The sequence below is a fragment of the Ureibacillus sp. 179-F W5.1 NHS genome (genome assembly GCF_045369345.1).
Classification (GTDB): domain Bacteria; phylum Bacillota; class Bacilli; order Bacillales_A; family Planococcaceae; genus Ureibacillus; species Ureibacillus halotolerans.
Window position 1 is genome coordinate 1 of record NZ_JBIQFG010000001.1, and the last position, 115,343, is coordinate 115,343.

Here is a 115,343-nt window from a genome sequence, read left to right on the forward strand (position 1 = left end):
TTTTGCCTCCAGCTTCCTTCAGATTCCGCGTCGCCACGGACACCCTTGCTCTTAGCTAACCTCTACTTCAGTCTTCGGGGTTCGGGACTTGCACCCTATAGTTCATAAGCATGCCGGGCGCACATTAAAAAGAAGCAGAGATAAAATCTCTACTTCTTTCCTATTAGTCTTTCAATTTTAGCTGAAGATCTTCAATAACATATACTTGTTCAGCTACCCGTTCAATAAATGTACGATCATGGGAAACGAGTATAATCGTCCCTTCATAAGCGTTTATAAAGTTTTCTAATGCTTCAATTGCTTGAATATCTAGAAAGTTGGTCGGTTCGTCTAACAATAAAATATTATACTCTCCTAAAAATAATTGGCATAGTTTCAAACGAATTGCTTCGCCACCACTTAATGACTTAACATTTTTCTGAAGATCTGTGCCGCCAAACTGCATGGAATGTAAAACACTACGCAAAAGTCCTTCATCGTAACCCGAACTGTTTTTTACCATTTCCCAAACGGTTTCATCCATTATAAATTGATAGCTCAATTGATGAAAATATCCAATTCTCGCTTTTGGAGAAATGGTTAATTCAGAAGCCTTGTTTGCAATTTGTGAAAGCAACGTACTTTTCCCACTATCATTACTACCCGTAATCGCGACTGTCTTACCAAGAGGTAGCTGGAAACTGGTTTCATTTAGTAATACTTTATCCTTAACTTGAAGCGTAAAACGATCAGCCATAATTGGAAACTTATTATGCAACTCTATCGCTTTTGACTGCCGAAAAACGATTGGTCTATTTTCTTTAACCGCTTCCACTTCTTGTAGTTTCTCCATTCGTTGTTCGATAGCCTTTGCTGCTCGCTGAATTGATTTTTGACTTGTACCTTTCGATTTGGTCATAAAGGACTTATTTGGCTTAGCTTTTGCTTCTTTTTTCGACAGGCGACCAGCTTGCGCAACCTTTTCTGCTTTTTTCATTTTTTCTTGCGCAGCTTTTTCAAGACGCCCCTTTTCTTTTATAAACTGTTCATGGGCTTGCCTTTGCAGTTGCTGTTCTACCTTTTTTTGTGCCAAGTATTCACTATAATTCCCCGAATATACATGAACTTCCCCTTCTTCAATTTCCCAAATGGTTGTCACTAGTTCATCTAAAACAGCCCGATCATGACTAATTAAAACGAGAGCCCCATAGTAATACTTCAATTCATCAAGTAAAAAGGAAATACCTTCTTGATCTAAGTGGGTTGTTGGTTCATCAATGAGTAACGCTTCATAATAGTGGGTAAACAATTGGGCCAGTTTCAATCGGGTTTGCTCCCCACCACTTAACTGATGGGAATCTTTTGGAACACCTAACTTTCCAAGTAACGCCACGTCCGCTTCAATGGTTGATGGGGCTTCCAGTTGTTCAAAGTATCCACTCTCTATATGACGGTGAATTTTACCTTTTGCTGGTTGGACGATACCTGCTAATAATTTTAGTAAAGTGCTTTTCCCTGCACCATTTTTACCGACAATTCCGATTCGGTCAAATTGATGTATCGCTAATCTTTCTATCTTTAAAATTTCTTTATCTAAAAAAGTTACTTCTACTTGTTGTAATTCAAAACAAATTTGTTCCATCTTTGCTACCTCCGAAAAATAGTTTTTTCGTATCGATAGCTAGAATCGATACGAGCTTCAATGCCAAGCTCGTATCAATAAAATAATAAAAATTGCATTGTCCTTCCTCCAACTCATTTAATATGTTAGTAAACAACAAAAAACACAGGCGGCATGCCTGTGTTTTAGAGTAAAGGGAAACCATCTTCCATTAATGTAGAAATTTCTCGATTATAACTAATGAAAAAAGGTAGAAAAATCTACCTTTCTAATTAATCATATGAACTACTTTTAAAGTAGTTATGAAAATACATCGCTCATTTCCTCACGAGACTAAAATCAACAGTCTTTTATGAGATGAAGATTATTAAAAAAGGACAGACTTATCCCATCTACTCTGTATACACAAAACAGAGCCTTTGAACATATTCAATTATTTGTTCAAAGATAGGTAACGAAGTCTCATTGAATGGGTCATTTTTTAATAATCCTCCTTAACAGCTAAATACAGTGTTAATTATAGAATAGCCTTTTTAATACAGTCAAGATAAAGTGATGTATCCTCTACGATTAACTTACCAATCAAATCAAAAAGCTTCTCCAGATGTAAATGGAGAAGCCTTACAGTAAAAAGTAGTTCATCATTAATTATTATTCCATCCGTTTCATATCTCGAATAGCTTGTATTGATAATCGAACAAGTAAAACAGCACATAGGAACAAACCTAAATATGATGCGGTATTTAAATAAATGGCATATGCTGAATGGATGAATTGGGAAATGGCTAACAACGCAACCGAAATAACACCAAAAGTAATCCCGACTAAAAGTAAGACAAACTTCGAAAACAAATGGGTAATAAATTTGGCATTATTTTTATCTGAGAAGATATCGTGATGCAATATTACCTTTCCATCTTCAACCTTTTTAAACAATTGGTCGACCCGTCGAGGAATCTTCCTTAAATTCGGTATAATTAAAGCTAACTCTTCTTCCAAACGGTCCTTAGTTGCCCTCGGTTCTTTAAACGGTTTTTTCAACGCTAGTTTTAAATAACTACTTGAAAACAATTTCGCTTCTTCAAACATATTGAAATTGCGATCAATAATTCTTAACGTTCCATCTAATGTAACAATCACTCGTAACGCCACACTAACTGATGGGTAAAATTGTAGTCCGAAATCTCGAATCACTGTAAAAATTGAATAAATAATTTCATCTGTTCGAATCCGTTCAACATAAGAGATTTTTAAAATAATTTGACTGATGGCTTGCTCTAACTCAAGTCGGTCTACTTCCCTCGTATTTTTCACTAATAGGGAGATTCCATCATATAAAATCGAAGCATCATTTTGTTGAATCCCAATAAAAAATAGTTTCAACCCTTCTTGTTGAGCAGCTGACAGGCGGCAAACAGCACCGAAGTCTAATAAAGTAATTTCCCCAGTATTTAAATCGTAATGAATATTACCTGGATGGGGATCTGCGTGAAAAATCCCCGAAACTAAAGCTTGTTCTAAATAAGAGAAAAGTAAAGTTTCCGCTATTTCATGACGATTGTCGATATCGTATTGGGCAAGATTTCCTAAGCTAACGCCCGTTGCCAATCCCATTATTAAAATATTTTCATTACTATATTCTTCATATACCTTTGGAATCTTTACTTTTAAATCACTCTTTTTCATTACATTGTGGATTTGGATCATATTACGAGCTTCTATTTTAAAATCGATTTCTTCCCGTAATGAAGAAACAAATCCTTCTGCTAAGTCTCTAAAACCAAGGTTTTCCGCCCATTGGGATTTACTTGTGACCCAATTGGCAAATTCCATTAAAATGCTTAAATCTTCTCGCATAATTTCCTTTACTTCAGGACGTAACAATTTCACGACAACTTCTTCATTTGTTTTCCGTAAAATCGCTCTATGGACTTGCCCTATAGACGCAGCAGCAATCGGCTTCATATTAAAATAGGAAAATACTTCATTTATTTCACCGCGCAAATTTTGCTGCAATGTTTCTTTTACTTGATTTTCAGAAAGCTGTGTTACATTATCTTGTAATTTCTCCAGTTCTTCTATAAAAATCGGGGATAGGAATTCCTTACGTGTCGAAAGCACTTGTCCGAACTTAATAAAAATACCGCCACATTGTTCAAGGGTATCCCTTAAGGCGATAGCTAATTCCCGATCTGAATCTCGATTTCTAGCATATTTCATTGTTCTTGTAATGCCATTTTTTACAGCAATACTTAAAACGGTTCGTAATCTTTTTTGATGACGCCAATAGCCGATAATTCTTTTAATAATAAATTTTTTCCCAACATTTCTACCATTACTATCATTTAATGCAATCGGATCAAATAATTCAAAGAATAAGTAAATAAGCATCGAAATAAGGAGCATACTACCGATCCACAATAAAGTAGAAACATTCATCACACTTTTAATTGTATATAAAGAATGTTCTGCTCCTCTTAAGTACGTATACCAAAAGATAAAAGTTGTAAAAGAGACACTAATGAAAACAGAAAAGAGTCGCTTAAAAATATTCACATTAGAACCAATTAATCGCCCACTAACAAAAAAGATGAAAATGGATACGAATAATATTTGAACGATTGGTATTATAAAGCTCATTCCCCTCACCCGCTTTCTTTAGGATATAAGTTACAAAGACTTTATAGAACAATCCACCTGCACTTCTACATTGCCTCTTAGCGCTCTACTAATCATACAGTTTTCTTCCGCTTTCATAGCCAATCGATTAGCTAACCGCACATTACTTTCATTGGCCTCATGAAGGAATATTTCAATATGATGAATAATTCTTTTATATGTAAATATATTATTTTCCACTTGTACAACACCATCTGATTGAAGGGATAATCTTGCTTTTATATCCGACCGTTCTAACATCGCTGCAAGGGAAATCATATAACAACCTGCTGCGGCACTTAATAATAATTCATCGGGATTTGTTCCAATTCCAGGACCATCCATTTCTTTTGGAATTGATATCGTCGTTTTTAAATTTTCACAGGCAATCTCACCTGTATCATTTCTTCCTCCATCCCATCCTGTTTGGAGCTTAAAAACATGTTCAACTGCATTTGACATAAATTTCCCACCTCTCTAGTTTTAACTATACCACCCATTTAACAATGATAAGAAGTAAAAACCCACCAAAATGTAAGAAAGAGGATCCACATAAAGTGAATCCTCCATGTATTAAATTTCAATTGTGGTCGTTGTTAAATCTGAAGTTAACCCAACAGAATGAATCGTTAATTGGGTAGAACCTTTTGTAAAAATAACACCATGGAGCTTTCCTCGTTCATAGATAGCTCCCCCACCATCTATACCAATCTTTTTTTGACAAGATGAAACCCAAACGTTACTTGATTTGTCTTCATTTAATAATACGGTTGGTGTGTGTCCAAATACAACAATTTCCTTTGCTAAATGGGGAACATTGAAAAACTCTTCCCTAATCCAATAAAAGTCATCCTTTTTCGACTCACGAAAATTTTCTACATTAGCCGATATTCCTGCATGAACGAAAAGATAGGGATCCCATAAATAAAATCTTCTTAAATTTTTCATAAACTCGATTATTTCTTTATTTTCTTTTTGAATCTTCGCCGTAATTTCCTTTACTGAAAAATGATCAGAAACGATTGAGAAAGTTGGGGCATCATAAAAACTTTGAACGGTAGCAGCTCCACCAACCTTTGGATTAAAATAAAATTCCGAAAGGTCGTCAGGTTTTTCTAACCAATTTAAAAAGAGCTGTTCGTGATTCCCACTTAAAGCAACCGCATCATAGTCTTCTACTAGCTGCATTACTTTTTTAATCACTTTCACACTATCTGGACCACGATCAATATAATCTCCTAAAAATACTAATTGTTCCTCATTTGGATTCCATTTGTCTAACAATTTTTCCAAAAGATTATAACAACCATGTATATCTCCTATAGCAAAAACTTTCTCCAATGCACACACCCCATTTAAAAAACAAGCTTTTTAATATTGATACGTATGATTTGATTATACTTTTATAACTTTTCAAGTTCTTTATTCTTACTATATCATATTCAATTCGCAAATTTTTTATATCTATAAATATTAGAGCGTTTTCTTTATTTTAAGCCAATTTTTCCTTGTTAACTAAGCCTTTTAAAAGAAATAGTAGATGGCTTTTAATCGTTATGAAAAAGAATAAAAAATTTTTTTATTTTAAGTAGACATTTTAAAAATTACCAGGTATAATAAAGAGAATAATTATATTGCTTCATATCTAATGAATTCACATGTTACAAAAAGTAATCGTGAACGTTCGGTACTTTTTGTAATGTGTGAATTTTTTTATAGTATTTTGAAGTAATTGGTTATTGATTAAATTTTTTGGAGGTCTTTTAAAATGACACAAGGTACAGTAAAATGGTTTAACTCAGAAAAAGGTTTTGGATTTATCGAAGTTGAAGGTGGAAACGACGTATTCGTACACTTCTCTGCTATCCAAGGCGACGGCTTCAAAACTTTAGAAGAAGGTCAAAAAGTTGAATTCTCAGTTGAAGAAGGAAACCGTGGACCACAAGCTTCTAACGTAGTAAAACTTTAATTTACTATTTAAAGGGCAATCTCAAATTGAGATTGCCCTTTTTTCATTAGTTAAATATTTGTTTAATGTATCCATAATACTCGGATTGGGTAGAACAACAAAATTCCCGTTGAATACTTTTGCAATTTTCTACGATGGTATCGAAAGTATTTGGTTTGCTTATTAAATACCCTTGAACTGCATCACATTCACTATTTACTAAATAGTTAAATTGCTCCATCGTCTCTACACCTTCAGCAACAACATTCAATTTAAAATGTTTGGCCAGTGAAATGATTAAATCAATTAATGGTTTATGATTTTCTTCATTCATATTTTTAACAAACTCCCGATCAATTTTTAAACAATCGATTGGTAAGTCCTTTAAAAAAGAAAGGGACGAGTAGCCTTTACCGAAATCGTCTAACGCAATGGTTACGCCAATCCCTTTCAATTCATGTAAAATCGGCGTTAAAAATTTCGTATTCATCGTCATACTTTCAGTAATTTCTAGCTGGAGACATTCCGGTGAAAGTTTGGTTTCGTGTAATATCGTTTCAACAACTTGTACAAAATTTTCATGGAAAAGTTGTCGTAAAGATAAATTTACAGCAACTGTTACTGGTTGTTGAATAACTTCCTGCAATTCCTTTGTTTGTCGACAGGCTGTTTCTAATACCCATTTTCCAATAGGAACAATTAAACCCGAATCCTCAGCAATTGGAATGAATTCTGAAGGTGGAATTAACCCCTTTTGTGGATGCTTCCAACGTACTAGGGCCTCCATCGCGATGGAATGCTTTGATTTCAACTTCAGTTGTGGTTGATATTGAAGAAATAATTCATTGTTTTGTAATGCTTTATATAAATCATTTTCTAACATTAATTGCTCTTCACGAACAGTTAACATAGAAGGTTGGAAGAAAGTAAATTGTTCGGGAGATTTACTCGCTTCATATAAGGCAAATTGAGCATATTTAATGATATTTTCTTCTGTTTGTGCATCTTTTGGATAATAGGCAATTCCAATATTCACTGTTATGTTTAATGAAAAATGTTGGATACAAAATGGCTTCTCCATCATTTCAATAATCTGTTTACATAAGTTTTGAATGACCTCTTCATCATTATTATCCTCGATTAAAATTAAAAATTGATCTTCCCTTAACCTTCCAAATAGATAACTCGGAAAATACGTATGTAATCTATCAGCAATCATTTGAACAATCCGATTTGTATAAAAGGAACCTAACGAAGTTTTAATCGTGGTTAAACGATCAATTTTCATTACTAATACCGCTTTGCTAGAAGTATCATCAGCTAAGTTTTCCTTAATTTTCTCTAGTAAATAACGTTCATTGGGTAATTTCGTAATTTCATCGTAGTAAGCCATGAAATGTTTTTCTTTTTCTGAATCATTCAACTTTTGTTCAGTATCCTGCAAGCTTTTCACTGCTCCGTCATAAACACTTTTGAACTTAGCAGCTAAATAAAGTTGGGCAATAATAATAAGAGAAAGAATAATACCATAAACACTAGTAACTTCATTTAAAATTATTAAAAAACTAATTAAAGTGATAATGATCACATTAGTTATTAAATAGACAGAGTTATTTTTATACAAGAAAAAAAAACTATCATTAACGTTCATCATTATCCCCCCATTTTAAATCAAAATGACTATCCATAAATAAACATTTATAGGTATTTTGAAATGATGAAATTTCATTTAATTAGTTTTAATTTAATACTATAAATTAGGGGGATAAACTTTTTGTACACTATTTTATACTAATTTGCAGGGTTGTTTGCCTCAACCTTTTTCAACAATTGATTTAATTCATTTTTATATTTCTCATAAATTTTATCATGGCCTAATGCTTGAAAAACTGTGAAGGCACGGTTACATTTTTCTATACCTTCAGAAACATTATTGTCTACTATGTCAATCATACCTTCATAAAACAATGTCAATGTTTGTTCAAAAAACTCTGTGTTCTCAGTAAAATAACTTTTATTCTTCTCTAAAATAAGTTTAGAATATTGATATTCTTCATGTTTTATACTTAATTCTAGCAAATTAAAAAATAAGAAACTAAGTACTTTGCTATCCATATTTAAATCTTTATATTTATCCGCTCGGTATAATAGTCTTTTTGTCATTAAAAACGCTGTTGAAGGAGTAAATAAGAACATAAAGTTGTTTAGTAAAACCAATTCATGATAACACCATTCATCTATACTTAATAAATAATCTGCTATTTCATCAATATGTTCTTTATTAATTTTTTCTCGTTCAAAATTATGTTCTATAGCATCACAAAGTATATATAAATGTTTTAAAAATAAATCCCCTGTATCCTCATATTTCTTTTTAACTTCAAATTTAATTTTTTCAATTTCATCAAGTTTTCCTGCATAGAACAATTTTAAAACATAGTTAAATTCGTTCATTTTAGTAGACTTTTTATAGTCATTTTTTATATAGAAAAATTCATTATAAGTCACATTACAATATTCCAATATTTCAGTCAGTTTGTCAGATGATATACTATTCTTTCCCGACTCAATTCTTGCAATATATGGACGTGTCATACCGATTGCATCTGCCAAAGCTTGCTGTGTAATGTTTTTGTTTTTTCTGATGTATCTGATAACTTGACCGATCTCCATATTAGCCTTCCTCCTATTATAGATTTTATTATGTATAATATAGTTTACACTTTTATAGTACTTTTTTCTTTCTAGTACAATTTAATTATATTAAATAATTAAAGAAAGGATTGAGTAAATTGAAAAAGAAGTATTCTACAATCTTTAAAATGTTGTTTGTCGCTACAGCTTTAATTATTTCTACTGAACCAACTATTCAACCTTTTTGGTGGCTTGCAGGATACTAATTTAGTTTAGTAACCTAAAACGAAAAATCTTTAGTTATTTTAAAAATCTATGGAATCTCTTTAAAATCGTAAATTCTGCCTATTCTATTAATTCAGTTTTGTAATTGTTCTCCTCCTTTTATTAGGAGGATTTTTTTTATGGCGCGATAACATCTACCAATTATTATATCTTTTTTCCATCCTTTATATTAACTAATAAAACCGTTTAAATTATATTTGGATTCGCCAATAGAGAAAGGATACCGTTTAAAAGTCATTTCTTTTAAAAGGTATCCTTCCATTTTTCATTATCCACTTAATAATACAAGGGGCGCTTATCGGTTACAAAACGTTCGATTGTAACTTTTCAAAAGTACACCCTTCATAATCATTAGCAGCTACTTGATCACAAATAGCTTTATAGTTATTCAGACCTCCTACATAAATAACAAAGCCCCGCTGTTCGCCATCGATGTTCGCCCCAGTATACCAAGAATTTGTATAAGGATATAATGTTTGATTTGCAAGGTCATCACATTGTTTAGCCCATTCGAGTTCGGACTCTTTTTGGGCTTCAATCGTTTGAATTCCCTTTTCCTCTAAATATTCAATACACTGGTCAACCCAATCGACATGCTGCTCAATAGCTGCTGGCATATTCGTCAAAACGGAAGGACTTTGTGGACCTGTTATCATAAAGAGGTTCGGGAAACTTTCCATCATTAAACCTAAATATGTTTTAACATTTCGTCCATCTTCCCATTTTTCTTGAATCGTTTTGCCATTGCGCCCTTCAATATCGATTTTTAGCAATGAACCTGTCATTGCCTCATAGCCCGTCGCATAAATTATGACATCACATTCCACCGTACCGTTCTTTAACTGAACACCATTTTCCACAATTCGTTCGATTGGATTATCCTTTAACGATACGAGATGGACATGGTCTTCATTAAAGATTTCATAGAAGTTCGTACCAATGATTAAACGCTTTGTCGTTATATAATAATTTGGATGGAGTAATTGGGCTGTATCACGATCCTCTACAATTTCATCAATTTTATCACGTACAAATTGAGAAACGACAAAGTTTGCTTCTTTATTTGCAGAAACATCTGTAAAAACTGAGCCAAGGGAAAGACCGCCCGTTTCCCAAATATGTTCTAATTTTTCTTTTTGTTCTTTAGCGGAAAATGCTGTTGCTGATTTCCCGGTTGTATATAAACGTATTCCACCAGGAGTATTGAAGAACGCTTCTCGAATGTCCTTATAATTGTTGATCGCTTGTTCTTGTTCCTCCTTACTTAATGGATGGTTACGAGCTTCTGCAACATAATGGGGAGTTCGCATTAACAAAGTCATTTCTTTTGCTTCCTTCGCCACTTCTTGCATCGTTTGTACACCACTGGATCCATTACCAATCACAACTACACGTTTTCCTGTAAAATCAACCTTATCATGGGGCCATCGACCTGTATGATATTGTTCACCTTTGAAACTTTCAGAACCTTCAAAAGGTGGAATATTTGTTGTAGATAAACAACCGACACCACTAATCAAATATTTCGCTTCAAAGATTTCACCCTGATCCGTTGAAATTTCCCATTGCTTTGCTTCTTCTTGGAATTTTGCCTTCGTTACCCTCGTTTTTAACTGAATATCCGGTCGGAGATTTAGTTCATCTGCGACGAAATTTAAATACTGTAATATTTCTGGTTGAGAAGCATATCGATCTTTCCAACGCCATTTTTTATATAACTCTTCAGAAAATGTAAAACTATAATAAATCGAATCAGAATCACATTTTGCACCAGGATAACGACTCCAATACCAAACTCCGCCTACTCCATCTGCTGCCTCTAGTACTCTTGCTGATAAGCCTCTTTCCCTCAACTTATGCAGCATATATAATCCAGCAAAACCAGCTCCAATAATAATGGCATCATATTGTTTTACATTCATAAAATCCCCCCTATTTATTTGACGTTCGTAGGAATTGTCGTTAAAAATTGTGCAATCGCATCCACTGTTGCTTTTGTTTCTTCCGCAAACACAGCCATGTTGCTGAAAAATCCATGAATACTTCCATCAATTTGAATATATTTTACTTCCACACCAGCTTGTTGCAATTTTTCGCTATATTGTTTCCCTTCATCCAATAACACATCATTTTCCGCAGCAATTATCACCGCTGGCGGTAAAGCGCTTACATCTTCAAGCAATAAAGGAGAAACGTAATGATTTTTATACTCTTCTTCATTATTGACATAATACTCGCCAAACCAAATCATCAAATCTTTATCTAATCCGTAACCATTCGCAAACTTGTCGTAAGAAGAAGTTGTAAAATCTAAGTTTGTAACAGGATATATCAATGCTTGCGCTTCAATAGCTGGACCATTTTTTTCTTCACTTAAAATCGTCATAACTGTTGCTAAATTTCCGCCGGCAGAATCGCCCCCCACAACAATTTGGTCGGCAATACCATTTAACTCAGCTGCATGCTCATGTACCCAACAAAGGGCTGTGTAACTATCTTCTACTGGAACAGGGAATCGATATTCAGGTGCTAATCGATAATCAACCGATACGACAACCCGTTGCGTTTTTTCAGCTAATAAACGGCAACCTGCATCTGATGTGTCTAAATTTCCAATTACCCAGCCACCGCCATGGTAATATACAAAAAGCGGGAATGGTCCTTCTCCTTCAGGTGTGTAAATACGAACGGTAATCTCGCCACCATCAACGGAAATTTGACGATCCTCCACCTTTCCAACCGATGGTACTTCAACCCCTTCAGGCGCAGGTGCTAAACTCATCATTTCACGTACTTGTTCTGCAGATAATGTTTGGAATTTTGGACCGCTATAAAACCCTTCTAAATACAGCTTTGCATTGTTTGTTAATCCCATTTCAACAACATCCCTTTCTTACATAATATTTGCAGACGTATTGTATGCATATTTATCGTAACAAAGGTTCTTTTTTCAGAATATTCCTACTTTTAGTTGTCCCTATTATTCTATTTAGTATAAAATGATGACAACAATAGTACTTTTTAGAGGGATAAAAGCATATAAATTTATGAAGGGGTGATAGAGTTGCAGATAACTTCTTGGTCCATTAAAGAACAATTAAAAAGGGGAAGCCAATTACAAACACAGGAAGAACAAATATGTCATCTACTGTTAACGTTAGAACAATTACTTGACAGTGAAAAACTGTCCTTCTTTCGGTACAGTCCAGTCGGTTATGTTGGCGAAGGAATAGCCGAGCTTGAAAAGGGACAATTCCACTCATTAACACATATTCGAGATGATATTCGTTCGCTACCTATCATTAAAAAAGCTGTCGATAATCATAAACCTGTCTATTATACAGGTCAAGATATCATTACTCTTATCTCTAGTCGCTATCAACGGGCAGTTCCGCTAAAAGGTTTATTAGTCGTTCCTATCGTTGTGAACTTTATGACCATTGCCTACATTTGTTGCGAATATATTGAAAGCGCTTACGAAATAGAAGCGTCCCTTATCGAACAACTGGCACTCTTTGGAAATCTAGCTGGTGAAATGCTTATACAATCTCAAACGATTACCCATCCAAAACTAAGCCCTAGGGAAAATGAAATTTTAAGGGCACTCGCCAACGGATTTTCGACAAAAGAACTAACAAATATCCTTTGTTTAAGTGAATCAACCATTAAGCAATATATTAAATCTGCCCTTATAAAACTCGGTGCGAAAAACCGAGCCCATGCTGTATCGTTATTCCTAGCTCAAAAATTATAAGCCCCAATTCGTTAAATGAATTGAGGCCTTCTTTTTACTTATTTAAATACTAATATCCCTTTTTTGGAAGAAGGTAAATGTAAGTGCCATAAAGATAATATAGTATACTGCTAAAATGAGTAATGACATTGGCAATGTCACATCTTGAAGGATGTTATCCTCCAATGCATAAACCGTTAAATCTAAGTGAGGGAAAATTAATAATTTCGCCCACGCAAACTTTTCTGCGATTAATACAATGATACCGCCAAGTGTAGACGATAGGAACAAAACAAATATACCAATCCCTACTGCCAATGCTTGACTTTTAAAGATTGTCGACAACATGAAGGCAATGGATACAATTATTAATAAGCTTGGTAAGTAATACAACACTTTTAATAAAAACTGATCTCCAACAACAGCTAATTTATAGCCTTCCAATGTTGTCTCAAAGAATTTCGCGTTAAAATCTCCTGCTCCAAATAAAACCAACCCAACGATATAGCCGAAAATAATAAGGGCTACTAGTAATGAAAAGGAATAGATTAGCGTTGCAATATATTTTGAGAGAAGAATTTCCCATCGGCGATGTGGTCGAATTAATAATTGTTTAATTGTTCCATCGGCAAATTCAGAAGACACAACGGCACTTCCTACAATAACGGAGAACAATGTAATCAACATCGTCATTCCAATTACTGTCCCATTCATAAAATGCCAACTACTATAAGCATTAGGGTCAATGTTTTCATCCAGATAGCTTTGATTTTGCTGTATTAAATCCATCGTCCATTCATCATCAGGATTTTCTTTCAATATTTGTTGATATTCATTTATTTCAGCTTGGACATCCTCACGCCAATTAGGATCACTTGGGCCTAAATCAAATACTTTTTGTTGAATGACTCCAACTGCAATGACAGCTAAAAATAAAATAATGATATAAATCCAACTAGCCTTCTTTGCGAAAATTTTCGTTAACTCATTTTTAATTAGCGAGATCATTATTTTTTACCTCCCTGTTCACCCTTACTAGTTAATGCTAAGAAACGATCTTCAAGGGTAGTCGTTATTGGATGAATACTATATACTTTAATGCCATTGTTCACTAACAATAGATTCACATCGGCAGTTGTTTCTTTGTCTACTTTTATGGAGAATTGTTGTCCCTCTTCAACTTCAACTTTCCAATCATTTGTTAGTTGATGCTCTTTTAACAGTTCAAAGGCTTTATTTACATCATCCACTTCAAATTGAACCGTTGGCACGAATTGTTCTTGATTCGCTAATTGATTAATAGAAGAAACATGGATAAGTTTCCCCTTTTCAATAATGGCAAAACGATCACACATTAACTCCATTTCCGATAATAAATGGGAAGAAACAATTACGGAAATTCCTTGTTTCGTAAGTGACCGTAAATAGTCTCTAAATTCTCTTATTCCTTGTGGGTCAAGTCCGTTTGTCGGTTCATCTAGGATAAGTAAGGAAGGATTATGTAATAAGGCTTGTGCCACTCCTAAACGTTGGCGCATACCTAGCGAGTATGTTTTTACTTTTTGATGAACAGCATTCTCTAAACCAACTAATTTAACAACTTCTTTAATACGTTCTTCCGTTACTTCACGCGTTGCCATATTGGCGTAATGCTTTAAGTTTTTATAACCGCTCATATATTTATAAAATTCTGGGTTCTCAACAATGGCCCCCATTTCACTCATCGATTCTTTAAATTGTTCATCGATATTATAACCATTTACAAATACTTCGCCCTTTGTCCGACCGATTAAACTAACAATCATACGGATTATCGTCGTTTTCCCTGCTCCGTTCGGGCCAAGTAAACCGAAAATTTCACCCTTCTCTACTTCAAAACTTACATCATCAACGATGACCTTATTTTTCACTTTTTTTGTTAAAGAACGTACTTCTAACGCCTTTTTCGTCATTACCTCTCCCTCTTTCTTCCATGAAAGTTTGTATAATATCCTTCCACCTTCATTTACGTCATAATTTGGAAAAAGTTTCATTTTATTTATTTAATATATAAAACACGTCGGAAAAAGTTGGTGAGGAATGAATTTAAAAAACAAATTAGATTTAAAAGGAGAGGAAGAGAAAATTAGTTGTATTATCGAAAAGGAGATTTATATTTGGAGTTTTTTTAACATAGTGATTCATAAGTAAATATCGTAAGATTCCATTTAATCTATTTAGAATTCATTAGGGATATTGGTTTAAAGAATAGATCTTCTTCAATATCCCATACCACTTGAATTCTGTTAAATTTTCTATCTTACTGATAATTTTTTTCTTTTCCCATTACCTTATTGTTCTCATCGAGTAATAGTTCAGTCATTTGTACATCTGACGGCAATAAAGGGTGTTGACGTATGACTTTTAACATATTTTCAGTGCTAGAATTCCCTTCTAACCAATCCAATACATTGGCTTCAGGAAATTCAGGCTTACAATAGTTAAATAAATAATTTAAAGTTTGGATTTTTTCTTGTAAGTCCTTTTTTTGATTTTCCTCCAGAACGAGGGACGATAAACTTTTTTGTCTATTTTTTTCTTTAGAGGTTACTATAACGATTTTTCCAATATTATGTTGATATACGGTAAGAATAATACTACGCATACTGTTATCAAAAGGCGAGATCACGGGACTACATTCCAAAACAATATTATTTTCTAAATCTATATATTGGTTTTGTTTTATGAAATCTTCCATGTGAACTTCCGTATCAATGATATAGAGTATTTTTTTCTTTTCGTCCATATTCATGAAACACCCACCCCATTATCCATTTAGATTTTCCTTCAAATCCACTTCAACTGATCCATTATTCGAATTGGCTTTGTAAATCGTCCGAAAGCTTAAAAATCATAATCCGTTCCCCTGTTTGTGTACTTATGTCTGTATGGAAACTTACGACTTCTTGACCTGTTAACGTTAAGATAATTTCTTTTAATTCTTCAACACCGGACTCCACTAAATTATTTCGATTCGTTTTGACAGATAGTAAACCGTCTTTATCTTGACATACAGAGTATTCAGCAGGAGTTAATATTCCCTTTAATACAACGATGACCATATCACGTACAATATCTGATTTAACCGAAACGGATCCTCTGCCAAGATAGCTTTTTTCCCAGTGGGTTAACGCTTTACTAATTTCCGCTTCAACATTACCTTTTGTTTTTTCCATCATAACTCCCCCTCATTTCCACCAAACACAATTACAAATTCAACTATATAAACGTTTCTATTCTTTTTTTGTATAGCCTTTTCAGCTTCAATTGAAGTCTCTATGTCCAACTCTCCCAATATCCTTCTGAATCAATGGATGCTAAGCGAATCCATCCATTTTTCACTTTTTGATGAAAGGCTTGATTTTTATCGAGTATTCGTTGCACATATTCCGTCGGTGCTTCAATTACTACAAGCAATCTTAAAGGCTCATGATAAATCTCTTGATCTGATTGCATCACCGATTGCCATGGAAGTCCACTCAAAAGGTCACTTGCGTTTCCTTGCATGACTCCAATTCCAGCAGTCACTGTTTGAGTCGTTTTATTTCCACTTCCATAATAATGCGGTGCAACGGTGGAAGCATAATATTGCAAATTAATCCATTGGGCTACTGTTACTGGCCCAGCTATTATATTTTCTAGTATTGAACCGTTGTTATCCTTGCGCCAGTCATAATTATGGAGAAAGGCTCTACCATCTAAATGACAATCCTTTGTCAGTTCCCGATTACCGATGATAAACGTTGCATTTCGAGCTAATCCCCATTCTGGTCGAACTTCACTCCAGTCTTCTCCTAACCGTTGAGCATGAGCTTTAGGATTTTTACGATTCCCTTCAATTCCCGGTAATTTTAACAGTCTTTCAGCAACTGCTTGCTCACTTACTTTCGACAATTTATTTTGTATAAAATCAAATGCTTCCTTCGCTTCACTTGAAAGATTAGGTACGTAAATCCACTGTAATTCATCGCTTGTTGTCAGATGCTCAGCAGCTGCAAAAACAGTGTCATGGGGAATAGAAATTCCTTCTTCACCAAGCGCTTTTCTTACTTCTGGCATATTACATAAAGTTGCCAATACCCGGGCATTGAAACCACTAGAGGCTCCTCCACATGCACCACAATCCAATGCCGAAGCATATGGGTTGTTCGTACTATGACTTCCATGTCCACAAATGACGACAAGGGGAGCGAAATGTTCAGTTAACCCCATCATGCGCAAGGCTTGCCGCGCATAAAAAACTCGCTCTTCTTTAGAAAAACCAATAGGCAACTCATCTTTGTTCGTTTGTTCTTGTTGCAGTGTAAGTTCTGTAGATGGTTTACGAAGCCAGTTTTTCCGAAGTTTACGGATTAGCATACCTGTACTTCTTGGGAAAAAGCTACGGGCAATCGTTTGTAAACTATACCAAGGACCTGTAATTTCCGGTAACAACAAGCTGGAAGGTAAGCTTTGTTTCATCGTTTTAAAGGAATAATTTAATAAGTTTACGGATTGTTGGCGTTCTTGATAATTTTTCAACTCCATTGCCGATGCCGTTTCATTCACTTTAAATTGTGGTTTAAACAAAATCGGTAAGGATGGGTGACTATGTTTTTGACCAAGTTCACAAGTTTCTATCGGTAATCCGAAAAAACCTGCCGTTCCAAAAGTTTCAAATGGCCCTGCTTCTTCAAGTTTACGGCGAAAAGGTTCTGAACGCACATCAATACAAAAGGCAAATTGGGCCATTGGTGCCTTGTCTTGTTCTAATGATGCCCGGGAGCCAATCGTTTTCTTTAATTGAACTTCGTAAGTTTGTTCCCATGCTTCTAGCAAAATTCGATTTCGAACGATTTGATCAAATCGATGGGCGAGCGTTAATCTAGCTTCTACTTCTTCAAAAGTTAATGATAACCATGAATTGGTTGGCATGTTCCCCCATTTTGCCCATGCAACAACTAATAAGCGGAAAAGCTCTTCCTCATCTTCTTCTAACTGCGGCAAAGGAAGATAACCTTTAATGAAGGCGTACTCTAAACTTAATCGGACTGCTAAATATTCCGTTACTAAATTTTCTTCCTTGTTGGATTGTTGTGATCGCCAAAGCATCATTCCAGCCCAGCCAGGTAAAGCGAGTAAGTGGGCTTCTAAATACTGTTGAACTTCTAAGTAAGGAATTTGTAAACCTAATAAGGCTGCCATTAATGCTTGGTCTGCTTGCATTGGCAATTCTTTTAGTTCCTTCCGTACAGTACGGTTTATAGCTGGATCGTTAGAAACTAGCTGCCTCCATGCCTCATAAAAACCCTTTTCCCGATTTGGCATAGACCAAGCGGCTTGTGACTCATCCAAATATAATTTACTCCACTTAATCATTTGTCCATTGAGAAGTTGATTCAGTTGCTTTCCATTCATCCTTTCCAAACGCTCACTATACGTTTGTACGTTAGTTTTTTTCGGAAAACTTAACTGATATTGGCTTATCTCCTTTACTACACTCTCCAAATCTGTTGATGATAAAGATTCAAATGAAGTCTCATTTTGTAAAAGAGCTACCTGACAAAATTGAAATGCTACATCACGGGGCAGATTCAGTGACTGTAAATCAAGCCATTGTTGCAGTTTTAATTCTACAAACTCTTGTTTAATATTCCCCTTTTTCCATGCTGACTTTAACACAGCATCACTAGGATAAATGTCTACATTGCTTGTTTCTTTCAGTCGACGTGCGACTTGCTCAAAGGGTTGGTCCTCTAGACTTGCCCAAGGGTTACGTGCCGCAAAATTTGTTATTGGACCGAGGGGCACAATCACTTTACTAGCTGATTCCACTAAATCATGAATATGAAAATCAAGAGTACTTCCATTTCCTTCAATATTGAGTTCTTTGACAACTGTCGTATTCAATGTCACTTCCCTCCTTGAGAAAGTATTTGTTTTAAATAACTTGGATGACTTTCAATCCCCTCTTCATGGGGCTCTCCTAATCGGACAAGCCAAAGATATATCATTGTATATAATTTAGATAAGCGATTTCGTGTAAGCCATAGCCCAATAATACTTACTAACAACAAAATAAAAATGATTAAAATAGCACCAATCGTAGACGTTTGTACTTTTGGCATCGTTTCATATAAAGCATTATGTAAGAGATGGTGGATATAAAAATAAATAATACCTCCTCCTACAAACACAAAAAGACCAAAAATACGCCCTACTTTTCCTAAACCAAAGGCTACAAGTTGTACCCAAGCTAAAAATACACACCACCCTAACATAAAGGCGCTAACTAACTGATAACCTTCTTCTGGAGAAGTGAGCCAATATCCGATTCCTACTAGAAGGGCCAATATGCTTCCTGTAAAAATCCATTTAAAGGGCAACGTTTTTTTCGTATAAACGGTAGACTGGCTATGATCTAATACCGAACCAGCTTGAAGAAACAGGGTAGATTTGAATAAACCATGTAACACCGCATGAATTATGGCAGCGACATAAGCGCCTAACGCACACTGGATAAGCATAAAGCCCATTTGTGCAATAGTAGAACCGACAAGCTGTCGTTTGTAATCTACTTGGACTAACATAATGCCAGTTCCTATTAACACTGAAATGCTAGAAAAAGCAAATAAAAGTATTTGTACGGAACTTCCGGCAAAAAGAGGAGCAAAAAGAGTCAAAATAATTCCACCTGCATTAACAATTCCCGCATGCATTACTGCTGAAATTGGCGTTGGCGCTACGACCGAGTCCAACAACCAACGTTGGAAAGGCCATTGTGCAGCGGGAATAACGACAGCCACGACGAATAGTAAACTAATGCTCGTTTGCTCCCACGAATCAAGCTGGGCCATACTGCTAGCAGTAAGTACATCCGTCAATTGCCAATGATTCGTTACTTCCGTTAACCATACAATGGCTAACGTTAATAAGCCCCAACTAAGGGCAAACAAACAACCACAAATTTTTGCAGCATTTCTTGCCACTTGCCACTCTTTTTTTAATCCAATGAGCAATGTTAATCCGAACAATGTAGCCCCCCAACAAACTAATAACAAACGTAGATCATTACTAAGCCAAGCAACCGAGTCTGCAATCGTAGTCAATGTTAATAGCGTAAAATATTTTCGATAAGCTTTATCGCCATTTAAGTAATGAATACAATACCGTTGTACAATTAAGCTAATCGTCAGCACAAAAAACGCTAACAACCAAGATAAAGAATCAAAATGCAATGGGCCCATGATAATTCCCCCATCATTTGATATAAGGGCCATCAAGGCAATAATAGGCGGTAAAGCAATGAGACCTATATGAATGCGAATAAAAGAAAGGGGCGTATTTGGATTTAAAAAAATGATAGAGCTTAATGCAGCAATGGCAAGCACAATTAAAAATACGATTGGAAACAAACTAGCGTCTAATGAGAAAAACATCTAAACTTCCTCCACTAAACAAAATGGTTTGTAAACAAATAACCTTTCAAAAATGTGTATCCATAGCTTCATAAAAAATCCTTCCCCTCTGCAAATCCTAATTTAAAAAATAAAAAAACCGACAATTTTTAAAGCTAATGGATGGAAAAACCATTAACCTTAGAAAATTGTCGGTTTACTTTTAACTACCTTTTCGGTCTTTAAATAGTCTACCTTATATATACTTTCCTTGTTTTTTATTTTCCTTTTTTAAATAGCCAATCTAATGGATTAACGATTTACTAAAGGTCTAAAAAACAGCTTATAATTATTTATGATTTTAAATTGTATTATTTGGTAAGTGTTCTGTCAAGTTTTCTATATTTATATGCAATTGTTTCTCATAAATATTAGTCAAAATGGCATTGACTTTCACCAGTAGTACAAAGATGCCTCTATACTAATTTACCATCTATATCACTAGTATCTACACCATCGCCAAACCAATTTTTCAGTTTCTCTTTTGCTTGATTTTTTACGTCATCATCAATATACATGGAGACTTGCCATAAAGCTGCAAGAAGCGCCCCTAAATCGTCTGTATATCCTACTCCCGCTGCCAAATCCGGAATTAAATCCAAAGGTAAAATAAAGTACCCTAATGCTCCAATAATGATCGCCTTATTTTTCTTCGGTACCTCTTCCTTTTGTAATACATAATACAGGAGCAATACTACATATACAGCGGTTGAACCAGCTTTTTTCGAATATTTTTTTATTTTGTTCCACAATCCGTCTTCCGAATAATGTTTACTATTGTTTCGAATCGTTTCTTCATCGATTATTTCTGCTTTCCCCTTTAAATCTTCTATTTCTTCCTTACTTAATTCCATTTCGATTACTTCAGGTTGTTCATCTACCCTTTTTTTCTTTTTCAATTTTTCAAACATAAATATCCCCCTAAGCAACGATAATAATTTAATTATATTGTACTTTCCTTCATAACGGAAATGTTGGAAAAGAAAAAGTTAAAAAATGGTCCTAGGTTATCGAAACATTGGAGTTTGTTTATGTACTATTCCGCATTTACTTTATACAGGGTAAGGGGATATGTTTTATAAACTCTTTTAAATCAATTTGATAAAATTGTTCAATGTCTTTTCTTAATCTTCCCTCTAAAGCTATAAATTCTTGGACAGCCTTATCTAAATCAAAAACATTACTAACTTCCCATTGTGCCCAAATAGATTTAATCCGCGCTTTATTAGAAAATGGGATGAGGGAAATAAGGGCACCATCCTCATACTCATCATATTCAATCGTATAGTAATGGAATTCTTTTATATTTTCCTTCGTTAATGTTTCTTTCCATTTAAAAAGTGCTTTATAAAACTCAAGTATAGCTAGCTCTGCTTCGAAATAAATTGCATCGTTTATTTTAATTGTAAACAAGGCTTCTACTGTTAAAATAACAGAAACATCCCTTCGATCCTTATTCGAAATTGCCCCTTTCCCACTAATAAATTCGTAATGAAATGATATTCTATTCGAACTATTTTCCATAACTACCACCTAATGTTTTTTGCTTTACTTATCCACTTTACTACTATTATATAAAAATATAAAAAGTCCTTCTTTGAACAACCTTGATATGCTCAGAAGGACTTTTTTAACTCTATTAATACTAAACTTGTAAACTTCTATTCCACGCAATTGCTTCGTTCGTAATAGCTTCCCAATTTTTTGAAAGAAGCCAGTCTTTTTTTATTAAATCACTTCCTGCACCGACAATTTGAGCTCCTGCTTCAATATAAGATCTAGCTGTTTGAAGATTTATACCACCAGTCGTCATAATCCCAATATGAGGTAATGGACCTCTGACGTTTTTAATAAACTTCTGTCCTAATGTTTCAGCAGGGAATAACTTAATCATCTTTGCACCTGCACTATAAGCAGTCTGCATTTCCGAAGGAGTGAAAACACCTGGAATGACAGGTATGTTTTCACTTATGCACATATTCACCACATCGATGTTCAATGAGGGAGAAACGATAAACTCTGCCCCTGCCTGAATTGCCCTTTCACAATCCTCTACTGTTAAAACAGTACCAGCACCAACGAGTAAATTTCCATCGTTTCGTTCCTTCACTTCCTGTATCATTTCCGTTGCCTTTTCAGAATCTAATGTAATTTCAACAGCTTTAATTCCCCCATCTTTTAACGCTTTCACTAAGTCATGACAAAGAGGGTACGGTATTTTTCGCAAAACAGGTATTAACTGAATCCCTTGTAATTTACTATACATGCCCATCTTCCTAACGTTCTATATTTTCTCGTGTTCCTAAAAACACTTCCACATCTTCTAAATATGGCAATCCTTCATTGTCGCCTTCTACTTGCACGACCATCGCCCCTACAGCATTTGCTAACTGAATAGACTTTTCGACTGACCAATGTTGAATCATGCCATATAAAAAGGCTGCATCAAAGCCGTCGCCAGCTCCTACTGTATCGACTACTTTTTTCACTTTATATCCAGGTACATGAATCAACCGATCATTATCTAGGTAGGCTGCCCCTGCTTCCCCATCTTTTACGACGATATGCTTCATATCATATTGATGTAGGGCCCGAATCATCTCTTCTTCCTTTGTCGTATCGAATAAAATTTCTAATTCCTCTCGACCTGTTAATAAATAGTCAACATATGGCAAGTAAGTTAGCAGCGTTTCCCGTGCTGTTTCCTTCGACCAAAGTTTTAATCGTATATTCGGATCGAAGGATACTTTTACACCATTTTGTTTTGCTATTTTCACGGCTTCCAAAATGACTTGGCGATTTTGTTTTAATATAGCTGGAAAAACTCCCGTTACATGTAAAATTTTCGCCCTTTTAATATAATGAGTTGGTAACTCTTCTACAGTTAATGTTTCCGTTGGTGATTTATGTCGGTAGTAAAATGTTTTACTGTCACCTGACGCATGTACTTCTTTAAAGTTTAATGATGTTGGATAGTTATCGATAAGTTTTACTTCTGAAACATCAATTCCTTCACCACGCACTGTATTGATAATATGTCTTCCAAATTCATCTTTCCCTAAGCGGCTAATCCAACCTGCTTTCAATCCTAAACGGGCACATCCAATGAGGACATTTAATTCCGCTCCGCCGATTTTACGCTTAAATTCATTTACATAGCGTAATGGACCCTTTTCAGATGGATCAAATGTGATCATGCCGTCTCCAATTGTAATAATATCCATATTCATAACCCTCACTAAAACTAGATTTAACGGCCCATCCATCCTCCATCTACAACTAAAACATGACCTGACACGTAATCGGATGCACGGGATGCTAAAAATACTGCTGCTCCCGCCAAATCATCAGCTTGACCCCAACGTCCTGCAGGTATTCGTTCTAAAATCGATTGATTTCGAACTTCATCATTGCGAAGTGCCTCTGTATTGTTTGTTGAAATATACCCCGGTGCAATGGCATTCACTTGTACACCTTGGGATGCCCATTCGTTTGCTAAAGCTTTCGTTAAACCTGCTATCGCATGTTTACTTGCTGTATAACTTGGCACATTAATGCCACCTTGGAACGATAGTAATGAAGCGATATTAATAATTTTTCCTGATTTCTTTTCAATCATTTGATTTCCAATTGTTTGACAGAGAGTAAATACCGAATTAATATTCACATCCATTACACGGTTCCATTCATTTACGTTATGGGCTGCCGCCGGTTCACGATAAATGACCCCTGCATTATTGACTAAAATATCAATCGAATATTTCTCTAAGATTGGTTGAAGATTCGCTTTTAAATTTTCAACATCACTAAGATCAATTAAGAACGTTTCATACGTCCCTTGTAATTCAGCAATTTTATTTTGCGTTTCCTGCATGTTATCTTGGTGTCCAACAAGTATTAAATGGGCACCAGCTGCTGCTAATCCAACGGAAATCGCTTGGCCAATCCCTGTACGTGCTCCTGTCACTAATGCCGTTTTACCTTTTAATGAAAAAAAGTCTAATTGAAAGCTCATCTATCTCTCTCCTTTTCCATCTACTGTTTTAGAGTTAAATTAAAAGAAATGATTACACTATCTACCTAACCAACCGCCATCAATTGCAATCGTAAAACCATGGACATAGTCTGATGCCTGTGAAGCTAAGAAAATGACTGCACCTTGCATATCCTTCCCAGTTCCCCAACGTCCAGCTGGAATACGTTCGAGAATTTGTCTACTTCTTACTTCATCATGGATGAGCGCTTCATTCATTTCTGTCGCCATATAGCCAGGTGCGACACAATTGACATTGACTCCCTTTGATGCCCATTCATTAGCTAACGATTTTGTAAATTGCATAACTGCCCCTTTACTAGCCGCATAGGCCGGTACAGTGAAGCCACCTTGGAAGGAAAGCAGGGAAGCGACATTAATGATTTTCCCATAGCCCCGCTCTAACATTGGTTTGCCAAAGGTTTGACATAAACTAAAGACAGCGTTAGCATTTACGTTCATAACATAATTCCAATCTTCTTGAGGAAATTCCACTGCTGGATGTCTTTTTTGCACACCCGCATTGTTAACTAAAATATCAACTTCCCCTAGCTTTTCTTCTATTAAATGAAGTAATTCTTTATGCATTGGGATGTTCCCAATATCAAAGGCAATAGATACTGCATTTACGCCGAATTGCTCAAGCTCTTTAACTACTTCTGGACTTTCCTTCCTCGAGATAATCGCGACGTTTGCTCCAGCTTCAGCTAAACCTAGGGCAATTTCCTTTCCTAACCCGCGACTACCACCTGTAACAACTGCATTTTTACCAGTTAAATCAAATAATCGATGCATCGGTCTCCTCCTGAAATGCGTATAACACTTTAATCGCATCTGTTGGTGTAGTTAATAATTCAAAGCCTTCCATCGCTTGTTCTGGACTTAAAACATGGGTAATGATCTTTGAAAATTCTTCAAATCTTGATAATAAATCTAAAGCTAATTCCATATCCCGATTTGTATAAACTCGAACGAATTGAATCGATAATTCTTTAAACATACCTTGAATTAAGTTCATTTCCGTTGGCTTTTTATAAGCGGCAACAATGACAATCGTTCCTTGAACTTTCACGATTTCTGTAACTTGAGCTAAAACAGCTGGATGACCTGCACAATCAAATACATAATCGATTCCTTCTTGATTCGTCATATCCGCTAGCTCATTTTCAACATCATCTTTCAACGAATTAAAAGTTTTAAATCCTAATTGTTGGGCTTTTTGTAGACGAAGTTCATTCGCTTCAACGACGATCACTTCTGAAGCACCAAATGCTCGTAATGTTAAAGCAACACATAAACCAATCGTTCCAGCTCCATAGACAACCGCCCGATCTCCAACTAAAAACTTCGCTGTACGAACGGCATGGACAGCTACTGCAATCGGCTCAGTTAGGGCACCAAGTTTTAACGAAACATTTTCCGGTAATGGAATCACTTTATTTGCTTCGACCGCTACATAATCAGCCATTCCCCCATCTACATCAATTCCTACTAATTTCAAATTATTACAAACATGGGATTGCCCGATACGACATGGAATACAAGTACCACAACTAATTAAAGGATTAACCGTCACCTTTGTGCCAATGGGATATTTCGGATGTTCACTTGCAATAGTGGCCGAAAATTCATGGCCTAAAATGAGAGGAGCTTGTGCCCTTGGGTGTGTACCTGCAAATATATTTAAATCAGTACCACAAATACCTGCGTATGCATTTTTTAATAGAACATATCCTGGCGGCACATTCGGCTTATTTACTTCTTTACATTCCACTTTGTTCCCTGCTGTATAAAAAATGGCCTTCACGTTTTTCAACCTTCTTTCTAAAATTTTCCTTACCATATAGGAAAAGCGACCAAAAGTAATTTAACTCATACTTTCGGACGCCCTAATTCATTGCTATTCAATGAGGCCTAGTAACTTCGGTAACCATAATGAAAGATCAGGTATGTAAGTTACTAATAATAATACGACAACCGTGACAGCAAAAAATGGTATTAACGGGCGAATGACTTGTTCGATTTTCAATTTTGCTACACGAGCTCCGACAAATAAAACCGGTCCTACTGGCGGCGTAATCGTACCAATGCTTAAATTGAATACAACCATAATTCCGAAATGTACCGGGTCCATACCAAATTGCAATGCGATTGGTAAGAAAATAGGCGTGAAAATCAAGATAGCCGGTGTCGGGTCCATAAAGGTACCTACAATTAAAAGAACGATATTCATAATGATCAAAATAATGATCATATTATCTGTAAATCCAAGTAACGTATCAGCGATTAGTCTTGGAATTCCTGTAAATGACATCACCCATGACATAATAGTAGAAACACCTATTAAGAAAATAACAATTGCCGTTGTGCGGGTTGATTCTATTAAAATTCTAGGTAAATCTTTTATTTTAATCGTTCGATATATAAACGAAAGCAATAAAGCATATACGACGGCTATAGCCGAACCTTCTGTAGCTGTAAAGGCCCCTAGAATAATTCCTCCAATTACAATGATGATAAGTAACAAACTAGGAATCGCATCAATGAACACTTTTAACGCTACTTTAAAGGGAACTTTTTCATTTGATTTATAGCCTCTTCGTTTTGCAATAATAAAAGCTGCAATCATACAGGCGATACCCCATAAAATTCCTGGAATATAACCCGCCATAAATAATGCTGCAATGGATGTTCCTCCACTTACTAAAGAGAATACGATTAACGTATTACTCGGTGGAATTAACATACCTGTTGGTGCAGAGGCAATATTAACTGCCGCACTAAATGCACGATCGTACCCTTCCTTTTCTTGCATCGGGGCCATCGTTGAACCAACAGCAGCTGCCGCAGCAACCCCAGAGCCTGAAATGGAACCGAACATCATATTTGCTAATACATTTGTTTGTGCTAATGAACCTGGCATACGTCCTGCTAAAACTTTTGCACAATTTACTAAACGCATTGCAATACCGCCATTATTCATAATTACTCCAGCTAAAATAAAGAACGGAATGGCTAGTAGCGTAAAGGAATTCATCCCGGTAAACATACGTTGTGCCGAAGTTTGAAGAGCGTTTTCAGGATCTAATATGGAAAACATTGCAAGCACGGAGGCAATTCCTACACTAATACTAATTGGTGCACCAATGATAAGGAAAAATGCCACTGCTGCAAATAAAATTAAACCTGCTATTCCTGCAGAAACCATCGCTTATACTGCCCCTTCCTTGTTAATCCACTATTTCCAATGGCTTTTTCGTTTTTGAAATAATATAAATGTTATAAACGCAGTAGAAAATAATAAACAATCCGCTTATTGGCATTGCGGCATACAAATAACCGACAGGTATTTGCAATGCTGCAGACATTTGCGTCCATGCTAATTTTGTTATTGTTAAACCACCGGATAATAAAACAAGAGCAGAGAAGACAATAATACTTAGTTCTATAAAAATCTGAGTACCCATTTTCAGTTTTACTGGCAATGCATCCTGAATAAATTCAATACGCATATGGCCATTTTCTCCAAATACAAAAGCAGCACCAAATAGGACTAACCATACAAAACAATATTTTGCTAACTCTTCTGAAATAGCACTTGGATCGTTTAATACTAAACGGGTAAACACTTGCCATGTAACAAGAATAACTAATGCGCCGAACAATACGACGCATATAGTTGATAACACCTTATCAAGCACTTTTTTAATTGCTTCCATATGAAATCACCACCATTTATTTCGCTGCTTCACGAACTTTTTCATATAAATTTTTAGCAGTATCAGATGTTAACTTCTCTTGAACTAATGATTCAGTAGCTTTGCGGAATGGCTCGATATCGACTTCGTTAAATTTCGCTCCTGCTGCTTCTGCATCTTCAATCGCTTTTTTCACATCTTCATCCCACATTTCCACTTCACGATCAATGGCTGCAAGTAGCTCTTCTTTAAAGATTTGTTGATGTTCTTCGCTCATGCCGTCAAATAATTGGGAATTAACAAGTAAGTAGTCTGGGAACATTAAGTGCTTTGTATAAGAATAGTAAGGGGCGATTTCCGCATGTTTAAGGTTAGAATAAATTAATTCATTATTTTCCCCACCGTCAATAACACCTGATTGAATAGCAGTATATACTTCACCTTGACCCATTGGTGTACCAGTACCACCCATTTGTTCCATCATTTTAATGTTCGTATCTGATTCAATAATACGAATTTTTAATCCTTTTAAATCTTCCGGTGTGTTGATTGGTTTTTCACTGTTATATACGTTTCGTACGCCTGAGTGGAATGCACCAGCAACAAATAATCCTTGATCTTTTAGTGAAGAATACAAATCTCCTACAATTTCTTGATCATTTAAAACAGACATTTGATGTTCAGCTGATTCAAAAACGTATGGTAAATTGAATACTGCAAAGTCTTCATTGAAGTTTTCTAGTAAACTACCTGCAACGATAGACATCGCGATTGTACCTGTTTGCACTAATTCAATCGTTTCGCGTTGTGCACCTAATAATTCATTTGGGAAAATTTCAATTTCATATGCGCCGTTCGTACGTTCTTTCAATTTTTCACCGAACTCTTCCATCGCCTTATATTGTGGATGGTTTTCTGGTTGGTTAAATGCCACTTTCAATACTTGAGTTTTACCGTTAGAACTCGTTCCTTCTGCTTCCGTTTCTTTAGCTCCATCGCCGCCACAAGCTGCTAATATGGTTAATACAAGGGCGATAACCCCTAAAAACATAAATTGTTTGAATGATTTTTTCACCTTGGTCCCCTCCAATATGTGTTTTCATTAAATTTGATTAACAGGATAATGAAGCTTTTCGTTCTTCACATACCTTACTGCTTCTTCCGCCACTTTTCTTTTTAACTCTTGAGCTGCTTGCTCTGAATACCACGCCATATGCGGCGTACAAATAAAGTTCTCAAGGGTAAGAAGTGGGGAATCAGTCGTAATCGGTTCTTTTACCGAAACGTCCAAAGCCGCGCCAGCAATGTGATTGGAAGCTAACGCTTCATATAAAGCGTCTTCATCAACAATGCCACCCCGTGACACATTGATTAAATAACTCGTAGGCTTCATTCTTTTTAAAACGCTTTCATTAATGAGATTCATTGCCTGATCCGACGGACAATGAATAGAAATAATATCAGCCTGCGTAACAAGCTGCTCAAACTCAACAAATTCTATAAACGATAAATTAGATTCATATTTTTTATGTTGTGCTGAAACGTCATAAGCAATTACCTTACATCCTAATGCATGCACTTTTTTGGCAAACTCAGAACCGATACGACCGACACCGATTACGCCAACGACTTGCTCACTATGACGAAAAATAGGAATACTTTCTTGATAATCCCAAATACCTTCTTTTACTAAACGATTCATTTTCGTTATTTTCCTTGTAAGCGCTAGCATTAATGCCAATGCATGATCCGCTACTTCATGGGTACCATAGTCAGGAACATTACAAATTTGAACTCCATATTTCGTAGCTGCTGTTAAATCAATATTATTAACCCCTACACCATAACGAACGATTAACTTTAAATTCGGTAATTGAGATAAGACCTTTTCTGTAAATGGCGCATATTGATTAATGATGACAGAGGCATCTTGGCAATGTTGAATTAGATCATCCTCTGTCTCATTTTGTTGCAACTCAAACTCAATATGATGCTTTCTAAAAATCTCTTGTTCTATTTGAATATCCGCATGGTCACAGTCGGAAATAATTACTTTCATTTGTCATCACCCATTTTGCGTTATTTCAAATCTTTCATTGCAACGTGATCCATATCATCAAAGTCTAAATTTTCTCCGCACATTCCCCAGATGAACGTATAATTATTTGTGCCAATGCCGGAGTGAATCGACCAACTAGGTGATAGTACTGCCTGTTCATTCGCTATAACAATGTGACGAGTCTCGTTAGGTTGCCCCATTAAATGGAATACCCTCGTATCTTCTTCCATATCAAAATAAAAATATACTTCCATACGACGTTCGTGGGTATGACAAGGCATTGTATTCCAACCACTGCCCTCTGCTAATTCCGTCATTCCCATACTTAATTGACATGTTTCTAATACATCAGGATGTATGTATTGATTAATAACTCGTTTATTCATGTTACTGTCTGTTCCCATAGGACGCTTGATAGCCTTTTCTTGGTCAATTTTTACCGTCGGATATTTAGCATGGGCTGGACAACAATTGATATAAAATTTTGATGGATTGCTAGAATCAATCGATTCAAAATATAATTCTTCCGTTCCTCTCCCAATGTATAGTGCTTCTTTATGACCAATTTCAAAAGTTTCATCGTCACAAACAATTCGTCCTGGACCACCGATATTAATGACACCCATTTCACGTCGCTCTAAAAAGTACTTAGCAGCTAGTTCTTTTCCTGCATCTAGTGTAATTTTTTCGTTAATCGGATAAATGCCTCCGTAAATAATTCGATCTACATGGCTATAATGCAATGTCGCAGCATTTTCAACAAAAACTTTTTCCATTAAAAATTCTTCACGTAATTTTTCCGTTGTGTAATGTTTCACATCTTCAGGGTGATGTGCATAAACAATTTTCATAGTTTCTCCCCCTTTTTTATAAAGAAAGCGCTAACAAATAAGTAGGTTGTTCCACATTGTAGAACACCGTTCCGTTTCATAAACATTATATGCACAATAAATAATAATTACAAGAAAAAATTGATTTTTCAGCAAATTATACTAACAACTGTTAATATTTTGCTATATGATTTACAAATCTATTGATTTTCGAATATGATTGTTAAAGGTTACGAAAAATATTGAAAATATTAGAAATGGTGGAGAAATAAAATGGCAACCGTACAATCTATTGAACGCGCTTTCAGCATATTAGAACATTTATCTGAGCATCCAAACGGTATGCAAATTACGAAATTAGCTGCTGAAACTGGATTATCGAAAAGCACGGTCCATCGATTACTCTCAACATTAATCGAGTTGCAATATGTACGAAAAGATATGGAAACAGACCGATATTTCCTTAGCTATCGAGTTTTATATTTAACACGAAATGTTTTAAGTAATACTAGTTTAATTACTGTTGCAAGACCTTACTTAGAAAAGTTAGTGAAAGAAATTAACGAAACAGTACATTTATGTATTGAGGAAAATGAAGAGGTCGTTTATATCGATAAAATCGAGAGTAACCAGACAATACGAATGTATTCTCGCATAGGTAGTCGCGCCCCGATGTATTGTACTGGTGTTGGGAAAATGATGCTTTCAGGTAAAGATGACAACTATTTAAAGGATATCATGACAAGAATTCAATTTAAGAAACGCACTAATAACACCATTTTAACACCTACTGATTTACTTCAAGAAATTCATCATATTCAAAAAACTGGATACGCCCTCGATAACATTGAAAATGAAGAAGGAATTCGATGTATCGCTGCGCCTATATACAATTATTCGGGTAATATTATTGCCTCCTTCAGTATTTCTGGTCCAAGCACCCGAATCACCATGGAGCGTATTGAAGAAGAATTAGCAGAAAAAATATTAAACACGTCTCGAGTAATTTCTTCTCAGCTTGGGTATGTACAGTAAGAAATACGTTTTTAAGTCGTTATGGAATGATTTAAAAATGTTTTCTTGATTAGGACGTTTATAGAAACCGATCTTACAAAAGTTATTTTAGAATATTTTTACACCCCCTCATTCCAAATCTTGATTTGTAAAAGGAATAAAGCCTTGTTACAAGCAGAACCCCGTTCAAACTCGAACGGGGTTTTTAGTCTTCCTACTTTTAATGCTCTGCCCAGATCTAAACGTTTCAATTCTCCATTTTTATCCCGTAACAATAATCTTTGTTCTTTCCCGCTTTAAGTCCTCACCTTCAATGAGAAATCCCATATACCACAACCATTAACAATGGTAATTGACAAAAATTATGAAATCCTTTAAATTTGTGTTAACTTAATTAAAATTTAAGTTAACGTAAAAGGGAGGTTATGATTTATGAGTACAGTTCAAAGGACAATCTTTAAAACCAATGCATTAGATTTAGTGTACTGTGGAATGTTCGCAACGTTAATGATGATTGGAGCAAATATTACATCCTTTGCCCCATTCTTTGTTGTTGGAGGGGTACCCATTACACTACAAACTTTTTTTGCTGTGCTAGCAGGACTTGTGTTAGGAAGTAGAAATGGTGCGATTGCATGTACAGTTTACATGTTGATTGGCTTAGCAGGAGCCCCTGTTTTTGCCAAATTTAGTGGCGGCTTTGACAGTATTTTGTCACCTACATTTGGATTTATTTTAGTTTTTATTCTTTCGGCTTATACGGCAGGAAAACTTGTAGAAACATTCCAAACATTAACGTCCTACATTGTAGCAGCATTAACCTCAATGATCATTATCTATTTAGTAGGAACGAATTGGATGTACATGTCCTATAAAGTTTGGGCAGATGCACCACCTGAACTTTCCTATCAGCTGATTTGGGGCTGGATGCTAATACCACTCCCAAAAGATATTATTCTTGGAATCTTCGCTGCCTTATTAGCATTCCGACTGCAAAAAGTTTTAAAAATACTACCTATTAAACAATCAAGAACATTGGGGGAGAAATAGATGTGGACTCAGCTTGCGAAAGAAGTAATTGATGGGAAACAATTAAGTGAAGATGAAGCGCTAGCGATACTAAATAGCGATGATGATGAATTACTTCCTCTACTTAACGGTGCATTTCAAATCCGTAAATACTATTATGGTAAAAAAGTAAAATTAAATATGATTATGAATGCCAAAAGTGGATATTGTCCTGAAGATTGCGGTTATTGTTCCCAATCATCTAAATCTAAGGCGCCAATTGAAAAATATCCATTTATTACAAAAGAGGAAATATTAGAAGGGGCAAAACGTGCTTTTGAAAATAAAATCGGTACTTATTGTATCGTCGCAAGTGGACGCGGACCGACACGTAAAGATGTGAATGTAGTGAGTGAAGCAGTGAAAGAAATTAAAGAAAAATACGGGCTAAAAGTTTGCGCTTGCCTTGGATTGCTAAAAGACGAACAGGCAGAACAGTTAAAACAAGCTGGTGTTGATCGCTATAATCATAATGTGAATACATCAGAACGTCATCATTCTTATATAACAACAACTCACACTTATGAAGATCGCATCAATACAATTGACATTGTAAAAAAACATGGTCTTTCCCCATGTTCTGGAGCAATCATTGGCATGAAAGAAACGAAAGAAGATGTTATTCAAATTGCACGAGCATTAAGAGAGTTGAATGCTGATTCGATTCCAATTAATTTCCTTAATGCCATTGATGGGACAAAGCTCGAAGGTACGAAAGAATTAAATCCAATCTATTGTTTAAAAGTTCTCGCATTGTTTCGTTATATGAATCCAACAAAAGAAATTCGAGTTGCAGGTGGTCGCGAAGTGAATTTACGTACACTACAACCTCTTGCCCTATACGCTGCCAATAGCATCTTTGTTGGTGATTATTTAACAACAGCTGGTCAAGAAGTAAATGTTGACTATCAAATGCTAGAAGACCTTGGTTTTGAAATTGAGATAAATGAGAAACAGGAAGCATTGAGCAATGCTTAAAAAAACTTTAATAATTAAACAATAAAAGCGCAAAATGATGGTCTCAAAAGGAAGCCACATTGCGCTTTTTTCGTTACCTTATGAAACTATTTTATTAAACTACTATTACTATTTTTATTAATGTCAGCAAATGCTTGAATCATATGTTGGCGAAACTGTGTTGCTACGTAGGAATACTTTCTATCTTTCAACCAAGCGAATCCTACCATTTGGAAGCAGTGGTCATTTTTCAAACGAATAATTTTTGTATTTTTTAAATGATTGCCTAAAAAGGAATACTCGGGATAGAAGGAAATCCCTTGTCCTTCATCGACTAGCTGTAAAACAATCGATAATTCGGTTCCTTCGAAAACGATGTTCGGTTTAAAGCCGGATTGTAAGCAACAGTGCTCAAACATACTAACCGATTCTAATCCTGATTTATAGCCGATAAAGCGCTCATTTTTCGCTTCGATTAAATCAATTTCATCATATTGGGCTAACCAATGATCTTTCGGAACGATTAAATCTAACCGTTCTTTTAAGACAGGAAGCCACTCAATGCCCTGTCCTATAATCGGGGTATTGGAAACACATAGCTCAATTTCCCCACTAATTAACCGCTCTTTAGCAACTACATCAGGTAGGATGGATTGATAGATTCGGACATTCGGTCGTCTTTCATAAAAACTTCTAAAAATAGGAGGGAGAATAGTAGAGCTCATCACACTTACAGAGACTTGATCTTCCTCTATCCCAGCCATTTCTTGAACAGCTTCATGGGCATCTTCTAAAATTCTTAGCGCTCGTTCTACTTCTTTTGCAAAATATTTTCCATAACGATTCAGTCGAATGTTCTTTCCATTTCTATCAAATAAAGGGACTCCTATATCATCTTCTAATTTAGCAATCGTTTTACTTAAAGATGATTGTGAAATATTTAAAGCAGATGCAGCATGAGACATATGCTCGGTCTTTGCAACAGTTAAAAAATAATGTAACTGTAATAACTGCATATTCTCCCCCCTTATGAATCATAATGTATATAGTTATTCACTCTGAACTATTGTACCGATTTTTCCATAGGATTACGATAAATACGTTCGAAATATCCATGAAATAAAATATTATTTTAGGAGTGTTTTCCCATGAAAATTAAAGCTGCTGTTACAAATGGACAAGGGCAAGATTTTGTTCTTGAAGAAGTAGAATTAGCTGCACCAAAAGCAAATGAAGTATTAGTTAAAATTGTTGCAACAGGTGTTTGTCATACAGATGCTGTTGCAAGGGATGCAGCCATCGCTCCCCTTCCTGCCGTACTTGGTCATGAGGGTGCTGGTATTGTTGAAGAAGTTGGGTCAGGTGTTACTCGTTTCGCAAAAGGTGATCATGTTGTATTATCCTTTGCCCATTGTGGTCATTGTGATAACTGTTTAACAGGTCACCCATCCGTTTGTGAAACGTTCAATGACTTAAACTTTGGTGGTATGCATGACGACCATACTCACCGCTTATCAAAAGATGGACAACCCCTTTCTACATTTTTCGGTCAATCCTCTTTCGGTACCTTTGCCATTGCCCATGAGCGCAATGTAGTAAAAGTTGATAAAGATGTCGATTTAGCTTTACTTGGTCCTCTAGGATGCGGAATTCAAACAGGGGCAGGTACTGTATTAAATAAAATGAAACCAGAATTCGGTTCAACAATTGCGATTTATGGTGCTGGAGCAGTTGGTTTAAGTGCGATTATGGCTGCTAAAATCGTAGGCTGTAAAACAATTATTGCAGTTGATGTACACGATTCACGTTTAGAACTAGCAAAAGAACTTGGAGCTACACATACATTTAACGGAACAAAAGTAGATGTCGTAAAAGAAATTAAAGAATTGACAAATGGCGGTACAAAATACGCCGTAGATACAACAGGGGTTCCACCAGTTGTTCGACAATGTTTACAAGCCCTACGTCCCCTTGGTACTGCTGCAATCGTTGGTGTTACACCGGAAATGAATATTGATGTTCATAACGATATAATGGCTGAAGGAAAAACGATGATGGGTGTTATTGAAGGCGACGCTGTACCTAACGTCTTTATTCCACAATTAGTTGAATATTACAAAGCAGGTCAATTCCCATTTGATAAATTAGTAAAATTCTTTGATTTCGACCAAATTAACGAAGCTTTTGAAGCATCAAAATCAGGCGAAGCAATTAAACCGATTTTACGTATTCAATAAAACAGACGAAAACCACTTCATTTCAAACAATGAAGTGGTTTTTTATATCTTTTCATATGGAATTCCCTCTCTCCGATATTACTATCTCTACCAGCCCACTTCCAACGAAAGTTATAACGACTGCTACGATAAACTCACTAACCATACTTACTACCAATCATTTGAACAAACTTTCAGTAGAAATTAACTATTGACCTAGAGTTAACTATAAGGAGTAACATTGAATTGCAAGAGAAATAGTAGGATATCACCTCTATCCTCTTGTAAAAGGAATTGTATTATAGGAGGTATATTATGATAACTGCTAAAGCTAGAGCTGTTGATGGTCCTGACAAACCGTTCCGTCCAGCCGAAATTAAACGACGTGATCTTGATTTACATGATGTGCTAATTGAAATTAAATATGCCGGCATTTGCCATTCTGACATTCATACTGCCCATGGTGAGTGGGGTCCAGTCCATTATCCACTTGTTCCTGGCCATGAAATTGCAGGGGTTGTTACAGCGGTTGGGCCAAATGTGACAAAATACAAAGTAGGCGACCGAGTTGGCGTCGGATGTATGGTTGACTCCTGTGGTGAATGTGAAAACTGCCTTAAAGGGGAAGAACAATATTGCCTTAAAGGAAATATCCAAACGTATGCTGGTGTAGATAAATATGGCGAGCCTACTCAAGGCGGCTATTCTACTCACATTGTTGTATCTGAGGACTTCGTCTTGAGAATCCCTGATAACATCGAATTTGATGTTGCAGCTCCACTTCTTTGTGCCGGGATTACGACTTATTCTCCATTAAAACATTGGGGAGCGGCTCCTGGTAAAAACGTAGCGATTGTCGGTATGGGTGGTCTTGGTCATATGGCTGTCCAAATTGCTCATGCAATGGGTGCCGAAGTAACAGTTCTATCCCAAACATTGAAGAAAAAAGAAGATGGTCTTGAATTAGGGGCAGATCATTACTATGCAACAAGTGATCCAGAAACATTCGAAAAACTTGCCGGAACTTTTGACTTAATCATTAACACAGTTAGTGCAAAGATTAATCTAGATGCATATTTAGGATTACTAGCACTTGATGGCACATTAGTAAATGTTGGTGCCCCTGCAGAACCGTTATCAGTCGGTGTGATGAATTTAATTGGGCATCGTCGTTCCTTTGCCGGTTCAATGATTGGTGGTATCCGTGAAACTCAAGAAATGCTAGACTTCTGTGCAAAACATAACATTGTTCCTAAAATTGAAGTTATTTCAGCTGATCAAATTGATGAAGCTTACGAACGCGTACTAGCTTCAGATGTAAAATATCGCTTCGTTATTGATATTAGTACTATGTAATTTATTTTTAAGGATGTCCAATAAGCTTTGCTTTTGGGCATTCTTTTTATTTCGGAATTAATGTTTAAAGTAAAATAAAATAAATCGAAACAAATTACCAATAAATACTATTCAGAAAGTTATAAGATTCCCCCATTCCCCCCAATATAGAGAATATATCTCCACATCTAAAGGTAAATGACAAGATTCATGCTAGTTATCCTTTTCAATCACACCTATTTTTAGAATATCTAATACTGATAAAGTGTTATAAATGAAACACATATCAATCTATTATATTATAATAAGGTATAAAAAATTATTCATGATATTATCCTACAATGTGTGCAGTATATTTATACGCGTTTATTTTTTTATCTACCAACGGGACTACATAGTTTTAAAAGGATGGTGGTTATGGTTGAATTAAAGCTACAACACATATATAAAACTTACAATAATAATATACAAGCAGTAAAAGACTTCAACCTTGATATAAAAGATAAAGAATTTATTGTTTTAGTTGGACCTTCAGGTTGTGGAAAGTCTACCCTTTTACGACTAGTAGCCGGCTTAGAAGATCTCTCACAAGGTATCATTCTAATGGATGGAAAACCGATGAACGATGTTTCTCCAAAAGATCGTGATGTTGCTTTTGTTTTCCAAAACTACGCCCTTTATCCCCATTTGAACGTCTATCAAAACATGGCATTTGGTTTAAAAAGTCGTAAATTCCCAAAGGATGAAATTGATCGTCGTATAAAAGAGGCTGCCCATATTTTAGATATTGAAAAATATTTAAGCCGCAAACCAAGGGCTCTTTCAGGTGGGCAACGTCAACGGGTAGCATTAGGTCGTGCCATTGTTCGAGATGCCAAAGTATTCTTAATGGATGAGCCGCTTTCAAATTTAGATACAAAGCTCCGTACCCAAATGCGTACTGAAATTATAAAGCTACATCAACGGTTACAAACGACTACCATTTACGTAACCCATGACCAAACAGAAGCAATGACAATGGCAACTCGCCTAGTTGTAATGAACAACGGGGTCATTCAACAAGTTGGTGTTCCTAAAGAAGTGTACGAAAAGCCTAATAATGTTTTTGTTGGAGGCTTTATTGGCTTACCTCCGATGAACTTTTTTTCTGGTACCCTTTTAGATGGCAAAATCCGTATTGGCCATTTGTCAATCCCGATTCCAGAAAGTAAAATGATGGATTTACGTAAACAAGGGTATTTGAACAAAGAAATCATAATGGGTATCCGTCCAGAAGATTTTCACGATTTTCATAAAACATCTACAGTAGATTCTTTTATTGATGCAAAAATAGAAGTTATAGAGTTGTTAGGGGCAGAAAATATTCTCCATTCGCAAATCGCAGGGCAACCATTCACTGCACGAATCGATACACAATCTGTTGTCCAACAAGGACAAATGTTCAAACTAGCATTGGATATGAATAAAGTTCATTTTTTCGATTACGAAACAAAAAATCGCATTACACTAGATGAATAATTGTCAGTTTAAAATGTTTATTTAAAGGAATGGAATAAAAATTGTTATAAATAATTTCCTATAAAGGATGATAGGAGTCTAAACATGCAAAATCGCTTTAAATTCACAACTATTTTCTTATTTTTACTTATCTTTGTCGCAGCATGTTCTAATAACGAACAGGCAGATCCATCTTCAGACAAGCAGGAACAAACCTCTGAAAGTAAGGAGGAGCAATTAACTATTTCAGCAGCAGCTAGTTTAAAAGATGCAATGGATGTTATTCAACATACATACGAAGAAGAACATCCCGAAATTACGTTGCAATTCAACTTTGGGGGTTCTGGTTCTTTGCAGCAACAAATTTCACAAGGAGCGCCGGTGGATTTATTTTTCTCAGCTGCAGAAGATAAGTTTGATTTGCTCGTTGATGAGGGAATGATCGCAAAAGAGGATGGAATAGATCTTCTTGGAAATGAACTTGTACTCGTTGTCCCGAAAGAAAATCAATCCATTAAAGAATTCGAAGACCTTGTAACAGAAACAGATAAAATTTCAATCGGAACTCCTGAAACAGTGCCTGCAGGAAAATACGCCAAAGAATCCCTTGAAAAGATGGATTTATGGAAAGATATTGAATCAAAAGTAGTCTATGCAAAGGATGTTCGGCAAGTATTATCCTATGTTGAAACCGGTAATGTGGAAGCTGGCATTGTGTATAAAACCGATGCATCCGTTTCAAATAAAGTAGAAATTGTTGCTTCTGTCGATCCTGCTACCCATTCTCCTATTATTTACCCTGTTGGCATTATAAAGGATTCCAAACATTACGAAGCAGCAAAGGAATTTTATGAGTACTTACAAAGCGACGAAGCGTTAAAGGTGTTTGAGGAATATGGATTTACTACTAAATAAAGATTTTATGCAAGAATTTTTAAGCCCTATTTGGTTGTCCATCAAAATCGCGACTATATCAGGTATTGTCGTTATTTTGCTTGGAACATTAATTGGCCGAATTTTTGCTAGAAAATCTTTTAAGGGAAAAGCCATTGTAGAAACCCTTCTCATGCTTCCTATGGTTCTCCCGCCTACAGTTGTTGGATTTTTCCTAATCGTCGTTTTTGGAAGGAATAGTATAGCTGGACAAGCTATTGAATGGCTTTTTCATCAACCGATTATTTTCACTTGGTGGGCGGCTGTCATCGCTTCGATTGTAGTAGCCTTTCCCCTCATGTATCAGTCGGCCAAATCAGGCTTTCAAGGAGTCGACCTTAATATCGAAGAGGCAGCTAGAGTAGATGGCGCCAACGAATGGAGAATTTTCTTATTTATTTCCATTCCCCTAGCTTCAAAAAGTCTTATTTCTGGGGCGATATTAAGCTTTGCACGGGCATTAGGTGAATTTGGCGCTACCTTAATGTTCGCTGGTAACATTCCGGGAGAAACACAGACAATTCCTACTGCCATTTATATTGCGATTGACTCTGGTAATATGCAATTGGCGTGGATGTGGGTCATTTCAATCGTCATCCTTTCCTTTTTAATGTTGCTAGTTGTACGGGTAAAACAGAATGATTAAGGTTAAATAAAACAGGTGTAGACAAACAAATTGTTTGTCTACACCTGTTTAAATTTGTGCTCGCTTCAAATTACTGTAACTCCTCATGTTCAAAATAAGGAAAATCACGATCCGTTCTACAGTTTTCACATACATGAAGTATTCTTGTTGAAGGTTGTTCATTATTTTCCTGTTCTTCGTTTTCTTCAAACCCACAAACTTCACATACTTTCATCTTGCTCCTCCTCCCAACAAAATCTTATCGACACATGCTAATTCAACACGTTATACCCTATATCTTTTACAGCTTGAAGAAAATCTACATGGGAGGCAGCTTTCTCATCATAAGCAAAAGTAGCCGTTTTGTTTGCTAAACTTACTTCTGCATCGCGGACTCCCCAAACTGATTCCAAAGCTTGAAGGACTTTATGAACATCTTCCTCATTTTGTAATCCTTCAATTTTAATGCTTCCCTTTTCCAATTTATCCAATCTCCTTTTTAATGTAGGTCTCGTTTATCCCTTTGAAATACCTCTCCCATCCCTTCCAACAAACCTAGCATAGTAAAGAGGGACGTCCTTACTTCATCGTTTCGAAAACTATTTCCAAGTTGCCATAAGCTTACTTTATCATTTCGATCAATTCTTTCCCCTAATTTTTCTAGACCACGAGTAACTCCATTTAGAAGGACTTGTAATTCATCCGGATTCAATTGACCAAGGAATTTAAAAGTATTCATACCGTTTTTAATTATATTATGCATACCCGGCTGGTTGACCTGTTGTATAGCAATTGACCCTACATCAACCCGTTTTTCAAGCAAGCCATTTATTGCTTCTAACACCCCCATATCTTGGAGATGTTTAATAATTCCAATTGTTGATATAATCGCTTCTCGATTACTTGCTAAAGCAGCGATAATCTCTGAAATTGCTTGTGATTGTTCCTCTTCAGGAGTAGGAATTTCTTTTCTAATTTGCTTGATTGCTTCCGCCATATTGTTCTCCTCCTATTTCGAATAAATCTGTAATTGGGGTAAAATCATCTCGGTTCCATTTCTCCTCCACTCGTACACTAATTTGCGGCATACGATTTCCAAATCGATGATTTACCTTTGGCAACGGCGGTTCTCCCTTTTGCTCCAATACTTCCATTTTGACACCCATTTCTTTATAGTTCGGCGTATGGGTAATCAAGTCATGATAACTACTCGTTAGACGGTTAACTGCTTCAACATCTTCCCGCGTATTCATCGTCAAGTACAATTCCTTTCCTGCTACACGGTCCGTGACAATGGCTCTTACTTTAACTTGTCCGTATGGAGATGTAAGACGTACTAATGAACCGTCTTCAACGCCCCTTTCCTTTGCCAATTCCGGCGAAATTTCAAGCCATGGATGGGGAACTTTATGGGTAAGACCTTCAGATCTATACGTCATATTTCCTTCATGGAAATGTTCTAACAAACGACCGTTATTAAGGTGTAGGTCATATTCTTCTCCTGCTTCAAAAGGAGGCGTCCAATCAACTGGAACAAGCCGCGCTTTGCCATCTGGGAAGACAAATCGTTTTTCGTATAGCAGTGGCGAATCCGTACCATCCTTTTTAACCGGCCAAATTTGACTGTTGAACCCTTCCAACCTTTCATAACTAACACCTGCAAAATATGTCGCAAGACTCGCTGCTTCATCCATAATTTCACTTGGATGTTGGTAATTCCAATTCGCACCGAGAAGATTCGCAAGTTCTTGGAATATCATCCAATCCGGTTTGGAATCACCAAGGGGCTCAAACACTTTATAAAACCTTTGAATTCGACGTTCTGTATTAACAAACGTACCATCCTTCTCAAGGCTCGGGGATGCTGGCAATACCACATCAGCAAATTGGGCTGTTTTACTAAAGAACACATCTTGGACAACGAAAAATTCCAATTTCTCAAGCATCGAATCGACAAAATTCACGTTTGAATCTACCAATGCCATTTCTTCACCAAATAAATACAGCGCCTTCAGTTTGCCTTCCTTAACCCCTTCCAGCATTTGATGATTATCCAAACCTGGGTCCTTCGGTAATGTAACTCCCCATGCTTCTTCATAACGTTTTCTAACTTTGTCATCTTGAATCGGTTCATATCCAGGCAACCATGCAGGCATTGTACCGAAATCACAAGCACCTTGAACATTGTTATGTCCTCTAAGCGGATATGCTCCTGTTCCTGGGCGTCCGAAATTTCCAGTGATAAGTAGCAAGTTAGCGATTGCAGTACTCGTATCGGTTGCACCTTTATGTTGGGTAACCCCCATCGCCCAAAGTATGCAAGCCGTTTTAGACTTATGAAGCATAGTAGCTACTTGAATCATGTCATCTTTTGATAGTCCTGTTGCCTTTTCAGCATAGTCTAGCGTGTATTTATTTAAAGATTGAATATATTCATCCAAACCGTTTACCCGATTTTTTAAGAACTCTTTATCTTCCCAGCCTTGATCTAAAATATATTTTGTTACAGCGGAAATCCAAATAAGATCCGTACTAGGTTTTGGATGAATAAACAGGTTCGCACGCTGTGCTAATTCGTTTTCCCGCAAGTCTGCCACGATAAGTTTTTGTCCGTGAAGCTTATGGGCACGTTTAATACGCGTTGCAAGAACAGGATGGGATTCAGCTGGATTCGCACCGATTACAATTATCAATTCCGACTTTTCAATGTCTCTTATTGTTCCAGAATCTCCTCCAATTCCAACTGTCCGTAAAAGGGCTGCTGTTGCAGGTGATTGACAATATCTTGAACAATTATCAACATTGTTTGTCCCCATAATCGCGCGGGCAAATTTTTGGAATAGGAAATTTTCCTCGTTGGAACATTTCGATGAAGCAATATATCCGATGGAATCAGGTCCATATTGTTCTTTAATACCTGATAATTTTGACGCAATTAATTTAAGGGCCTCATCCCAAGTCGCTTCCACAAATTCATTCCCTTTACGAATTAAAGGTTTTGTTAGGCGCTCTTCACTATTGACATAATCCCAGCCCCATTTCCCTTTCACACATGTAGAAATGCCATTAACCGGTGCATGTTCTTGAGGCTCAATTTTTAAAATTTTACGGTCTTTTGTCCAAACTTCAAAGCTACATCCGACCCCACAATACGTACATACCGTTTTCGTACGTTTAATTCTTGCCTTTCTCATCGCTGCTTCCATTTCGGAAATCGCAAAAATTTCCTTGTAGCCTGGTTCTACTTCTTTTGTTAAATCAATCATTGGTTCTAAAATTTTAGGTGGAATATTTGTTAAATAACCAGCTTCACCGAGCATGGATTTCTCCATCAATGCATTACATGGGCAAACCGTTACACAATGTCCACAACTTACACAGGAAGATTCATCAATCGGTACATCGTTGTCCCAAATCACGCGGGGCTTCTCTCGATTCCAATCAATAGTCAATGTTTCGTTTACTTGTAGATCTTGACATGCCTCTACGCATCTTCCACATAAAATACATTGATCGGGCTCATATCGATAAAATGGGTGGGAGTGATCTGGTGGGTATGGCTTTGCTTCAAATTCATATTTTTGGTGTTCAATTTCCAAATATTCGGCTGTATTATGAACGACACAGTTCCCATTATTATTGTCACAAACTGTACAATACAGCTCATGGTTCTTTAATATTCTAGACATTGCTTCATACTGAGCATCTTTTACAACTTTAGAATTTGTATCTACATTCATACCAGGTTGTACTTTTGTTGCGCATGCACGGACCATTTCACCATCAACATTGACAAAACATGTATCACAAGTTTGAATAGTTCCAAGATTAGGATGATAACAGATACTCGGTATATAAGATTCATTTGCCTGGGCGACTTCCAAAATGGTTTGATCAGAATGGGCCGCAAATTCTTGCCCATTAATTTGGATGGAAAATGAAGTTTGTTTCATATCATTACTCCTTATTTACAATATTTGATGGATGCTCCTACAAAACAATATTCCTCCAAAGTATGTCCAATAAATAAAGGGATAATCATGTATATTTACCTTATCGATAAAAAAACGGTAGTCTTTGCGTTAAAAATCCAATAATTTATAAATCAAATAGGCATAAGAAAAAGGCTCAAAGGTTAATCTTATAATGGATACTCTATTTGATTCATTTTTGAAATTGATTATAAGAAAGGTTTGAAAAAAATGGATAAGGAAGTATTATATGAGCGTGTTCAAAATATGATTGTTTCTTCAACGAAAAAACCGAAATACACAGCCCTTTCTACAGTAAAAATTGCAGATATATTTGGTGTTCAGTCTGAGGATGTAGAAAAAACGTTGGATGAATTAATCAAAGAAGGGCGTTTAAATAAGTCAACATTGCCTGAGCCACCAAATTATGAAATTTACCTATTACCCTAAGAGGGGCTCCAAATTCATAAATGAATTGTAACTAAAAAAAGTCGACTTCCTATACAATAGGAATCGACTTTTTTAGATTTGCTCGGAATATGTTAAAGGATTTATCATCCCCCACTAATAGGTGGAATAAAGGCGACTGTATCTCCATCTTTTACGATCATATCATCTGTTGCAAATTCTTCATTAACAGCTGTCATCATATTTTGTAAAGAAAGTTGTGGATATTGATTTTCCATCCAATCTTTCAATTGACCAACTGTATAGTCTGACACGTCAACTTTCAACTCGGATTGACCGATTGTTTCTTGTAAGTGGGCAAAAAGCAATATTTTAATCACGAGCGTTCTCCTTCCTCGCTAGGTAGATTTTTCGGATAGGGCACATTTTCTAATTGATCGCCAATCCATTCCGTCCCATCTTCCCAATATTCTTTTTTCCAAATAGGAACGATTTGTTTAATCCGATCAATTGCATATTCATTTGCCATATAAGCAATTTTACGATGGGGCGATGACACCGCAATAACGACGGCAATATCCGAAATTTCTAGATGACCAACGCGATGGGTTATCGCAACGATCGCTTCTGGCCACTTCTCTTGTATTTCTTTAGCGATTTGCTCAAACATTTTAATCGCCATCTCTGGATAGGCTTGATATTCCAAATGGAGTGTTTTCTTCCCCTTTGTCATTTCACGTACTGTTCCGATGAAAATCGTAATCGCACCAGCGTTTCGGCTTACTACTTTTTGTCTAACTTCCTCCACGTCAATAGGTTTATCTACGATTTCAAAAAAGGATGTACTCATATTTTCCCCCTCATTTCTGCCATTAAAAATTCCATATACTGTGCTGTATCATGAATTGAGAATGTTGGATACTCTAGCGGTTTTGTTAATGGGTAAGATGGCCAATATATCACACAAATAATATTGGACACTTTTTCAAGTAAAGCTTGATCTTCTAAAGTACGTAACAGGACAACCTTCGAAAAATGTTCTTCTTTATATCCTTCTATTAAGATGATATCGGTTTTAAAAGAAGCATAAATCGCTAATATATCGTCCAGATTCCAGTTGTTTTGATGAATACTCATGCGCAAAGTACCATCTCCTTCAACTGCTGTTACCTGTGCCCCTGCCTGTTCATGACGAAAACTATCTTTTGATTCGCTCATAGGAATTCCACCATGTCCATGATGCTTGATAGTTCCTACTTTTAGGCCACGAGCCGTTGCTTGTCTAATAAGCCGTTCCATTAACGTTGTTTTTCCGCTATTTTGATAACCTACTACTTGTAGGATTTTACGATGTTGTTCCAAGGCCACTCACTTCCTTGCAAATCTTCCAACAATAACACATCGATTTGCATCCCTTTTTCGTATCCTCGAGAACCTCCAGGCAATACAATTAAGGCATTCGCTTCCACTAAGGAAGATACCGCGCTCGATTTATCAAAACCAGAAGGTACTGCAACTAATTGTCCGTTATCGTACGAAACTGTCGCTCGGACAAAACGGGTAAATGGATTTGCTTTTGTAAAATCGGCACCTAAAACAGCGGACTCTCTCCGTAAATGTGGCTGCTTATTACTAAATGCAGTGCGAATAATAGGACGAACAAAAAGTTCAAATCCAACAAAGCAAGCGGAAGGATTACCTGAAAGTCCAAATAAAACTTTCTCTCCCCGAGCAGCAACAGTCGTTACACTTCCCGGCCGCATTGCGACTTTATTAAACAATACATTGGCTTCAATCGCTTCATAAATAGCTGGCAAGTAATCATAATCACCTACAGAAACTCCTCCTGTAGTAATTAATAGATCTACTTCTTCCAAGGCGTTTTTAACAACGTCAATACATACATTCAAATCATCGCTAAATTTCCCAAAGTATTTGGCGGTTGCTCCAGCACGTTCAATTTGAGCCATCATCATATACGCATTACTATTTCGAATCTTTCCAGGTTGTAAAGATTCTCCGGGTTCAAGCAACTCACTTCCAGTTGCAATAACGCCTATAATCGGTTTTCGAAAAACAGGCACTTGGTCATAACCGAAAGTAGCAAGTAAAGCGACAGCACCTGGATTAATATATTGACCTTTTTCTAAAAGGATAGCTCCTTTTTGAACGTCCTCTCCCTTGTAGGAAATATTTGTTCCCGCTTCAAAAGTCCGTTTAATGGACATATACATCTCGTTATTTTCTTCAAAGGTATGGGCTAATTCTAGCATAACAACTGCGTCACACCCTTTTGGAATTGGAGCCCCCGTCATAATACGAACCGCTTCTAGCTGTCCTACTGTATCTTCAAATACAAAGCCTGCACCGATTTCTCCTACAACCTTAAAGGTTACAGGATTTTCTGAACTTGCATCATTACTATCCACTGACCGGATAGCAAAACCATCATAAGGTGAGCGATCAAAAGCTGGTACATCAGCATCTGCAGCGACATCTTCTGCAAGAAAACGTCCATGGGCTTGTAGTAATGGGACCAACTCTTTTTTTTCTTGAAAGGCATATTCCATCACCCGTTGAACAGCTTCCCCCACTGGGATTAGTTTTCTTTTTTCTAACATCAGGTCCACTCCTTTATCCTAATAAACGATAATAAATGCTTTTAGCTTGTTGTATATCCTGTATACCATGAATAACCACTCGTCCATCTTGGAAAACGACAACTCGATAATCTTGTGTTTGGTAAGAAAGTAAATAAGGATTTAGTTGAATATCACCATAAGGGCGAAGTTGATTAGCAAGCTGTTCTAAATTATAGTGAACCGGTTTAGGTGGACGAATTTGCACAGCATCTCTACCACATAAAATGTCTAATTTGGTTTGATTTTCATAGGCTAAATAAGGATATGTGGGGTTATGGCCACAGGATGGACAATTATCATTGCGCATTTTTTCCACATTTATTTCATAATGTTGATTTTTCCAAACATCAAAAGTTAAGAAAGTTTTCCGTCTTGCCCCTTCATCGCCGACTAAAAGTTTTAATACTTCAGCTACTTGGTAAGCTGCTACGATTTGGACAGCTGGACTGATGATTCCTACCGTATCACATGTCATCCCTGTGTTGGGCATGACTTTTAGCAAACAATGTAAACAAGGTGTTTTTCCTGGCACGATCGTATAAGTCGCACCATAACTACTAACACAAGAGCCATAAACCCATGGAATTTTATATTTTTGTGCCAAATCATTCATCATAAAACGAATATCAAAATTATCTGTCCCATCTATCATAATATCTACATCTTCAAGTAGTCCTACTAATTGCTCAGTATCGGCATCTAAAATTAATGCGTTAATTTCCACCTCAGAATTAATACGTTGAAGTCGATTTTTTGCAGCGATTACTTTCGGAACTTTTTCTTGAGCATCTTGTTCAGTATACAGTTGTTGTCTTTGTAAATTACTCCACTCAACATAATCCCGATCAATAATTGTGAACTTGCCAATACCTGCCCTAACTAGAGCCTCTGCACTAGCACTACCTAATGCACCTACACCTATCATCAAAACATGCTTTTCTTTTAATTGTTGCTGCCCTTTTTCACCGATTGGACTGAATAATTGTTGTCTAGAATATCTATTATCCATAAAGTTCTTTGCCTTTCTTTCTATGAATTTTCGTTTGACCTTTTCATTTATAGCATTATAATAAAAGCATTGTTTTTCAATAAACATTTAATTGAAGGAGGTCCTTTGCCTTGCATCCTACACACGCTCAACATCCTATAAGAGCTGCCATATTAACAGTAAGTGATACGCGCACAAAGGTGGATGATCTCGGCGGTCAACGCATTCAATCGCTTCTTCAAGAAGCTTCTTTTGAAGTAATCGACTACCAAATATCAAAGGATGAACCATCTGAGATTTCTAAGTATGTATTAGAATGGTGCGAGAATCAAACTATCAATACAATTATTGTCACTGGCGGCACAGGATTTACACCGAGAGATCAAACTTACGATACCATTGTCCCCCTTTTCGAAAAGGAAATGGTCGGATTTGGAGAATTATTTCGCTCTTTAAGCTATGAAGATATAGGCCCAAAAGCGATGTTTAGCCGTGCCACAGCTGGTAGTCGCGGAAGTACTGCCATCTATTTGTTGCCAGGTTCCGTCAATGCAGTGACACTAGCTATGACAAAACTAATATTGCCAACTGTTCAACATTTTGTCGGTGAGTTGAATCGCCGATGAAAATTGCTGGAGTTGTTTTAGCTGGCGGTCAATCTTCAAGGTATGGCCAACCAAAAATGTTTGAATTGTTTGCTGGTCAGCCTTTGTATAAGAATAGTCTTAATGCCTTGCAGCAAAACGGACTAGTACCTTTAATAATTGCGACGAATGCTAGCTTGCAAAGGAACTTTGCAGAAGAAAATATCCAAATGATCATTGAAAAACAACCTCACCAAGGACCTTTGTTGGCATTGCAAAACATTATGACAAATCTCCCAGATGTTGAATGGTTTTTTATTGTAGCTAGTGATATGCCTTATATGAATGCAGATTTTGTCCAAACTATGCTTACATATATCGATGATCGATATGATGCGATTGTTCCTAAAACTTCTAGAATACAACCACTTGCTTCCCTTTATCGGCGCACCGCTTTACCAAAAGTAAATCTACTAATCCAACAAAACAAGCGAAGTATGAAAGCCTTGTTAGATCAAGTAAGAGTTTGTTATGTTGGATTTGATGAAAATAGCCCAACATTTATTAATATCAATACACAAACAGATTGGGCACAAACAGTTAAAAAGGAGTCTTACGATGAATAAATTTACTCACTGGAACGAAGAAGGTCGCCCTAAAATGGTCGACATTTCCGAAAAAGAAATTACCGAACGTACGGCTATCGCACGCAGTACAATTACACTATCCGATGAAGTCTATCAAGCGATCCAACAAGGCGATATAAAAAAAGGTGATCCTACACAAGTAGCCCAAATTGCTGGGATTATGGGTGCCAAAAAAACAGCCGATATTATTCCGATGTGTCATCCAATTATGCTACAAGGAACAGATTTCCAATTTGAATATAGCAAAGCCGATGTTGGATACGAATTACACATTCAAGCAACCGTAAAATGTAACGGTAAAACAGGCGTGGAAATGGAAGCCTTAACGGCAGTATCCATTGCAGCACTAACTTTTTATGATATGTGTAAAGCAGTTGATAAAAGTATGGTTATTAAAGAAACTTATCTTGTACAAAAAACGGGTGGAAAAAGCGGTACCTTTACCCGTCAATAAACAAAAAAAATCCGGCATTTTATTGCCGATTTTTTTTGTTTTTAACCACCGATGTGCGACATTTCGATTTTTGATTTTTTCCTTTTTTCCATCGTCTGTTCATTTCGTTCATCGGAATAGCGGTCAGTTCGATTTTCCCATACATTTGAAATACATTGGATGATGGCTGCATCGTCTTCCCCATTCCTTAACAACTCACGTAAATCCGTTCCATCTGTTGCAAATAGACAAGTATATAATTTTCCTTCTGCTGAAATACGAGCACGTGAACATGATGAACAGAAAGAATCGGTTACAGATGAGATAACACCGATTTCGCCTTGATCGTCTTCATACTGAAAACGGGTAGCCACTTCCCCTTTATAATTCGGCTCAACAGGTTTCAATGGGGAAATTTGTTGCACTTGTTCAAGAATTTCCTTCTTCGACACAACGTCATCCATTTTCCAACCATTTGAGTTACCTACATCCATATATTCGATAAAACGAAGAATATGTTGTTTATCTTTAAAAAATTGGGCCATTGTCACAATATCTTGTTCATTTTTCCCTTTTTGAACAACCATATTAATTTTCACTTGCAAACCTGCTTCTGCAGCTTTTTCAATACCTTCTAATACGGTTTTCACTTTTCCACGGTGACCATTCATTTCGAAAAAGCGTTCTTCATTTAGCGAATCAAGACTAACAGAAACTCTCGATAATCCTGCTTTTGCCAAATCATTAGCATATTTTTTCAATAAAGTGCCATTTGTTGTTAAAGCAATATCCTCTACTCCGGCAATACGATGAATACGTTCAATTAATGTCGGTAAATCTCGACGTAGTAAGGGTTCACCACCTGTAATCCGTATTTTTTTCACACCTAATGAGACAAAAATCTTTACTAATCGTTCGATTTCTTCAAAACTCAATATTTTTTCGGAAGGTAAAAAAGCAAAATCTGGGCCAAATATTTCGGCAGGCATGCAATATTGACAACGAAAATTACAACGGTCTGTTACTGATATCCTTAAATCTCTAAGCGGTCTTTGAAATTGATCTTGTAGATTAGTAATTTTTAATCTCCTTCTTTCATATTAGTGGGTTGGTTCAGGTAATATAATACGCTCTTTGTGTGTATAAATATTAAGTGTATTTTGACGAATAAAACCAACCGTCGTAATTCCTAGTTGCTCTGCCAATTGCAATGCTAATTCGGTAGGCGCCGATTTAGATAATACAATTTCACACCCAATTTTAGATACTTTTAGTAAAATTTCCGACGAAATCCTTCCGCTGAATACGATAATTTTATCTTGCATACTAATGTTATTTTGTAAGCAATATCCGTAAATTTTATCTAAAGCATTGTGACGTCCAATATCCATCCGACTTAACACAACCCCATTTACATCACATAGCGAAGCATTATGCACACCGCCAGTTTTTTGGAATGTGGCTGCCGATTGTTGCATCTCTTTCATTAAACGAAAACAATCATCTGGTGTAATACGAACATGAACATCTTCCATCTTTTTGGAAGCTAACGCATCATTTGCAAAGACGAACCCTTGTCGGCTCATACCACAACAAGAAGTAATGTAACGTTTGTTTTGAATTTGTTGATAGAAAGGATTTATACGTTTTGTTTTAATATGCACAAATCCTTCTTTTTCTTGATACCAAATATCTTCAATATCATCAAAACTCGTAATGATTCGCTCTGATGCTAAATAGCCTACTACCATATCTTCTACATATTCCGGTGTACAAACCATCGTAACAAATTCTTGCTGATTAATCTTCACTGTGACAGCGTGTTCTGTCACAACGCTATCCTCTACTTCTAACATTTTATTATTTTCAATCCGTATAATTTCTCGATTTACTATATTTTCCATAAGGGTTCCTCTTTATTCACTAATTTTATCCTCAAAAATAAATACTGAAATTGCCAAATCTTCTTCGACTTTAATATCTGAAAATAAATGGAGCAGCTTTGTACCCATCAATTCTTCCATACCTTCTGGAGTTTTTTTCGAATACAACTCTTGAATCATAGTTGTCCTTGAAGCATGAACCATTTTTAATCCTTCTGGTTTACTGGCAATGAATCTTTCTGTTGGTGTCAGATTACCATACAACGTTGAAACGGCCATATTTTCTACAAAAACAGTATGAATACGCTCCGGTCCTTTACCGAATAAATCTTTGCGCAGTTTACGAATAATGTCGTTAAATTCATGCACTTTTTTTGACATGTTGACGATTCTCCTCACTTAATTAAATTTTTTTATCGGAGACCACCCTTACAGTTTGTTAATAATATAGCAACTTTAAAAAAATTTAAAGTGAAAATATTTTTTGATAATTATTACTATTAACAAATTGCATGATAAATATTGTCCATTTGAAATGTAACCGTTATAATAAGGTGGTTACAAATGGAATTGAATTATTTTGATGCTTATGTCATAGTTTTACCAAATTCCGGTTGCACTATTTGCATAGGAATCATAATGATTGAATTCTATTATGAAATCTAAAAAAATAAAAGTAGATTGAGTTTTTAGCACGGCTTGCTAAGAATTTTATCCACCGTGATTAGACAGCATGAAAAGTTCATGCCGTTTCATGGTGGATTTTTTTATTTTTTAAACATGTCAACAATATATGATCACTTCGTTAATGGTTGCCCTTATCCCTTTATAAGGACACGATAAATCTGAAAAAGAGCTTAATTTAACCATTTTTACAATTTATTATCACCCACAACTAACTCACTAGACTCTTTTCGGCTTTACCATAAGCATTAACCTTGTGACATATAATTTTGTCAAATAGCAAAAGGAGGAGTTTACGTTGACTAAAATTAACATTAATGGCGTACCCTATGAAGTAGCAGAAGGAGCTACAATTCTTGAAACCATTAATCAATATGGCATTGAGCATCCACAAATTTGTTATGTGCCATCAGTTGACCCTATCCAAACTTGTGATACTTGTATCGTAGAAGTAGATGGCCAACTCGTTCGTTCATGTTCAACAAAAGCAATAGACGGCATGAATGTCCAACTTAAATCTGATAAAGCGAAAGCTGCTCAAACAGAAGCAATGGACCGCCTATTAGAAAATCACATGTTATACTGTACTGTTTGTGATAATAACAACGGGAACTGTACACTACATAACACAGCAGAAATGATGGAAATTGAACATCAAAAATATCCTTACAAACCAAAAGTGGAACCACATGAAGTGGACATGTCCCACCCATTTTACCGTTATGATCCAAACCAATGTATCGCTTGTGGACAATGTGTAGAAGTTTGCCAAAACTTACAGGTAAACGAAACATTATCTATCGACTGGGAAGCAGAAAGACCACGCGTTATTTGGGATGACGGCGTTAGCATTAACGATTCCTCTTGTGTAAGTTGCGGTCAATGTGTAACAGTTTGTCCATGTAACGCTTTAATGGAAAAATCTATGCTTGGTGAAGCTGGTTTTATGACTGGTATTAAACAAGATACATTAGATCCAATGATCGATTTAATTAAAGAAGTTGAACCAGGATATAGCGGTATCTTCGCTGTTTCTGAAGTGGAAGCTGCGATGCGTAGCAAACGTACGAAAAAAACAAAAACAGTTTGTACTTTCTGTGGTGTAGGTTGTTCCTTCGAAGTTTGGACAAAAGATCGCAAAATTTTAAAAGTACAACCTTCTGATGGTCCTGTAAATGCCGTTTCTACTTGTATTAAAGGGAAATTCGGTTGGGACTTCGTTAACTCTGAAGAACGTATTACAAAACCATTAATTCGTAAAAACGAAGAATTTGTTGAAGCAACATGGGATGAAGCATTAGATTTAATTGCTTCGAAACTAGGCGGTATTCAAAAAGAATTTGGTCCTGGTTCTGTTGGTTTCATTTCTTCTTCAAAAATTACGAACGAAGAAAACTACTTAATTCAAAAAATGGCACGTCAATTGTTTGGAACAAACGACGTAGATAACTGTTCACGTTATTGCCAATCACCAGCTACAGACGGTTTATTACGTACAGTTGGTTTTGGTGGGGATGCAGGAACAATTAAAGATATTGCGAAAGCTGGACTTGTTATTATCGTTGGGGCAAACCCTACAGAAGGTCACCCAGTATTAGCGACTCGCGTAAAACGTGCTCATAAATTACATGGTCAAAAATTAATCGTTGCCGATGTTCGTAAACACGAAATGGCTGAACGCTCTGACATCTTCATGCGTCCTAAACAAGGTACGGACCAAGTTTGGTTAATGGCCGTAACAAAATACATCATCGACCAAGGTTGGCATGATGAAGCATTCATTAAAGAAAATGTCCATGACTTTGGTGCTTTCAAATTTGTACTTGAAAAATACACACTTGAGTATGCAGAAGAAGTAACAGGCATTTCGAAAGAAACATTAATTAATGTTGCGGAAATGATTCGTGATGCTGACGGTACATGTGTTCTTTGGGGTATGGGTGTTACTCAAAATACAGGTGGTTCTTATACATCAGCTGCAATTTCAAACCTTCTATTAGCTACTGGTAACTATCGTCGTCCAGGTGCAGGAGCTTACCCTCTTCGCGGTCATAATAACGTTCAAGGTGCTTGTGACATGGGTACTTTACCAAACCTATTACCAGGTTATCAAAAAGTAACAGATGATGAAGCACGTGCTAAGTTTGAAAAAGCATATGGCGTGAAAATTCAACCGAAACCAGGTCGTAACAATCCACAAATGTTAGATGCGATTATGGAAGGTAAAATGAAAGCTATGTACTTAGTTGGTGAAGATATGGCGCTAGTGGACGCTGATGCGAACCATGTAGATAAAGTTCTTTCATCATTAGACTTCTTTGTTGTTCAAGATGTGTTCTTATCACGCACTGCACAATATGCAGATGTAGTTTTACCAGCAGCACCATCTCTTGAAAAAGAAGGTACATTTACAAATACAGAACGTCGTGTTCAACGCTTATATCAAGCTTTACCAACACTAGGTGAATCAAAAGCAGATTGGGAAATTTTACAATTAGTTGCGAATCGTTTAGGAGCAGATTGGAACTACAGCCACCCAAGTGAAATCTTCGACGAAATGGCTAGCCTTTCTCCAATTTTCTCTCAAGCAAACTACGATGTATTAGAAGGATGGGGCAGCTTCAACTGGGGTAGCCACGATGGTAAAGATACACCTTTACTATATGAAGATGGCTTCAACTTCCCTGACAAAAAAGCTCGTTTTGCTTTAGATGATTGGATGAAACCTGTTGAATATGAACCAGAATACGATTGTCATATTAACAACGGGCGTATGTTAGAACACTTCCACGAAGGAAACATGACAAATAAATCGAAAGGTATTCAATCAAAAGTACCTGAGATTTTCGTAGAAGTATCACCTGAATTGGCGAAAGAGCGTGGTATTGAAGATGGAACGTTATTACGTTTAGTGTCTCCATATGGTGCATTAAAATTAAATGCCCTTGTAACAGACCGTGTACAAGGTAACGAACTATTCTTACCAATGAACTCTACTAGCAAAGATTCAGCGATCAACTTCTTAACTGGTGGAGGTGCGGATGTGAATACATCAACACCGGCATACAAACAAACAAAAGTACGAGTGGAAGTATTGAAAGCAAAAGGAAAATCACCACTTCCTAGAACAAATCCAAGAAATAAAAAACGTCACCCACAAAATGGTGTTGAAGTACAACGGAAATGGAATCGTCCTGGCTACGTTCACTTAACAACAAATTAATGGAGGAGTGAAAGAATGGCTGCACCAATTAGTACGATTAAAAAGCAAGAATTAACCGAAGAACAAATTAAAGAACAAAAGTTAGAGAATTTAAAAAAGCTTCTTTCTGAAAATGAAGAAGCTGTAAATGAAATTTTCTCCATCATGGGAGAATTAAATGCGATTGGCGCCCTTGAAGCCGTAACAAAACTACTTGAGGCAAAAGAAGAAGTTGCTCATATCGTATTAGGTCAAGTAACGCGTGAACCTGTTACGAATATTATTAACAACTTAATGGGGGCTGCCGGTGCTTTATCGGCCATGGACCCAGAAAAAACAACAAAATTAATCGAGAGTTTAACTACTGGCTTAGATGAAGCAAATAAAGCGGTAGACACTGACGAAAAAGTCAGTGTCTTCAAGCTTGCTAAAATGTTAAACGATCCTGATGTGAACCGTGCCATGAACTTTGGCATTCACTTCTTAAAAGGGCTAGGTAAAGGCTTAAAATAGAAAGGAGGTTTTTGAAATGTTGACAAAGGAAAACATTTTAAATGCACTAAAACACGTAGAAGACCCGGAACTTCATAAAAGCGTTGTTGAGTTAAATATGGTACGTAATCTAAAAATTGACGGCACTCATGTTTCTCTAGACGTCATCTTAACAATTAAAGGTTGTCCGTTAAAAGCGAAGATTCAACAAGATATTGAACAAGCTTTAAAAAATATTGGAGCTACAAGCGTCTCCCTTCAATTCGGTTCTATGACAGATGAGGAACGTCGCACACTAACAGCTACCCTAAAAGCTCAAAACGTAACAGATCAAGGGATGCCTAAAATGTTGAAACCTGAATCTGGCGTTAAATTTATTGCTGTTACGAGTGGTAAAGGTGGTGTCGGTAAATCGACGGTTACAATTAATTTAGCGACTGCCCTTGCCCGTCTTGGAAAAAAAGTTGGTATTGTCGATGCCGATATTTATGGCTTTAGTATTCCAGCTATGATGAAAATCGATCAAAAACCAACAATGATTGACCAAACAGCAATTCCAGTTGAGAGCAATGGAGTGAAAGTCATGTCGATGGGCTTTTTCTCAAAGGATAATCAACCTGTTATGTGGCGCGGACCAATGCTGAACAAATGGATTCGCAATTTCCTTGCCAACACCCATTGGGGAGAATTAGATTATCTTCTACTAGACTTACCACCTGGTACAGGAGATGTTGCCATCGATGTGGCGGCAATGATTCCACAAGCAGAAGAAATTATTGTCACTACACCGCACAACGCAGCTTCTCATGTAGCAACACGCTCAGGTCTAATGGCTCAACATACGAAACATAAGATTTTAGGTGTTGTTGAAAATATGGCTTACTTTGAAAATGCAGATGGTGAAAAGAACTATCTATTCGGTCAAGGTGGAGCAGAAAAACTAGCAGATGAACTTCATACCCACATCATTGCTCGAGTACCATTTGCGAAACCTGAGGAAAACACAGGTTCTTCGGTTTATGATGAAGACTCAGTTGTTGGTGAAGTATTTACACATCTAGCAGAAGATATTGTTTATCGTTAAGATCAAATTGGGTTCGGTAATTAGACCGCCCCATAAATAAGACAAGCATTCAACCAGTTGTAGGATTTCCCTACGACTGGTTGTTTTATTATTTCCCCATAAAAAAACATCTTCTAATTGAATTCTAGTTTTGTAACCTGAATTCAATCGAAGATGTTTATTTAAATGAACACATTCTACTAATTCATATAACCCGCTCTTCTTAAAACTTGCATGAAATAAAAGCGGTACGTATTTTTTACAAAAGTGTCTAATGGTAAACCAACATTCAATTGATATTTCGTAAAAATGAAATAAAATCGTTTATCCCATTTTAACCGTAACAATTCTCCTGCCTCTTCACCATATTTCTCTGTAAATTCTATAATTAAAGGTTCAATCATATCTTTGCAATAGTCTTTTAAACTTGCAAGAGCGTCGATATCTTTGTCCCTTTGAAAACGTGTAATCCAATCCGCTAATTGCTCGTCCATATTCATATCCATCCTTCTATCAATCTGAGTTTCTTCCTATTATATTATATCATTTTTTACCCTTTTTTCGTGTCTCGTTGCTTCAGTATTTAACTAAATCGTTATGAATTAAAAGTATAGAAATCGCGACATTGTTTTAAACGTCGCGATTCATTCTACTATTTCTAGTATTCAATTTAAAGCTCACGATCCATCACTTCTATTAAATAGTTTCTCTAATTTTAGATGTCGCATGATGTACTTCAACAGTATAGTGAATGCAAAAATGATAATTAAAATAAGGGTAATCGAAGCCCCTGGAGGTGTTCCTAATTCATAGGAAGTGATTAAACCACTCGAAGTGCCAATTAATGCAATAATTATACCAAACAAAATGACACCATGAAAACTTTTACTCAATCGAAGGGAAATGGCAGCAGGCAAGACGATAACGGCAGAAACAAGTAAAGCTCCGATTATCGGCATAATGACAGCAATCGTAACGCCAGTTAGCACATTAAACAAAATCGACATCATTTTAATAGGCAATCCTGCGGTAAAGGCTGTTTCCTCATCAAAGGTGAGGACATACATCGGCTTGCGAAAAATGAAATATAATAAACCGATCATAACCGTCAGTCCTAACAATATCCATACTTGTTGCTTACTAATTGTCACAATAGAACCGAACAAAAATTGATTGATACTTAACGTTGCCCCGCCGTCATTCAAACTCATTAAAACTAACGCTAGTGCCAGTCCTGCAGACATGATAATCGCAATCGACACTTCTGAATATGTACGATAGACGATACGTAAATATTCAAGCACAAATGCTATTACCATGACGACTAAAATATTCGTCCAAGTAGGATTGACACCAATGAGCAATCCTAACGCTACACCTGCTAATGAAATATGTGAAAGGGTATCTGCCATTAAAGACTGTCTACGCAAAATCAAAAACAACCCTAACATCGGTGCAATGAGTGAAATTAGGAAGGATGCTTGGAAAGCTCTTTGCATGAATCCATGGAAAAACATCTCCATGGGGACCCCTCCTTCTGTACCAGCTCAATATGTTTAGTAGCATAATGGCGAATTTGGTCATGATCGTGGGTAACCATTAAAATACCTTTATGATGTTCTTTACAATTGTGCTGTAATAATTTGTAAAATTCTTCTTGAGAGTGCACGTCCATTCCTGTCGTCGGTTCATCCAATACGAGCAAATCAGGATCTGTCGCGAACACACGGGCAATGGAAATTCGCTGCTTTTGCCCGCCTGACAGTTCTCCTATTTTTTTATGGCGCATCTCCCACATTCCTACTGATTCCAGCGAGCGTCGTACATGTTCTTTGTCTTCCCCATCTAATCTTTTAAACCATTTTCCTCGTTGATAACGTCCAGACTGCACCAGTTCCAGTACCGTGCTTGGGAATCCAGTGTTAAAGGATGCGACCTGCTGCGAAACATACCCTACAACTAGCTTCTCACCAATGTAATTGGTTGGCGAGAGCCAGACGCTGCCTTTCGACGGCTTGAGTAGACCTAAAATATTTCGTAGCAATGTTGTTTTGGCCGCTCCATTTTCTCCCGTCAGCATGACAAACTCTCCCGCGTTCACTTCAAAGGAAATATTCTCTAACACCGGTTCCTCTTCATACTGAAAGGCAAGATTTTTCACTTCAATATAACGCATAATCAAGCGACCTTTCATATTATTGGATACTTAACTGCAAAGCTTCCAAGTTTTCACGCATCGCATCCAAGTATCCTAAATCTTTTTCTTGCAGCTCTTCCGACAGCACTTCCAAATCATATAACACAGCCGTCTCTGTCCCTGTTTCCTCAGCAACCGTTTCTGCAATTGCTGAACTAGCTCCTTGCTGATAATAGATCACCGGTACATCATATTCTTTTACTAGATTACCAATTTCAGCTATACGAGAAGGACTTGGTTCTACTTCTGTCGATAAGCCCCCAATGGCAACTTGCTCCAAATGATAACGTTCGGCAAGGTATCCAAATGCTTGGTGCTGTACGACAAAAACACGATTTTCCGCCCCTTCGAGCGCATTTTCATACTCTTCATTTAAAGCTTGCAGTTCTTCATTAAAAGCTTTAGCATTCTCTTCATAAATAGCCTTCCCTTCCGGATCTGCTTCAATTAACGCATCCCGAATGACGTTGACTTGCGCTTGTGCCAATACTGGGTCCAACCAAATATGCGGATCATGATTTTCGTGATCATCAATCATAACGGAGACAGGTTCTGATTGGGCGTATATGTTTTCTTCATTATCTAAAAGGGCTGCCCGTACTTCGAAACTTTCTCCCGTTGTTTTAAACTCAAAATGATCTGTTTCTTGACCGGAGACAGCTTCCCATTCCTCATCCTGGCTTCCGCGCACGTACCAGCGCCAATTCGTAAAGTCCGCTTCTTCTTTTAGATCCGCAACGAGCGTAACGACATCTCCCGTATGATAATGATCAGCCAAACCAACGATTTCAATCGGTTCAGTATTGTCACTATTTCCATGTTCATGATAATGTTCGTCCTCATGACTGTCTCCATGAGTGTGGTCATTCCCATGATTATCAATCATAACTTTTACCGGTTCTGATTGCGCATAAATATTGTGTTCATTATCAAAAAGTACTGCCTGAACTTCAAAACTTTCTTCTGTCGCTTCATATTTAAATTCAGGTCCTCCAACTTCTGGTACAGTTACCCATTCCTCGTCGGCACTTTTTCTTGTGTACCAGTGCCAATGATCAAACTCCACCTCTTCCTCTAATTCCGCAGTTAATTCAATTGCATCCCCTGTATGATAATGGGCCGCAACCCCTTGAATTGTTATACTTCCTGTAGTCTGCGGTTCTTCACCATCCTCATGATGATCATGTTCACTCCCCTCAGTTGAGTCAACACCATCTGCCGTACGTGCAATCACAAGATTATCGTTTTCTATCGTATTGAATAAACTATCTACCCAATGTTCCATCTCTTCACTGCTATACACAAATACATCTGCTTCATTAACCGTTGTTACGTCTTTTGCACTCGGTTCATAATGATGTGCATCTTCTCCTGCAGACACCATTAACGATACATCTGCCCGATCTCCTGCCACTTGTCGAGTAAATTCATACATCGGGTAAAAGGATGTAACAACGGAAAGCTGTTTATCGGACTCGCTTTCGTTCTCTGCAGAAGTACATCCGGAAAGAGCGGCACACGTAACGAAACTAAGGAAAATCGTTGTTAACCACGGTTTTTTCATCTTTCTTTCCTCCTAAACTACATGACCAAAAGTGTCATTTTAATCGCTCTGATTTCTATTACACTCCTTAACTATCTTTTAATGTGCCAGCATATCACGCACGAGATCTTCTGCATCTAAATTAGAAGGATAATACGTTGGCCAATTTGTCACTTCCTCTAATAATGCTTCCCGGTCATCTCCCCAATATAAGTGGTAATGGTTTGAATCAACTGGGAAAATATTATGATCACTAAATTGAATGTATTGAGGAGCTTCCTCTGATCCATCTACTAATTTAAAAATATATCGTACTCCTCTATTTCCTTTTTCATAGGTAAGGATTTCATATCCATCTGATGCGTACTCTCCTGAATACTCCTTTCCATCTTCAAAAAATGTTACGACATTATTCTCGATCGTGATGCGGTTAACATTCGTTTCATATCCTACTTTGTAGTATTCCTTGTACTCTTCTTCTGTCATATCTCCGCTTTCTGCTTTATGTGCAAACACTTCATCCAAATCTCCAGATAAAAGATAAGGATAGACCGATTGCCAATCTCCTTCCCAATCGGACAATTCACGCTCTTTTACTTGACTGTCTTCGAAATACCCATTATAGATTTGCTTACTTTCTTCGTCGTGTCCGTGATGGTCATCAATTACCACTTTAACAGGTGCAGATTGAAACTCCGGTTTGTCGTCACTACCATATAAAACGACTTTTATCTCTATACCATCCTTTGTTGCTTCGCCCGTAAAAGTATCCGTTTCCTGTCCAGAAATCGCTACCCATTCCCCATCACTACTTTCTCTGCTATACCAGTGCCAATGATCGGACTCCGTTTCTTCTTCCAAAACTGCTGTTAATTTAATAGTATCCCCAGTATGGTAATGATCAGCGATGCCTTCAATTGTTATTTTTTCTGGTGCCTCTTGATTCGTTTCTTCCCCTTCAGAATGGTCATGTTCCTCGTCTGTATGTACTTCTTCCTTAGTTGCCTCTTCTCCCGTTCCTTGGCATGCTGCTAAGAAAATGCTTAACAGTAAGATACTCGACAAACCCAAAAGTAATTTTTTCATTTTATTCTTCCTCTCGTTTAAATTGGTTTTTCCTCTCAAATTACAAAGCGTAATCATTACGTTTTAAAAATGCGTAAAAATTTTTAGCCTTCTCCTGCATTGAAAATGATTAACGTAATGATTAGCTATGTACTCTTTTCAAGTGGTCATTAATTCATGAACAAAAATAGTTGTTCTTTACTTTTTTCAGAAGATGCTCCGATCAAATGATTCGTATAATCAAACCATCTCACTTTTCTACAGCGTTCTTCTATTCTTTCATTCAGTTCTTCTTCTATTTCATTCATTAATTTTGCAATCATTGAGAAAGGCATATTAAAATGCCGGCTTGCTATTTCATATGGGGAATACGCTGTAAAAAGTTGAAGGTACTCTTCTGATGTATTTGATTTTTCAACTAGACGATCTTCCATGTCGATAATAAATTGATACAGTCTTTTCTTATTTTCAGGGAGTTTTTTTACTTCACTTTTTAATAATAATTCCATTAACCGGTCATTCATTGAATGTTTCACCCTTCGTTTCAGAAAAATAAGCATATTGCTTACCAGAAAATAAGCATATTGCTTACCAGCTGGATTTTTTCACGCCTGGTATTTGACCTTTATGGGCCAACTCTCGGAATGCGATACGAGAAAGTCCAAATTTCCGCATATATCCTCTCGGTCTACCCGTCAATTCACAGCGGTTATTCAAGCGGGAAGGAGAAGAGTCCCTTGGCAATTTAGCCAATGCCTGATAGTCTCCTTTTTCTTTTAACTCTTTTCGCAATTCAGCGTAACGGGCTACCATTTCCCTTTGTTTTTTATCTCGTACGACTTTTGACTTTTTAGCCATGCTATTTCCTCCTTATGAAGTGTTATAATCATTTCGTTTCTCTGTGTAATATCACTCGTTTAAGACGGGGACTATATTTCTTTAATTCGATGCGCTCAGGATTATTGCGCTTATTTTTTGTCGTTATATAATTTCGGTCTCCTGTCTCTGTGCACGCTAGTGTAATCTTCACTCTCATCAATTGTTCCTCCTAATAATCTATAAATTTCAAATTAAACATTCGGCAACGGATCCGGGAATTTCGTCCAGTCTTGCTCCATCTCTTCATTCGTTAGTAAACAGCGATTCAATGAATCAATGATTGCTTGTTGATCCATCTGAACACCAATTAATACAAGTTCATTCATTTTACTTCCTTCCTCTTCAATCCATGTACCGATTCTTTCCATACTTAAAGATGGACCTGCTTGGGAAAGTAGAATGGCTATATCGTTACGTGTTGCAAGCCAAAGAAAACCTTTCGCCCGTACGACTTCAACTGGCCATTCATTCATCCAGTTCATGAAACGTTCAGGATGCAATGGTCTATGACTTCGATAAACAAAAGATCCAATACCATATTCCTCTGTCTCCGGAATATGTTCCTGATTCAATTCTTTCATCCACCCTGCCCCTTGGCTAGCTGCTTCAAAATCGAACATCCCTGTATTCAACACTTCATGCAGATCGACATTCGCCTTTACTGTATGAATAATTTTTGCATCGGGATTCAAACTTCTCAGTACCCCGCTCAGTTCATTCACTTTTTCTTCCGTTAACAAGTCGGTCTTGTTCAATAGTAAGACATTAGCAAATTCGATTTGATCGATGAGTAAGTCGGCGATTTCCCGCTGATCCTCTTCTGTTACTGCTTCTTTTCGCTGGAGAAGGGTATCGCCTGAAGTAAAGTCATGCCAGAATCTATAGCCATCGACAACAGTCACCATCGTATCCAAACTGCAAAGCTCAGATAAATGAATGCCTAAACTTTCATCTGTATAAGTGAAAGTTTGAGCAACAGGTATCGGTTCGCTAATACCGGATGATTCAATCAAAATGTAATCAATATCTCCAAGTTCAGCTAACCTAGCTACTTCCACTATTAAATCTTCCCTAAGGGTGCAACAAATGCAGCCGTTCTGCATTTCCACTAACTTTTCCTCTGTCCGTGCAAATCCTCCTTTTTTCACCAAAGAGGCATCAATATTAACTTCGCTCATATCGTTTACAATAACTGCTACCTTCAGTCCTTGTCTGTTATGCAAAATATGATTTAACAAAGTGGTCTTTCCTGATCCTAAATAACCGCTTAGGACAGTTACAGGTATTCTCTTTTCCATTCCGCCTCTCCTCTTTCCAAAAATCTATCCATCTGCAAATCGTAATCATTACGTTTTACATCATATACATGTTTCCTCCATTTTGCAAGAACTTTTATAAAATGAAATAAAAATTGTTAGCATTCTATTTCTGTTCGAGTATCTGGGGCCACTCTGTAATGAACTACTACATGTTATAAAATCAATTCTAGTCCATTAAAAAACGCCAAAACCCTTGTAATTCAAGGATTTTGACGTTCAGCGAGACGGCGGGAATCGAATCCACCTCTCCAAAAACTATGCTAAAAAATTTTTAGTAAATAGTGATTCTAAAAGTGGTTGGTATTTCTTTTTACTAGATTGATATTGTTCTAGTATTTCTTCGCCACTATTTTCAATGATTTCAATCCGCTCTAATATTTCCTTCGTTAGTTGTTGAGAGTCGGTAGAAACAACTAACTGTTCTAAGCCAAGGGACGCTGCATTATCAAATATTTTAAAGCGATAGCCTAATGCGATGGCTGGAACATTCGCTGCAAACGAAAGATAGTTTGCATGTAGTTTAAAATTAATCGTTGCTGTACATTTAGATAATTTTTCTATTAACTGCTGTTCCGTATACAGATTTTTATCTAGTATGACACTCTCTGGCACATTGATTTTTTCAAATAACCTTTCACAGTGAGGTCTATCATCGCCCCATACCGAATAAATCATTATTTTATAACCAGATTCAATTAATTTTTTTGCTGCCTCAACTAACTGTTTCTCAACTAAACTTTCATTTCCCCCGTATAAACGATTGAACGTAGTCCCCCAGTTGATGCCAATTAGTTTTTCTTTTGCCTGAAGTTTATTCGGATCAGGCTCCTCTAATAATAAACCCGGATCCCCAATAATTTGTATTTTATTCGCCTTTTCGCTTCCGAGCATAATTTCAATCGCCTTTTTCGTTAAAGGTCCTCTTACCCCTACAAACAATGCCTTCTCAATTACTTCGTCTAATACTTCAATATCCTTTTGTTTGAAATTTTGTTCCATCGATAACAGTTGATCATTCATTAATAAATCTAAATTTTCCTTCTCAATCCAATCGATTCCCGAGCCCCATATCATGACTGATTTCCCTTTATGTAGGGCGTTTTGAAGGATTTGTAGATACCCCGGTAATAAGAGGGAGCCACCTCCTAATATGACCGCATCATATTGTTCAACGTTTTTCATGTCGGTACCCGGAACTGACGGAATAATTTCGATCTGATCTTCATTTAAATATTCATTACATTTGTCTCGAAAGATGTGCCATAACAATTCATCCCCTAAATTATTAAAGCCAATCCAGCCGATATATAGAAGCTTTTTCAACTTTCGGTTCCTCCCTTTGTTGTTTCAGCGTAAATTTTAATAATCTCCGTTGCGATTTTTTGTATATTGAACATTTCTTCTACAATTTCCCTTGATGTGATTCCATTTAATTTGAGTTGTTCTTTATTTAATAAATATTTCTTTAAATCGTTTCTCAAAATATGTCTGCTGCAAGGAGATTTGGAACCATGATCTCCAAAGTAATAGTTCCAAGCTTCATCAATATTCTCTTTATGCACCATTCCAAAATAACCATGGTTTCCAACTGCTATGACTGCTTTTTCTGAAGCCATCGCCTCAAGGGCAACCCGTCCTGTACCAACGACACAATCGGCCATAGAATAATAAGCATGCATATTTTTTTGTTCCCCAACGATATGGATAAAAGAATCTTTGCACGCTTTTTCAATGATTTGTGATAAGTTTTTTATGTCTCGAAGTTTATCGCCATCTCCGACTACGATAACGTGAAGATTTGGAATCGGATTTAATTTAAGATCCTTGCAAGCTCGTAAAAATATCGAACAAACACTGGCCTTTGCCCATGTAATCCTGCTCGCATAAAGGGCGACTGGGGAATCTTCCGGTATGTTCAATTCTTTTTTCAATTCTCCATATGTGGCATCCCGTGGATATTCCTCTAAATTAATTCCATTTGGAACTAAGTAAGGATGTTCGACGCCGAAGGACTTAATATAGTCGCATAACGGTGGACTTACACAAATGACAGCATCGGACAATTTTAGCAACTTTCGAATTTCGTCGTTCGGATAATAGGTGCCATGTACGGTTAAAACTGTAGCAATTCCTTTATTTTTTGCGGCCTTTCCCGCTAAGTATCCAGAAGGTGATTGATGGAAATGAACAACAGAAATTTGCTCAGCTTCAATAATTTCTTCAAGTTTTTCTATTAACTCTCTCTCATGTTTTTCCTCAAGATCTAGTGTCTTAGGAAAATCGATATGATAAATAGGACAATTTAAAGCTTCATAGGAGCTTACTAAACTCCCTTCTTTTCTTGCGGCAAAAGTAATAAATACATCATTTTTTAATAATTCTTTTGCCAAACCCAATACGTGGGTTTCCGTACCCCCAATATATAAAGCATCTGTGACAAGTAAAACCCTTTCTTTATTCACCTTTAGCACTTCCATAAAATTGTTTTGAACGCTGTTTTTCATGAACCCGATAGTAATATAATACGTCTCTTAAATTATCGATTTTTAATTTCGCATTTAAGAATTTGACGATAAATTCATAGTCTTCAGCACCAGTTATTCTTCTTGTTGGACCACCTAGCAAATCAAAAACCTTTCCACGGAATAAAATCGTCCCGTGGCAGATGCAATGCTTCCCTAAAGCATATATTTTTCGAATATCGTCCCCATAATATAGCCAATTAGCTTCTTTTCCATTTTCTTTATTGCCGTCAGTAAACGCCCGATAATTCGTTCCAATTAAATCGTAGTCTGGATTTTCCTTTAAAAAGTTCACTTGTTTTTCAAAACGTAAAGGATGTGAAATATCATCGGCATCATTTACTGCAATATATTCACCTGTACTCATAAAATAGCCGATATTGAGTGCCCCGGCGAACCCTGTATTTACAGGAAGATTGCATAAGATGATTGGAAAAGATGGATTAGAATTTTCTATCCATTGTTCTACTATTTTTACTGTATTGTCAGTCGACGCATCATTGACAAGAATTACTTCTATTTGATTGTATGTTTGGGATAGTAGTCCGTTTAAACAATCTTCAATATAAGGGGCTGCATTATAGCATGGAATTACAACACTAACTAACCCTTCTTCTCTTATCTTCATAGTTATCACCTCTAGATTAAACTATGTAATCTATTTCACATTCCTTGTGCAGAAGACCAATTTTAAAAAATATTTTAAAAAAGATAGAATTTTATGCACACATTCCCAAACAAATTAGAACGAGCAAACATATAATTCAACATATGTTATTGAAGAAAGGAGATTAACATGTGGCAACTTCGTTCAATTCTTAGTCCATTAGAAGGTATGACGATTGATATTACAACAGAATTCTCTACAGTTTCTGGAATATTAATCGAAGTGAAAGCGGACTATATTGTGCTCAGAACAACTGCTGATTTACTGTATATTCCGTTAGCAAGTATTAAAAGTGTAGCTTATTAAAATAGGAGGTGTTAATGTTGTTTGAAAACTATTTATTTAGTCAGCTTCGCAAACTAATTAATGAGGAAATAAGAGTTGCAACTGGCGAAGAATTGTTTACTGGAATACTCGTATCAGTTGATAACGCCATCCTAAGGTTACGTGAATCAACTGATGACTATGAAAGAGAAACAAGAAATATCGTAGTCCTTTTATCTGAAGTTAGCTTCATCCAAGTAGATGCAGAATAAGTTCAGATAATCCTTTCATGTAGTTTTTTCGATCCATAGAAATTGATAATTTTAAAGTATATATATGAAATAAATACCCCGTAAAGATAGAGTGTCATCTACTTTTACGGGGTTTACTTTTATTGGAATAAAATGATAAATTAAATAATTCCTTGCATACGTAAAATAATCTCTGCTACGATTGCGGAACCGAGGAATGTGCCTAATAGGACGAACATGCCGACAATGACCGTTTTCCATCCGAGTTTCGCAAAATCCGTCCATGAACGACCAATTGAAATCCCTGCATAGGCTAAAATCGGTGTGGCAATAGCTAGTAAATTGACTTTGCCTGTCCACTCGACGATTTTTTCAGATCCTGGTACAGCTGGCATTGATAGTATAAATGCTAATATACCAATGTAAGCAATACTCGGTATCCCTTTATATGGAATCGCTCGATGAATGATTAAACCAAGTAAACTGATGGAAGCCAAAACAATTATTCCAGGAAGTGACTCCAGTGGCATAACTTCGTAGCCAATCCAGTTTCCAATGATGACCATAAACGATACAATAATCATCAATATGACCCATTCTTGAATATTTTTTAGCATCGATTATTTCACCACCTTTGTTTTGGATTCATCTTTTACTTCCTCAGTTATTACGATAGTTGACTCCATTTCTATTTCTGGTTCGCTGTAATTTTTTCGTTTTGTTAATACTTTATATAACTTTTCTGTTAATGGTAATCCTATGAAAATACTTGCATACAAGCCCGTAACAGAAGTTAATAAGTTACTAGCTCCCGAAAAGGCAGTAATCGTATCGGCCATATCAGGAAATGCAGCCACTAAAGGTCCTAAAGAGGCAGCGGCCATACTTCCACTTCCCACTCCTGTAGCCATTGCAAAGGAATAAGGATGAAGAGGTGTCGCAGTAGCCAGGAAGCCAGATATTAACCCTAAAAAGATAGATCCAAATACCGTACCGAAAATATACATCGACATCACTCCACGGCCTTCGGGAGAAGACAGTCCAAATTTATCAGTAATTAAAGCTAAATTCGGTTCCCGTCCAATGGAGTGGGTCATTCCAATACTTTCTCGCTTCAATCCTAATAAAATGGCAATCGGAAGGGCGATTAAAATTGTTCCTAAATTTCCAATCTCTTGGAGAATGAGAGCGGGGCCCGCCTCAATCAATTGAGGTAGCGCTGGCCCTGCTTGTACACCGAACTTTGCAATTAATAACGTTAATGTAATATAAACTAATGTTTCAGCTTTTTCCGACTGCTTTTTTGTTACAAGGGGTGTGAAATAAACTGCAATCCCAATAATGACTGCATAAAGCATAGGCAGTAATAAAATAATTCCCACCCCAACCGAAATACTATGCTGACCAATTAACTCGGTAACACAAACGATTGCTAATACTAAACCATGTAATTTCCAATCTTTCCACAAACCTGCTGCATTTCCCTCCATACACTTTCCCCCTTTACTTAAATTGATTCGTGATTACTTCACCTGAACTTCCTTAGCATGTACTTGCATATATTCTAGCGTCGCTAATCCAAGCGTTTTTGCTGCGATTAATAATGCTCTCTCATCAATATCAAATTTCGGATGATGGTGTGGGTAAGACACTTCCCACTCAGGATTGCGTGCACCTGTAAAGAAGAACGTTCCTTTTACATGTTGTAAATAGTACGCGTAATCTTCACCGCCCATTACCGGCTCGATTTCTTTTACTGCCGTTACACTAGGTACTTTCTTCGCTAATTCGGCTACGAATTCCGTCTCTTCCTCATGATTAATAAGTGTTGGATAACCACGAGTATAAGTGAATTCATAACTTGCACTAGCACTTTCACATACGCCTTTCACGACTCTTTCCATCTCTTGTTCAATCAATGCGCGAGTCTCCTCTTTAAAAGTTCGAACCGTTCCTAGCATCTCTGCTTGATCAGCAATCACGTTGTATGGATTTTCTGCTACAAAGGATGTAACGGATATAACCGCCGAATCTAACGGATTAATTTTCCGACTAACAATTTGGTTTAAACTATTAATAAGTTGGCTTCCTACCGCAATACTATCAATTGTTTGATGTGGGTATGCACCATGTCCCCCGCGACCTTGGATACGAATATTAAACATGTCCGGTGCTGCTTGAAGGGCACCCGCGCGATAACCAATCTCCCCTAATGGCATTTGAGCTTGTAAATGGGTACCAAAAATAACATCAACACCATCTAAACAACCATCTTCAATCATTGAAATGGCACCGCCAGGAGGTAATTCCTCTGCATGTTGATGAATAAAGACTACCGTTCCTTGTAGTTCTGCCTTCATTTTATTTAATACTTTTGCCAAGCCTAGTAAAGTGGCCGTATGACCATCATGGCCACACGCATGCATGACCCCTTCATTTTTGGACTTGAAAGGTAGATCCGTTTGTTCAACAATCGGCAGTGCATCAAAATCAGCACGCAGGGCAACTGTCGGTCCTGGTTGATCACCTTTTAAAGTAGCAACAACCCCGTTTCCGCCAACGCCCCTTTTCGTTTCATGTCCTAACTTTTCATGGAATTCAGCAATATATTTAGCCGTATTTACCTCTTTAAATGAAAGTTCCGGATTCGCATGTAAGTGCCTCCGTATTTCTACTATCTCCTCATAAACTTCTTCTAAACGATCAAATAATGTTTGCATTCTATTAACCTCCTTTTATTTATTTCATATGTTAAGTTTATAAAATAGATTCTTAATTTTCACACAATTTCAGTTAGCACTTTGTAAATAGCAGATGAATCTAAGTTTCCTTTTCCTTTATTTTTTCCTAAATGAAATAGCTGGTGGGTACTATCACTGACAAAAGTAGCTATTTGGTTGTCTTCTGCTAGATTTCGATATAAATGAATATCTTTTGTCATGTTGGCCAAGGAAAATTTCACATTGTCAAAAGTGTGATCCAGGATATTTACACCGAAAACATCCATCGCTCGGGTTTGTCCACTACCTTTTTGCAAGATGGAGGCAAGCTTTTCTTTTGGAACGCCTGCCTTTTCACTCGTTAAAAAGGCTTCACTTAATAATGAAATGACACCGGCGACAACCATGTTGTGGCATAGCTTGACGATTTGCCCTGCACCACTTTCACCTAAATATTCAATATGTTTTCCTATCGCTTGTAGAACCGGGAGGATTTCATCTAGTCGCTCTTCACTCCCACCAATCATAATAGTGAGCGTTCCATTATTCGCACCATCTGGCCCACCACTTAACGGGCAATCGTAAAATTCAACGCCTTTTTCTTGAGCTTTTTGATGGATCTGTCTTGTGATATTGACGTCATTGGTACTCATGTCCAAAATGAAAGTGCCTTGTTTCATTCGAAATAGAATTCCAGTATCCTCATTTAAAACCATTTCTTTCACTAGATTCGGCGATGTTAACGATAAAATGACAAAATCAACTTGACCCGCTAATTCTTCAGGTGCGGAAGCTGGGGTTGCCCCTTCGTTTACTAGCTTTTTCACTGCCTCTTCATTAATATCGTAGACCATGACATTGTAATGATGTTTGATTAAATTTTTCGCCATGCCACTTCCCATTAAACCACAGCCAATTACTCCAACCGTTGTCATCCAAAGCCCTCCTATGCCTTCATGTAAACCGTTTTATATTCAGTCCAAAATTCTAACGCTGTTGAGCCTTGTTCCCGCGGTCCTAAACTCGACGCTTTCTTCCCACCGAAAGGATATTGATTTTCAAAATAGTTGGAAGGAATATTCACGTGGGTCACACCTGTCTCGATATGTTTAACAAAGTGCATGGCCTTTGCTAAATCTTTCGTATAAATAGTAGAAGACAATCCAAACTCACTATCATTGGCTACTTCCAATGCTTCTTCATAGGAATCGACTTCAATGACGGCAATAACCGGCGCAAAAATCTCTTCCTTAAAAATTCGCATTTCTCGATTGACATTACTGAACACGGTTGGTGCTATAAAGTACCCTTTATCCAATCCATTATCCGTTAGTCTTTTTCCACCACATTCAAGGACTGCTCCATCTTGAATGGCGTCGTTCACATGTTCTAAATACAAGTTCAATTGATTTTCGTCGATAATTGGTCCATTATCGGCATTTTCATCAAAGCCATCGCCAATGGTTAGAGCGTTTGCTGCCTCAACTAATCGAGCAATGACCTCTTTGGAAATACTTCTTGGAACGATTAATCTGCTTGTACCGGTACAACGTTGTCCATTATCAAAAAAGCCACTAATGACGACATTTTGAATCGTTTCATCTAAATTGGCATCTTCCAGTATGATCGATGCATTCTTTCCACCCATCTCCGCTTGCATTTTTCCTCCCCGGTTCGTTACAGCTCGTCCTAGAGCCAAGCCTACTTCTGTTGAACCAGTAAAGGACACCGCTTTAATTTTTGGATGATTTCCAATAGCTCGTCCAATGACGCCACCAGGCCCTGTGACCATATTGATAACCCCTCTAGGGACACCCGCTTTTTCAAATAACTCGATAATTTTTATACTAATTAAAGAAGTATTACTTGCTGGCTTAAACACGACGGTATTTCCTGCAACAATTGCCGGTGCAATTTTCCAAATCCCGATACCGAGGGGGAAATTATAAGGCGCAATTACCCCGACAACCCCTAAAGGTTCTCTAACTGTGTACCCAAAAATATCTGGGTCGTTGGAGGGAATTGTTTCTCCTGTTAAACGGGTTGCTTCCCCGCTAAATTGTTTCATTGCTTCGATAGTTTTTTGTACTTCACCAAGGGAGTTTTTGTATGTTTTCCCTACTTCTTTTGTAATAATCGTAGCAAGCTCTTCCTTGTGTTCTTCCAATAAATGAATAAGTTTGAACAACACTTCTCCCCGTTCAGGCACTGCAATTTTTGACCATGTTTTAAAAGCTTTCTCTGCAACGTCGATTGCGATGTCGACATCTTTTTGATCGGATTTTTGAAAATAGCCAAGTATATGATCTGCATTGGCAGGATTAATACTTGGATAAACTTCACCTGATATTGCTTGAACCCATTCACCATTAATATAATTAAAATACGTTTCGGTCATTCTAGTGCACCTCTCATCTCTGTATTTTGAATAATTTTAATATTCAAAATTATAAAAATGAATGTGGCAAATCACAAAAATAAACATTACTTTTTGTGACTCACCACATATAGTTGAACAGCGATAACGAGATCAACCCACTCTTTTTCATCATTCAAATCGATTTGTAGGATGTCTTCTATTTTTCTTAACCGGTAATATAACGTATTCCCATGAATATGTAACGCTTTAGCTGTCTCTTTATGGTTTTTATTTTGATTGATAAAACAAAGTAACGTGTCGATTAGAAGGAAGTCGGTTTTTAATAACTTGCCAATCTTATCTTGAATGAAAATTTCAATCCTTTGGGGTTCTAAATCATGGAACAACCGCTCCATACCGAGTTTGGCATATTCCACAATATAGGATTGTTTCGTCGTCTTTGCGTAATTAATGGACTGGATCGCTTCATGATAAGAAATGGCTATTTGTTGAATACTCGTTTTCCGCCCAATTCCAATGAGCACTTTTTTTTCTTTGCCCACAATCATCTCGATCTCTTTAATAATTTGACTTAGTTGATCATCTTTCAAATCAGGTAGAACGACGATTAATTGAAATGCATTCGTCACGATAAAGCTATTCGTACAAATGCTTTTTAACATATTTTCAAAGGAAAGGACTAACCATTGTTTATCGGTTAATTTATTGCGATCCCATAATGTGTTTGCTGAACCTTCAATAATAATACATTGGATATCCCTTACTTCATTCCATTGTAAATAGGTTAAGATTCGTTTTAAATCAGAGTTGGTGAGATCATGTAATAGTTGATTAAAAATTTCCTGTCTAAAATGAAATTCTTGTTCCAATAATGCACTATTTTTCGTTAATTCCAGTGCGATGGCAGAACAGGCATGTTCAATAATTAATTGTTCAAATTCAGGAAATGTTTCGAAGGGTCGCTCCAGCTCTAATACGCCGAGTATTTCATGACTTCGTACAATCGGATAATAATTGCTGTCCTCATGATAAAGATTCGTCTCACGATGGACGACTTTTGAACCGATTAAAGTTTCTAATAACAAAAGGATCTGTCCAATGCCTTCCCCATCAATAATGAATTGATAAAACTTTTTATGAATGGAAATCGTATTCGATAACATCTCATTTTTTTGCAATAAATTTTGATAAACCCGAGAATGTTCAAGGGCGATGGCACTTTGATCCGCAATAATTTGAATGACTTCTAAATCGGCATCGGAAAAAATCCCATCCTGGTTAAAGTTATCCACAATCAAAACACCAAGACAGGAATCTTGATAAAGAATCGGAACACAAAAGGCACTTTTAATTTTTTGCCTCCGAACCCCTTCATAATAAAATTGATAATTTTCTTCCGACATATTGCTCATATAAAAATCGATCTCTTGTTCAGATTTAAATAATTTGGACTTCTTTTCTAAAAATACCTTTCCTGTAATCGACTCACCAGGTGCAAACTCGATTCTTTTAAGCGGTTCAATCTCAACACCAATCGCCTCAGCTATTCTCAGCTTTCCCGTTAACTCATCATACAAATAAATCATAAAAGTATCGGTCACTTGAACGAGCTCACTGGCAGCCGTAATTAAATTTTTCAATACTTCTTCAAGTTTTAAAGACTGGGTTAACATTTTATTAATCTCTAACAATTTTTTCGCCTTTGGTAGTGTGAGGTAAGAGTTGTGATCTAGATTGTTGGTCATGCAAAACACCTACTCTATTAAGTTAATGGAGGTTAGTATAAATAATAGTTTAGCATTTAAATTCATAACATTGTGTAATTTCTGTATTTTTAACAATCACTATATTTTGGAGAATCTTTGATAAAGTAATTTCTTTTCTAAATGTAGCGGTTTAGTTCCAGAGTTAATTAAGTCATTAGAACTTTTACCATCGATTGACCAAAAATCAATTTGTTCAATTTTTTCATCTGTAATATTGTAGCTGTATACGATATCAGTCTCTGTTTGAAATCTTACATGAAGCTCCACAGTCTTATTTAATTTATCATCATCAGTATCTGTTACACGCCATGAATCATTGGGGTATATTGTGGTGAGATACGTATTAAGCTTTTCAATAGCATCATTAGTCTGTAATTCAACTAATTTAGGTAATAATGCGAAGTAACCTATAACCAGAATCAGTAATATACCCGAAGATTCCCAAATTTTTTTCCGAATTGAAAGTTTCAAAATAAATGTAACTAAACATATGATTAACAAAATTACTATTAAACTACAAATTATAATAATTGATGTAGGACTCAAATCTCACACCCCGCTTGAAATATGTTGAATCAGCTGAAAAACTAAATACTCACTCTAACAAACTTATACTCTCATTTTAATCTGATATCTAAAGATTTATAGTGTTAAATTAAAAATACAAAAAACTCCTATTTTGCCATATTCTTATACTCGAATTACTAATCCATTATCTCTTTCATTCATGTACTTTTTTCTCCTACATTGAATACCTTTGTCCATATTCTAGATTCTTTCCAATTGGAGGAGGTCATACTTCGACCTTCCTCCATCCCAACTGGAATCAAATTCTTTTACTAACCTTTAGCTTGTAATCTTTTTTTCCATATTTATAACCCCAAACCGGCATCAAATTAGTAGTTTCAAAGAAAAAAACACTAGGTAGATTTTTACCTAGTGTCTACTAACTTATTTCTTAATCGCTTTAAATGCAGCTGATTGTTCTTTAATACTACGTTCTGCTGCGAAACGTTCGATACTTATATTGGGTATCTTGGGGATGATTCCTTTATTTTTCGTTTTGGTTATCCTACTCTACTCAAATTAACCAAAATCAATTTATGTCCAATTACTCGAATGGTCATTATATAACAGAAAAATAAAAATCCCCCACATTTTACAGATATGTAGGGTTCTATTTCATATAAAATTATAATGATTCACTATTTTTATATCTTGCTAGAATGTTATTTGTTACTGCTTTTCTTCGATTTTTAGCGTCAATTCTTTTTAGCTGTTCATTGTAATGATTGATTTCACTCAAGGATTTTGCTTTACGAGCTTTCCGAATAATATTTTTGATACTCTTTACATCAGAGGGCTTTAAATTATCCATCCACCTCATCTCCCTTCCATATCCTATCAATTAATTCTTCTAGCTCTATAAGATATGCGTGAAATTCCTCATTCGTGTGTGTGGGATTATCGTTTTTAAATTGATCAACATAATATTCGACCCATGTTTGAATAAAGTCTTCCCAACTATCTAAAATTTCATTATTGGGTATTTCCCCATACGTTAATAGCACTTGACCATTATCAATGACTTCATCCACTCTTGCTTTAAAGATCTCATTTTCTTCCGTACCACTCATTAAAGCAATGCCTTTTAAATAAGTAATTCCACTCAACCCTGCGACAAGCGCGATAACTAAAACCTCCGTCACGGAACCATCACTATTCAAAATATTGACAGCTCCAACACCCGCTATACCGCCTAATAAACAAGCGGTAATAACCGCAACAATCCAATTAAGTATTTCTAAGGAACCATTAAACAACGTTATTTTTACATCTGTTTGCCCTTTTAATAACATAATGAGTGAGGTCGAAAAACTACCGATAATGCCCACAAAAAATGGTAGAGCAATCTGATGTTTTATATCCATATCTCCAAATAAGTATAAAAACTTATCCTTTATTTTAAATTCATAAAAGAACCAACTGATAATCCAATTATATACAGTACAAATTAAATAAATCATTATTAATACCATGGCAAAATAAAGTAGAATTTTTATTAATTGAATTAATGCTTTTTCAATTTCCTTGAATTTCATCACTGAATCACCTTCATTTCCGCGAAAGCCCCTCACATTAATTTATAACAAATTTTTCCAGTATATGAATCCTTTCCTTTGTTAACTACAATAAAATGCAAACAGGTGAAACATAACAAAAAAACGCCAAAACCCTTATAATTAAGGATTTTAGCGTTCATTAAAATTCATGTATGGAGATTGCGGGAGTATCTTATTGGAAAATTGGTTACCTGTTTTAATTTTTCCAAATTTGATATAATTATCCATAACTAATTTTGTGGAGGACATTCATGTCAAAGATAAAAGTCGATATTGATAGAGTTAATGATTTGACCCCTAGCTTTTCACAAGTTGCCACTAAAGTATCGAATACAACAGATAAAATTGCATCCATCCGATCTCATATCGATTACCGTATTAAAGCACGACATGGCATCGGTGATCAATTGTACAAAATATCCAATGAATTACAAATGATTGAAAAGAATATGAAGAAGTTAGTATCCTTCCTTCAAAATTCGATGGATAAGTATGGAGATGCTGAACAGAAAATTGCTAGGCAAGTTCCTATGTTACCTAATGTGATTGGGAAAAATAACATAACTATTGATGAAAATGGTAAAATACAAGTATTAAACGAATACGCTCAATTTAATACAGATAGACCTGTTGATCCAAATACTGGTGAATATTTGTTTACATATGAAGGGCAAAGGCAAGTATTGGGAGGAAATGGTTCAGGAACACCGGATGGTCTTGCCCAATTAGGGGATTTAGCTTATGATTTTTTATTTGGCGACATAGAGACTCTATTTGACCCGAACGCATCACTTTCGGATAAAGCCATAGCGGCGGCATTCATGTTACCAATAGGCAAACCGCTAAAAGCTGCAAAAGTTGCGATGGATGCGGTAGATAATTCAAAAGACATTGCAAAAACTGTAGATAAAGCAGAAGATATAAAAAACCTCTCAAAATCTGTAGATAAAACGAAAGAGATTCAAGATAAAACAATTTCTGATCTAGAAGTAAAACAACTAGGGGAATACATAAAGGATATTGAGAAGAAGCAGGTAGATAAGGGTACAGGTAAAGTAAACTTAAAAAACATTGATGAGTTTATTGATGGTACTAAAACTTTTGATGATGTTGTTGATGATTTTGCTCGACTATACAGTGAAAAAATTCAAACAAACAAAACTTGGTCATGGAATAAGTCATTTCATGGTGGAGAGTATTTAACTGCCCGTCAGCGAAAATTGATTAAGGAAAAAGCAATTGCCGATGGCCTGATTCCCAATGTAAATGTTATTAAAGCAGATGGAATAAGGTATGGTTTTGCAGATTTCAAGAGTGTTGGACTTGTGGTAGAAACTAAAGATTTACCAGAAAGTCTCTGGTTAAAGTCTGACGAGGCACAATTTGAATGGCTAGATAACGTAATTGGAGGAAGACCAGAAGGTATGACATGGCACCATACTGAAGTACCAGGTAAAATGGAGCTAGTACCATTTGGAATACACAATATAACTATTCATAATGGTGGCAGATCTACTGGAATGTGGGCAGATGCACCGAGATAGCTTGTAAAGAAAGGAGAAGAAATATGAAAATAAAACAGGACACTATAGTAAGGCCATTGCCTTCGGAGGAATTAATAAAAAGTCACGAAAAGTTTTGGAGACTTTCATTACCAGAGTCTTTCTTAGAATTTATAAAAGAAAATAATGGTGTAGAGGTTGAGGAAGCAACATTTGAGTGTAACAACCGTGGTTATGCGATAGAAAGGTTTTTGTGTATATTAGATGATATTGAGAATCATCCAAAAGGAATTTATGACATAGATGTTGTATTTTCACAAATAGGTGAAAGGTTGACTGCTAATGAAGACTTATTAGGGGCAGAGGTATTGCCAATAGCTAGTGTATTTGCGGGTGACTTTGTATGCTTAGATTTTAGAACAGATAAAAATAATCCATCTGTTTGTATATGGTCTCATGAAGAATCCGGTGAGTTTGAGCCTGTTACATATAATGTGGCAGATAACTTTTCTGAATTTTTAAAGATACTTGAATAGAAACAAAGAGAGTACAAATTAAAAATATATGAATAAATGTGATATTAATAATGGATAAATTTTACAGTATGGAAGAAAGCACCTGATTGCCTTTTAAACTGCCCCTTAAAAGTTAGACGCCAATCTAATTTTTAAGGGGTTTTTTTTATGGCTAAATTGAGAGTTGAACAAAGAATTCAAGCAGTTCAAGGATATGTAAATGGACATGAATCAGGGTATACATAATGCAGAAAAATCTGCAGGGGTTTGGGGAAATGATAGTGAGTATGCTGAATTACTTGAAAAATTTTTGAATAAGTAAAGGGTGATAAATGTGTCAATAAAAGAAACAATGAAGATATACTTTCAAATGAGAAAAGAGATAGCTAATGAAGGTTTAGATTTTTTATTTAAAACACCACTTAGTAGTGAAGATAACCTAATAATTTATGATGGTGAAGTTGATGAGGATGAATATATCCCATGGAAACCTGTAGAAATGACTGTTTCACAAGACTTTACAAGTTTAGAAGATGAATTTGATATAAAATTTCATAAAACAATAGTTGATTATTTTAACTCATATTGGTTTGCAGATTTAGATGGGTTTTATCAGGAACACTATATTACATTAGAGCCGGTCCTGCCTAATAATGAGATAGGTTCATTCCGAGAGTCATTGAAAGGATATAAAGAAATCATGGGGATAATTTAAAGAAGATACCTATTGGGATAGAGGGAAATGGTTTGTTAGTGGTTATTGAGAATAATAGTGGAATAGTACAATTAGAAGATGTTGAAAGAGGTACATTTGAGCATATTGCTAAGAATATTCAAGAATTAATAGGGAATTTGAGATTGAAAAAATAGCAGTTTATTTAGTGTAGAATGCTTCAAAAAGGTTAGTAGACAATTATGGATAACTTACTTTTAAGGTATTAGGAACTAATAAATAAAATATTTGATCCTAAGCTTTATGATGAAGAAGCAAGTAAATATATAGAAATTTTAGAGGAAAATGTCCCCACTTCTCCTAGTGACTTAATTTTTTGAAAGATGAGGATTTATCTCCAAAGGAAGTAGTGGAAATTGCCTTAGCGTACAAAGAAGAAAGTAATAACATTTAGAATACCGTATTAGTAGAACCTTGAATGACTATTTATCATTCAAGGTTTTTTTAAAGGGCTACCTATCACCCCATAATACTTTACCTTTGCTTTCTCTCTGCTTTATAAATTTTTTAGTTGCTTTTAGAACGATTACTAGAGTACTGCTCCACATCGATTAACTCCTAAGTGTCGAAGCTGAATATTTATTTACTTTTGACGACCGGTGGGAAGTATTGGGAAGAAATGGTTCAGGAACACCGGATGCTCTTGCGCAATTAGGGGATTTAGCTTATGATTTTTTATTTGGCGACATCGAGACTCTTTTTGACCCGAACGCATCACTTTCGGATAAAGCCATAGCAGCTGCTTTCATGTTACCAATAGGAAAACTGATTCAAGTTTCTTTCCAAAGGAATGGAATCGTGTTGATGTTTTAAAAGCAATTGATGAAGCTTTTGAAACAAAACAACAGATAGGTTCAAATAAGTATAGAGGTGTAACCTCATCAGGAATTAAAATAGAAATGTACTTGAATAAAGATGGTTCAATAGCTACGGCATATCCATTATATAAAAAATGATTTATAAGGGGTTTAAATTAAAGTTTATGAAATATTCATATGAATTTAAGAAAGATCCATTTGGCGATTTAGGGTTAGTTTTGCCAGAAGAAATAAGTCTTTTTTCGGACTTTATAGAAAACATTGCAACAGAAGAACAAGTGGATGAGTATATAGAATACACTGAGAAAGTATTAAGAGGGGTATATAAAGAATTTGAAATTGAACTAAATGCTACGAGTGTATTTATCAAGAAAGATGTTACAACTGTTGTAAATAATTTTCGGATTGAAGAGCCTTATGAAAATACAATAGAAACTGAGCAATTTATAGAACTGTTATTAGTATGGAGAAAGAAGATTCCAGAAATATTCAAAGGCTGAATGTTAGGGGAAGGGAGTGTTATAAAATCATTCAAATTTGTATATTAAGAAGTTAGTAATTATTAAATTAGTAACAGAAAATGTTATGAATTATCTTCTACACAAATAAGTACATATACAGTAGTTAAAAAGCAAAGCATATGTATAGTTACTTAAAACATTTAAATTTAAGCACTTGAATGTCTACTAAAGGCAACAAGTGCTTTTTTTGTTTAAAAGTGAAAATTTTAAAAGCACTATAATTTACCAGATCAAAATATTCCCTCTAAGTTTTATTTTGATCGTGCTGCTTATACAACTCGAGAGTTGTTTCTGCATGAAGACTGGTCAAGTTATTTTCCGTAATATTATCACCTGGTTTAGACTTATTTAATGGAAAAATAATTACATACACAATTGGCCATAGACCAACGTATTCACCTGTCTCAGAAAGTATTATAAAAAATGCAAGAGGAACATCAATTACTAATGCATTCGGATCAAGGCCAGCATTATCAAATGAAGCAATATCGTCATGCACTTGAATCAAGAAGAATTGTCCAAAGTATGTCTCGTAGAAAAACTGTTGATGGCAAAATTGAAAATGAGTCCGTACAGACCGAACTCATTTTAAACAAGTTGCCTAAAGAAATAACCGTGTCTAACTTTTAGGGGTCACTTCAAATTTTACCTAGTGCCGTTTACTTATTTCTTAATCGCTTTAAATGCAGCTGATTGTTCTTTAATACTACGTTCTGCTGCGAAACGTTCGATACTTGAAGCGCCAAAGAAGCCATCTAGCTCTGGAATTTTGCTTATGACATATTGGGCATCTTCTGGTTCTGAGATTGGACCACCATGGCACATTACCAGAATATCTGGGTTCACTTGACGACCAGCCGCAATAATGGCATTGATTTTTTCTACACAGTCATCTAAGGAAAGGGCTGTTTTGGCACCAATTGTTCCTTTCATTGTAAGTCCCATATGTGCTACTAATATATCCGCGCCTGCTTCGGCCATTGCCTTAGCTTGTTCTGCATCGAATACATATGGGCAAGTCAGCATATCCATGTCATGGGCTTTACGAATCATGTCCACTTCTAAGCCGTAGCCCATTCCTGTTTCTTCAAGGTTTTGACGGAATACACCATCGATTAATCCTACTGTAGGAAAGTTTTGTACCCCACTAAAGCCTTGCTCTTTTAATTGCTTTAAGAAAATATCCATCACTCGGAATGGATCTGTCCCACATACTCCCGCTAACACTGGCACGTCTTTTACGATCGGTAAAATTTCTTGCCCCATCTCTACAACGATGGCATTGGCATCACCGTATGAAAGTAATCCTGCTAGCGAGCCACGTCCTGCCATGCGGTAGCGACCAGAGTTATAGATAATCAGTAAATCCGCTCCACCAGCCTCACTACTTTTCGCAGTAATTCCTGTACCTGCTCCTACTCCCACTAGAATATTACCAGCTGCTATTTGTTCTTTCAATTTCGCAATGTTTTCGGCACGTGTTAATGTGTTCATCTGTATCCTCCTAAAATATTCATCTAAGCGGAAATACGCTTTAATAATTCCATTAACTTATTCGCAGCTGCGATGGCAAATGCATCATCATTAATGGCATTTTCTAATTCAACTATTTCAACTGTATCAGCTACTTGACTTCGTAACGTATTGAATAACACTTCATTGGCATCGGGGTCATAGAAAACTTCCCCTTCCATATCGATGGCAGATACCCCTTTTAGCGGAAGCATTAATGTTGTGTTTCCTTGGGCTAAATTTAATTTTTCAGCAATTACTTTACCGATTTTTTGAAGCTCTTCTGCCGTAGTACGCATTAATGTGACAGTCGGATTGTGCTGATATAGATTTCGATCTTTAAATTGTGCCGGTACACTATCGATGGGGCCAAAGTTCACCATATCTAAAGCACCAACGGATACAACTTGTGGAATACCTACTTTTGCGGCTGCTTCTAGACGATGAGGACCGGCATTTAATACCCCACCAACAATTTCATCGCACCATTCCGTTGTCGTTAAATCGAGTACACCTTTAATATAGCCCGCTTCAATTAACGCTTCCATACTTTTACCACCCGCACCTGTTGCATGGAATACAAGCACTTCGTAACCATGTTTTTCTAAATATGCTTTTGCCGTTTTAATGCAAGGCGTCGTTACACCAAACATAGTTGCTGCGATTAAAGGCTTCCCTTCCTCTTTAAATTCTTTCGTATTTTTTACCATTCCAACAATCGCATTCACTGCATTACTAAAGATTTTCATAGATATTTCATTTAACCCTTCAGCGTCCACTACCGATGGCATCATCACAATATCGCTCGTTCCAACATACGGCGAGATATCTCCAGATGTCATGGTTGATACCATTACTTTTGGAACACCAATTGGTAATGCTTGCATTGCTGGTGTAGCTACTGAAGTGCCTCCAGAACCACCAATGGAAATGACGCCATCAAAACGACCTTGGGCATAAAGTTCTGGAACTAACATGGCAGTTCCTTTAGACATTACTAATGTTGCTGTTGCACGGTCTTTTTTCTCAATAAGTGAGTTGATATCAACACCTACTGCTTCAGCTATCTCTGCATTCGTAACATCTGGTGTTATAAATGGTTCAAACACTCCTGTATGAATACAAAGTGTAGCAACTCCTTGTTCTTCTATTAAATCTTTGACAAATTTTAGTTCTTTCCCCTTTGTATCAAATGTCCCTAGAATTGCCACTGTTTTCACCATCTACTGCACCCCCATTTGAATTTCTTCCTTAAGTGATAGCGCTATCATTTTATAAATAAAAAAATAACATGCATCATCACTTGAATTCATTTTATCTAAAAATGGAAGGTTAAGATATGTGTTTGTTTATGTATTTCTTGTGTTTATTTATTTAAAGTGTTTGATTGTTCCGAAAATTTTTCGGGGAAGATCCCTTTATTTTTTTAAACATTTTACTAAACTGGGCATAGTCCTGATAACCAACTAAACTAGCAATTTCGACAATTGATAAACGAGATTCTATTAATAGTTCCGCGGCCTTATTCATCCGGTATCGCAGTAAATATTCAGTGAAAGTGCATCCCATCTTTTCTTTAAATTTAGAGCTTAAGTACGGTAACGACACATGTAGCGCTAAAGCAATTTCACTTAATTGGATAGGCTTTTGAAAATTTTCTTTAATATGTTCTTTCACAAATTCAACGTAATCATAATCGTGAACCTTTCCTGATAATACGTCCATTAAAAGATCTTTGCTTTCAGAATGGGTCGGATTTTTAAAGGAACGGGTAGAATGGAAAATCGCCTTCTCAGCCGGGATTCGCTCAAAGGAAGAACCCCCAATATAGCCTTGGCAAGCTGTATTATCATAAAAAAATTGGGCATCGATTGGCGATTGTATCGGTCCCCCGTACACCATTTTGATAACTTGAGGATTCAGTTCGTCACATACAGCAAATATTCGATCTGCCAGTTGCCGAGCATTTTCAATCGAATGTACTTTTTTAGCCCCTAAATCCCCACCGGTTGTTAAACCGAGATGGACACATATAACATCAGCCCCCGCCTCAATCATTTGCACTGCTTGTTGCTCATCAAAAACAAATGCGAGAGTAAAGAGTCCAAGGTGACTCGCGATACGGATTGCTTCAACTTCATGATCATACCCAAGACCACTTTCCTCCAACGCCTCACGAAACTGCCCATTGATCAGTCCGACTGTCGGAAAATTATTAACCCCCGAAAACCCGGCACTTTTAATATTGGCAATATAATCTGCTAACACAATCGTCGGATCTGAAGCATGTAAACCGAAAATAATCGGTTTATTCATCGATAACGGCATTAACTCTCTTGTGGCAAAGTCGAATACAATGCGATTACTATTTCCATAACTTAAATAAGAAGAAAGAGAAGACCTACCTTTTTGGCGGTACCAGCCAGCACTTAACGCCAATATAATATCCGCCCCGCCCTTCACACTATACTTCGTCGTCATACCACTTCCCGCAGCCACACCAAGAATATGCCCATTTGTATGTATTTGCGCATTTAATGTTTTAACAATTTGCGAACGGTCATTAAACATATAAAAGCCTCCAATATAGGTATAGGATGAATATGGGGTTATTTTAGAATTACTTGTGTTTATTTTACTAGAAGTTGGGTGGGGTGAATAGGAGGTGGTTTTATAAGCACATTAGGATAAAGATTATTTTGAATTACGAGTTTGATATTTAAAATGCAACGCTTGAGACCTAGCTATCCTTATAATGTTTGGCTAATGAAATCTCAAGCGTTTTTTTGAACCTAATAATAATCTCAATATCCTGTTCTAGCGGCTGTTTCTTCAGTTAAATTTACAATTCCTACTCCATTACTTGTTCCAATTCTTGTTGCACCTAGCTCAATGTATTTTTTAGCATCAGCTGTCGTTCTAATACCACTAGATGCTTTTACTTCTACCTCATTACCTACTATTTTTTTCATAAGAGAAACCGTTTCTTCTGTAGCTCCCCCTGTTCCAAAACCTGTAGATGTTTTAACGAAGTCAATTTTTAAGACTTTCGCTATTTCGCATATTTTACTTATTTCTTCTGACGTTAAGTAACATATTTCAAGAATAACTTTAATCACTAGATTAGGATAATCTTCTTTTAACGCTATAAAAGCTGCCATCTCCTTTTTAACATTATCAAAGTCTCCATTTTTGATATCACTTATATTAATTACATAATCTAACTCTGTTGCACCGTCTTGCAAAGCTTGTTTTGCCTCAAAGATTTTTACATTCGTTAAAGTTGCTCCTAGTGGAAATCCAATTACTGTGCAAACTTTCACATCAGTGTTTTGTAATAATTCACTAGCTCTTTTTACATAGGTAGGATTAATGCAGACAGAAGCAAAGTGATGTTCAGAAGCCTCTTTACATAAATTTTTAATATCCTCTTTAGAAGCATCAGCTTTTAGTAAAGTGTGATCAATGTATTTTTCAAGTGTCATATAATCGCTCCAATTATTATTTAATTTCAGCAAACTTTTTAGTTTCATCCAAATACTGGTCTACATTCGATTCATCAATTAATCCAGTACCACCGTCTACATATTTTTCAACCGTTTCGCCATTACCAACTTTTACAGCTGTTTGGATAGACAACACGCCTAGAGAAATTGGATCATTTATAACTGTAGCCTTAAATTTTCCGTCTTTAATTTGTTTTACCGCTTCCATTAGGCCGTCAATACCAACAATATTTACATTTTCTAATTTACCTGACTTTTCAAGCACTTGAATTGCACCTAGAGCCATATCATCATTATGGGCATAAACAAGATTCACATCAGGATGTGCTTGCAATAAGTCTTGCATTGCTGACACCGCCTCAGCACGAATATAATTACTGTAAGGTCCTTCAATAATTTCAATACCTGCTTCTTTTTCAACAATTTCGTGGAATCCATCATGACGCGCCTGCATAACTGTTCCACCCGCATCACCTTGAATTTCAATAATTTTTCCTGTTGCTTTTCCTTCTCCACCTAACAATTCAACAGCCTTCTTACCCGCTTCTCTACCCATTTCCTCATTGTCACGACCAATGTAAGAAGTAACATCCTGTTTCGTATTACGGTCAACTGCAATTACAGGAATTTTTGCCTGTTCTGCTGCTTTTAAAGAAGGTGCTACACCTGACGGATTGACAGGATTAATAAGGAGAACATCAATTCCTTGGGTAATCAAAGATTGTATATCAGAATTTTGCTTTTCAATATCATTTTGAGCATCTACAACAATTAATTCAGCACCTAATTTTGCAGCTTCTTCTTTTGCTCCATCAATAAGCGCTGTGTAAAAAGGTGACTCTAATGTTGGTTGAGAAAATCCAATAACTAACTTATTTTCGGACTTGCTATTTCCATTTGAAGTTGTGTTTGTCCCCTCATCATTACCACCACAAGCAGCTAAAATTAACACCAATATTGTCAAAATAGAAAAAATATTCAATCTTCTCATTATAATAACCCCCCTATTTTTTATTAGATATTAATTGATTCATAACTAAAGCGATTACAATAATTACCCCCATAAAGATAGATTGATAGTACGAAGAGAGACCTAATAGATTAAAGATGTTCACAATCATACTCATAATCAAAACACCAATGAATGTTCCACCTATCCCTCCTCTTCCTCCTGCTAAACTAGTTCCACCAATTACTACCGCTGCAATCGCATCTAATTCTAAACCTGTACCAGCTGTTGGTTGCCCTACTGTAAGCCAAGCAGCCATTAATATCCCTGCTATAGATGACATTATCCCAGCTAATATATAAGTAGAAGTAATATATTTTTCAACAGCAATACCGGATAAACGGGCAGACTCCTCGTTGCCCCCAACAGCATACAACTTTCTGCCAAATGTCGTATATTTTAATATCACCACCGCAATAATTGTCAGCACGATCCAGATAATTGCTGGAATTGGGATATTTCCCATGCTTTCGCCAAGAGCAGTAAATGCAGGTGGTAAATCATAAATTGGTTCTCCATCTGTTGTCAATAAAGCAAACCCTCTTGCACTAACCATCATAGCAAGTGTAGCAATGAAAGCTGGTACTTTAAATTTAGTAGAAATAAATCCACTTACAAAACCCATAAACGCTCCTGCTAAAATTGTAATTGCGATAGCAAGGAAAGGGTTCAATCCACTAGACATCATTAATGCCGCAAGCATTCCAGAAAGTGCAAGTACAGCACCAACTGAAAGATCGATTCCTCCGACTAGAATCACAAATGTCATACCTATAGCGATTATTCCAACAAATGCTGATTGTTGGAGGATATTCAAAATGTTTTGGACTGTTAGGAAATGCTCAGACAATAATGTTCCAATAATGAAAAATGCTACAAAAATAATAAATAGATTATATTTCTTTAAAATAGTACCTATTTGAAACTGACTTTGTTTAGGTTTCTCCATCACTTCTGTATTTAAATTCATACCCATATAGTCTCCACCCCTTTGTTTATATTTTAAGAACCCGATACGGCCGAATTCAAAATCTCACTTTTTTCATTTGCTGGAGATAAGTACTCTTTTATAATTTTCCCCTCAAACATTACTAATACCCGATCACAGATAGCTAGAAGTTCATCTATTTCAGAAGAAGCCACAACAATACTCGTACCTTGACTTGCTAAGTCTCTCATAATCTTGTAAATTTCATCCTTTGCCCCTACATCGATTCCTTGTGTTGGCTCATCAAAGAGCAACAATTTAGACTGATGTATCAACCATTTAGAAATAATAACTTTTTGTTGATTTCCTCCACTTAAATTGCGAATTTCTGTTTTAGGGCTAGGAGTCTTAATATTTAGCTTCTTTATCGACTCTTTCATTTTTTCTCTTATTTTACTTTGTTGTAAAAATCTACTTTTTGAATAGTTGTTTAAAGAAGGAAGAAAAGCATTTTCTTCTATAGATAAATTGGCGATTATCCCTTCCGTTTTTCTATTTTCCGGAACAAGCCCCATTCCTTCATTTACAGCAACTTTAGGCGAAGCAATTTTCTTTTTAACCCCATTTAGAAAGATTTCCCCATCAATTAGTTTATCTGCTCCATAAATTGCTCGAAGTAACTCGGTTCTACCTGAACCTACAAGTCCATATAAACCGACCGTTTCCCCTTTTCCAACAGTAAATGAAACATTTTTTAAATGCTTATTAGTTAAGTTATGGACTTTTAAAAACTCTTCTTTTTGATGATAAATATGTTGCTTTGCTTGTTTTTCTATTTTGCGTCCGGTTATATATTCAACCAGCTGCGGTTCGCTAATATTTTCCAACTCTTCCGTGATGACCCATTTTCCATTTCGGAGAACTGTCACTCGATCACCAATGGTGTACAATTCATCAAGCTTATGGGAAATATAAATAATCGTATAGCCTTGTTTTTTTAGTAGCCTAATAACATCAAATAATTTATTAATTTCATCACCAGAAAGAGCAGTTGATGGTTCATCCATAACAATAATTTGACATTTAGTCGAGATTGCTTTAGCAATCTCTGTCATTTGTTTTAACCCCATGCTCACTTCTTTTACTAATAGGTTAGGAGAAAGTGAAAGCCCAAGAAGAGAAAACAGCTCAGTTGCTTCATTTTTCAGTTGATTCCACTTAATTAATCCAGCTTTCGGATTCAGATAATTTCCAAGAAAAATATTTTCAGCTAAACTTAATTCTTCAACTAGTGAAAGCTCTTGATAAATTGTAGCAATCCCATTTTCCTTGCTGTCTGAAGGGGAAGTAATTTTCACTTCGTTCCCATTCAATAAAATAGTACCTTCATCCTTTTCATACACACCTGATAAAATTTTCATTAAGGTTGATTTTCCAGCGCCATTTGCACCAATCAAGCAGTGAACTTCGCCTGGAAGGACAGAAAAATTAACATTTTGTAAAGCTTTAACCCCTGGAAAAGACTTAGAAATCTCCTTCATTTCAAGTACATAACTCATGGGGCTCCTCCCTTCCTTTATTTAATTTTTTCATGATAGGAAATAACAGTGTATTTAATTCCCTATATATCTCGAAAACGTTTTCATATTTTTCTTTATTAACCCAATTAGGCTCAAATACTCGTTCCATTTCCACCATCTGTTCAGAAGCTTCTTTAATCGATGAATATAATCCAATTCCATATGCTGCAATAATAGCCGTTCCTTTTGTACCGGTTTCTTGATCCTTTGGAATAAAAATCGGTAGTCCCGTAACATCACTTATAATTTGCATCCAAGAAGCATTCTTAGTTCCTCCACCTCCAGCAATTATTTTATTTACAGGAATCGAAGAGTTTTTATATGTTTGAATGACATTTTTAGTACCAAATGCTATTGATTCAAGAATTGCTCTATAAATATGAAATTTTGTATGAGAAAGGGTCAGCCCTATAAATGCTCCAGAAGCATAAGGATTTTTATAGGGGGTTCTATTTCCCTTCCAACTGTCTAATATAATTAATCCTTCACTTCCTGCATTAATTTCTTTTATTTTTTCATCTAGTTCTAAATAGATTTCATCAAGATTCGTACAATCTGTATAGAATTCATTTATAAACCACGAAATTAAAGAACCACACGATAGTTGACCACCTTCAAGCAGCCAGTAGTTTTCAATTAGCGGAGAATCATAAGGTCCCCATAAGGCATCATTAAAAATTGGTTGTTCATGATGCATCAAATGAACAAAGCTCGTCCCCATAATCATACTCAAATGTCCTGGTTCAAGAGATCCCGAACCAATCATACCTATATGTGCGTCAATCCCACCTTGAAACACAGGTGTACCAGCCTTTAATCCTAACTCTTCAGCTACTGTCTCTGTTATTGTCCCTACTTGATCTCCCACTTTTAATATTCGATTAGGCCAATGCTTTGTAATTCCCTCTAAACCAACTTCATTAAAAAATTTTTCCGAAAATCCATTTTGATGTTTAACATAATTCCATTTGCAAGTTGCATTACACTGCGATGCAACGACTTCCCCAGTAAGCTTATAATTTATCCAATCCAGTTGTTCGAGGATAAACTTATTTGTTAAATCATAATTGTGTTTTAACCATAAAGATTTTGTTGTCATCCATTCAATAGATGTCTTTTGACCAGAATACAATAAGCGATCCTTTACGATAGAACTTGTATTGTTATTAATCTCTTCTTCTTCAGCTACTGCCCGTTGATCCATCCAGCATTGGGCGGGGATAATAGGTTGATAGTTTTGATCCGTCATCAACACGGTTGAAGATGTTGCACAAACAGAAATACCGTCAATTAAGGATAGATTAATAGTATTATTTGCCCTTTTTAATGCTTTTTTTAAAGCATTCCACCAATCATCCGGATTCTGCTCGGATAAACTTCGATTGCTATGAAAGGTTGGATATGATACACTTTCCTTTAGGAGAATATTTCCTTTTTCGTTATATATCCCTATTTTCAACGACTGTGTTCCTAAGTCGATTCCTAAAAGATATTTATGATCCATTTTCTATTCCTCCGGGAAGATTAGAATTTTATTAAAAATAATTTCCCTATTTTTAATTTTTTCAAATATATCTGGCGTGTCATCAATTGGAATACGATGTGAAACAATTGGATCAGTTTGAATCTTACCTTTTGCCATGCACTCAATAGTGAATTTCCATTCTTCACCAGGGAACGGTTCTGAAAATGAATTCCACGAACCATGGATACCAATTTCATAGCGAAGTAGTCGATCTACCGCCTTGGCGGACAATGTTAATTCTTTATTTGAAATACCTAAAAATACTACACGTCCCATTTTCCCTGTAATGGAAACAGCTTGGTTTTGTGCAATCGGTGAACCTGATGTATCTAAAACGACATTAACTTTTATATCTGCGAGTTCTTTAATTGGGTCCACCTCTGTGGAATTAATGACTCGATCTGCCCCTAATTGTTTTGCAACTTGTAATTTTTCTTCAAATACATCAATGGCAATGACTTCACTTGCTCCCATTTCACGAGCATATTGCACTGCAAACAACCCTATTGCCCCGAGTCCAAATACAACAACTGTATCTCCAGGCTGTAAATTACCTCTCCAAAGTCCGTGAACTGCATTTGCTGCAGGGTCAACCATTGCACCAGCTTCATATGAAACGGTATCCGGAATTTTTAAAAGATTATTTTTATGCACTTTTATATATTTCGCCATTGCTCCGTCCGTTCTTGAACCGTAGTAATTATAGGTATCACAAAGACCGTATTTCCCTATTCTGCAATAATCACATTCCATACAAGGGACAAGCGGAGCGATTGTTACCCGATCTCCTACTGCCCATCCTTCAGTATCTTGACCACATTCTACAATGACTCCTGCAAATTCATGACCTAGTGTCAATCCTCTATAATAGGCACCTTTTACTAAAGCTCTAGGAATATCCGATCCACAAATCCCTACTGCCTTTACTTGAATTAATACTTCTTCTGAATTAATAATTGGTGAATCAACTTGTTCTACTTTCAAGTTTCCTGGCTCATATAATTTAACCGCTTTCACTGTAATTCCCCCTCGTGTTTTCATTTAAAATCTCAGTTGCTAATAATTCATCAATAAATAATACATTTACATAACCACCATTTAATGCACCTATCACACTTTTTGCCTTTGATTTACCTGAGGCAACTGCAATGGAATACTCTTTAAGACGCAAATCTTCTAGTTGTAAACCAATAGTACGTTTGTTTAATTCTGCATCTGCTAAGGTTCCATCTTCTTTAAAATACCTTGAACAGATATCTCCAACCGCATTTTTAGAAATTAACTCTTCATAGGCACCTTCTTTAAAAAAGCCACCTTTATAAAGAATATTGTTATAGTGAACGCTTCCAATTCCAAATATTGCAATATTACTTTTTCTACCGATTTCGATTGTTTCTTCTATGCTAGAATCTGAAGTTATAACTCGAGCAATCATTTCTGAATCTACAATTGTAGGCACCGGTAACATATAATACCCCGTTGAAAATGCCTCAGAAAACTTCTCTAACAGTTGAGCGGCACCAGTGGAAATTGAATTTTTTGCAATACCACCATTTAACTGTACAATTTTCATGTTATCTACTTTTTTCGGAATTAAGTGAGGAATAATATGAGCTAATGTTGTTCCCCAGGAAATTCCGAGAATCGTATTGTCACAACAAATTTCATGTAAATAATTCGCTACTGCCCTACCGACATCATTTAAAATTAGTAATTCGTCTTCGACATATACCGGTAGTACAAAAACCTTTTTTAATGCATACTTTTCTCTAATTTTTTCTTCTATGCTTTGTACAAAATTAATCGGGTAATTTACTTTTACATCAACAATCCCTTGCCTATATGCTGCATCTAAAATACGGCTAACCGTTGCACGTGAATAAGGTAATTTTTCAGAAATCTCTTTCTGTGTATAATTCATTTCGTAATACATTTTGGCAACTCTTATCATTTCCTCCTGAGAATACATCGCACACCTCACTTCGTGAAATTATGTTCACTCACTAAAATTTTGTTCATGCCCCAATTATATATATAATCAATTCAATTTGGCACAATTTTTCGTTAATTGAGAATAATTTCAAAATTAAAAATACTGTTGTAAACTTATTAAATTTAATGTAAAATAATTTATTTTGTTAAAAAATAAGGATCTCAATACTTCTTCGAAAGAAACTATTAGGAATAAGTTTTGAAGATAACAGTTTACATTTATAGAATGGAGTTGAATTAAGTATAAGAGATATGAAATTATTGATTTTAGAGGGATAAATTTAATAAAGTAGTAGATAAAATAGACAATTTTTGGGGAGTGTGATGTAAATTTAAAATCCTAAAGAAACGGCCCAACTCTAGTTAATTAAAGGAAATCGAATGTAGGTAAAGTTAAATATGTTTACGGACTTAAGCACAGTTATTCAAAAGAGTATGCCTTCAAATAGGGTAATTGAGAATAAGGTATTTTTGTAATTTTTGTAAACTATGAAAAAATTTAACAATAAAGGAGATGTATCTATGGTTAGCGTCGCATAAAGTTGATTTGAATCGCAAGTTTGTTAAGAATTTAAACTATTTACATAATTATAGATTTATGAAAATAACTGGAATACAATCATTATTGGAAGAAAAAAAGAAATCTTATAAGAGTTTCTCTCCTTAACAATAAAGAGGATGAATTGTAAACTTAATGTAGGAGGGGCAAATCCAATTTAAGGAACTGGTGTCACGAAATACAATACAGGTTTCTCAAAGAAAGAATATTTGAGTGCTAAGTAGGTAGATATATTGATTATGTTCATATGGAACTCTTCTGGGGATTACTTAATCCAAGGAGTATTATTTAGGTACGTTTCTAAACATTTAAAGATTTTATCAAAAAATCAATGGACGAGGTATTTATAATCACAATAATATCAAGAATGACTAAACGACATTAGCCCTATAGAGTATAGAGCTAAGCCTTTTAGATTGTTTTAAATATTTATACTCGCTACTTGATAGGGAGCGTTTTTTTTGTTTTAATATAAATTTTATATAGCTATAGTAACTGCCTTAGATTTAACATCCACATCTTCATTTAGAATAGTCTTATTGATCTCATCAATCTGTTTAAATATACTTTCTAATACTTGTACAACGATACTATTACCAGCCATTTTAATTAATTTTGAATGAGTTAAAAATTTTCTCTCATTACCTATATCAATATTATTTGCCATTAACAAATCATATTGTTCTTCTTTAAAGCCCATTAGTAAAAAACATTCTCTAGGCGTTAAATTTCGATATCTTTTATTAATATCCGTTAAGATTTGATTATTATACTCAATAATACCTGAATTAGGATGTCTGTCTTGCTTTGTTGTAATAGTTCGAGCATATTCAGAATTATTAACCACATTATCTGTTGCTAGAATTACATTGTTTTCGTATATCTTTTTTCTAGATTCTGTAAAAGCTGGTGTACTTTCAATTGCCTCTAATTTATATTTTTCATTTGAATAATCTAATCGTAAAAACTTTTCTAAAGGTAATACATTCTCTTTTTCTAAATATACATTTTCCAAATTATTAATTATAAAATAATCATTAATAGCATTGGCTTGCTCTGAATTCTTTGCCAAAACACTGATCATATAAGTTCGAACACGCGATTGGGGAATACCAAAATTGCGTGCATCTAATGTATAAATTTTATTCACATAACCAAGCTTCTCTAAAAAATCTTGCCACTCATTAAAATTTTTTATATGTTTAGTAGATAGGATATTGCTCACGTTTTCCATAAGTAAAAATTTCGGCAAATCTTTATCTTCTTTAACGTATTCTTTTAAAATTCTTTCTATTTCCCAAATCAATGTCGAACGATTGTTAGCATCACGATTAATCCCTAGGGTATTTTTATGCCAATGTCCACTTACTGACAAATCTTGACAAGGAAATGAATATGTTAATACGTCAGTATTAGGAATTTCACTAGCTTTAACACTCGTTATATCAACTAAATTATTTGTCCGTTCAATTGAACATAAAATTGCTTTTAATTGAGCAACTGACATCGAGCTCAATGTCCTACCACTTATTGGCTCTTTTCCATCACTGGATAAGTTATATTTTTCTAACGTATTAACTAAAGACTCTTTAGTATGATGTCGATAATTTGTTAAATCCTGTGGACCATTATGTATGATATCATATGCATACATTGCCCCGATTTCCCATTCTACAATAGCAACAACACTATGTTCGATATTAGTATTTTTAAGAGCTTGTACTTGGCTTCCAATGCCACTAAATGTCTCAACTATTTTTAACATTGAACCCTTCAACCTCCTAAAATTCATTTGTTAGTTAAGTAGTCTTTATTAAAACTCATACAATATTCGATTTCATTTATTCTTTTGAAATACATTGTTGTACAATTTTTTGCAACTAAATCATCATAACTAATAGGACGTTTCTGTGTCAACGATATACGATTACAAATATAATCGTATAAATTGCAATTCAAAATAGTTAACTGGCCATTAAAATTTCCTGTTAATTTAGCCCTAAAAGTTTGATTATCATCAGTGAAAATTGTGAACTCTTTATTTTTTGGAAAAACTTTATCAAAAGATAATCTTGGTGTTTGTTCAAGTACTGGTTCTTTTCCAATAGTCCATGCATTAATTCCTTTACAAGACCACATTGGATTATGTTCACTTTTTAACACAACTGAAATTTCAAATGTAGTATATAAAGAAAAATCTACTCTACTACTTAATTCTAGCATTTTTTGTTTAAAATGATGTACTTGCTCAGGTGTAACTTGTAGATTATTCATCCCTATAACCACATCTTGTTTTCCTTTATCCAGTTTGGTTACTTCTGTTATATATCCTTTATTTGTGTCTTCTTTATAGAAACTAATATATTGTTCAACGGTAGGATCAATACAAATCAATGAATTCGCTCTTTGCTCCTCAAATAAAGAATCTAAATTATCTGTTATAGTACTCATTAATTCTCTTTGAATTAAAAATCCATTTTCAGTAAAGTTAGCTGAACCTGCTAATAATGTTTTTGCAGTAGAATTGCTAAACTCAAGGATTTTCATATGATTAAGTGGTTTACTAATTTGATAATAAACATTAACTTTATCCTCTGATTTCGTAAACTTTTGATAGGCTACATGATTGTTAATTGAAACTCCCTCAGAAGCCATTCCAAGAAAAAGCTCTACACTTAAATGTGGAAAGTCTTCAATTACCCGTTTTAAAAAAGTAGCTGATCCATACCCACTTATTACTCTCAAATTCGTATATTCGTTAGCAATTTTATTAAAAATATTATTATACAAATTTTCTGTATAGGTATTCATTAAATCATTACACTTTCCTTAGCTGTATTAAATAAGTCATTTACATACCCTTCAATTCCACCATCTACTAATTCTGGGGAAGTCGTTAATAATCGAGCTGTATTTAGCTTCAACACTCTTCGAAATAAATCACGTGATGTATCCTCGTGATGTGAATATTGCATCATTAACTCTCGATACAATTCTGTATAGTAACCAATGCCTGGACGCTCTACTAATTGTAAAATCGTATCAGTAGTATTGTCTTTTAAAATTTCATATGTATCATTTATATTCCCTCTCCATGAAAGGTTAATATACCACCAAATTGTTTTAAGCCAAATTCTTCGTGAAATTCTATAAAAATGATCAGCATTTAAAGACCATCTTGAATGAACAATATCAGGTACAACACATACAGAAAGATAACGCCAAACGTCGTCATTGGTTGCAACACGATTTGTAAATCCTATAGATTCATTCAAAATCTCAAAAATTTTCAAACCAAATAGTAAGTCAAATTGATAATCTAACTTATTGGCACCATCCAAATCGTGCTCTTCAAAAATCTCATCCCTAGCTTGAATTAACAGATTACGAAGCTTAATAAATTCCGCTTTGGGATTTATTGGCTCAATAGAAGTTGAGTGAACTACCAGCTTATTAAAATCCATACTAGCTTTATTAACATCGTAATTTATATTTTCCCAATTAATCATTCTACTCTCCACCAATCATATCTTTCTCAAGAGTTCTTCTTAATGAGTTCATTATAGTGAAAATCGATGTTGTATCAACTTCAAACGTTGATACCCAATATTTCACTACAGCTAGGATACTATTAGAAGATGTATCTTCTAGATCCTCCAATGAGTTTCCTTCGATAATCACTACTTGTTGTATAATCATAGACATTGCTTGTACCATAATATCACCCATTAAAGCTTTACTTACTTTTAATTTTCCGTTTTTTACTTGCTCAAAAAGTGGGTGCACAATATTTAAACTTAAATTGACGTTTGAGCTATCAAACGTATCCTCACTCGCATCTATCCAATTTTTTTCAAGAATCCATAATGGCCCATCTTTATCACTAAATTCAGTAATCGGGAAAGCGGAACCATTTCCATCTATAACAATAAATAAATTATATAAATCCTCTTCACTTAAAGTCATTCCAACCTTTTTCGCATGATACGGTTTTGTTTCATTAGATTCTTGCAAAAATAGGAAGAAGTCTATCTCCAAATTCCCGCGTAAGCTATTCTTCGGGAAATTATATTCAAAATCAATTTCAATTTTTTCAGTTGAATCTACAATACTACCAAAATTTAATTTTTGTTGAAAACCAGAAGTTTTTGAATGAAGGTGGACAGCAAGTCCGATTTTATTTTTGTTCATTGTCACACCATCTTCACCAAACAAAGCTGAAGGATTGTTAAATATAAACTTTTGCTTAATTGATAAATCATTTTCACTGGGTGCCCATTCTGTATCAAACTCATTCACTTTTAAAACTCCATCAAATAATTTTCCAACTTCAATCTCAGTGATACCTTCACTACTTCTATATGAAAATTGTGGGATTTCTACTTTCAAACCTGCTTTGTCTGCCATATCTTTATCCATTTTTCGATATAACGAAACTTGATTAGTAGATTGAACCATTGTCTATAAACACCTTCCTTACTTATAACGATCTTATTGCAACATTTGGAACATATTGATTTGAATGTACTTTAAGTTTTAGCTTCCCTTCAATTTCAATATTGTTTGATATATAGGATTGAATTTCCAAAACAGTTGTATTTTCTTCTAATAATTGAATGGATACTGTACTATCTTGATATTTTTCACATGAATTATCAATTGTTTCATTATCAATTTTATTAATATATACTGTTTCGATTTCGAACGGATATTGAATATTTTCACCCATTACTTTATACCATGATTCTTTATCCATTTTTTGATCTTGAGTCAGAACTTGAATAATTAAATTATTTTTCGTTTCTTTCTTAACAAATGCTTTAAAGACAACTTCAACACTATGCTCATTAATTGGAATTGAACGGATAACTGTAATATCTGAGCCTCTAAGTCGACTCGTCCCCTTCTCTCCCGTTTTCTCTGGTAGCTTTTGGCGAGCAGATGTTTTCCCAAAGTTATTAGGTGGCATTAATAAAGCGCCAAACTTTCGTGATAAACTTGATGTTACAGAAGAATTAGCTACATCTTCTGTATTTTGATACGCATTTTTAATTGCTCTACTAGTATAGTTTTTCATACGAGTAACAAGAGTAATATTTACTGCATCTTGCCATTCTGCATGGTCAGAACTTTCAATCGACCTTAAATAGCTTTCTATAGTTGTATAGCCATACTTTTTAAAACTGTCAGCTAGTATTCCATAAGAATTCGGAACAAAAAAGCCTAATAAAATATTCCCCTCTTTTAAAGCTACTTCTCCATTTGACCAGGGACCATCTACACTATACTCAACAATCATACCAGGCTTACGTCCATATGCAATTACCTTTGAAGTATGGTTTTCTATTTTGTTCCTATCTCTTAAACCTAAATATGCTAAACCAGAAGGTTTATTTTCAGGTGGAACCATCTTCAACTCTTCTCTACTAACTTCCCGAAAAGCAATATGCCCAATGGGTTCTTTTTGATTTTCTAAACCATTTTGTCCAAATCTAATCGCTTCCACCCTAGTATTTGCAGTAAGTGGCTTACCTAATAAAGCTGATGAATATAGCTCCTGATAAATTTTGAAAACCGGTTCAAAATTTATCACTGGATGTATAGCAACATCATTTACTCGACAATCTAAAATAGAATTACTTAACTGTTTGCTGTAATTTTCATTCCAGATACGAGGAAAATACCATCTTTGTACAGCCATACGAATTGAATCTTCACGTGTTTTTTCCCAAGGAAATTTCAACATATCTTCCTCAACAGATTCATGATTAAAATCATCTAAATATGGAATAATTATTGTTGTGCCTGTTTCTGATCCTTGATAATTACTTAGCCCAAATATAGATAAAAACTTTCCGATTTCTTCACTATTCGTGATTGGATAAATTCTATCACCATCAACTGCAAATTCTCCCCACCACGCAATACCTCGTTCATTATTTGACAACAATCTCTCACTTTTACTTGGATCCTCAATTATGGATGCAATTAATCGTTCTTCATAACCATCGCCTGTTTGAATACGAGTGTAATAAATTACAATACCAACACCCAAACGGAAATAACTTGTCTTACCATAACCCCAACTACCACCAGCACCATCCTTATCTTGGTTTTTTCCAATGCCAAAAACTAATTTATAAAAATTACTTCTATTTAAAACTTTGAAGTCAGTTGAAGTATAATCCCCTGTAAGACCATATGTATTACGATCACTAATAGCAATGAATTCTTGCTGACCTGGGAACCTTTTAAGTAATATATGTTCAACTTCTTCGAAATTTGAAGCTAACTCCTCAGAATTGAATTTGTCTATTTTAAAATCTACTAATGTTCTTGATTGACCTTCAATAGTAGCATCTAAACTGTTTTGAATAGATTCACGTACTACTAAATCAATTAAAGGTAAATAGTTATTTTGTAACGACGTAAGTATCTTCCCACCATCATGGGACATGCTCTGAATGTCATTTAATGCATGTTTAATTCTCATTAATCCTCATTCTCCTCTTGATAATAATCCTCTTTATCAAAATTTTCATTTACATTCAGCTTTGCTGAAATATATGTGGTTTGACTACCTTTTAAAATTCCCGGAATCATAACATTGATACCAATAATATCTTTTGGGAAATTTAAAGGTTCGCGATTTGGATGCGAGTCCTTATAATTCTTACCCGCAAATTTTTTCCGATATTCTTCTTTAGATGAATCACCCTTATCGATGCGGTAAATAATAATTTGTGGAACTTTACCATAGCCATATTTTTCTCGAATTGCTCGGATATTTGAAATTTTAGATTCACTTCGTTCGGACGATGAAATTTCATCTTCAATATCTGACAATAAATCGGCCGGTGATCTTAATGCACCTATATTTGCGATTTTATCAGTACTACGACTTTTTAATTTGGTACGGATTGATGGATTAGGACTATACCCATGTATATTCCAATCACTGTTAAGATCTTTAGTTGATTCCACTTTCCCTACACTTGATAAAACGATACTCCAATTTGCTAATTCCCCTGAATTTTCAGCAGCCCATTCAAGTAATGCTGGCAAACTAGACATTTTAATATCCGTTTCACATACTTTGTAGTTTTCTAAAAATAACTTGACCTCATCAATCGAAACATCTCTCCAAATCATATGATTATTTTTAATCTCCGGACTTGAAAGAGAATTTAAAAAGCTTTGAGTATGTTGTAAATTATGTTCCAATATTGCCTCATCTTTTTCAAAGTAAATTGTTTGAGAGTTGAAGCCAGCGAAATCATATTCACTTGGTTCTGCCGATTGCATTTTATTACTTGAAGTAATTCGAATTAATTTATAATTAACAGAATTTTTAATTCTAGGAGCATAGTCTTTAGGCGTTAACCCATTAATTGCGAACGTATTTATTTCCTCACGTAACTCCTCATTCATTTGAGATAAAAACTGAAATCTTTCAAGTGCCATACGATCTAACCAAATTCGTGGAAAAATCTCATATCCTTTACGATAACCAAACCATCGAGCCATTTGCATAAGTGTATCTGCCTGACTTGTTGTTCTTAAAAAATATGTTGTCGTTAATCCTTCTAACGTTAAACCACGTGAAAGGGTATTACCGCCTATAACAATAAAGGCTGGTGCAATATTAGAGACTGGTTTTTTGGGATAAATAAGACGTACTATTTGATTATCCGCAGTCGCTTTACTGTTATCAATTACGAGATGTAATCCCTTATGATAAGCAGGTTGACCTTCTTCACCAATTGGAATATGGCTAATAAATTCACTTTTAGGGAGCCGAATCATTCTATCAATATAGCGTTCAACGTCTTCCCACTTAGGATAATCTGGCACTTTATCCCTAGATGAATAATTTTTCATCCCTTCAAGGAAATAAGAACGTTTAAAATCTAACGACTCATTTTCATATAAAACTTGTAATTCCGGTTTAATTTCTTCGTAACTATTTTGAAATTTCAATAAATATTCTTCAATTTTTTTCGCTATATTTTCATGGTGTGCAATTTTGAAGCTTGTGTGTACTAACATCGAAATTGGCTTTTTATATTCAATTGCACGCATTGCAGCAACAGTTAAAATAAACCAATGAATCGATTCAACTAAACTTTTTGGAAGTTCAATGTGTAAATTTTTATCTTGTATTTCACGGACTATTGATTCGTCGGCCTCAGGAATATCTCTGATAATATCAATATGTGGACTTATTTCTGGCTCCTCCGTTCCGAATATTTGTTTCGGTCCGATATAGTCCTCAGAAGGCTCCAATAACACAATAAAATCCTTGGGATAAAGGGAATCCTCAGCGACTTCATTCAATACATTTGCATAAGGAGTTGCGGTATAAGCGATATAATTCATACCTTTAACTTCTCTATTATTCACTAACTTTCTAATCATTTGATTAATTGCGGTTCTATTTTCTTCTTCAATATTATTGGTATTGATACTCGCTTGATCAGCCTCATCGTCTATTACTAAAACCTTTAATTGTTTTGTTTTATTTTTATCAGAGTATAGCCATTTAATTAATGCATTTAATCTACTGCTATTTTTTAAGCATACGGTAAAATATCTATCCTTAGATTTAGATTCTAGTTTAAACTTACTAATATCATGTTCTGGCAATTTAGATTTTAATGAAGGTTTATCTACCTGATGCCAATGTAAATTACTTACACCAGAGGTATTCATGTCATTATATAAACGAGTAGAAGTTTGTTGACGTAAATTTTCAATAACTCCTGATAAAATAATAAAATAGTTAAATCCATTATCAGCCGCCATAGCCATTAATCCAGCCATGTTAGCAGTTTTACCAGATTGAACATTCCCAACTACTAAACCTTTTATCGGACCATCCTTTTCTGTATCCATTGATAAATTCTGTAATATTTCAAATGAAGACTTTTCTATATTTCTTATAGAGTTTTCAGACCAATTTTGTTCTATTAATTTTGATTTATAAAGTTGCCATGCAGAATTTGAATCTCTAGGAATTTGAGCATCATTTATAACATTTTTTCCTAACTTTATGACATTCTTTTTTTCCTCTCTTTTCTTAAGAGAATTAATTAATGCATCCCATTTATCTTCCGTCAAATCTTCAGGTTGTAAATTAGTTAAACTTGCGACAGTTCGTAGCGCTTCCTTATTAGCCCCTCCTAAAACTTCATTTTGACGAACTTTTTCCCAATCGCCTAAATTTGCTCTTTGATTTTCTAAAAATGCTATTAATTGTGAATATTTAATGTCATACCCATTCATAATACTTCTCCTATCCAAATAAAATATAAAAATACCTATATAATTTATATAAATCAAACTATTTTAAATTTCTATGTATAATACTAATATGATAACAAAATTTTAGACTCCTAGTTTTTTACAATACAACTTCATTTCTTATGCAACAGTATATTATATCACGAAACTAGTTAATAATAGACTATTACTATCACTATTACTTTTCCTCCACATAACTTTTGTCACCTAAAATGGATTATATCAAATATTTTATAAGTATAATATAACACTTTTCAGGAACTATTTCCCATATTTTATACTCTATTATTTAATCTGGTGATGACGTGCTTTTTTATATGAATTGACACCAAATTATTTTATAACCGAAAAATAGATAACCCTACATTTCCACCTATGTAGAGTTTCGATTTCATATAAAATTATAATGACTCGCTATTTTTATATCTTGCTAAAATACTATTTGTTACTGATTTTCTTCGATTTTTAGCGTCAATTCTTTTTAGTTGTTCATTGTAATGATTGATTTCACTCAAGGATTTTGCTTTACGAGCTTTCCGAATAATATTTTTGATACTCTTTACATCAGAGGGCTTTAAATTATCCATCCACCTCATCTCCCTTCCATATCCTATCAATTAATTCTTCTAGCTCTATAAGATATGCGTGAAATTCCTCATTCGTGTGTGTGGGATTATCGTTTTTAAATTGATCAACATGATATTCGACCCATGTTTGAATAAAGTCTTCCCAACTATCTAAAATTTCATTATTAGGTATTTCCCCATACGTTAATAGCACTTGACCATTATCAATGACTTCATCTACTCTTGCTTTAAAGATTTCATTTTCTTCCGTACCACTCATTAAAGCAATGCCTTTTAAATAAGTAATTCCGCTTAATCCTGCAACAAGCGCAATTACTAAAACCTCCGTCACTGAACCATCACTATTCAAAATATTGACAGCTCCAACACCCGCTATACCGCCTAATAAACAAGCAGTAATAACCGCAATAATCCAATTAAGTATTTCTAAGGAACCATTGAATAAAGTTATCTTTACATCTGTTTGCCCTTTTAATAACATGATGAGTGATGTTGAAAAACTACCAATGATGCCCACAAAAAATGGTAGAGCAATCTGATGTTTAATATCCATATCTCCAAATAAGTAAATAAACTTATCCTTTATTTTAAATTCATTAAAGAACCAACTGATAATCCAATTATATATAGTACAAATTAAATAAATCATTATTAATACAATGGCAAAATAAAGTAGAATTTTTATTAATTTAACTAATGCTTTTTCAATTCCTTTGAAATTCATCACTGGATCACCTTCATATCTGCTAAAGCCCCTCACATTAATTTATAACAAATTTATCCAGTATATGAATCCTTACCTTCGTTAACTACAATTAACTGCAAACAGGTGAAACCAACGCCAAACCCCTTATAATTAAGGTTTTTAGCGTTCATTAAAATTCATGTATGGAGACTGCGGGAGTATCTTATGAGGTTAGTTATCTGTTTTATATTTTCCAAATTTGATATAATTATCCATAATCAATTTTGTGGAGGACATTCATGTCAAAGATAAAAGTCGATATCGATAGAGTTAATGATTTGACCCCTAGCTTTTCACAAGTTGCGACGAAAGTATCGAATACTACAGACAAAGTTACATCAATTAGATCTCAAATCGATTACCGTATTAAAGCGCGACACGGAATTGGGGATCAATTGTACAAAATATCCAATGAATTACATACGATTGAAAAGAATATGCAGAAACTAGTATCCTTCCTTCAAAATTCGATGGATAAGTATGCAACGGCTGAAGAGAAAATTGCTAGGCAAGTTCCTATGTTACCTAATGTGATTGGGAAAAATAACATAACTATTGATGAAAATGGTAAAATACAAGTAATGAACGAATACGCTCAATTTAATACAGATAGACCCGTTGATCCAAATACCGGTGAATATTTGTTTACATATGAAGGGCAAAGGCAAGTATTGGGAGGAAATGGTTCAGGAACACCGGATGGGCTTGCCCAACTAGGTGATTTAGCTTATGAATTTTTATTTGGCGACATAGAGACTCTTTTTGACCCGAATGCTTCTCTTTCGGATAAAGCCATAGCCGCTGCTTTCATGTTACCAATAGGTAAACCGCTCAAAGCTGCAAAAGTGGCGATGGATGCAGTCGATAATTCAAAAGACATTGCAAAAGCTGTAGATAAAGCTGAAAATATAAAAGACCTCTCAAAATCGGTAGATAAAACGAAAGAGATTCAAGATAAAACAATTACTGATTTAGAAGTAAAACAACTAGGGGAATACATAAAGAATCTTGAAAAAAAGCAAGTAGATAAAGAAAAGAGTCCCCTTAATGATCCATACATTGGGGTAAAGCAAGCATCTGAATACTTAAAATCACAAGGAGTACCACGTCAATTTAGAAAGAATACATTAGAATCGTTTGAAATTGGTACCATTAGACTAGATATTGCAGGTTCAAATACTTATGGGTTAAGATTTTATGATAATATTAATGCTTATGCAAAAGGAAGATATCTGTTTGAAACATTTTCACCACAAGTGAATAGAAATAATTTGGCTCTCCCACCAGATTGGAACAGAATGACAGGTATTCAACAATGGCAAGTTAAACCAGACACAATTATAATTAAAGGGAAAGCAGGTCCGCAGTTTCAAATGGGAGATCAATATATAGGAGGCGTAGAACAATGGTATATAACGAATCTAGACAGCTTAATAAAACCGTAAACTTTATTAAGGAAGCTGAAAAAGTAAAAATTATGATAGAGTGTGAAATTGAAGCTCACAAATTAGGTCAAGGTAAAGATGGGACGATAAGTCAACTTGAAAACTTTTATAAAGATATACAACTAATGATTGAGAGCAAAAGTCATATTCCTTCATATCCAAGAGCTATTGCTGACTCGTGGGATTTTAATAGTGAACTTGGAAAACAATTATTAGATTTATATGAGGTATATAAAAAACTATAATAACTATCCCTAAAATAAATGGATGACTTTATATAGTTTGCAATAAAGAACTAGATTCTATTTGATCTGGCCAAGAAATATAGACATATGTAATTAAGCTACTTCAAGGACCAGAGTTCGGTATTCTACCGGGCTTTGGTCTTTTTAATTTTGCCTTCATACACCTTGAATGGCAAAGCCTCTATCAAGGTTTCTTTTTGAGGCTCTACCTAATGTCGAATGTATTACTTTCCTCTCTCCTGTTAAATTCACGATTATATAGCTGATAACTTTCATGATATTCCCCTCTTCGTTACGTTAAATTTAAATGTATAGGATTTCTTACCAATGCGCACCAGTAGGTGAATGCTCTCAATAAGGAAGAATAAACCCAATTTAATATAAATAGAGCTGTTGATCCAAATGCCTGTGAATATTTATTTACATCTTAAGGTCAAAGTCAAGTATTGGGAGGAAAAGGAACATCTGATGGACTTGCTCCATAGGGGATGCAGCATATCATATGATTTCTTTTTTGGTGACATAGACTCTTTTGACCCAAACGCTTCTCTTTCGGAGAAAACAATTGCCGATGCTTTCATGTTACCAATAGGCAAACCGCTAAAAGCTGCAAAAGTGACGATGGATGTAGTCGATAATTCAAAAGACATTGTAAAAGCTGTAGATAAAGTAGAAAATATAAATATGATGTTCCTTATGAAATGCGAGTATTAGTTCCAGAAACCTATTTAAAACTGTATCAAGTTTATGTTGTAAAAAGGCCAATAGAAGTACAGGCCGGAAAAATTGCTCCTTGGTTTGACGAACCGATTCTTGGTACACAGTATGAGTTTAACCATTCAGTTATCAAAATATAATTAGAAGGATTGAGAAATAATATGAAAAGAGAAGAATTGCAACAGTGCTTAATTGATGCTAATGTTCCCAAAGATTTATACGCTTTAAATGGAGGATTACCTAATGAAGCTTTATGTTTGAATAGTGATGGTGAAATTTGGGAGGTATACTATAGTGAACGTAGTATTAAATCACAGATTAAAAAGTTCGACTCTGAAGATAAAGCCTGCAATTATTTTTATAAAACAGTTTTCAAACTTTTGGGAAATTTACACAATTAATTATAACCTTTTTTCGAAACCTTTCCGAATATTCTTATAGGTAATAAACAATCTGTTATTTAATAATTAAAATCATAGTTTCGAGTCTTATTAAATTTAAACCTCTAGTAATTCACAATTTCGCCTTTCGGATTGGAATTTTGTCTATATAAATTACATCAATTAATTGATTATCTCCTCATCGGTTCGGGATTTTCCCTCCCCCTATAGTTCATGCGAATGTTAGGTGTACATATAAAAAACAAGGGTTTTTAGCCCTTGTTTTTTATATTCATTTATTTTAATTCTATTTTGTCCTTATGAGTTTTGCCCTGTTCATCTTCCCATATAATAATGACGAAATAAGTAAAGCCTTTTTTGGGTGCATCTCCATAATATAAATCGGGGAAAGAAAAAGGATGTAAAGAGTATTCGGTACCATCAATATCTCTTCCTTCGTAGAATTCATTTCTCTCAGATATCACTTTATCATTTTCTAGAAATTCAAGCTTCTTCACATTTACTTCTTTTTCATCTACTTGTGTGACAGATACTTTCCATGCCCCTCCCGCTTCAATTTCTTTTACTTTTTTATAAACTACTTCCCACGTACCATTGTCTGAAGCCCCTTTCATACTTGAAGTTGAAAAGGTAAAATAAATTATTCCTAATAGAATTATTAACAGCATTACTATAAGGTACGATTTTTTCATATTTTTCTACCTTCTTTCAGTTGGGAGTATAAGATGTTTTGTATTAATAAAACTAAATAGAAAAGGAAGTACCCTTTCTATATAGAATAAAGTTATTTTAATTCATTAAGAAAAAGACTTCCTTATGATTAATTCTATAGTAAAAGTTATTAGTACACTAATAAAAAATGAGTGATATGGAAATTTTATAACTTCTCTACAAAATTATAAAAGTAGGTATAGAATTATCTACACCTACTTTTAACCTAATTAAATTAGAATTTAATTACTCTATATTTTACCCATATAGAACTAATATCGTAAAAACTTCTTTCTAAGTAGTTGTCAGTATGGCCCGATAAATATAATGTACTATTCCCTTTTTTGTACACGAACATAGTATGACTATAACGAGTTGCATCTTTTTTCATAAACTGAATCATATCTCCTACATCTGCATAAGTAACAAGTTGTGATTTACTTGTACTTGCTTTTGTAGGTTGAGTTTTATTCCAGTATGCATAAAAATCTGAAACAACACTCCAGGATGATGATCTTACATCTACTGGAACTCCTACTCGAGAAACTGTTGTGTAATACCAATAATTTGTATCACTGTTGACAATAGGTGTAATTGTTCTAGGTTGTTTCATATTTTTGCCACCAGCTCTTAGTATTTGAGATGTGAAATTTGTACAATCTAAAGAGTACGATTCATAATTCGGATTTCTACCGTTCCACCATTTTTTTGCATAAGCTTTTGCAGCAGTAACGTTATATGTACCGCTAGCTAATGCTGCTGAATTTTTAGTTTTAGTAGCTTCTGCAATGGCTTCTTCAGCAGCAATCTCCCGTTCTACTTCTCCGATTGTCTTCTCTTTTTGAATAGCTAATTTTTGGTTTAGTTCAGCTTTGATTTCTACATCTTTTGTATCATTAATAAAATTAGCATTGTCGGTGTTTTTTATAGTTGTTTCATAAGCGTATACGTACTCAGATATATAGGCCATTAACACCCCATAATAAGGACTTTTAAGTAAATCAGCATCCATAGATTCAGAGTAAAATTGCTCAATTGCATATTTAGTAAATTCCTCTGAACCTACTTCACTATTTAAATTTTTGTTTTTTAAGAAGTCGATAAATAGTAACTCTGCTTCTTTTAAAGAATAGTCGCTACGTTCCTTAACGCTAATAGTATTTGCGTCTGCATTAGTACCGAATATTAGTGTAAGTCCTGTTAATAAAATTGTTAAAGCAAATACTAGTGAGGTAATTTTTTTCATAATTTTTTCCCCTTTCAATTATCTTTAAAATTTTATTAATACATAACACTCTCTCTTTGTAAGATAATACGAAAAAATCCATATTATGGGAATAGTACTTACTATTCTTTTTTATTGAAAAAAAGATAATTTCCTTTTATTAAATATTAATATTAATATTTTTTTGCTCTAATTATGTCTAGAAAAAAGCTCCTTTGTTAAATGTTGGTTTAAACTGAGAGAATAAAAGAAATCGAATATAAAAATAACTCCTACCCATCTATCCTTCCTGAAAGTAGTAAATAGAATATGGATGGTTAGGTTGCGACTCGCTTCTCTTTCTTGCCCAACAGCCAGCCGATTTTTTTTTTACAAAACTCAAAGCACTACATTTACCAGGGCTGCAATGGTAAAGTAACAACACCCATAAAAGCGGTTAGAATCCCGAAAAAGCATACTTTGTTGTTTGCAAATTAAACTATTATTGCACTCTACGTCTGGATTCTTTATTTAAATAACTTTCAGAGCTAATTCGTAATCTCTATTTAAAGTTAAGTCATTTTATATGGGGGTTTTTAATACGCATTATAGTCATTAATAATAGAAATCGTCTTATTTGCTACTGCGCTACCAAGTGATACATACAATTTTTTATCGCCAATAATAAAAAATTCTTCTTTAGCTCGTGTAGCCGCAACATTCATTATATTTGGATCAGAAACAGCCCATTTTGCCGCCCCACTGCTATTAGAATCTGCTCCAAGGACAAAATAGACAATTTTTGCTTCTTTCCCTTGAAAAGTATGAACAGTTCCAACATTTGTTGGCTTCCCATTTTCTCGTTTAGTAAAGTTTATTTTATCTAAAACTCCTGCAAGTTTAGAAGCGACATTTTTAAATGGGGATATTACATAGATTTCGTTTGCTAAATCTGGATTTTCGTTTAATCGTATAACAATTAGTTTTTTTAATAAATCAGCTTGTTCTTTAACAAATTTGTCATTTGCCTTTCCCATGGAATCTAACCACAGTGACTTTCCTTGTGCTTTATCTTTTTCTTTACCTTGTACCATTAAGCCGCCATAAGATATTTCATTTGAAATTGTGAACATAGGATAATTTGAACGTCTATGTACCCAAAGTGGAATACCAATCCACTCCTCATCATTTTTTCGGTAACCAAACTGACTAGTATCATCTACAATTGTTTGAGTAGATGCATCAGCAGAAACAAATTTTTCATCTACTTTATATTGTTTTCCAATTAAGTTTAGAACTTTAGAATCTAACGATAATACTGGTCTTATTTGTGAGGGATCCCCTACAACCATAACTTTTTTACTTCTAAAAATTGCACCTACACTAGCTTGTGGTAGTGCTTGTCCAGCCTCATCTATGAATAGATTCCCCAGCGAATTTTCTTTAAGGTTTTTAAACATTCGACCAAAACTAGCAAAAGTAGTACTGACAACAGGAACAGTGAAGTTCAGCCATTGCCATGATTCTAAAATTAATTGATGTCCATTCTCTTTCGCAATGTATTCAGATTGTTTATTCCAAATAATCCTTGCCGCTTTTATATTTTTTCTGTTTTCATAAAGGAATTGCTTTCTAACTTTTAAAGCTGAAATGAATAACTCTGATTGTAAAATACGATACTCCTTTGTAAACCAAGGATTAGATAATTGAAGTTCCTCATATGAAAGTGAAAAATCTATCTCCTTTATTCCTGTTTGTGATTTGATTTTTTCCAGTGATTCAATTTCCTCTTCTAATTTTCTCAATTCATTATTCCGAGTAGTCAACCATTGATTGAAGACAGACATTCTGTCCTGATATTGTTTTTGTATATGCTCAATCTTATCAGCAATTATCTTTAGCTCGTTATCAAAATGAGTACAGTCATTCAACACTTTACTTTTTTGTTGAGTAAGATGATTTAAGTGTTTATTCGCACTATTAAGATCCATAAAATACTGTTCAACTTTTGATTTATTAAATATTTTCTGAAACCATAGAAAACTCGGCTTTTGTGAAGTAACTACATTAAAATTCCTTTCAGCTTGAGCTTGTTCATTAGTTAAATTTTCAAGTTCAATAGAAGCGTTTGATAAAGAGCTTTGTATATTTATGCTTTTTTGTTTCAGACTTTCAATTTCAGCTTTAGCCTCTTTTTCCTGTATAATTAAATCTGTTCTTTTTTTCTTTTCTTCTTTTTCAAATTCACTAATTTGCTCTTTTTGCTTGGCTTTTAGTTTACGAAGATAATATATTTTTTCGCTATATTCTTGCACTTTGTCTCTTTGAATTTTCAATTCATTATATAGTCGTGAGAATTCCCGATATACATCCGGATTTGATTGATAATTTTCTTCTAAATCTTTTTCAATTGCTTCAATGTTTAAAATTAATTTATTAATATTTATTGATGCTCCACCTTCTATCGAGAAAATGCCCCAATTTTCCTCATTTAACAGCTCCCTTTTTATGTTACGATTTTCTCCGAATCCTTCACCAATTAATTTTGAATTAGAAATCTCTTTGAAATAATTCGCTTCCACTAGTTGGTTTTGAAAATTTTCATAAATTTTTTCTGTTTTAGGTAACTCATTAACAATATTTTGAACTGCCCCATTATTTGAACTTGCCACAATAATATTTTTATCTGAAATGGCTTGTGGTAAAACGCCAAGTTTTGCATTACGCCAGTAAACTAAACTGCCTTGAATCTTTTTATTGGAAAGTTGCGAAATTTCTAGTGCCTGTTGTACTACTAAATCAGCAAAAATATCCTTTAATAAGGTTGTCTTACCTGTTCCCGGTGGACCGTTGACACTACGAATATCATTTTCATCGTTTAATGCTAGATTTACTGCAACCTGTTGCATGAATGAAAGTGGATATTCAGGGTTACTTGGGAAACGTCCTAACGGATAATTTTTGGGTTGTAAAATTTCCTCGAAAATTTCTACATTGAAATGTTCTGACTCTTTCTTGCTGTCTAAATTTTTCCTATACCCAGCAAACCCATTAAAATATCGATTCAAATTTTCATTATTAAGTATCTTTGCTTTTTTTAGATCTTCAATAAAGAACGAATGTAGATTTATATCTTCATTATCCAAATTTTGCACGAATTTATAGCGAAAGTTTTCGACTTTAACATTATACTTTTGTATAAGGTCAGTAATTGTAGTATTAAAATCCTCATCAAATTTCCGGTTTAGCTCTTCTCTAAATAAATTTTCAACTTTTATAAAATCTTCGGGTAAATTACCATGTTCGCGTATATAACCACTCATTGTTAAAAATAATTTATCGGCTATAAAATTTAGTTGATTATCAAAATATAATGCAAAGGTGAACTTTTCAGAATTACTGACTTCTTCATAAGTTTTAGCAATCAAGTACTTCTCTCTCAATATATCAACCACTTCTTGAAAATCAAAAATACCAAAATATAATACTAAGCCTGATTTTTTAAAGACCTTATCCGAAATATTTTTTTGTTCCTTTTGATTAGTTATAAAATCTAAAAAGAACATCTTCCAATTATCTTCGTTAGTATGTAAAGACTTTAACGATTTTTCTTTTTTATTAATAGAACCTTCCGATAACTGCTCTATTGTAATCCAAGCATTTAAAATATCTTCCCTTTTATTCACGTTCTACCTCCAAACATACATATAAAAAATTTGATATTATACGTTGAAATTGTTCCAACGGATGCACCTTAACCACAAGAAGGGCGAAATAATTCTAAGATATCCGCTGCGTCTATACCCATCTAAACACCTAGAACATCACCCTACAATATGATCATCCTAAAGAGAAATTTAACCTTCATAATCGGTATGTATTTTGTTCTTTTGTGCTGAAATTTACCCCCAATCAAATATTACTATTATACTATTTTATTTCCAAGTGAAATTATATACTTGATTGTTGTGTTGAATATCATTTACTTATCAGTAACTGGAGCAATTTTGCCATATTCTGCAAAAAATTATTTATCTAACTACCAAAAGTCTATAAATATATTTGTCACATTTGGGTAATTTTACCCTCACTTATATTTGATATCTAAATGAGTAGCCTACCTATGTGGCACGTTTGTAAAATTTACAAATAAAAAAGGACCTTGCACTTCATACGGTACAAAATCCTTTATTATTCATTCAATTTTTCTAGTGAATTATAGATAATTTGTTCAAGCTTTGAATAATTATATTTGGATTCAATCATTGCTTGTATATATTCTTCTTTTTGCATCTGATTGTAATGCCAAATATACCCTTTTGCTTGAGCCAAATTTTGTATGAATATCCGAAGGGTACGACCATTACCCTCTCGAAATGGATGTAGCATGTTTAATTCTGCTTTGTAGTAGGCTAATCGTTTTGCCGCTATCTGAGTGGTCATCCAATCCGATTCATTTTCTAGCTGCTGGAAAATTTCATTAGCCATTGATTCTATGAACTGAAACTGACAGAATCTTGTACTACCCTTTGTTAATTGGACATTACGTATCTTGCCTGCAAATGTATAAATATCTTGAAATAAATGGTGGTGTAGTTTAACTAAATCATTAAAAGTAAACCCTTGTACTTTATATAGTCCTTGCTCCAATTGAAATGAACGAATGAAAAAGGCGTATTGCTCGATTTTCTCAAGTTCATCTAAATTTTTGACTTTATGAACACTCTGAGAAAGTAAATAAGTTTCATCTTCATCAAAATTATATTTTCCCATTATTCAACACATCTCTAATTAGTTTCGGTGTTATCGGTTGGCCAGAATTCACCACTTCCATTGCCTTTTTGGCAATTATAGGGTCTATAGTGAAATTTTCCAAAGTTAAATTTTTTTCAACTCGTTTATATTCTAAAGAATTTACAGTGATTTTTTTCATTCTTGCTACACCCCACCGATTAAAAATTTTTATATAAAGAAAAAACAGCTTAGATCATTAATTAGACCAAGCTGCTATCATCTTCTATGGAGACGGCGGGAGTCGAACCCGCGTCCAGAAACTCCAATACTCAAGCTTCTACGCGTGTAGTTTGCCTACTTACAATTCGCGTGTCATTATGCCGACAAACAGGCGTCCTGCACGCTAGCTTGGAAATCTCTTGACGGTGACTCAAGCGGCACCACCGTCCGTATCCCACTAAAGTTGAGCCCCACGTTCTCTACATGGGCGATAGAGAGGCGGAGCGCTACGAGACTAAGCTGCGTAAGCTAAATTTTGTTGTTTGCCAGTTATTATATAACTTCCGTTGATGACGGAGCCGAGACCTCCGACGCGCAGCTCAAGCTTGAACCATCCCTGTCGAATCCGTAACGTCCCCCTATTATAATAAGGAGATGTGTTTACACACATACGGGAAAAGGCGTTATAAGCTTGTGCCTTAATGCACTGGCAATTTGTATTCTTATTATAAGATAATTATAGCAAAACTTCAACACATCTCTTTATTCCTACAGTACCTTTATTAACCAAAGTCCTATAGAACTAGCGAATCTCTAAAACTGATTCCTCGCTTAAATGCTCGTTACAATTTCCGTTTTGCTTCCGTTCACTCCGCAGAAGAATGAGAACCAACTTTCGTACTCACTTTACCTTAGAATTGATTCTTCGCTTTAAACGCACGTTCCATTTCACGCTTTGCTTCCGTTCACTCTGTTCACTACGCAGAAGATTATGATTCATCTTTTGTAATCATTTTAACTTAGAATTGATTTTTTGCTTTAAATGCTCTTTCCATTTCACGCTTAGCTTCTTTTTTCTTCATGTCATCGCGCTTGTCGTAGTTTTTCTTACCTTTCCCTAGCCCGATTAATAGTTTGGCATAGCCGTCTTTAATGTACATTTTTAATGGAACAATTGTGTAACCATCTTGTTTTGTTAAGCCGATTAATTCATTGATTTGCTTTTTATGTAACAGCAATTTACGCACACGAAGTGGATCA

General features: G+C 35.4%; 114 protein-coding genes, 1 other RNA gene and 2 pseudogenes (1 of these 117 running past the window's edge). 31 read left to right on the forward strand and 86 right to left on the reverse strand.

Going from position 1 to position 115,343, the window contains the following annotated elements:
- Positions 1 to 163 precede the first annotated feature (163 nt).
- From ACH0B5_RS00005 to ACH0B5_RS00025, 5 genes are all read right to left on the reverse strand, one after another.
- Positions 164 to 1,621 carry an Msr family ABC-F type ribosomal protection protein gene (locus ACH0B5_RS00005; RefSeq protein ID WP_406927211.1) on the reverse strand — a complete coding sequence of 486 codons (1,458 nt, stop codon included), beginning with the start codon at positions 1,619 to 1,621 and terminating at the stop codon, positions 164 to 166.
- A 412-nt stretch (positions 1,622 to 2,033) separates the two neighbouring features.
- Complete coding sequence (locus ACH0B5_RS00010) at positions 2,034 to 2,078, reverse strand: erythromycin resistance leader peptide (RefSeq protein ID WP_122972634.1); 45 nt, start codon at positions 2,076 to 2,078, stop codon at positions 2,034 to 2,036.
- Between the two features lie 173 nt (positions 2,079 to 2,251).
- Positions 2,252 to 4,240, reverse strand: a complete 1,989-nt coding sequence (locus ACH0B5_RS00015; protein WP_341362521.1) for an ABC1 kinase family protein — start codon at positions 4,238 to 4,240, stop codon at positions 2,252 to 2,254.
- Positions 4,241 to 4,270: 30 nt separating this feature from the next.
- Complete coding sequence (locus ACH0B5_RS00020) at positions 4,271 to 4,720, reverse strand: SACOL1771 family peroxiredoxin (protein WP_341362522.1); 450 nt, start codon at positions 4,718 to 4,720, stop codon at positions 4,271 to 4,273.
- 111 nt (positions 4,721 to 4,831) lie between these two features.
- Positions 4,832 to 5,599 carry a metallophosphoesterase family protein gene (locus tag ACH0B5_RS00025; protein WP_158599711.1) on the reverse strand — a complete coding sequence of 256 codons (768 nt, stop codon included), beginning with the start codon at positions 5,597 to 5,599 and terminating at the stop codon, positions 4,832 to 4,834.
- Positions 5,600 to 6,026: 427 nt separating this feature from the next.
- On the opposite strand from ACH0B5_RS00025, the gene ACH0B5_RS00030 reads away from it, so the two are divergent.
- Entirely contained in the window at positions 6,027 to 6,227 is a 201-nt protein-coding gene (locus ACH0B5_RS00030; RefSeq protein WP_118876281.1) for a cold-shock protein, read from the forward strand.
- Positions 6,228 to 6,273: 46 nt separating this feature from the next.
- On the opposite strand, the gene ACH0B5_RS00035 is transcribed toward ACH0B5_RS00030, so the two are convergent.
- The 4 genes from ACH0B5_RS00035 to ACH0B5_RS00050 all read right to left on the reverse strand — a co-directional run bounded on the left by ACH0B5_RS00035 (position 6,274) and on the right by ACH0B5_RS00050 (position 12,000).
- Positions 6,274 to 7,857, reverse strand: a complete 1,584-nt coding sequence (locus ACH0B5_RS00035; protein WP_406927212.1) for a putative bifunctional diguanylate cyclase/phosphodiesterase — start codon at positions 7,855 to 7,857, stop codon at positions 6,274 to 6,276.
- A 140-nt stretch (positions 7,858 to 7,997) separates the two neighbouring features.
- Positions 7,998 to 8,879, reverse strand: a complete 882-nt coding sequence (locus ACH0B5_RS00040; RefSeq protein ID WP_406927213.1) for a helix-turn-helix domain-containing protein — start codon at positions 8,877 to 8,879, stop codon at positions 7,998 to 8,000.
- Between the two features lie 548 nt (positions 8,880 to 9,427).
- On the reverse strand, positions 9,428 to 11,047 hold the full coding sequence (locus ACH0B5_RS00045; RefSeq protein ID WP_406927214.1) for a flavin-containing monooxygenase: 1,620 nt from the start codon (positions 11,045 to 11,047) through the stop codon (positions 9,428 to 9,430).
- A gap of 14 nt (positions 11,048 to 11,061) precedes the next feature.
- Positions 11,062 to 12,000 (reverse strand): alpha/beta hydrolase, encoded by a 939-nt coding sequence (locus tag ACH0B5_RS00050; RefSeq protein ID WP_122972624.1) that lies wholly within the window; start codon positions 11,998 to 12,000, stop codon positions 11,062 to 11,064.
- Between the two features lie 189 nt (positions 12,001 to 12,189).
- Here ACH0B5_RS00050 and ACH0B5_RS00055 point away from each other — a divergent pair, with 189 nt between their 5' ends.
- Positions 12,190 to 12,879: a response regulator transcription factor gene (locus ACH0B5_RS00055; RefSeq protein WP_122972623.1), complete on the forward strand. Its 690-nt coding sequence runs from the start codon at positions 12,190 to 12,192 to the stop codon at positions 12,877 to 12,879.
- A gap of 42 nt (positions 12,880 to 12,921) precedes the next feature.
- On the opposite strand, the gene ACH0B5_RS00060 is transcribed toward ACH0B5_RS00055, so the two are convergent.
- The 18 genes from ACH0B5_RS00060 to kduI all read right to left on the reverse strand — a co-directional run bounded on the left by ACH0B5_RS00060 (position 12,922) and on the right by kduI (position 30,974).
- On the reverse strand, positions 12,922 to 13,866 hold the full coding sequence (locus ACH0B5_RS00060; RefSeq protein ID WP_406927215.1) for an ABC transporter permease: 945 nt from the start codon (positions 13,864 to 13,866) through the stop codon (positions 12,922 to 12,924).
- Positions 13,866 to 14,810 (reverse strand): ABC transporter ATP-binding protein, encoded by a 945-nt coding sequence (locus ACH0B5_RS00065; protein WP_406927216.1) that lies wholly within the window; start codon positions 14,808 to 14,810, stop codon positions 13,866 to 13,868. Before ACH0B5_RS00065 ends, ACH0B5_RS00060 begins: the two co-directional genes overlap by 1 nt.
- Positions 14,811 to 15,157: 347 nt before the next feature.
- Positions 15,158 to 15,649 carry a hypothetical protein gene (locus ACH0B5_RS00070; RefSeq protein WP_122972620.1) on the reverse strand — a complete coding sequence of 164 codons (492 nt, stop codon included), beginning with the start codon at positions 15,647 to 15,649 and terminating at the stop codon, positions 15,158 to 15,160.
- A gap of 58 nt (positions 15,650 to 15,707) precedes the next feature.
- A complete protein-coding gene (locus ACH0B5_RS00075) occupies positions 15,708 to 16,073 on the reverse strand; it encodes a Na-translocating system protein MpsC family protein (RefSeq protein ID WP_122972619.1) in 366 nt (121 codons plus the stop codon).
- Between the two features lie 100 nt (positions 16,074 to 16,173).
- Positions 16,174 to 18,786 carry a DUF2309 domain-containing protein gene (locus tag ACH0B5_RS00080; RefSeq protein WP_122972618.1) on the reverse strand — a complete coding sequence of 871 codons (2,613 nt, stop codon included), beginning with the start codon at positions 18,784 to 18,786 and terminating at the stop codon, positions 16,174 to 16,176.
- 2 nt (positions 18,787 to 18,788) lie between these two features.
- Entirely contained in the window at positions 18,789 to 20,315 is a 1,527-nt protein-coding gene (locus ACH0B5_RS00085) for an NADH dehydrogenase subunit 5 (protein WP_122972617.1), read from the reverse strand.
- 434 nt (positions 20,316 to 20,749) lie between these two features.
- Positions 20,750 to 21,244 (reverse strand): YkvA family protein, encoded by a 495-nt coding sequence (locus tag ACH0B5_RS00090; RefSeq protein ID WP_122972616.1) that lies wholly within the window; start codon positions 21,242 to 21,244, stop codon positions 20,750 to 20,752.
- Positions 21,245 to 21,380: 136 nt separating this feature from the next.
- Positions 21,381 to 21,857 carry a DUF7878 domain-containing protein gene (locus tag ACH0B5_RS00095; RefSeq protein WP_122972615.1) on the reverse strand — a complete coding sequence of 159 codons (477 nt, stop codon included), beginning with the start codon at positions 21,855 to 21,857 and terminating at the stop codon, positions 21,381 to 21,383.
- A 121-nt stretch (positions 21,858 to 21,978) separates the two neighbouring features.
- Positions 21,979 to 22,599, reverse strand: coding sequence for a bifunctional 4-hydroxy-2-oxoglutarate aldolase/2-dehydro-3-deoxy-phosphogluconate aldolase (locus tag ACH0B5_RS00100; RefSeq protein WP_158599708.1), 621 nt, complete (start codon positions 22,597 to 22,599; stop codon positions 21,979 to 21,981).
- A gap of 10 nt (positions 22,600 to 22,609) precedes the next feature.
- Positions 22,610 to 23,557, reverse strand: a complete 948-nt coding sequence (locus ACH0B5_RS00105; RefSeq protein ID WP_122972633.1) for a sugar kinase — start codon at positions 23,555 to 23,557, stop codon at positions 22,610 to 22,612.
- A gap of 26 nt (positions 23,558 to 23,583) precedes the next feature.
- On the reverse strand, positions 23,584 to 24,348 hold the full coding sequence (gene kduD, locus ACH0B5_RS00110; RefSeq protein WP_122972613.1) for a 2-dehydro-3-deoxy-D-gluconate 5-dehydrogenase KduD: 765 nt from the start codon (positions 24,346 to 24,348) through the stop codon (positions 23,584 to 23,586).
- Positions 24,349 to 24,405: 57 nt separating this feature from the next.
- Complete coding sequence (locus ACH0B5_RS00115) at positions 24,406 to 25,161, reverse strand: SDR family NAD(P)-dependent oxidoreductase (RefSeq protein ID WP_122972612.1); 756 nt, start codon at positions 25,159 to 25,161, stop codon at positions 24,406 to 24,408.
- On the reverse strand, positions 25,145 to 26,173 hold the full coding sequence (locus tag ACH0B5_RS00120) for a zinc-dependent alcohol dehydrogenase (protein WP_241559336.1): 1,029 nt from the start codon (positions 26,171 to 26,173) through the stop codon (positions 25,145 to 25,147). The genes ACH0B5_RS00115 and ACH0B5_RS00120 overlap by 17 nt, the downstream gene beginning before the upstream one ends.
- 93 nt (positions 26,174 to 26,266) lie before the next feature.
- Positions 26,267 to 27,574, reverse strand: coding sequence for a TRAP transporter large permease (locus tag ACH0B5_RS00125; RefSeq protein WP_406927217.1), 1,308 nt, complete (start codon positions 27,572 to 27,574; stop codon positions 26,267 to 26,269).
- Positions 27,575 to 27,596: 22 nt separating this feature from the next.
- Complete coding sequence (locus ACH0B5_RS00130; protein ID WP_122972609.1) at positions 27,597 to 28,085, reverse strand: TRAP transporter small permease; 489 nt, start codon at positions 28,083 to 28,085, stop codon at positions 27,597 to 27,599.
- Positions 28,086 to 28,101: 16 nt separating this feature from the next.
- A complete protein-coding gene (locus ACH0B5_RS00135) occupies positions 28,102 to 29,139 on the reverse strand; it encodes a TRAP transporter substrate-binding protein (protein ID WP_241559335.1) in 1,038 nt (345 codons plus the stop codon).
- Between the two features lie 27 nt (positions 29,140 to 29,166).
- Positions 29,167 to 30,123, reverse strand: coding sequence for a C-terminal binding protein (locus ACH0B5_RS00140; RefSeq protein WP_122972608.1), 957 nt, complete (start codon positions 30,121 to 30,123; stop codon positions 29,167 to 29,169).
- Between the two features lie 20 nt (positions 30,124 to 30,143).
- Positions 30,144 to 30,974 (reverse strand): 5-dehydro-4-deoxy-D-glucuronate isomerase, encoded by an 831-nt coding sequence (gene kduI / locus ACH0B5_RS00145; protein ID WP_406927218.1) that lies wholly within the window; start codon positions 30,972 to 30,974, stop codon positions 30,144 to 30,146.
- Positions 30,975 to 31,226: 252 nt separating this feature from the next.
- On the opposite strand from kduI, the gene ACH0B5_RS00150 reads away from it, so the two are divergent.
- From ACH0B5_RS00150 to bioB, 3 genes are all read left to right on the forward strand, one after another.
- Complete coding sequence (locus ACH0B5_RS00150) at positions 31,227 to 31,988, forward strand: IclR family transcriptional regulator (RefSeq protein WP_122972606.1); 762 nt, start codon at positions 31,227 to 31,229, stop codon at positions 31,986 to 31,988.
- A gap of 411 nt (positions 31,989 to 32,399) precedes the next feature.
- Complete coding sequence (locus tag ACH0B5_RS00155) at positions 32,400 to 33,017, forward strand: biotin transporter BioY (protein ID WP_122972605.1); 618 nt, start codon at positions 32,400 to 32,402, stop codon at positions 33,015 to 33,017.
- Entirely contained in the window at positions 33,018 to 34,013 is a 996-nt protein-coding gene (gene bioB, locus ACH0B5_RS00160) for a biotin synthase BioB (RefSeq protein WP_122972604.1), read from the forward strand.
- Positions 34,014 to 34,099: 86 nt separating this feature from the next.
- On the opposite strand, the gene ACH0B5_RS00165 is transcribed toward bioB, so the two are convergent.
- Complete coding sequence (locus tag ACH0B5_RS00165; RefSeq protein ID WP_122972603.1) at positions 34,100 to 35,008, reverse strand: LysR family transcriptional regulator; 909 nt, start codon at positions 35,006 to 35,008, stop codon at positions 34,100 to 34,102.
- 132 nt (positions 35,009 to 35,140) lie between these two features.
- Here ACH0B5_RS00165 and ACH0B5_RS00170 point away from each other — a divergent pair, with 132 nt between their 5' ends.
- The 5 genes from ACH0B5_RS00170 to modB all read left to right on the forward strand — a co-directional run bounded on the left by ACH0B5_RS00170 (position 35,141) and on the right by modB (position 40,619).
- Positions 35,141 to 36,229, forward strand: a complete 1,089-nt coding sequence (locus ACH0B5_RS00170; RefSeq protein WP_122972602.1) for an NAD(P)-dependent alcohol dehydrogenase — start codon at positions 35,141 to 35,143, stop codon at positions 36,227 to 36,229.
- 294 nt (positions 36,230 to 36,523) lie between these two features.
- Positions 36,524 to 37,564 (forward strand): NAD(P)-dependent alcohol dehydrogenase, encoded by a 1,041-nt coding sequence (locus ACH0B5_RS00175; RefSeq protein WP_122972601.1) that lies wholly within the window; start codon positions 36,524 to 36,526, stop codon positions 37,562 to 37,564.
- A 396-nt stretch (positions 37,565 to 37,960) separates the two neighbouring features.
- The gene (locus tag ACH0B5_RS00180; RefSeq protein WP_122972600.1) at positions 37,961 to 39,061 is read left to right on the forward strand and encodes an ABC transporter ATP-binding protein; all 1,101 of its coding nucleotides are present in this window, start codon (positions 37,961 to 37,963) and stop codon (positions 39,059 to 39,061) included.
- Between the two features lie 84 nt (positions 39,062 to 39,145).
- Positions 39,146 to 39,955 carry a molybdate ABC transporter substrate-binding protein gene (modA, locus tag ACH0B5_RS00185; protein WP_406927219.1) on the forward strand — a complete coding sequence of 270 codons (810 nt, stop codon included), beginning with the start codon at positions 39,146 to 39,148 and terminating at the stop codon, positions 39,953 to 39,955.
- Positions 39,936 to 40,619: a molybdate ABC transporter permease subunit gene (gene modB / locus ACH0B5_RS00190; RefSeq protein ID WP_341362536.1), complete on the forward strand. Its 684-nt coding sequence runs from the start codon at positions 39,936 to 39,938 to the stop codon at positions 40,617 to 40,619. The genes modA and modB overlap by 20 nt, the downstream gene beginning before the upstream one ends.
- A 70-nt stretch (positions 40,620 to 40,689) precedes the next feature.
- On the opposite strand, the gene ACH0B5_RS00195 is transcribed toward modB, so the two are convergent.
- From ACH0B5_RS00195 to fdhF (ACH0B5_RS00210), 4 genes are read right to left on the reverse strand one after another with little or no spacing between them, the layout of a single operon-like run.
- The gene (locus ACH0B5_RS00195; RefSeq protein ID WP_174232701.1) at positions 40,690 to 40,833 is read right to left on the reverse strand and encodes a hypothetical protein; all 144 of its coding nucleotides are present in this window, start codon (positions 40,831 to 40,833) and stop codon (positions 40,690 to 40,692) included.
- 37 nt (positions 40,834 to 40,870) lie between these two features.
- Positions 40,871 to 41,080 carry a heavy-metal-associated domain-containing protein gene (locus tag ACH0B5_RS00200; RefSeq protein ID WP_122972993.1) on the reverse strand — a complete coding sequence of 70 codons (210 nt, stop codon included), beginning with the start codon at positions 41,078 to 41,080 and terminating at the stop codon, positions 40,871 to 40,873.
- A 17-nt stretch (positions 41,081 to 41,097) separates the two neighbouring features.
- Entirely contained in the window at positions 41,098 to 41,595 is a 498-nt protein-coding gene (locus tag ACH0B5_RS00205) for a helical membrane plugin domain-containing protein (protein ID WP_406927220.1), read from the reverse strand.
- On the reverse strand, positions 41,570 to 44,551 hold the full coding sequence (gene fdhF, locus ACH0B5_RS00210) for a formate dehydrogenase subunit alpha (protein ID WP_122972991.1): 2,982 nt from the start codon (positions 44,549 to 44,551) through the stop codon (positions 41,570 to 41,572). Before fdhF (ACH0B5_RS00210) ends, ACH0B5_RS00205 begins: the two co-directional genes overlap by 26 nt.
- Positions 44,552 to 44,800: 249 nt before the next feature.
- Between fdhF (ACH0B5_RS00210) and ACH0B5_RS00215 the strand changes: the two genes are divergently transcribed.
- Positions 44,801 to 45,019, forward strand: coding sequence for a PCI domain-containing protein (locus tag ACH0B5_RS00215; RefSeq protein WP_341362538.1), 219 nt, complete (start codon positions 44,801 to 44,803; stop codon positions 45,017 to 45,019).
- Between the two features lie 104 nt (positions 45,020 to 45,123).
- Here ACH0B5_RS00215 and moaD read toward each other — a convergent pair whose 3' ends face one another.
- From moaD to ACH0B5_RS00240, 5 genes are read right to left on the reverse strand one after another with little or no spacing between them, the layout of a single operon-like run.
- Positions 45,124 to 45,357 (reverse strand): molybdopterin converting factor subunit 1, encoded by a 234-nt coding sequence (moaD, locus tag ACH0B5_RS00220; RefSeq protein ID WP_341362539.1) that lies wholly within the window; start codon positions 45,355 to 45,357, stop codon positions 45,124 to 45,126.
- Positions 45,354 to 45,827 carry a molybdenum cofactor biosynthesis protein MoaE gene (locus ACH0B5_RS00225; protein ID WP_341362540.1) on the reverse strand — a complete coding sequence of 158 codons (474 nt, stop codon included), beginning with the start codon at positions 45,825 to 45,827 and terminating at the stop codon, positions 45,354 to 45,356. Before ACH0B5_RS00225 ends, moaD begins: the two co-directional genes overlap by 4 nt.
- Positions 45,824 to 46,345 carry a molybdopterin-guanine dinucleotide biosynthesis protein B gene (mobB, locus tag ACH0B5_RS00230; protein ID WP_406927221.1) on the reverse strand — a complete coding sequence of 174 codons (522 nt, stop codon included), beginning with the start codon at positions 46,343 to 46,345 and terminating at the stop codon, positions 45,824 to 45,826. The genes ACH0B5_RS00225 and mobB overlap by 4 nt, the downstream gene beginning before the upstream one ends.
- Complete coding sequence (locus ACH0B5_RS00235; RefSeq protein ID WP_406927222.1) at positions 46,309 to 47,598, reverse strand: molybdopterin molybdotransferase MoeA; 1,290 nt, start codon at positions 47,596 to 47,598, stop codon at positions 46,309 to 46,311. Before ACH0B5_RS00235 ends, mobB begins: the two co-directional genes overlap by 37 nt.
- A 13-nt stretch (positions 47,599 to 47,611) precedes the next feature.
- Entirely contained in the window at positions 47,612 to 48,628 is a 1,017-nt protein-coding gene (locus tag ACH0B5_RS00240; protein ID WP_122972995.1) for a thiazole biosynthesis adenylyltransferase ThiF, read from the reverse strand.
- 110 nt (positions 48,629 to 48,738) lie between these two features.
- Between ACH0B5_RS00240 and ACH0B5_RS00245 the strand changes: the two genes are divergently transcribed.
- The 3 genes from ACH0B5_RS00245 to moaC are packed head-to-tail and all read left to right on the forward strand — an operon-like array spanning position 48,739 to position 50,292.
- Positions 48,739 to 49,233, forward strand: coding sequence for a MogA/MoaB family molybdenum cofactor biosynthesis protein (locus ACH0B5_RS00245; protein ID WP_341362543.1), 495 nt, complete (start codon positions 48,739 to 48,741; stop codon positions 49,231 to 49,233).
- Positions 49,230 to 49,817, forward strand: coding sequence for a molybdenum cofactor guanylyltransferase (gene mobA, locus ACH0B5_RS00250; RefSeq protein WP_122972985.1), 588 nt, complete (start codon positions 49,230 to 49,232; stop codon positions 49,815 to 49,817). Before ACH0B5_RS00245 ends, mobA begins: the two co-directional genes overlap by 4 nt.
- Complete coding sequence (moaC, locus tag ACH0B5_RS00255) at positions 49,810 to 50,292, forward strand: cyclic pyranopterin monophosphate synthase MoaC (RefSeq protein ID WP_122972984.1); 483 nt, start codon at positions 49,810 to 49,812, stop codon at positions 50,290 to 50,292. The genes mobA and moaC overlap by 8 nt, the downstream gene beginning before the upstream one ends.
- Positions 50,293 to 50,333: 41 nt before the next feature.
- Here the strand turns inward: moaC and moaA are convergent, their stop codons facing one another.
- Genes moaA through ACH0B5_RS00270 form a run of 3 tightly spaced genes read right to left on the reverse strand, consistent with a single transcriptional unit; the run spans position 50,334 to position 52,535 of the window.
- Positions 50,334 to 51,350: a GTP 3',8-cyclase MoaA gene (gene moaA / locus ACH0B5_RS00260; protein WP_122972983.1), complete on the reverse strand. Its 1,017-nt coding sequence runs from the start codon at positions 51,348 to 51,350 to the stop codon at positions 50,334 to 50,336.
- A 21-nt stretch (positions 51,351 to 51,371) separates the two neighbouring features.
- Positions 51,372 to 52,175 carry a formate dehydrogenase accessory sulfurtransferase FdhD gene (fdhD, locus tag ACH0B5_RS00265; protein ID WP_122972982.1) on the reverse strand — a complete coding sequence of 268 codons (804 nt, stop codon included), beginning with the start codon at positions 52,173 to 52,175 and terminating at the stop codon, positions 51,372 to 51,374.
- Positions 52,176 to 52,187: 12 nt separating this feature from the next.
- Positions 52,188 to 52,535 (reverse strand): Na-translocating system protein MpsC family protein, encoded by a 348-nt coding sequence (locus ACH0B5_RS00270; RefSeq protein WP_122972981.1) that lies wholly within the window; start codon positions 52,533 to 52,535, stop codon positions 52,188 to 52,190.
- Between the two features lie 601 nt (positions 52,536 to 53,136).
- Here ACH0B5_RS00270 and fdhF (ACH0B5_RS00275) point away from each other — a divergent pair.
- The 3 genes from fdhF (ACH0B5_RS00275) to ACH0B5_RS00285 are packed head-to-tail and all read left to right on the forward strand — an operon-like array spanning position 53,137 to position 57,616.
- Positions 53,137 to 56,061: a formate dehydrogenase subunit alpha gene (gene fdhF / locus ACH0B5_RS00275; protein WP_122972980.1), complete on the forward strand. Its 2,925-nt coding sequence runs from the start codon at positions 53,137 to 53,139 to the stop codon at positions 56,059 to 56,061.
- Between the two features lie 15 nt (positions 56,062 to 56,076).
- Positions 56,077 to 56,553 (forward strand): helical membrane plugin domain-containing protein, encoded by a 477-nt coding sequence (locus ACH0B5_RS00280; RefSeq protein WP_122972979.1) that lies wholly within the window; start codon positions 56,077 to 56,079, stop codon positions 56,551 to 56,553.
- Between the two features lie 16 nt (positions 56,554 to 56,569).
- Positions 56,570 to 57,616 carry a P-loop NTPase gene (locus tag ACH0B5_RS00285; protein WP_122972978.1) on the forward strand — a complete coding sequence of 349 codons (1,047 nt, stop codon included), beginning with the start codon at positions 56,570 to 56,572 and terminating at the stop codon, positions 57,614 to 57,616.
- 179 nt (positions 57,617 to 57,795) lie between these two features.
- Here the strand turns inward: ACH0B5_RS00285 and ACH0B5_RS00290 are convergent, their stop codons facing one another.
- The 12 genes from ACH0B5_RS00290 to ACH0B5_RS00345 all read right to left on the reverse strand — a co-directional run bounded on the left by ACH0B5_RS00290 (position 57,796) and on the right by ACH0B5_RS00345 (position 67,748).
- Positions 57,796 to 58,089, reverse strand: a complete 294-nt coding sequence (locus tag ACH0B5_RS00290) for a hypothetical protein (protein WP_122972994.1) — start codon at positions 58,087 to 58,089, stop codon at positions 57,796 to 57,798.
- A 183-nt stretch (positions 58,090 to 58,272) separates the two neighbouring features.
- Positions 58,273 to 59,118, reverse strand: coding sequence for a metal ABC transporter permease (locus ACH0B5_RS00295; RefSeq protein WP_122972977.1), 846 nt, complete (start codon positions 59,116 to 59,118; stop codon positions 58,273 to 58,275).
- Entirely contained in the window at positions 59,064 to 59,771 is a 708-nt protein-coding gene (locus ACH0B5_RS00300; RefSeq protein WP_406927223.1) for a metal ABC transporter ATP-binding protein, read from the reverse strand. Before ACH0B5_RS00300 ends, ACH0B5_RS00295 begins: the two co-directional genes overlap by 55 nt.
- 19 nt (positions 59,772 to 59,790) lie before the next feature.
- Positions 59,791 to 61,356, reverse strand: coding sequence for a metal ABC transporter solute-binding protein, Zn/Mn family (locus tag ACH0B5_RS00305; RefSeq protein WP_406927224.1), 1,566 nt, complete (start codon positions 61,354 to 61,356; stop codon positions 59,791 to 59,793).
- Between the two features lie 78 nt (positions 61,357 to 61,434).
- Positions 61,435 to 62,421: a ZinT family metal-binding protein gene (locus ACH0B5_RS00310; protein ID WP_406927225.1), complete on the reverse strand. Its 987-nt coding sequence runs from the start codon at positions 62,419 to 62,421 to the stop codon at positions 61,435 to 61,437.
- Positions 62,422 to 62,570: 149 nt separating this feature from the next.
- On the reverse strand, positions 62,571 to 62,924 hold the full coding sequence (locus tag ACH0B5_RS00315) for a hypothetical protein (protein ID WP_122972973.1): 354 nt from the start codon (positions 62,922 to 62,924) through the stop codon (positions 62,571 to 62,573).
- A gap of 64 nt (positions 62,925 to 62,988) precedes the next feature.
- Entirely contained in the window at positions 62,989 to 63,258 is a 270-nt protein-coding gene (gene rpsN / locus ACH0B5_RS00320) for a 30S ribosomal protein S14 (protein WP_122972972.1), read from the reverse strand.
- Between the two features lie 28 nt (positions 63,259 to 63,286).
- Positions 63,287 to 63,436 (reverse strand): 50S ribosomal protein L33, encoded by a 150-nt coding sequence (gene rpmG / locus ACH0B5_RS00325; protein WP_122972971.1) that lies wholly within the window; start codon positions 63,434 to 63,436, stop codon positions 63,287 to 63,289.
- A gap of 34 nt (positions 63,437 to 63,470) precedes the next feature.
- Positions 63,471 to 64,577 (reverse strand): GTP-binding protein, encoded by a 1,107-nt coding sequence (locus ACH0B5_RS00330; protein ID WP_406927226.1) that lies wholly within the window; start codon positions 64,575 to 64,577, stop codon positions 63,471 to 63,473.
- Positions 64,578 to 64,853: 276 nt separating this feature from the next.
- Positions 64,854 to 65,921, reverse strand: coding sequence for a polysaccharide pyruvyl transferase family protein (locus ACH0B5_RS00335; protein ID WP_406927227.1), 1,068 nt, complete (start codon positions 65,919 to 65,921; stop codon positions 64,854 to 64,856).
- The gene (locus ACH0B5_RS00340; RefSeq protein ID WP_406927228.1) at positions 65,918 to 67,060 is read right to left on the reverse strand and encodes a glycosyltransferase; all 1,143 of its coding nucleotides are present in this window, start codon (positions 67,058 to 67,060) and stop codon (positions 65,918 to 65,920) included. The genes ACH0B5_RS00335 and ACH0B5_RS00340 overlap by 4 nt, the downstream gene beginning before the upstream one ends.
- Entirely contained in the window at positions 67,053 to 67,748 is a 696-nt protein-coding gene (locus ACH0B5_RS00345; RefSeq protein ID WP_406927229.1) for a glycosyltransferase family 2 protein, read from the reverse strand. Before ACH0B5_RS00345 ends, ACH0B5_RS00340 begins: the two co-directional genes overlap by 8 nt.
- A gap of 168 nt (positions 67,749 to 67,916) precedes the next feature.
- On the opposite strand from ACH0B5_RS00345, the gene ACH0B5_RS00350 reads away from it, so the two are divergent.
- Together ACH0B5_RS00350 and ACH0B5_RS00355 are read left to right on the forward strand one after the other, a co-directional pair.
- Positions 67,917 to 68,093, forward strand: coding sequence for a DUF2642 domain-containing protein (locus tag ACH0B5_RS00350; RefSeq protein ID WP_122972966.1), 177 nt, complete (start codon positions 67,917 to 67,919; stop codon positions 68,091 to 68,093).
- A 17-nt stretch (positions 68,094 to 68,110) separates the two neighbouring features.
- Positions 68,111 to 68,323 carry a hypothetical protein gene (locus tag ACH0B5_RS00355; RefSeq protein ID WP_406927230.1) on the forward strand — a complete coding sequence of 71 codons (213 nt, stop codon included), beginning with the start codon at positions 68,111 to 68,113 and terminating at the stop codon, positions 68,321 to 68,323.
- Positions 68,324 to 68,463: 140 nt separating this feature from the next.
- On the opposite strand, the gene ACH0B5_RS00360 is transcribed toward ACH0B5_RS00355, so the two are convergent.
- The 9 genes from ACH0B5_RS00360 to ACH0B5_RS00400 all read right to left on the reverse strand — a co-directional run bounded on the left by ACH0B5_RS00360 (position 68,464) and on the right by ACH0B5_RS00400 (position 77,270).
- Entirely contained in the window at positions 68,464 to 68,919 is a 456-nt protein-coding gene (locus ACH0B5_RS00360; protein WP_122973600.1) for a hypothetical protein, read from the reverse strand.
- Between the two features lie 3 nt (positions 68,920 to 68,922).
- A complete protein-coding gene (locus tag ACH0B5_RS00365; protein WP_341362555.1) occupies positions 68,923 to 69,792 on the reverse strand; it encodes a DUF3100 domain-containing protein in 870 nt (289 codons plus the stop codon).
- 33 nt (positions 69,793 to 69,825) lie between these two features.
- On the reverse strand, positions 69,826 to 71,022 hold the full coding sequence (locus tag ACH0B5_RS00370) for a M20 family metallopeptidase (protein ID WP_406927231.1): 1,197 nt from the start codon (positions 71,020 to 71,022) through the stop codon (positions 69,826 to 69,828).
- Between the two features lie 59 nt (positions 71,023 to 71,081).
- Complete coding sequence (locus ACH0B5_RS00375) at positions 71,082 to 71,957, reverse strand: NAD(P)-dependent oxidoreductase (RefSeq protein WP_406927232.1); 876 nt, start codon at positions 71,955 to 71,957, stop codon at positions 71,082 to 71,084.
- A gap of 11 nt (positions 71,958 to 71,968) precedes the next feature.
- Complete coding sequence (locus tag ACH0B5_RS00380; RefSeq protein WP_406927233.1) at positions 71,969 to 73,420, reverse strand: aldehyde dehydrogenase family protein; 1,452 nt, start codon at positions 73,418 to 73,420, stop codon at positions 71,969 to 71,971.
- An 86-nt stretch (positions 73,421 to 73,506) separates the two neighbouring features.
- Entirely contained in the window at positions 73,507 to 75,147 is a 1,641-nt protein-coding gene (locus ACH0B5_RS00385) for a helix-turn-helix domain-containing protein (protein ID WP_406927234.1), read from the reverse strand.
- A gap of 99 nt (positions 75,148 to 75,246) precedes the next feature.
- Positions 75,247 to 75,714 (reverse strand): hypothetical protein, encoded by a 468-nt coding sequence (locus tag ACH0B5_RS00390; protein WP_406927235.1) that lies wholly within the window; start codon positions 75,712 to 75,714, stop codon positions 75,247 to 75,249.
- Positions 75,715 to 76,360: 646 nt separating this feature from the next.
- Positions 76,361 to 76,546 (reverse strand): hypothetical protein, encoded by a 186-nt coding sequence (locus tag ACH0B5_RS00395; protein ID WP_122973593.1) that lies wholly within the window; start codon positions 76,544 to 76,546, stop codon positions 76,361 to 76,363.
- Complete coding sequence (locus ACH0B5_RS00400; protein WP_406927236.1) at positions 76,539 to 77,270, reverse strand: hypothetical protein; 732 nt, start codon at positions 77,268 to 77,270, stop codon at positions 76,539 to 76,541. Before ACH0B5_RS00400 ends, ACH0B5_RS00395 begins: the two co-directional genes overlap by 8 nt.
- A 311-nt stretch (positions 77,271 to 77,581) precedes the next feature.
- On the opposite strand from ACH0B5_RS00400, the gene ACH0B5_RS00405 reads away from it, so the two are divergent.
- From ACH0B5_RS00405 to ACH0B5_RS00435, 7 genes and pseudogenes are all read left to right on the forward strand, one after another.
- Entirely contained in the window at positions 77,582 to 78,835 is a 1,254-nt protein-coding gene (locus ACH0B5_RS00405; protein WP_406927237.1) for an HNH endonuclease signature motif containing protein, read from the forward strand.
- A gap of 23 nt (positions 78,836 to 78,858) precedes the next feature.
- Positions 78,859 to 79,329: an SMI1/KNR4 family protein gene (locus tag ACH0B5_RS00410; RefSeq protein ID WP_122973591.1), complete on the forward strand. Its 471-nt coding sequence runs from the start codon at positions 78,859 to 78,861 to the stop codon at positions 79,327 to 79,329.
- Positions 79,330 to 79,660: 331 nt separating this feature from the next.
- Positions 79,661 to 80,178, forward strand: a pseudogene (locus ACH0B5_RS00415) (SecY-interacting protein Syd).
- A gap of 472 nt (positions 80,179 to 80,650) precedes the next feature.
- Complete coding sequence (locus ACH0B5_RS00420; protein ID WP_406927238.1) at positions 80,651 to 80,854, forward strand: hypothetical protein; 204 nt, start codon at positions 80,651 to 80,653, stop codon at positions 80,852 to 80,854.
- Positions 80,855 to 80,859: 5 nt separating this feature from the next.
- Positions 80,860 to 80,997, forward strand: coding sequence for an EndoU domain-containing protein (locus tag ACH0B5_RS00425; RefSeq protein WP_406927303.1), 138 nt, complete (start codon positions 80,860 to 80,862; stop codon positions 80,995 to 80,997).
- 26 nt (positions 80,998 to 81,023) lie between these two features.
- Complete coding sequence (locus ACH0B5_RS00430) at positions 81,024 to 81,359, forward strand: tRNA-Val4 (protein WP_406927239.1); 336 nt, start codon at positions 81,024 to 81,026, stop codon at positions 81,357 to 81,359.
- 329 nt (positions 81,360 to 81,688) lie between these two features.
- Positions 81,689 to 81,917, forward strand: a pseudogene (locus ACH0B5_RS00435) (IS3 family transposase); the annotation flags it as partial.
- 126 nt (positions 81,918 to 82,043) lie between these two features.
- Here the strand turns inward: ACH0B5_RS00435 and ACH0B5_RS00440 are convergent.
- The 18 genes from ACH0B5_RS00440 to ACH0B5_RS00525 form a co-directional block, all read right to left on the reverse strand.
- Positions 82,044 to 82,874 carry a phosphoenolpyruvate hydrolase family protein gene (locus ACH0B5_RS00440; protein WP_406927240.1) on the reverse strand — a complete coding sequence of 277 codons (831 nt, stop codon included), beginning with the start codon at positions 82,872 to 82,874 and terminating at the stop codon, positions 82,044 to 82,046.
- A gap of 23 nt (positions 82,875 to 82,897) precedes the next feature.
- The gene (locus tag ACH0B5_RS00445; protein WP_406927304.1) at positions 82,898 to 84,112 is read right to left on the reverse strand and encodes a Tm-1-like ATP-binding domain-containing protein; all 1,215 of its coding nucleotides are present in this window, start codon (positions 84,110 to 84,112) and stop codon (positions 82,898 to 82,900) included.
- Positions 84,113 to 84,266: 154 nt separating this feature from the next.
- Positions 84,267 to 85,463, reverse strand: coding sequence for a phosphoenolpyruvate hydrolase family protein (locus ACH0B5_RS00450; RefSeq protein ID WP_406927241.1), 1,197 nt, complete (start codon positions 85,461 to 85,463; stop codon positions 84,267 to 84,269).
- A 233-nt stretch (positions 85,464 to 85,696) separates the two neighbouring features.
- Complete coding sequence (gene deoC / locus ACH0B5_RS00455) at positions 85,697 to 86,377, reverse strand: deoxyribose-phosphate aldolase (RefSeq protein ID WP_406927242.1); 681 nt, start codon at positions 86,375 to 86,377, stop codon at positions 85,697 to 85,699.
- 16 nt (positions 86,378 to 86,393) lie between these two features.
- On the reverse strand, positions 86,394 to 87,389 hold the full coding sequence (locus tag ACH0B5_RS00460) for a substrate-binding domain-containing protein (RefSeq protein ID WP_406927243.1): 996 nt from the start codon (positions 87,387 to 87,389) through the stop codon (positions 86,394 to 86,396).
- A gap of 13 nt (positions 87,390 to 87,402) precedes the next feature.
- Positions 87,403 to 88,383, reverse strand: coding sequence for an ABC transporter permease (locus ACH0B5_RS00465; protein WP_406927244.1), 981 nt, complete (start codon positions 88,381 to 88,383; stop codon positions 87,403 to 87,405).
- Positions 88,384 to 88,409: 26 nt separating this feature from the next.
- Positions 88,410 to 89,894, reverse strand: coding sequence for a sugar ABC transporter ATP-binding protein (locus ACH0B5_RS00470; RefSeq protein WP_406927245.1), 1,485 nt, complete (start codon positions 89,892 to 89,894; stop codon positions 88,410 to 88,412).
- Positions 89,878 to 91,419 (reverse strand): FGGY-family carbohydrate kinase, encoded by a 1,542-nt coding sequence (locus ACH0B5_RS00475; RefSeq protein ID WP_406927246.1) that lies wholly within the window; start codon positions 91,417 to 91,419, stop codon positions 89,878 to 89,880. Before ACH0B5_RS00475 ends, ACH0B5_RS00470 begins: the two co-directional genes overlap by 17 nt.
- Positions 91,420 to 91,422: 3 nt before the next feature.
- Positions 91,423 to 92,457: a galactitol-1-phosphate 5-dehydrogenase gene (locus tag ACH0B5_RS00480; RefSeq protein WP_406927247.1), complete on the reverse strand. Its 1,035-nt coding sequence runs from the start codon at positions 92,455 to 92,457 to the stop codon at positions 91,423 to 91,425.
- Positions 92,444 to 93,391 carry a sugar-binding transcriptional regulator gene (locus ACH0B5_RS00485; protein WP_406927248.1) on the reverse strand — a complete coding sequence of 316 codons (948 nt, stop codon included), beginning with the start codon at positions 93,389 to 93,391 and terminating at the stop codon, positions 92,444 to 92,446. The genes ACH0B5_RS00480 and ACH0B5_RS00485 overlap by 14 nt, the downstream gene beginning before the upstream one ends.
- Positions 93,392 to 94,469: 1,078 nt before the next feature.
- Complete coding sequence (gene dcm / locus ACH0B5_RS00490) at positions 94,470 to 95,756, reverse strand: DNA (cytosine-5-)-methyltransferase (protein ID WP_406927249.1); 1,287 nt, start codon at positions 95,754 to 95,756, stop codon at positions 94,470 to 94,472.
- A gap of 23 nt (positions 95,757 to 95,779) precedes the next feature.
- A complete protein-coding gene (locus tag ACH0B5_RS00495) occupies positions 95,780 to 96,802 on the reverse strand; it encodes a phospholipase D family protein (RefSeq protein WP_406927250.1) in 1,023 nt (340 codons plus the stop codon).
- On the reverse strand, positions 96,802 to 97,500 hold the full coding sequence (locus ACH0B5_RS00500) for a DUF6339 family protein (protein WP_406927251.1): 699 nt from the start codon (positions 97,498 to 97,500) through the stop codon (positions 96,802 to 96,804). Before ACH0B5_RS00500 ends, ACH0B5_RS00495 begins: the two co-directional genes overlap by 1 nt.
- A 1-nt stretch (position 97,501) precedes the next feature.
- A complete protein-coding gene (locus ACH0B5_RS00505) occupies positions 97,502 to 98,449 on the reverse strand; it encodes a hypothetical protein (protein WP_406927252.1) in 948 nt (315 codons plus the stop codon).
- A 22-nt stretch (positions 98,450 to 98,471) separates the two neighbouring features.
- Positions 98,472 to 100,484 (reverse strand): hypothetical protein, encoded by a 2,013-nt coding sequence (locus ACH0B5_RS00510; protein ID WP_406927253.1) that lies wholly within the window; start codon positions 100,482 to 100,484, stop codon positions 98,472 to 98,474.
- On the reverse strand, positions 100,484 to 103,276 hold the full coding sequence (locus tag ACH0B5_RS00515) for a Z1 domain-containing protein (RefSeq protein ID WP_406927254.1): 2,793 nt from the start codon (positions 103,274 to 103,276) through the stop codon (positions 100,484 to 100,486). Before ACH0B5_RS00515 ends, ACH0B5_RS00510 begins: the two co-directional genes overlap by 1 nt.
- A 419-nt stretch (positions 103,277 to 103,695) precedes the next feature.
- Positions 103,696 to 103,881: a hypothetical protein gene (locus ACH0B5_RS00520; protein WP_191708296.1), complete on the reverse strand. Its 186-nt coding sequence runs from the start codon at positions 103,879 to 103,881 to the stop codon at positions 103,696 to 103,698.
- Positions 103,874 to 104,605: a hypothetical protein gene (locus ACH0B5_RS00525; RefSeq protein ID WP_406927255.1), complete on the reverse strand. Its 732-nt coding sequence runs from the start codon at positions 104,603 to 104,605 to the stop codon at positions 103,874 to 103,876. The genes ACH0B5_RS00520 and ACH0B5_RS00525 overlap by 8 nt, the downstream gene beginning before the upstream one ends.
- A gap of 260 nt (positions 104,606 to 104,865) precedes the next feature.
- On the opposite strand from ACH0B5_RS00525, the gene ACH0B5_RS00530 reads away from it, so the two are divergent.
- From ACH0B5_RS00530 to ACH0B5_RS00550, 5 genes are all read left to right on the forward strand, one after another.
- Positions 104,866 to 106,071: a hypothetical protein gene (locus tag ACH0B5_RS00530; protein ID WP_406927256.1), complete on the forward strand. Its 1,206-nt coding sequence runs from the start codon at positions 104,866 to 104,868 to the stop codon at positions 106,069 to 106,071.
- Positions 106,032 to 106,316 (forward strand): hypothetical protein, encoded by a 285-nt coding sequence (locus ACH0B5_RS00535; protein ID WP_406927257.1) that lies wholly within the window; start codon positions 106,032 to 106,034, stop codon positions 106,314 to 106,316. Before ACH0B5_RS00530 ends, ACH0B5_RS00535 begins: the two co-directional genes overlap by 40 nt.
- A 468-nt stretch (positions 106,317 to 106,784) precedes the next feature.
- Positions 106,785 to 107,030, forward strand: a complete 246-nt coding sequence (locus ACH0B5_RS00540; RefSeq protein WP_122973645.1) for a hypothetical protein — start codon at positions 106,785 to 106,787, stop codon at positions 107,028 to 107,030.
- Positions 107,018 to 107,173 carry a TNT domain-containing protein gene (locus tag ACH0B5_RS00545; RefSeq protein ID WP_122973644.1) on the forward strand — a complete coding sequence of 52 codons (156 nt, stop codon included), beginning with the start codon at positions 107,018 to 107,020 and terminating at the stop codon, positions 107,171 to 107,173. The genes ACH0B5_RS00540 and ACH0B5_RS00545 overlap by 13 nt, the downstream gene beginning before the upstream one ends.
- 21 nt (positions 107,174 to 107,194) lie before the next feature.
- Entirely contained in the window at positions 107,195 to 107,434 is a 240-nt protein-coding gene (locus tag ACH0B5_RS00550; protein WP_122973643.1) for a hypothetical protein, read from the forward strand.
- Positions 107,435 to 107,709: 275 nt separating this feature from the next.
- Here the strand turns inward: ACH0B5_RS00550 and ACH0B5_RS00555 are convergent, their stop codons facing one another.
- From ACH0B5_RS00555 to smpB, 7 genes are all read right to left on the reverse strand, one after another.
- Positions 107,710 to 108,126: a hypothetical protein gene (locus ACH0B5_RS00555; protein ID WP_122973642.1), complete on the reverse strand. Its 417-nt coding sequence runs from the start codon at positions 108,124 to 108,126 to the stop codon at positions 107,710 to 107,712.
- 254 nt (positions 108,127 to 108,380) lie between these two features.
- Complete coding sequence (locus tag ACH0B5_RS00560) at positions 108,381 to 109,391, reverse strand: amidase domain-containing protein (RefSeq protein WP_406927258.1); 1,011 nt, start codon at positions 109,389 to 109,391, stop codon at positions 108,381 to 108,383.
- 554 nt (positions 109,392 to 109,945) lie between these two features.
- A complete protein-coding gene (locus ACH0B5_RS00565) occupies positions 109,946 to 113,035 on the reverse strand; it encodes an AAA domain-containing protein (RefSeq protein ID WP_122973640.1) in 3,090 nt (1,029 codons plus the stop codon).
- Between the two features lie 505 nt (positions 113,036 to 113,540).
- On the reverse strand, positions 113,541 to 114,122 hold the full coding sequence (locus ACH0B5_RS00570) for a Fic/DOC family protein (RefSeq protein WP_406927259.1): 582 nt from the start codon (positions 114,120 to 114,122) through the stop codon (positions 113,541 to 113,543).
- Positions 114,109 to 114,282, reverse strand: coding sequence for a Zn-dependent hydrolase (locus tag ACH0B5_RS00575; RefSeq protein ID WP_122970795.1), 174 nt, complete (start codon positions 114,280 to 114,282; stop codon positions 114,109 to 114,111). The genes ACH0B5_RS00570 and ACH0B5_RS00575 overlap by 14 nt, the downstream gene beginning before the upstream one ends.
- 84 nt (positions 114,283 to 114,366) lie before the next feature.
- Positions 114,367 to 114,721, reverse strand: a transfer-messenger RNA (tmRNA) gene (gene ssrA / locus ACH0B5_RS00580).
- A 381-nt stretch (positions 114,722 to 115,102) separates the two neighbouring features.
- A protein-coding gene (gene smpB, locus ACH0B5_RS00585; protein ID WP_122970796.1) for an SsrA-binding protein SmpB crosses the window boundary here: on the reverse strand, positions 115,103 to 115,343 show its 3' portion. The gene runs 227 nt beyond the window's last position; only the last 241 of its 468 coding nucleotides appear in the window; its start codon lies beyond the right edge, outside the window; its stop codon occupies positions 115,103 to 115,105.

Coding starts and splice junctions, on each gene's coding strand:
- ACH0B5_RS00005 (WP_406927211.1), bottom strand. CDS start 1,621: ATGGAACAAATTTGTTTTGAATTACAACAAGTAGAAGTAACTTTTTTA.
- ACH0B5_RS00015 (WP_341362521.1), bottom strand. CDS start 4,240: ATGAGCTTTATAATACCAATCGTTCAAATATTATTCGTATCCATTTTC.
- ACH0B5_RS00020 (WP_341362522.1), bottom strand. CDS start 4,720: ATGTCAAATGCAGTTGAACATGTTTTTAAGCTCCAAACAGGATGGGAT.
- ACH0B5_RS00030 (WP_118876281.1), top strand. CDS start 6,027: ATGACACAAGGTACAGTAAAATGGTTTAACTCAGAAAAAGGTTTTGGA.
- ACH0B5_RS00035 (WP_406927212.1), bottom strand. CDS start 7,857: ATGAACGTTAATGATAGTTTTTTTTTCTTGTATAAAAATAACTCTGTC.
- ACH0B5_RS00040 (WP_406927213.1), bottom strand. CDS start 8,879: ATGGAGATCGGTCAAGTTATCAGATACATCAGAAAAAACAAAAACATT.
- ACH0B5_RS00045 (WP_406927214.1), bottom strand. CDS start 11,047: ATGAATGTAAAACAATATGATGCCATTATTATTGGAGCTGGTTTTGCT.
- ACH0B5_RS00050 (WP_122972624.1), bottom strand. CDS start 12,000: ATGGGATTAACAAACAATGCAAAGCTGTATTTAGAAGGGTTTTATAGC.
- ACH0B5_RS00060 (WP_406927215.1), bottom strand. CDS start 13,866: ATGATCTCGCTAATTAAAAATGAGTTAACGAAAATTTTCGCAAAGAAG.
- ACH0B5_RS00065 (WP_406927216.1), bottom strand. CDS start 14,810: ATGACGAAAAAGGCGTTAGAAGTACGTTCTTTAACAAAAAAAGTGAAA.
- ACH0B5_RS00070 (WP_122972620.1), bottom strand. CDS start 15,649: ATGAATATGGACGAAAAGAAAAAAATACTCTATATCATTGATACGGAA.
- ACH0B5_RS00075 (WP_122972619.1), bottom strand. CDS start 16,073: ATGGAAAAAACAAAAGGTAATGTTGAAGCGGAAATTAGTAAAGCGTTA.
- ACH0B5_RS00085 (WP_122972617.1), bottom strand. CDS start 20,315: ATGTTTTTCTCATTAGACGCTAGTTTGTTTCCAATCGTATTTTTAATT.
- ACH0B5_RS00090 (WP_122972616.1), bottom strand. CDS start 21,244: ATGTTTGAAAAATTGAAAAAGAAAAAAAGGGTAGATGAACAACCTGAA.
- ACH0B5_RS00095 (WP_122972615.1), bottom strand. CDS start 21,857: ATGGAAAATAGTTCGAATAGAATATCATTTCATTACGAATTTATTAGT.
- ACH0B5_RS00100 (WP_158599708.1), bottom strand. CDS start 22,599: ATGTATAGTAAATTACAAGGGATTCAGTTAATACCTGTTTTGCGAAAA.
- ACH0B5_RS00105 (WP_122972633.1), bottom strand. CDS start 23,557: ATGGATATTATTACAATTGGAGACGGCATGATCACATTTGATCCATCT.
- kduD (WP_122972613.1), bottom strand. CDS start 24,348: ATGAGCTTTCAATTAGACTTTTTTTCATTAAAAGGTAAAACGGCATTA.
- ACH0B5_RS00115 (WP_122972612.1), bottom strand. CDS start 25,161: ATGCATCGATTATTTGATTTAACTGGTAAAAATGCAGTTGTTACAGGT.
- ACH0B5_RS00125 (WP_406927217.1), bottom strand. CDS start 27,574: ATGGTTTCTGCAGGAATAGCAGGTTTAATTTTATTTGCAGCAGTGGCA.
- ACH0B5_RS00130 (WP_122972609.1), bottom strand. CDS start 28,085: ATGGAAGCAATTAAAAAAGTGCTTGATAAGGTGTTATCAACTATATGC.
- ACH0B5_RS00140 (WP_122972608.1), bottom strand. CDS start 30,123: ATGAAAGTAATTATTTCCGACTGTGACCATGCGGATATTCAAATAGAA.
- kduI (WP_406927218.1), bottom strand. CDS start 30,974: ATGAAAATTGTTTATGCACATCACCCTGAAGATGTGAAACATTACACA.
- ACH0B5_RS00150 (WP_122972606.1), top strand. CDS start 31,227: ATGGCAACCGTACAATCTATTGAACGCGCTTTCAGCATATTAGAACAT.
- ACH0B5_RS00155 (WP_122972605.1), top strand. CDS start 32,400: ATGAGTACAGTTCAAAGGACAATCTTTAAAACCAATGCATTAGATTTA.
- bioB (WP_122972604.1), top strand. CDS start 33,018: ATGTGGACTCAGCTTGCGAAAGAAGTAATTGATGGGAAACAATTAAGT.
- ACH0B5_RS00165 (WP_122972603.1), bottom strand. CDS start 35,008: ATGCAGTTATTACAGTTACATTATTTTTTAACTGTTGCAAAGACCGAG.
- ACH0B5_RS00170 (WP_122972602.1), top strand. CDS start 35,141: ATGAAAATTAAAGCTGCTGTTACAAATGGACAAGGGCAAGATTTTGTT.
- ACH0B5_RS00175 (WP_122972601.1), top strand. CDS start 36,524: ATGATAACTGCTAAAGCTAGAGCTGTTGATGGTCCTGACAAACCGTTC.
- ACH0B5_RS00180 (WP_122972600.1), top strand. CDS start 37,961: ATGGTTGAATTAAAGCTACAACACATATATAAAACTTACAATAATAAT.
- modA (WP_406927219.1), top strand. CDS start 39,146: ATGCAAAATCGCTTTAAATTCACAACTATTTTCTTATTTTTACTTATC.
- modB (WP_341362536.1), top strand. CDS start 39,936: ATGGATTTACTACTAAATAAAGATTTTATGCAAGAATTTTTAAGCCCT.
- ACH0B5_RS00195 (WP_174232701.1), bottom strand. CDS start 40,833: ATGAAAGTATGTGAAGTTTGTGGGTTTGAAGAAAACGAAGAACAGGAA.
- ACH0B5_RS00205 (WP_406927220.1), bottom strand. CDS start 41,595: ATGGCGGAAGCAATCAAGCAAATTAGAAAAGAAATTCCTACTCCTGAA.
- fdhF (WP_122972991.1), bottom strand. CDS start 44,551: ATGAAACAAACTTCATTTTCCATCCAAATTAATGGGCAAGAATTTGCG.
- ACH0B5_RS00215 (WP_341362538.1), top strand. CDS start 44,801: ATGGATAAGGAAGTATTATATGAGCGTGTTCAAAATATGATTGTTTCT.
- ACH0B5_RS00225 (WP_341362540.1), bottom strand. CDS start 45,827: ATGAGTACATCCTTTTTTGAAATCGTAGATAAACCTATTGACGTGGAG.
- ACH0B5_RS00235 (WP_406927222.1), bottom strand. CDS start 47,598: ATGTTAGAAAAAAGAAAACTAATCCCAGTGGGGGAAGCTGTTCAACGG.
- ACH0B5_RS00240 (WP_122972995.1), bottom strand. CDS start 48,628: ATGGATAATAGATATTCTAGACAACAATTATTCAGTCCAATCGGTGAA.
- mobA (WP_122972985.1), top strand. CDS start 49,230: ATGAAAATTGCTGGAGTTGTTTTAGCTGGCGGTCAATCTTCAAGGTAT.
- moaC (WP_122972984.1), top strand. CDS start 49,810: ATGAATAAATTTACTCACTGGAACGAAGAAGGTCGCCCTAAAATGGTC.
- fdhD (WP_122972982.1), bottom strand. CDS start 52,175: ATGGAAAATATAGTAAATCGAGAAATTATACGGATTGAAAATAATAAA.
- ACH0B5_RS00270 (WP_122972981.1), bottom strand. CDS start 52,535: ATGTCAAAAAAAGTGCATGAATTTAACGACATTATTCGTAAACTGCGC.
- ACH0B5_RS00280 (WP_122972979.1), top strand. CDS start 56,077: ATGGCTGCACCAATTAGTACGATTAAAAAGCAAGAATTAACCGAAGAA.
- ACH0B5_RS00285 (WP_122972978.1), top strand. CDS start 56,570: ATGTTGACAAAGGAAAACATTTTAAATGCACTAAAACACGTAGAAGAC.
- ACH0B5_RS00290 (WP_122972994.1), bottom strand. CDS start 58,089: ATGGACGAGCAATTAGCGGATTGGATTACACGTTTTCAAAGGGACAAA.
- ACH0B5_RS00295 (WP_122972977.1), bottom strand. CDS start 59,118: ATGGAGATGTTTTTCCATGGATTCATGCAAAGAGCTTTCCAAGCATCC.
- ACH0B5_RS00300 (WP_406927223.1), bottom strand. CDS start 59,771: ATGCGTTATATTGAAGTGAAAAATCTTGCCTTTCAGTATGAAGAGGAA.
- ACH0B5_RS00305 (WP_406927224.1), bottom strand. CDS start 61,356: ATGAAAAAACCGTGGTTAACAACGATTTTCCTTAGTTTCGTTACGTGT.
- ACH0B5_RS00310 (WP_406927225.1), bottom strand. CDS start 62,421: ATGAAAAAATTACTTTTGGGTTTGTCGAGTATCTTACTGTTAAGCATT.
- ACH0B5_RS00315 (WP_122972973.1), bottom strand. CDS start 62,924: ATGAATGACCGGTTAATGGAATTATTATTAAAAAGTGAAGTAAAAAAA.
- rpsN (WP_122972972.1), bottom strand. CDS start 63,258: ATGGCTAAAAAGTCAAAAGTCGTACGAGATAAAAAACAAAGGGAAATG.
- rpmG (WP_122972971.1), bottom strand. CDS start 63,436: ATGAGAGTGAAGATTACACTAGCGTGCACAGAGACAGGAGACCGAAAT.
- ACH0B5_RS00330 (WP_406927226.1), bottom strand. CDS start 64,577: ATGGAAAAGAGAATACCTGTAACTGTCCTAAGCGGTTATTTAGGATCA.
- ACH0B5_RS00345 (WP_406927229.1), bottom strand. CDS start 67,748: ATGAAGATAAGAGAAGAAGGGTTAGTTAGTGTTGTAATTCCATGCTAT.
- ACH0B5_RS00350 (WP_122972966.1), top strand. CDS start 67,917: ATGTGGCAACTTCGTTCAATTCTTAGTCCATTAGAAGGTATGACGATT.
- ACH0B5_RS00360 (WP_122973600.1), bottom strand. CDS start 68,919: ATGCTAAAAAATATTCAAGAATGGGTCATATTGATGATTATTGTATCG.
- ACH0B5_RS00365 (WP_341362555.1), bottom strand. CDS start 69,792: ATGGAGGGAAATGCAGCAGGTTTGTGGAAAGATTGGAAATTACATGGT.
- ACH0B5_RS00370 (WP_406927231.1), bottom strand. CDS start 71,022: ATGCAAACATTATTTGATCGTTTAGAAGAAGTTTATGAGGAGATAGTA.
- ACH0B5_RS00375 (WP_406927232.1), bottom strand. CDS start 71,957: ATGACAACGGTTGGAGTAATTGGCTGTGGTTTAATGGGAAGTGGCATG.
- ACH0B5_RS00380 (WP_406927233.1), bottom strand. CDS start 73,420: ATGACCGAAACGTATTTTAATTATATTAATGGTGAATGGGTTCAAGCA.
- ACH0B5_RS00385 (WP_406927234.1), bottom strand. CDS start 75,147: ATGACCAACAATCTAGATCACAACTCTTACCTCACACTACCAAAGGCG.
- ACH0B5_RS00395 (WP_122973593.1), bottom strand. CDS start 76,546: ATGGATAATTTAAAGCCCTCTGATGTAAAGAGTATCAAAAATATTATT.
- ACH0B5_RS00400 (WP_406927236.1), bottom strand. CDS start 77,270: ATGAAATTCAAGGAAATTGAAAAAGCATTAATTCAATTAATAAAAATT.
- ACH0B5_RS00410 (WP_122973591.1), top strand. CDS start 78,859: ATGAAAATAAAACAGGACACTATAGTAAGGCCATTGCCTTCGGAGGAA.
- ACH0B5_RS00430 (WP_406927239.1), top strand. CDS start 81,024: ATGAAATATTCATATGAATTTAAGAAAGATCCATTTGGCGATTTAGGG.
- ACH0B5_RS00440 (WP_406927240.1), bottom strand. CDS start 82,874: ATGAACACATTAACACGTGCCGAAAACATTGCGAAATTGAAAGAACAA.
- ACH0B5_RS00450 (WP_406927241.1), bottom strand. CDS start 85,463: ATGTTTAATGACCGTTCGCAAATTGTTAAAACATTAAATGCGCAAATA.
- deoC (WP_406927242.1), bottom strand. CDS start 86,377: ATGACACTTGAAAAATACATTGATCACACTTTACTAAAAGCTGATGCT.
- ACH0B5_RS00460 (WP_406927243.1), bottom strand. CDS start 87,389: ATGAGAAGATTGAATATTTTTTCTATTTTGACAATATTGGTGTTAATT.
- ACH0B5_RS00465 (WP_406927244.1), bottom strand. CDS start 88,383: ATGGGTATGAATTTAAATACAGAAGTGATGGAGAAACCTAAACAAAGT.
- ACH0B5_RS00470 (WP_406927245.1), bottom strand. CDS start 89,894: ATGAGTTATGTACTTGAAATGAAGGAGATTTCTAAGTCTTTTCCAGGG.
- ACH0B5_RS00475 (WP_406927246.1), bottom strand. CDS start 91,419: ATGGATCATAAATATCTTTTAGGAATCGACTTAGGAACACAGTCGTTG.
- ACH0B5_RS00485 (WP_406927248.1), bottom strand. CDS start 93,391: ATGATAAGAGTTGCCAAAATGTATTACGAAATGAATTATACACAGAAA.
- dcm (WP_406927249.1), bottom strand. CDS start 95,756: ATGTTAAAAATAGTTGAGACATTTAGTGGCATTGGAAGCCAAGTACAA.
- ACH0B5_RS00495 (WP_406927250.1), bottom strand. CDS start 96,802: ATGAATACCTATACAGAAAATTTGTATAATAATATTTTTAATAAAATT.
- ACH0B5_RS00500 (WP_406927251.1), bottom strand. CDS start 97,500: ATGATTAATTGGGAAAATATAAATTACGATGTTAATAAAGCTAGTATG.
- ACH0B5_RS00505 (WP_406927252.1), bottom strand. CDS start 98,449: ATGGTTCAATCTACTAATCAAGTTTCGTTATATCGAAAAATGGATAAA.
- ACH0B5_RS00510 (WP_406927253.1), bottom strand. CDS start 100,484: ATGAGAATTAAACATGCATTAAATGACATTCAGAGCATGTCCCATGAT.
- ACH0B5_RS00515 (WP_406927254.1), bottom strand. CDS start 103,276: ATGAATGGGTATGACATTAAATATTCACAATTAATAGCATTTTTAGAA.
- ACH0B5_RS00520 (WP_191708296.1), bottom strand. CDS start 103,881: ATGGATAATTTAAAGCCCTCTGATGTAAAGAGTATCAAAAATATTATT.
- ACH0B5_RS00525 (WP_406927255.1), bottom strand. CDS start 104,605: ATGAATTTCAAAGGAATTGAAAAAGCATTAGTTAAATTAATAAAAATT.
- ACH0B5_RS00530 (WP_406927256.1), top strand. CDS start 104,866: ATGTCAAAGATAAAAGTCGATATCGATAGAGTTAATGATTTGACCCCT.
- ACH0B5_RS00535 (WP_406927257.1), top strand. CDS start 106,032: ATGGTATATAACGAATCTAGACAGCTTAATAAAACCGTAAACTTTATT.
- ACH0B5_RS00540 (WP_122973645.1), top strand. CDS start 106,785: ATGGACTTGCTCCATAGGGGATGCAGCATATCATATGATTTCTTTTTT.
- ACH0B5_RS00545 (WP_122973644.1), top strand. CDS start 107,018: ATGCGAGTATTAGTTCCAGAAACCTATTTAAAACTGTATCAAGTTTAT.
- ACH0B5_RS00550 (WP_122973643.1), top strand. CDS start 107,195: ATGAAAAGAGAAGAATTGCAACAGTGCTTAATTGATGCTAATGTTCCC.
- ACH0B5_RS00555 (WP_122973642.1), bottom strand. CDS start 108,126: ATGAAAAAATCGTACCTTATAGTAATGCTGTTAATAATTCTATTAGGA.
- ACH0B5_RS00560 (WP_406927258.1), bottom strand. CDS start 109,391: ATGAAAAAAATTACCTCACTAGTATTTGCTTTAACAATTTTATTAACA.
- ACH0B5_RS00570 (WP_406927259.1), bottom strand. CDS start 114,122: ATGGGAAAATATAATTTTGATGAAGATGAAACTTATTTACTTTCTCAG.
- ACH0B5_RS00575 (WP_122970795.1), bottom strand. CDS start 114,282: ATGAAAAAAATCACTGTAAATTCTTTAGAATATAAACGAGTTGAAAAA.